Origin of the sequence: Catenovulum sp. 2E275 (assembly GCF_025515275.1) — a bacterium.
Taxonomy (GTDB): domain Bacteria; phylum Pseudomonadota; class Gammaproteobacteria; order Enterobacterales; family Alteromonadaceae; genus Catenovulum.
Map to the genome: position 1 here is coordinate 57672 of NZ_JAOPFU010000001.1, position 115343 is coordinate 173014.

The 115343-nt window shown below is 39.3% G+C and carries 76 protein-coding genes and 1 pseudogene (2 of these 77 cut by a window edge); 38 read left to right on the forward strand and 39 right to left on the reverse strand.

What is annotated here, in order from left to right; genetic code table 11:
• Positions 1-894 carry the 5' portion of an endo-1,4-beta-xylanase gene (locus N7931_RS00200; RefSeq protein ID WP_262791224.1) on the reverse strand. Its footprint begins 324 nt before the window's first position, so the window shows 894 of its 1218 coding nt (coding positions 1-894); it begins with the start codon at positions 892-894; its stop codon lies beyond the left edge, outside the window.
• Between the two features lie 215 nt (positions 895-1109).
• On the opposite strand from N7931_RS00200, the gene N7931_RS00205 reads away from it, so the two are divergent.
• Together N7931_RS00205 and N7931_RS00210 are read left to right on the forward strand one after the other, a co-directional pair.
• Positions 1110-2438 carry a glycoside-pentoside-hexuronide (GPH):cation symporter gene (locus tag N7931_RS00205; protein ID WP_262791225.1) on the forward strand — a complete coding sequence of 443 codons (1329 nt, stop codon included), beginning with the start codon at positions 1110-1112 and terminating at the stop codon, positions 2436-2438.
• Positions 2439-2509: 71 nt separating this feature from the next.
• A complete protein-coding gene (locus tag N7931_RS00210; RefSeq protein WP_262791226.1) occupies positions 2510-4585 on the forward strand; it encodes a TonB-dependent receptor in 2076 nt (691 codons plus the stop codon).
• Positions 4586-4604: 19 nt separating this feature from the next.
• On the opposite strand, the gene N7931_RS00215 is transcribed toward N7931_RS00210, so the two are convergent.
• Together N7931_RS00215 and N7931_RS00220 are read right to left on the reverse strand one after the other, a co-directional pair.
• Complete coding sequence (locus tag N7931_RS00215) at positions 4605-6203, reverse strand: MFS transporter (RefSeq protein WP_262791227.1); 1599 nt, start codon at positions 6201-6203, stop codon at positions 4605-4607.
• 125 nt (positions 6204-6328) lie between these two features.
• Positions 6329-7192: a transporter substrate-binding domain-containing protein gene (locus N7931_RS00220; protein WP_262791228.1), complete on the reverse strand. Its 864-nt coding sequence runs from the start codon at positions 7190-7192 to the stop codon at positions 6329-6331.
• Between the two features lie 396 nt (positions 7193-7588).
• Between N7931_RS00220 and N7931_RS00225 the strand changes: the two genes are divergently transcribed.
• The 5 genes from N7931_RS00225 to N7931_RS00245 all read left to right on the forward strand — a co-directional run bounded on the left by N7931_RS00225 (position 7589) and on the right by N7931_RS00245 (position 17647).
• A complete protein-coding gene (locus tag N7931_RS00225) occupies positions 7589-11011 on the forward strand; it encodes a TonB-dependent receptor (RefSeq protein WP_262791229.1) in 3423 nt (1140 codons plus the stop codon).
• A 152-nt stretch (positions 11012-11163) separates the two neighbouring features.
• Positions 11164-12684: a tryptophan halogenase family protein gene (locus N7931_RS00230; protein ID WP_262791230.1), complete on the forward strand. Its 1521-nt coding sequence runs from the start codon at positions 11164-11166 to the stop codon at positions 12682-12684.
• Positions 12681-14030 carry a tryptophan 7-halogenase gene (locus N7931_RS00235; protein WP_262791231.1) on the forward strand — a complete coding sequence of 450 codons (1350 nt, stop codon included), beginning with the start codon at positions 12681-12683 and terminating at the stop codon, positions 14028-14030. The genes N7931_RS00230 and N7931_RS00235 overlap by 4 nt, the downstream gene beginning before the upstream one ends.
• A gap of 18 nt (positions 14031-14048) precedes the next feature.
• A complete protein-coding gene (locus N7931_RS00240) occupies positions 14049-15551 on the forward strand; it encodes a tryptophan halogenase family protein (RefSeq protein ID WP_262791232.1) in 1503 nt (500 codons plus the stop codon).
• Positions 15552-15688: 137 nt separating this feature from the next.
• Positions 15689-17647: a glycoside hydrolase family 97 protein gene (locus tag N7931_RS00245; protein ID WP_262791233.1), complete on the forward strand. Its 1959-nt coding sequence runs from the start codon at positions 15689-15691 to the stop codon at positions 17645-17647.
• A 55-nt stretch (positions 17648-17702) separates the two neighbouring features.
• Here N7931_RS00245 and N7931_RS00250 read toward each other — a convergent pair whose 3' ends face one another.
• The 17 genes from N7931_RS00250 to N7931_RS00330 all read right to left on the reverse strand — a co-directional run bounded on the left by N7931_RS00250 (position 17703) and on the right by N7931_RS00330 (position 43531).
• Entirely contained in the window at positions 17703-18482 is a 780-nt protein-coding gene (locus N7931_RS00250) for a LytR/AlgR family response regulator transcription factor (protein WP_262791234.1), read from the reverse strand.
• Between the two features lies 1 nt (position 18483).
• The gene (locus N7931_RS00255) at positions 18484-19560 is read right to left on the reverse strand and encodes a sensor histidine kinase (RefSeq protein WP_262791235.1); all 1077 of its coding nucleotides are present in this window, start codon (positions 19558-19560) and stop codon (positions 18484-18486) included.
• Between the two features lie 58 nt (positions 19561-19618).
• The gene (locus tag N7931_RS00260; RefSeq protein ID WP_262791236.1) at positions 19619-22147 is read right to left on the reverse strand and encodes a glycoside hydrolase family 3 protein; all 2529 of its coding nucleotides are present in this window, start codon (positions 22145-22147) and stop codon (positions 19619-19621) included.
• Positions 22148-22205: 58 nt separating this feature from the next.
• Positions 22206-22991 carry a family 16 glycosylhydrolase gene (locus tag N7931_RS00265; protein WP_262791237.1) on the reverse strand — a complete coding sequence of 262 codons (786 nt, stop codon included), beginning with the start codon at positions 22989-22991 and terminating at the stop codon, positions 22206-22208.
• 98 nt (positions 22992-23089) lie between these two features.
• Positions 23090-25765: a TonB-dependent receptor gene (locus N7931_RS00270; protein WP_262791238.1), complete on the reverse strand. Its 2676-nt coding sequence runs from the start codon at positions 25763-25765 to the stop codon at positions 23090-23092.
• Between the two features lie 248 nt (positions 25766-26013).
• Positions 26014-27552: a carboxylesterase/lipase family protein gene (locus tag N7931_RS00275; RefSeq protein ID WP_262791239.1), complete on the reverse strand. Its 1539-nt coding sequence runs from the start codon at positions 27550-27552 to the stop codon at positions 26014-26016.
• A gap of 70 nt (positions 27553-27622) precedes the next feature.
• Positions 27623-29101, reverse strand: coding sequence for a tryptophan halogenase family protein (locus tag N7931_RS00280; RefSeq protein WP_262791240.1), 1479 nt, complete (start codon positions 29099-29101; stop codon positions 27623-27625).
• Positions 29102-29213: 112 nt separating this feature from the next.
• Positions 29214-31964, reverse strand: coding sequence for a TonB-dependent receptor (locus N7931_RS00285; protein WP_262791241.1), 2751 nt, complete (start codon positions 31962-31964; stop codon positions 29214-29216).
• A gap of 319 nt (positions 31965-32283) precedes the next feature.
• Positions 32284-33381, reverse strand: coding sequence for a non-reducing end alpha-L-arabinofuranosidase family hydrolase (locus tag N7931_RS00290; protein WP_262791242.1), 1098 nt, complete (start codon positions 33379-33381; stop codon positions 32284-32286).
• Between the two features lie 2 nt (positions 33382-33383).
• Positions 33384-34907 carry a glycoside hydrolase 43 family protein gene (locus N7931_RS00295; protein WP_262791243.1) on the reverse strand — a complete coding sequence of 508 codons (1524 nt, stop codon included), beginning with the start codon at positions 34905-34907 and terminating at the stop codon, positions 33384-33386.
• 133 nt (positions 34908-35040) lie between these two features.
• Positions 35041-35679 carry a putative glycoside hydrolase gene (locus tag N7931_RS00300; RefSeq protein WP_262791244.1) on the reverse strand — a complete coding sequence of 213 codons (639 nt, stop codon included), beginning with the start codon at positions 35677-35679 and terminating at the stop codon, positions 35041-35043.
• Between the two features lie 92 nt (positions 35680-35771).
• Positions 35772-36479 (reverse strand): DUF6445 family protein, encoded by a 708-nt coding sequence (locus tag N7931_RS00305; RefSeq protein WP_262791245.1) that lies wholly within the window; start codon positions 36477-36479, stop codon positions 35772-35774.
• A gap of 62 nt (positions 36480-36541) precedes the next feature.
• Positions 36542-38116, reverse strand: coding sequence for an alpha-N-arabinofuranosidase (locus N7931_RS00310; RefSeq protein WP_262791246.1), 1575 nt, complete (start codon positions 38114-38116; stop codon positions 36542-36544).
• A 122-nt stretch (positions 38117-38238) separates the two neighbouring features.
• Positions 38239-39573 (reverse strand): glycoside hydrolase family 30 beta sandwich domain-containing protein, encoded by a 1335-nt coding sequence (locus tag N7931_RS00315; RefSeq protein WP_262791247.1) that lies wholly within the window; start codon positions 39571-39573, stop codon positions 38239-38241.
• Positions 39574-39690: 117 nt separating this feature from the next.
• Entirely contained in the window at positions 39691-40911 is a 1221-nt protein-coding gene (locus tag N7931_RS00320) for a glycoside hydrolase family 30 beta sandwich domain-containing protein (RefSeq protein ID WP_262791248.1), read from the reverse strand.
• A gap of 196 nt (positions 40912-41107) precedes the next feature.
• Complete coding sequence (locus N7931_RS00325) at positions 41108-42268, reverse strand: endo-1,4-beta-xylanase (RefSeq protein ID WP_262791249.1); 1161 nt, start codon at positions 42266-42268, stop codon at positions 41108-41110.
• A gap of 102 nt (positions 42269-42370) precedes the next feature.
• Positions 42371-43531, reverse strand: coding sequence for a carbohydrate binding domain-containing protein (locus tag N7931_RS00330; protein ID WP_262791250.1), 1161 nt, complete (start codon positions 43529-43531; stop codon positions 42371-42373).
• A gap of 315 nt (positions 43532-43846) precedes the next feature.
• On the opposite strand from N7931_RS00330, the gene N7931_RS00335 reads away from it, so the two are divergent.
• Positions 43847-45793, forward strand: coding sequence for a sialate O-acetylesterase (locus tag N7931_RS00335; RefSeq protein ID WP_262791251.1), 1947 nt, complete (start codon positions 43847-43849; stop codon positions 45791-45793).
• 15 nt (positions 45794-45808) lie between these two features.
• The gene (locus N7931_RS00340) at positions 45809-48688 is read left to right on the forward strand and encodes a glycosyl hydrolase 115 family protein (RefSeq protein ID WP_262791252.1); all 2880 of its coding nucleotides are present in this window, start codon (positions 45809-45811) and stop codon (positions 48686-48688) included.
• A gap of 89 nt (positions 48689-48777) precedes the next feature.
• Here N7931_RS00340 and N7931_RS00345 read toward each other — a convergent pair whose 3' ends face one another.
• Positions 48778-49371 (reverse strand): sugar O-acetyltransferase, encoded by a 594-nt coding sequence (locus N7931_RS00345; RefSeq protein ID WP_262791253.1) that lies wholly within the window; start codon positions 49369-49371, stop codon positions 48778-48780.
• A gap of 320 nt (positions 49372-49691) precedes the next feature.
• Positions 49692-50738, reverse strand: a complete 1047-nt coding sequence (locus N7931_RS00350) for a glycoside hydrolase family 43 protein (RefSeq protein ID WP_262791254.1) — start codon at positions 50736-50738, stop codon at positions 49692-49694.
• A 450-nt stretch (positions 50739-51188) separates the two neighbouring features.
• Between N7931_RS00350 and N7931_RS00355 the strand changes: the two genes are divergently transcribed.
• Complete coding sequence (locus N7931_RS00355) at positions 51189-51920, forward strand: NUDIX hydrolase (RefSeq protein ID WP_262791255.1); 732 nt, start codon at positions 51189-51191, stop codon at positions 51918-51920.
• Between the two features lie 93 nt (positions 51921-52013).
• Here N7931_RS00355 and N7931_RS00360 read toward each other — a convergent pair whose 3' ends face one another.
• Entirely contained in the window at positions 52014-52646 is a 633-nt protein-coding gene (locus tag N7931_RS00360) for an RpiB/LacA/LacB family sugar-phosphate isomerase (RefSeq protein WP_262791256.1), read from the reverse strand.
• Between the two features lie 172 nt (positions 52647-52818).
• On the opposite strand from N7931_RS00360, the gene N7931_RS00365 reads away from it, so the two are divergent.
• The 11 genes and pseudogenes from N7931_RS00365 to N7931_RS00415 all read left to right on the forward strand — a co-directional run bounded on the left by N7931_RS00365 (position 52819) and on the right by N7931_RS00415 (position 63611).
• Complete coding sequence (locus tag N7931_RS00365) at positions 52819-53727, forward strand: sugar kinase (protein ID WP_262791257.1); 909 nt, start codon at positions 52819-52821, stop codon at positions 53725-53727.
• Between the two features lie 305 nt (positions 53728-54032).
• Positions 54033-54389, forward strand: coding sequence for a ribosome hibernation-promoting factor, HPF/YfiA family (gene hpf, locus N7931_RS00370; RefSeq protein WP_262791258.1), 357 nt, complete (start codon positions 54033-54035; stop codon positions 54387-54389).
• A gap of 383 nt (positions 54390-54772) precedes the next feature.
• The gene (gene rpoH, locus N7931_RS00375; RefSeq protein ID WP_262791259.1) at positions 54773-55636 is read left to right on the forward strand and encodes an RNA polymerase sigma factor RpoH; all 864 of its coding nucleotides are present in this window, start codon (positions 54773-54775) and stop codon (positions 55634-55636) included.
• A 117-nt stretch (positions 55637-55753) separates the two neighbouring features.
• Complete coding sequence (locus tag N7931_RS00380) at positions 55754-55999, forward strand: YkgJ family cysteine cluster protein (RefSeq protein WP_262791260.1); 246 nt, start codon at positions 55754-55756, stop codon at positions 55997-55999.
• A 381-nt stretch (positions 56000-56380) separates the two neighbouring features.
• Positions 56381-56854, forward strand: coding sequence for a (2Fe-2S)-binding protein (locus N7931_RS00385; RefSeq protein ID WP_262791261.1), 474 nt, complete (start codon positions 56381-56383; stop codon positions 56852-56854).
• Between the two features lie 18 nt (positions 56855-56872).
• Positions 56873-59068 carry a xanthine dehydrogenase family protein molybdopterin-binding subunit gene (locus N7931_RS00390; protein ID WP_262791262.1) on the forward strand — a complete coding sequence of 732 codons (2196 nt, stop codon included), beginning with the start codon at positions 56873-56875 and terminating at the stop codon, positions 59066-59068.
• A 19-nt stretch (positions 59069-59087) separates the two neighbouring features.
• Positions 59088-60152, forward strand: a complete 1065-nt coding sequence (locus N7931_RS00395) for an XdhC family protein (protein ID WP_262791263.1) — start codon at positions 59088-59090, stop codon at positions 60150-60152.
• Positions 60153-60189: 37 nt separating this feature from the next.
• Entirely contained in the window at positions 60190-60810 is a 621-nt protein-coding gene (locus N7931_RS00400) for an NTP transferase domain-containing protein (protein ID WP_262791264.1), read from the forward strand.
• 128 nt (positions 60811-60938) lie between these two features.
• Positions 60939-61877 carry an AraC family transcriptional regulator gene (locus tag N7931_RS00405; RefSeq protein ID WP_262791265.1) on the forward strand — a complete coding sequence of 313 codons (939 nt, stop codon included), beginning with the start codon at positions 60939-60941 and terminating at the stop codon, positions 61875-61877.
• A gap of 114 nt (positions 61878-61991) precedes the next feature.
• Complete coding sequence (locus N7931_RS00410) at positions 61992-62522, forward strand: cupin domain-containing protein (protein WP_262791266.1); 531 nt, start codon at positions 61992-61994, stop codon at positions 62520-62522.
• 30 nt (positions 62523-62552) lie between these two features.
• A pseudogene (locus tag N7931_RS00415) lies at positions 62553-63611 on the forward strand (NAD(P)-dependent alcohol dehydrogenase).
• Positions 63612-63692: 81 nt separating this feature from the next.
• Here the strand turns inward: N7931_RS00415 and N7931_RS00420 are convergent.
• Entirely contained in the window at positions 63693-64007 is a 315-nt protein-coding gene (locus N7931_RS00420) for a heavy metal-binding domain-containing protein (protein WP_262791267.1), read from the reverse strand.
• A 246-nt stretch (positions 64008-64253) separates the two neighbouring features.
• On the opposite strand from N7931_RS00420, the gene N7931_RS00425 reads away from it, so the two are divergent.
• Genes N7931_RS00425 through N7931_RS00435 form a run of 3 tightly spaced genes read left to right on the forward strand, consistent with a single transcriptional unit; the run spans position 64254 to position 67463 of the window.
• Complete coding sequence (locus N7931_RS00425) at positions 64254-65681, forward strand: alpha/beta hydrolase family protein (protein ID WP_262791268.1); 1428 nt, start codon at positions 64254-64256, stop codon at positions 65679-65681.
• Positions 65682-65683: 2 nt separating this feature from the next.
• Positions 65684-66742, forward strand: coding sequence for a sensor histidine kinase (locus tag N7931_RS00430; RefSeq protein ID WP_262791269.1), 1059 nt, complete (start codon positions 65684-65686; stop codon positions 66740-66742).
• A gap of 13 nt (positions 66743-66755) precedes the next feature.
• Entirely contained in the window at positions 66756-67463 is a 708-nt protein-coding gene (locus N7931_RS00435; protein ID WP_262791270.1) for a LytR/AlgR family response regulator transcription factor, read from the forward strand.
• A gap of 111 nt (positions 67464-67574) precedes the next feature.
• On the opposite strand, the gene N7931_RS00440 is transcribed toward N7931_RS00435, so the two are convergent.
• Both N7931_RS00440 and N7931_RS00445 read right to left on the reverse strand, forming a co-directional pair.
• A complete protein-coding gene (locus tag N7931_RS00440) occupies positions 67575-70682 on the reverse strand; it encodes an efflux RND transporter permease subunit (protein WP_262791271.1) in 3108 nt (1035 codons plus the stop codon).
• A 23-nt stretch (positions 70683-70705) separates the two neighbouring features.
• Positions 70706-71851 (reverse strand): efflux RND transporter periplasmic adaptor subunit, encoded by a 1146-nt coding sequence (locus N7931_RS00445; RefSeq protein WP_262791272.1) that lies wholly within the window; start codon positions 71849-71851, stop codon positions 70706-70708.
• A 305-nt stretch (positions 71852-72156) separates the two neighbouring features.
• Here N7931_RS00445 and N7931_RS00450 point away from each other — a divergent pair, with 305 nt between their 5' ends.
• Entirely contained in the window at positions 72157-73083 is a 927-nt protein-coding gene (locus N7931_RS00450) for an AEC family transporter (RefSeq protein ID WP_262791273.1), read from the forward strand.
• Between the two features lie 48 nt (positions 73084-73131).
• Here N7931_RS00450 and N7931_RS00455 read toward each other — a convergent pair whose 3' ends face one another.
• The 3 genes from N7931_RS00455 to N7931_RS00465 form a co-directional block, all read right to left on the reverse strand.
• Positions 73132-74346, reverse strand: a complete 1215-nt coding sequence (locus N7931_RS00455) for a glycoside hydrolase family 27 protein (RefSeq protein WP_262791274.1) — start codon at positions 74344-74346, stop codon at positions 73132-73134.
• 24 nt (positions 74347-74370) lie between these two features.
• Complete coding sequence (locus N7931_RS00460) at positions 74371-75216, reverse strand: transporter substrate-binding domain-containing protein (protein WP_262791275.1); 846 nt, start codon at positions 75214-75216, stop codon at positions 74371-74373.
• A 72-nt stretch (positions 75217-75288) separates the two neighbouring features.
• Positions 75289-76641, reverse strand: a complete 1353-nt coding sequence (locus N7931_RS00465) for a phosphomannomutase (RefSeq protein WP_262791276.1) — start codon at positions 76639-76641, stop codon at positions 75289-75291.
• Between the two features lie 452 nt (positions 76642-77093).
• Between N7931_RS00465 and N7931_RS00470 the strand changes: the two genes are divergently transcribed.
• The 4 genes from N7931_RS00470 to N7931_RS00485 all read left to right on the forward strand — a co-directional run bounded on the left by N7931_RS00470 (position 77094) and on the right by N7931_RS00485 (position 88240).
• Positions 77094-80057, forward strand: a complete 2964-nt coding sequence (locus N7931_RS00470) for a TonB-dependent receptor (RefSeq protein ID WP_262791277.1) — start codon at positions 77094-77096, stop codon at positions 80055-80057.
• A gap of 75 nt (positions 80058-80132) precedes the next feature.
• A complete protein-coding gene (locus tag N7931_RS00475; RefSeq protein WP_262791278.1) occupies positions 80133-81638 on the forward strand; it encodes a tryptophan halogenase family protein in 1506 nt (501 codons plus the stop codon).
• Between the two features lie 542 nt (positions 81639-82180).
• Positions 82181-83653, forward strand: a complete 1473-nt coding sequence (locus tag N7931_RS00480; protein WP_262791279.1) for a cellulase family glycosylhydrolase — start codon at positions 82181-82183, stop codon at positions 83651-83653.
• A 150-nt stretch (positions 83654-83803) separates the two neighbouring features.
• Positions 83804-88240: a glycosyl hydrolase gene (locus tag N7931_RS00485; RefSeq protein WP_262791280.1), complete on the forward strand. Its 4437-nt coding sequence runs from the start codon at positions 83804-83806 to the stop codon at positions 88238-88240.
• A 66-nt stretch (positions 88241-88306) separates the two neighbouring features.
• On the opposite strand, the gene N7931_RS00490 is transcribed toward N7931_RS00485, so the two are convergent.
• Both N7931_RS00490 and N7931_RS00495 read right to left on the reverse strand, forming a co-directional pair.
• Positions 88307-89437 carry a helix-turn-helix domain-containing protein gene (locus tag N7931_RS00490; protein ID WP_262791281.1) on the reverse strand — a complete coding sequence of 377 codons (1131 nt, stop codon included), beginning with the start codon at positions 89435-89437 and terminating at the stop codon, positions 88307-88309.
• 91 nt (positions 89438-89528) lie between these two features.
• A complete protein-coding gene (locus N7931_RS00495) occupies positions 89529-90788 on the reverse strand; it encodes a sugar MFS transporter (RefSeq protein WP_262791282.1) in 1260 nt (419 codons plus the stop codon).
• A 379-nt stretch (positions 90789-91167) separates the two neighbouring features.
• On the opposite strand from N7931_RS00495, the gene N7931_RS00500 reads away from it, so the two are divergent.
• The 7 genes from N7931_RS00500 to N7931_RS00530 all read left to right on the forward strand — a co-directional run bounded on the left by N7931_RS00500 (position 91168) and on the right by N7931_RS00530 (position 102538).
• Positions 91168-93735, forward strand: a complete 2568-nt coding sequence (locus N7931_RS00500) for a glycoside hydrolase family 3 protein (RefSeq protein WP_262791283.1) — start codon at positions 91168-91170, stop codon at positions 93733-93735.
• Between the two features lie 211 nt (positions 93736-93946).
• Positions 93947-94636, forward strand: coding sequence for a DUF3800 domain-containing protein (locus tag N7931_RS00505; RefSeq protein WP_262791284.1), 690 nt, complete (start codon positions 93947-93949; stop codon positions 94634-94636).
• 312 nt (positions 94637-94948) lie between these two features.
• Positions 94949-97966 (forward strand): TonB-dependent receptor, encoded by a 3018-nt coding sequence (locus tag N7931_RS00510; RefSeq protein WP_262791285.1) that lies wholly within the window; start codon positions 94949-94951, stop codon positions 97964-97966.
• A gap of 204 nt (positions 97967-98170) precedes the next feature.
• Positions 98171-99673: a tryptophan halogenase family protein gene (locus N7931_RS00515; RefSeq protein ID WP_262791286.1), complete on the forward strand. Its 1503-nt coding sequence runs from the start codon at positions 98171-98173 to the stop codon at positions 99671-99673.
• Positions 99674-99700: 27 nt separating this feature from the next.
• Positions 99701-100435: a DUF4886 domain-containing protein gene (locus N7931_RS00520; protein ID WP_262791287.1), complete on the forward strand. Its 735-nt coding sequence runs from the start codon at positions 99701-99703 to the stop codon at positions 100433-100435.
• A 107-nt stretch (positions 100436-100542) separates the two neighbouring features.
• Entirely contained in the window at positions 100543-100914 is a 372-nt protein-coding gene (locus N7931_RS00525) for a BlaI/MecI/CopY family transcriptional regulator (protein ID WP_262791288.1), read from the forward strand.
• A 19-nt stretch (positions 100915-100933) separates the two neighbouring features.
• Positions 100934-102538, forward strand: a complete 1605-nt coding sequence (locus N7931_RS00530; RefSeq protein WP_262791289.1) for a M56 family metallopeptidase — start codon at positions 100934-100936, stop codon at positions 102536-102538.
• 674 nt (positions 102539-103212) lie between these two features.
• Here N7931_RS00530 and N7931_RS00535 read toward each other — a convergent pair.
• The 5 genes from N7931_RS00535 to N7931_RS00555 all read right to left on the reverse strand — a co-directional run bounded on the left by N7931_RS00535 (position 103213) and on the right by N7931_RS00555 (position 110751).
• Positions 103213-104391 (reverse strand): phosphoglycerate kinase, encoded by a 1179-nt coding sequence (locus N7931_RS00535; protein WP_262791290.1) that lies wholly within the window; start codon positions 104389-104391, stop codon positions 103213-103215.
• A gap of 230 nt (positions 104392-104621) precedes the next feature.
• On the reverse strand, positions 104622-105632 hold the full coding sequence (gene epd, locus N7931_RS00540; RefSeq protein ID WP_262791375.1) for an erythrose-4-phosphate dehydrogenase: 1011 nt from the start codon (positions 105630-105632) through the stop codon (positions 104622-104624).
• A 67-nt stretch (positions 105633-105699) separates the two neighbouring features.
• Positions 105700-107694: a transketolase gene (tkt, locus tag N7931_RS00545; protein ID WP_262791291.1), complete on the reverse strand. Its 1995-nt coding sequence runs from the start codon at positions 107692-107694 to the stop codon at positions 105700-105702.
• Between the two features lie 461 nt (positions 107695-108155).
• Positions 108156-109700, reverse strand: coding sequence for a CHRD domain-containing protein (locus N7931_RS00550; RefSeq protein ID WP_262791292.1), 1545 nt, complete (start codon positions 109698-109700; stop codon positions 108156-108158).
• Positions 109701-109833: 133 nt separating this feature from the next.
• The gene (locus N7931_RS00555; RefSeq protein WP_262791293.1) at positions 109834-110751 is read right to left on the reverse strand and encodes a transporter substrate-binding domain-containing protein; all 918 of its coding nucleotides are present in this window, start codon (positions 110749-110751) and stop codon (positions 109834-109836) included.
• A 294-nt stretch (positions 110752-111045) separates the two neighbouring features.
• On the opposite strand from N7931_RS00555, the gene N7931_RS00560 reads away from it, so the two are divergent.
• Both N7931_RS00560 and N7931_RS00565 read left to right on the forward strand, forming a co-directional pair.
• Positions 111046-111720 carry an HAD family hydrolase gene (locus N7931_RS00560; RefSeq protein ID WP_262791294.1) on the forward strand — a complete coding sequence of 225 codons (675 nt, stop codon included), beginning with the start codon at positions 111046-111048 and terminating at the stop codon, positions 111718-111720.
• Positions 111720-112220, forward strand: a complete 501-nt coding sequence (locus N7931_RS00565; RefSeq protein ID WP_262791295.1) for a GNAT family N-acetyltransferase — start codon at positions 111720-111722, stop codon at positions 112218-112220. Before N7931_RS00560 ends, N7931_RS00565 begins: the two co-directional genes overlap by 1 nt.
• 10 nt (positions 112221-112230) lie before the next feature.
• Here N7931_RS00565 and N7931_RS00570 read toward each other — a convergent pair whose 3' ends face one another.
• The 3 genes from N7931_RS00570 to N7931_RS00580 all read right to left on the reverse strand — a co-directional run.
• The gene (locus tag N7931_RS00570) at positions 112231-112767 is read right to left on the reverse strand and encodes a YdeI/OmpD-associated family protein (RefSeq protein ID WP_262791296.1); all 537 of its coding nucleotides are present in this window, start codon (positions 112765-112767) and stop codon (positions 112231-112233) included.
• A 335-nt stretch (positions 112768-113102) separates the two neighbouring features.
• A complete protein-coding gene (locus N7931_RS00575; protein ID WP_262791297.1) occupies positions 113103-114023 on the reverse strand; it encodes an alpha-E domain-containing protein in 921 nt (306 codons plus the stop codon).
• Positions 114023-115343, reverse strand: partial view of a circularly permuted type 2 ATP-grasp protein gene (locus tag N7931_RS00580; protein WP_262791298.1) — the 3' portion only. It continues 137 nt past the right edge of the window; only the last 1321 of its 1458 coding nucleotides appear in the window; the start codon falls outside the window, past its right edge; its stop codon occupies positions 114023-114025. Before N7931_RS00580 ends, N7931_RS00575 begins: the two co-directional genes overlap by 1 nt.

Below are 115343 nucleotides of genomic sequence, written 5' to 3' on the forward strand. Positions count from 1 at the left end.
CACAGTAATATCAACCTCGGTTAACATCACTTTAATGCCTAAATTTTTATAAGCGATAATTGAAGCTTCAAATTCGGCTAAATCAGGATTAGTCACTAATGACGGAATACTATAATGAGCCTGCATCCCGATTGCGGTAATTGGAATGTTTTTATCTAATAAAGATTGGACAATGCTAACCGCGCCTTGGCGTTTTTTCGGCATCCACAAATTATAATCATTGTAATAAAGTTCAGCATTTGGATCTGCGGCATGCGCAAACTCAAAAGCTTTAGCAATATAATCTTCCCCTAAAATTTGATACCACTTTGACTGTCGCATAGTGCCATCTTCATTTAATGCTTCATTAACCACATCCCACGCTTGAATTCGTCCTTTATAACGTCCAACAATGGTATCTATATGATTTTTTAGTCGACTCAGTAATAATTCTCGGCTAGCGGGCGCCCCATTTTCATCTTCAAATACCCAGTTTGGCGTTTGTTGATGCCACAACAAAGTATGCCCAATCACAAACTGATTATTTTTTTCGGCAAGTTCGACTAATTTGTCTGAAATTTTAAAATTAAACTGTCCGGGTTTAGGCTGGATTTCTTCCCATTTCATTGAATTTTCTGCGGTTACTGCTGAAAATTGGCGATTAGAAACAGCCTGACTTTGTTGGTCATAAGCACTGTATCCCATAATTTGAGATTCACTTAATGCAGTGCCAATTAAAAATTTATCTTGATAGGCTTCACGCAAAGTCATTGTTTCAGTATTAGAAACAGATGCACTCATTTGTGTCATTGAATTATTTGAAGTTGCGCAGGCCGTTAGCGCTAATCCAGCACAAGCAGCAATCCAGAGCTTTTTCATTGTTACCCCAATATTGGTCAATTTAATTTGTTTCATTTGTTAAAAACCCAATTAATAGTCAAATAAACTATATTATGGATATTTGTAAAAATCCAGCTTAAAAATGAATATTTTTACAATACCAATACAAATTAATCCTAAATATTTTCAATTTTTTTCAGTTATCACCCTGAAAAGAGTTTACATTTTATTAATGTTTATATAGTTTATATGACCATTAAAAGATGAATGATGAATAAAGGTAAATTTAGATGTCGCAACAGCGCCTTTCGATTAAAGAAAAACTCGGCTATGGCTTGGGTGATACGGCAAGTAATATAGTATTTCAAATACTCGCCAATTTTATGCTGATTTTTTACACTGATGTGTTTGGGATCAGTGCTGCTGCGGCCGGTACATTAATGCTGGTTGTCCGTTTATTTGACGGTATTACCGATCCGGTTATGGGTGGTATTGCTGACAGAACACGCACCCGATTTGGTACTTATCGTCCTTATTTATTATTAATGTCAATCCCTTACGGTGTATTAGCGGTAGTGGCGTTTACTACACCTGATATCGCCCAAGACAGTAAACTCATTTATGCGTATGTCACTTACGCACTATTAATGACTTGCTATACCGCGATTAATATTCCTTACTCTGCTTTAGGCGGTGTAATGACAAACGATCCTAAAGAGCGGGCTTCACTACAATCATTCCGTTTTGCTATGGCAATGAGTGGTGGTGTGATTGTGGTGTGGGCTCTGCCTCAATTGGTAGATGCTTTTGCAGATTATGGTAAACAAGCTGGTTATCAATATGCAATGGCCGTTTTAGCTACGCTCGCTGTGATTTGTTTCCTAATATGCTTTTTATTAACTAAAGAGCGAGAAGAAGTTAAAGTTAGCGAAAAGTCCAGTATTGTAAAAGATTTTGGCAGCTTATTTAAAAACGATCAATGGGTGCTAATGGTCGTAATTACCGTGTTTGTACTCACTTTAATTGGTCTGCGCTCTGCGATTGCACCGCACTATGTTAAATATTATGTTGGCGATGAATCATTAACCAGTAACTTTTTAACGCTGGGTATGATAGCGTCTGTTTTAGGGGCTTTAGCCACCCACTTTTTATCACAAAAATTTGGTAAAAAACCATTATTTCAATTTGGCTTAATTGTCGGTGTAATTTCTCATGCCGCTCTATTTATTTTGCCGGCTAGTCAAGTTGCGCTGATTTTTGTCACCTTTTTTATCGCTAACTTTGTTCACATGATAGTCACGCCGCTGATGTTTTCTATGATTGCAGATACTGTAGATTATGGTGAGTTAAAAACCGGTAAAAAAATTATGGCGATGACCTTCTCTGGGCATTTATTAGCAATAAAATTAGGTTTTGCAATTGGTGGGGCAATGGCAGGCTGGTTATTAAGTATTTACAACTATGTGCCTAATCAAGCTCAAACAGCAGAAGCATTGAGTGGCATTATGTTAGGCTTTGCAGCTATTCCGGCTGTTTTATTAGCCGCTGCTTATATTGTAATGACAAAATATAATCTAACCGAAGGCAAATTATATAATATCCAAAAGCAATTACACTAAGTATGATTTAAATAGCCAAGAGAATGCCCTATTATAATAGGGCATTTTTATTTATGGCCTTTAACTAATTAATGATGATACTTAGCCTCAAGCAACTTCTTCTAAGATTAAAAATTATCGCGTTGGGTGTTTTACCTGTCTTAACTGTTCAGGCAGCTCCGCAAGAAATCATTCAAATCACAGCGAACCGTAGTCTAATAACGACAAAAACACTCAGTAATAATATTAATTTAAATAAAGAGCAGATTGCATTAGCTAACTCCCAGCATCTTAATCAAATATTAGGGCAAGTAAGTGGCAGTTGGCTAAGTAGAGGTAATGGTCAAGAATCTCTCTTAGCTCTGCGTTCACCAGTTTTTACGGGTGCTGGTGCATGCAATGAATTTTTATTAATGCAAGACGGGATTGAACTAAGAGCGCCTGGCTTTTGTAATGTAAATGAATTATTTGATACTACTACCGAATTTTCAGAACAAATTGATGTTATAAAAGGTTCTCACTCAGCCCAATATGGTTCAAGTGCAATTCATGGAGTTATTAATGTCCTCTCGCCAACACCAAACGAGGAACTAATAAAATCAGCTCTGACATTAGGACCTGACGGTTACCTTAAATTAAATACCCAGTATTCAAATACGAGTTCAGTTCCAACATTTTTAGGATTAAGTTTTGGCCATGATGGCGGATATCAGCATAGTTCAGGTTATGATCAACAAAAATTGCTGCTCAAGACCTTAAATAGCTTTAACCAAGTTGATATTCGTAATCAAATATCCATAACTAATTTATCACAGCAAACCGCAGGTTACTTACAGTCAGGTAAGAACAGCTATAAAGATAGCAACTTAACGCGAGAAAATTCGATTCCTCACGCTTATCGCCATGCTACATCAGTAAATGCCCACTCACGATTCAGTTTAGAGAAATATGATACTACATGGGCAATTACCCCTTATATTCGTTGGAACGAAATGCAATTTTTAATGCATTATTTACCGGGAGAACCGACAGAAAAGAATGGTCATTACAGTATTGGAACTCAAGCCATTTTTCAGTATCAGCTCAATAATAGTATATTAACTTCAGGCCTTGACATTGATTTTACAGAAGGCTTTTTACAACAATATCAAGTATCAGAAACAAACTCAGGATCAGACTTTTTAAATGCAATTCTTCCATCAGGAAAGCACTATGACTATACAATAAGCGCAAGGAATATTGCTTTGTATGCGGGAATTGAGCATAAAACAACCGAGAAAGTAACCGCATCAATCAATGTAAGATTAGATTCAAATAATTATCGTTATAATAATAAAATGCTAGCGGGAAATACTAAGGATGATGGAAGTGAATGTGCTTTTTCAGGCTGTCGTTATACTCGCCCTGAAGATAGACAAGATAGATTTAATAATCTTTCTTGGAGTACGCAAATCTCATACCTTATCAACAATAATTCATCCACTTACTTAAAACTAGATAAGGCTTTTAGAGCACCCCATACAAGTGAACTCTATCGCCTGCAAAATGGGCAAATTAAAACCAGCATAAACAGTGAAAATGCACATTCAGTTGAACTTGGATATCAATTAAACACAAATACAAATAAGTTAAAGCTTTCTATTTATCAAATAGATAAATCTGATGTTATTTTTCAAGATAGTTTAAGGAACTACGTAGATGATGCTGCTATGCAGCATCAAGGCATAGAATTAGATTTAAATCATAATGTATCTAATACACTTTCTACTGAATTAAACCTTTCTTACGCAAAACATATTTATACTAATGATCCAGATTTAACCAGTAGCGACATCAAACTTACCCACAATTATATTGATACAGCGCCAAATCTAATCGGCTCTACGCGTATAAACTGGCAATATGGAGTTAAAAGTCTCATTCAGTTGGAATATCAGTATATGTCTAAGTATTTTTTAAATCCTGAGAATACAGCTGAATACTCAGGACACCAATTAGTCAATATGAGATGGCAACAACAGCTCAGCCAAAATGTAGACTTAAATATACAATGGTTAAATATATTTAATACACAATACGCAGAACGTGCAGACTTTGCTTTTGAACAATATAGATATTTTGTGGGCTATCCTAGTAGAGTGTATATACAGCTCTCTTACACTTTATAAAGATAGGTACAATAAATTATTAAATATTAGAGCTATTTAGCTCTAATATTTTTTCTTCGACCTCTTCTAAACTTAACCCTTTGGTTTCAATACCATTTTTAACCAAGAGAAAAAATGAAAATAAAAGAGGTAACACAATTAAAAAAGCTGAAAAAGCTAAATAGTCTAACAACCCAATAACCCCCAAAGCAGATCCTACAATACCGCCAATTTTAGAGCTCGCCGCTACAACTCCGGCTCCAGTGCCACGTAAATGTACCGGATATATTTCAGCAGCATAAGGGATCAACATTGCAATCACCCCGCTTGAGCAAATTAATAAAGTCGCGGTTATAAAAATCACCATACTGGCAGATAAAAGCGATAGCCAAGCTAAAACACCAAAGCCAAATAAAGATAAAGCAGTTAAACCAATAAATAAGGTTAATGCTTTAATGCTACTCCAGCTATGATACAGCCAAGTAACAATAAGCACGCCCGGCACAGCTAAAAATGCGGACTGGGTAAGCAAAGAGTTAGCCTGCGTCGCTAAACCTAAAATATGTAAATTAGTTGGCAGCCATAATAGAAAGCCAAAATTAACCAATCCCCAAGCAATACCTGCCATCATTAAACCGATCGAGATTTGTTTATATGGTCCGCTTAATAATTGTCTAAAACTGGCATTTTGAACGGGTTCTTTTTCAACCACCACATTATCAGATACTTGCTCTCTACCCTGACAAAATAATCTAATGGTTTGTTTTGCTTGAGTGATTAGCCCTTTATTGGCCAAAAATCTGGGTGATTCAGGAATATAACGATTTAAAAAAATCACCAATAAACCAGTTGGTAGACCCAACAGCCACAAAATGCGCCAGCTAAATAAAGGCTCAAGCCATGCGGCACTACCGGCAGCCATTAAATATCCAGCGGCTGTCCCCAATCCACCTAAAGCGACTAATAGCCATCCTCTGTGTTTAGATGGAACACACTCGGCCATTAAAGCAAAAGTAATAGGTAATAAGCCACCGGCTGACATGCCCATTAAAAAACACATCGCCAAATTCCATTCAAACGATGGCATAGCGCCACAAATTGCAGTGCCAATAAACATAAGTGCAGATAATAAAATGGCGGCTCGTCGGCCAAAAATATCCGATAACATGCCCCAAAATACAGAGCCAATTGCTGTACCGGTTAACGCCACTAAAGCTAATATGCCGACAGTTTGCGAATTAATTTGGTACTCGTCCATCATTCCCGGCATCACAAACCCTAATGTGGCGGGTTTCATTACATCTACTGCAACGGCAACAAATAAAGCCAGCACTAAAGTCCAATGCTGTTTATTAAGCGACACATTATCAGCAATATGAAAATACAAATGACTATCGTCACTGGCTTTTAATTGACTGAGCCTAGGCATTAAACCATAAGCAGATAATAATAAACCGACAGGAATCACAAACATGCCAACCAACATAGCGGTATCCATTGGCATACCAACCATTTTGTATCCCATGTGCGAAGCATGAATAAACATAGGGATATGCGACAGCACACCAAAACTAATTGCCAGACAACCCAACCAAAATGCAAGCGGATGATGAAACGAAAGCGACTTAACGGACGACATAATGAGCCTAATTTGTAGAATATGCTGAACATAACAAAAGCAGTCTAGCAAGCTGCCAATTTAAGTCAATCACCAGCTTAATAACAAACAGATAATAAAAAAACTTATTGCGTTACAGCAAGTTATTAATATTCTTCATTCACAGGATCAAACCAGAAAACTTGACGGTTTACCGGAGTTTGTGCCGTTAAATTAGGGTTTTGTAAATCAATCACCACTCTATTTTTTACATTAGCTTGGCTCAGCGCTTGTTTAACCTGAGGATCATTAAAAAACATCGCCTCATAAGTTCCGTCTGCGATCATTTTTTCAAGACCAGCTTCTATATATTGCCTTAACTGCTCATTGCCTTTACGCACAAAAAAATAAAATGGCGCTTTGTAACGAATCAAAATATTAGGCTCCACAGCCAAGTTATATTTGGACTCACGTTCTATTTCGCTCCAAGGCTCAGGCAAACCGCGAGGAAAATAATCAAATCTTTCACCTTCCAACATCGGAAATAGATTCAAATACTTCAGTTCTTTAACCACGGTCAAACCATTAGCTTCAAGAATTTTAGTATCCGCCCACATTAATCCCTGCCCGGCTTTAAAGCTTGTTAAATCCTGTAACGTTTTTACCTGATTAAATACATCAATATTTTCAGATTTAACAATCGCAATTCGCATTCCAATCAAACCACGATAGAGCGGAATATAAATCGGTTGAAACTTATCCTCATGCTGCTTACTGGTTAAAGTCCACATTAAATCTCGCTCGCCGGATAAAATTTCGGTATGCAATTTAACTTCGGATGATTCAACCCCATTGACGTCATCTGGAAAAACCAAATCGTAACCACCTTCACGCTCTATCAGAGCTTTTAATATACGGTTAGGTAACTTGGTTTCCGTTGACAGCCCTTGCACAGTTAAGGGCTGATTAGCATTTGCAAATTGTGGTATTAAAAAAATGCAAAATAGATATAAAGATCCCAGCTTTTTCATTTAATTATTTTCCTGCTGTAATAAAGCACCCTAACAAAACTGTTGTTAAGACTTAGCAACAATAGGCCATAACAATTTGTTAATTGCTTTAACTCGTAATTAAACCAATTAAGATAAGACACCACACAATAATAGTCAAATTAACCTTTACAATTAAACTAAAAGTTAATGTTTTTCATTTTTATTAAGTAAAAACAGGTTCAATTTTCAACTCATAATTTTCAACAATTAAGTTAAAAACAAATCAATTTAATAAATTTCTTTAAAAAAAAGTAAATTTTTATTTATAGTCCTGTTGACCAGCAACTAATAGTCAAATAAACTACCTTATAACAAATAAAAAGTATTTGTTTAACTTAAAATTAAAATTTATTTTTATTGAACTACAGGTGAAACATGGCACGTAAAAAAAATAACACTTTAAGTTTTCGTAAAAGCTTAATAAGCCTTGCTGTATTGGGACTCGTTCAACCGCTTTATGCAGCAGATCAAACTCAGGAAGAAACAGAAACTATTGAAGTAAAAGGTATTCGAGGCAGCGTAATGTCAGCACAAGCAATTAAAAGAGATGCCGATACTTTTGTTGATTCGATTACCGCCACTGATATAGGCGCATTACCAGATTCAAGCGTATTGGAATCACTTGCCCGTGTACCGGGTGTATCTATTGACCAATTCGCAACCCCAAATGATCCAGATCACTTTTCTGCTCAAGGCTCCGGTGCAGTTGTCCGTGGGATGAGTCAAACCCGCAGTGAATTTAATGGCCGAGATTCATTCTCAGCAACTTCAGGACGAGGTTTAAGTTTTCAGGATGTTTCATCCACTATGATGGCAGGGGTTGATGTTTATAAAAACCAAACCGCAGATATGATTGAAGGTGGTATCGCTGGTACGATTAGTTTGCGAACCCGTAAACCATTTGACAGCCAAGGCCGACAAGTCGCTTTCACCTTAGAAGGTAATTATGGTGATATGGCTAAAGAATGGACACCTACAATTGCTGGTTTATACAGCGACCGCTGGGAAACTCAATCAGGTCACTGGGGGGTTTTAGTCAATGCATCACGTTCAGAAATTACAACCGAATCGCACGGTATTCAAACTAAACGTTACGAGTTTTATGATGCTCAGAAACTAATCGATAATGGTTTTGTCCCTGCCGATTCTGCACTCTATACCTATGATGGTAGTTTCGCTGATATGCCTGACGGTGTTGAAGTGGGCGACAAAGGTTTCTTAATTCCTGGTGGTTCTAGCGTCACCATGAAAAACGATAACAATATCAGAACGGGTTTTGGTGCTGCTGTACAGTGGAAAAGCTTAGATGACAACATCCAAGCAACCATGCAATTTATGCGTTCTAAAGCTGATTCTTCTTGGAAAGAAAACGCGATAAAACATGATGCAGGCTATAACGAGGGCTTTGCTGCACCTGAAGAAGGTACCCAATGGGATCTTGACGAAAACGGTATTTTCCAAAGCGGTAGCTTATCTGAAAGACGTGAAGGTTGGCGTGGTGATGGCGATCGTGTACCAAACATTCAGGAATTTAACCGCTTTGGGTACGGTGTTTCCGCTGATGGACGTTATAATGAGTCGACCAACGTAGTAGATGATTTATCATTTAATGTCAAATGGATGGTCAATGATAATTGGGAATTAGAAGCAGATATTCAGCACATTGAAGCGACCTCTGAAGGCTTGGATATGCAAATTATTTATCAAAGCCGAGCGATTCAAGAATATAACCTGAATGGCCCTGATGATCATCCTGTCTTAAATATGATTAATCCATGGAGCTATCTGACTGAAGATCAAATTGCCACATTACAAGACCAATATGGTACAGATTATACTGGTGATGATTATTTCACTCAAACCAGTTCATACGCAATGCATGCTGCAATGGACTTTTTCCAAAAGAATAGAGGCCAGTCTGATGCAGTGCGTTTAGACGCTAAATATTATATTGATGATTCCATTTTTTCATCAGTTAAATTTGGTGTACGTTACGCAAAACGAGATCAAACCATACGCCGTACCCAATATGATTGGGGTGCTTTACAGCCTATTTGGCAAACAATTGGAGCATCTGATCCGCGTTATGCAGAGTGGAGTCAAAAAGAAAACTTTCTTGCTGGTCGAGGCTGGTTAGATGGCTATTTAGCCGAATATGCAGGACTTGCGAATGAATATCAAGTAATCGACTGGAGTGATTTTTACCGCGGAGATACTATCTCTATTAGTAATGATAACCTGATGATCCACCCATCTGACAGTCTTTTAAAAGATATTCATAACCTTGGAGAAAGACTCGCTCCGTTAATCAGCAACTGTACCGACTTTAGAATGGCTGATGATAGAACTGAAGAGTCTATTGAGTACGCTGAAGGTGATCCTTGCCAATACCCTAACTTAGATGGTTACTACAAAGATAATGAAGTAAGTAAAACCTCTGAAATTAATACTGCAGCCTATGTCAGAATCGACTTTGATACCGATGTAGCTGAACACCGAGTTTCTGGTAACTTTGGTGTACGTGTTGTTGAATTAGAGAGTAAAACATCTGGCTATACAGTATTCCCAACGATGAATGCAGGCGAACCTGCTCCTGAAGGATGGGATCCATATAACTACGATGTTAACGACTATGATTTATTCTCGGATAATGCGAAATTCTTAGGCGAAGCCTACCATTATTTACCACAAGAAATTAAAGACTTTTCTAATGGAGCTTATACTCAAAACTTTGCGAAAAATAAAACACGTAGAGTTTTACCCAGTTTTAATATGAAAGTTGAACTGACAGATGATTTATTAGCTCGTTTAGCCATTTCAAAAGCGATTGCACTACCGGATATTGGTGATTTAAGAAACTATACCAGCTTAGGACCACTTGCGTTTTCATTGGATGCCTCATACTTAGACCCGGTCTATAGTGTTGATAATCCACACCCAGATGCACCGGAAGGCTCAGAGACCGGCTACCCGGTTGATGAAAATGGGGAAGATTTAGAACAACAACGTCGAATCGATCCAAGTACAGTCAAGTTTCAAGGCTGGGGCGGTAGCGCAGGTAATCCTTTCTTAAAACCAATGGAATCAAACCAGCTTGATTTATCATTAGAGTGGTACTTTTCAGATGATGGTTCTGTTGTCTCATCTTTCTTTTATAAAGATTTAAGTAACTTCTTTATTAAAGGTGCATATAATGCAGAGTTTACCAATCCTGTTAATGGTATTACTCAAACTGCGCGTATAGATGGTCCAACTAACGGTGGTGATGGGGTAATGAAAGGGGTGGAATTAAGCTATAACCAATTTTATAGTTTCTTACCATCGCCATTTGATGGTTTAGGGATTCAGGCGAATTACTCATATATTAAAGCAGAAGGTGTGCCTAACTCCAACCTAGATAATACCGATGTTGCTAACACAGGTGAAGCCGGTGAAGCTATTGATATATTTAAAGGTAAGTTACCACTACGTGGTCAGTCTGAACATACTGCTAACCTAATTGGTATGTATGAAAAAAATGGCTGGACAGCTAGGGTTGCATATAAATGGCGTTCACAGTTCTTATTAACATCAAAAGATGTGATTACAACTTTGCCGATTTATAACGGGGATGAAGGACAATTAGATGCTTCTTTATTTTATCAATTAACAGATAATATCAAAGTAGGTATGCAAGCAGTTAACTTAACAGCTGAACCAACAAGAACTTATCAGCAAGTTGATAGCAATTTAAAACTAGGTCGTTCTTGGTTCACCAAAGATAGAAGATATCAATTAATTATGCGCGCAAGCTTTTAATTAAAAGCCTAATTGTAAACAGAAAAATTAACTTTTAGACTTGGTTTATTTTTCTGTAGCTATCAAAAATCATACATTGCAGGCTAAATTCATTTAGCCTGCTTTTTCATTGAATTTTTCATAATAATATAAACTACTTAACAGGGAGTAATATGCGAACAGTTTCACAGCCTAAACGAATAAAAAGTATTGTTATTTTAGGCGGCGGAACTGCCGGTTGGATGACAGCCGCAGCTTTATCCAGAGCATTAAAACCAGATAACATTAAAATTACTCTAATTGAATCAGACAAAATAGGCACGGTTGGGGTCGGTGAAGCTACCATTCCGCATATCCGTACCTTTAATGCGATGTTAGGAATCAATGAAGCAGAGTTTATTAAAGCAACGCAGGCAACTTATAAACTTGGTATTCAGTTTTGTGGCTGGGGTAGCGCTGACTCTGATTATTTTCATCCGTTTGCCGACTTTGGTAAATCATTTGAAAACATAGAATTTCAATCCCTTTACCAAAAAGCGCGCCAAGCTGGTTTAACCCTGCCTTTAGATGCATTTTCAACGGCGATTGCCGCCAGCAGGCAAAATAAATTTTGTCAGCCAGACACACTGCCCGTTCAGCTATTAAATAATTTCTCATATGCCTATCATTTAGATGCGACAGCCTATGCACAGTTTTTAAGACGATATGCCGAAAAATTGGGTGTTATTCGAATCGAAGGCCAGCTAGAAACTATTCAAACCCGTCTGCCAGACGGTCATATTCAAGCTTTGATTTTAGATAATCAGGCCAAGGTTGAAGGTGATTTATTTATCGACTGTTCGGGTTTTAAAGCACTGTTAATTGGGCAGCATTTAAAAGTGAACTACCAAAACTGGTCACACTGGTTAAAATGCGACAGTGCAATTGCCATGCAAAGTGAGCAACTCAGCCCACTGCCACCTTATACCCTGTCAACTGCACACGGCAGTGGTTGGTTTTGGCAAATTCCGCTGCAAAACAGAACCGGAAACGGCATAGTGTATAGCCGTGACTATTTATCAGATGACGCTGCACTAGCTAAATTAACCCATCAGCTAAATTTAACAGAGCCAAATGCAATCAATGGCCCGATTCGCTTTACGCCCGGTATGCGCGATCAATCCTGGCAAAAAAACTGTATCGCCATTGGCTTAGCCAGCGGATTTTTAGAACCACTTGAGTCGACCAGCATTCACTTAATTCAATTAAGTATTTTTAAATTACTGGAGCTGTTACCGGCAGATACGCAATACGAAGCCGCCCGGGATGAGTTTAACAGTCTTGTAAAAACTGAATATATCAATGTCAGAGACTTTATCATTTTACATTATGCGCTAAATCAAAGACATGAAGATTTCTGGCAGGCGTGCCGCACTATGGCTTTGCCCTCATCACTCCAAACAAAAATCGACTTATTTAAAACAAGTGGCTACTTGACGCAAAAACAACAAGGTTTGTTTTTTAAACCCAGTTGGCAATCTGTATTGTTTGGCCAGGGTATAACCCCAAAAGCTCACGATCCCAAAGCAGACAAGCTCAGTAATCAACAGGCATTAGACTGGGTACAAACCTACTTGAGCAAACAGATGCAAACCGTTGACAAGATGCCACTTCATCAGGACTGGTTAAAACAAACCGGAGTACTGAACAGATGATCATTAATCTAATCGGAAATAATCTGGCCAGTTGGATGATAGCGGCCACTCTGGCGCCTTATCCACAGTTTACAATCCAAATAATGGGCGACAAAACAACGGCTGCCTATCCGCCCATTCAGTCAGTTTTGCCCTTATTTAAACAGTTTTTAAAACGGGCTAAAATCGATGAAGCTGAGTTTAGTCGGCAAGTCATGTGCCAGCCCTTATTAGCAAATCAAATCCTAACTCAAGCGCCAAACCAAGTTGTTAATCCGTTAACCGATTTCGCTCACGCCCGCTGGTTTGGATTTTGCCAGACGGGCGCACCTTTGGGGCCGGCGTCATTTGCCCACCTATATAGCCAAGTAGCTGGGCAAAATACACAGATAAACGAATTTTCGGATTATGCACTAGGTACTCAGTTAGCAAAACAAGGTCAATATATTGCGCCAAATCTAAATCCTCAATCAATTTTATCTACCTATGAACAAGGCTATATTATTGAAGTTGATAGTTTTATTAATTTTTTGTCGACAAAATTAACAAACACTAAACGCATCCAGCCGAGCAATTTAACCAATACCGAAGCTGCTTGCGATTTACGTATAGATTGCCGCACGCCAAAGAGAGATGCAGCTAGCCAAGCAATCCAAACGATTTGCTGGCAATGCCAACCCCCTGATACCAAGCGGCTCAAATTCAGTAAGCAAATTCAATTAACCGAACACGGCTGGCTGCTCGCGGTAAAATCACAGACAGAGGCCAAACAAATAAATTATCAATTAAATTTATCTAACCCCGTTGAATTACCCCAAGCTGATATTAAGAAATTAGTGCAACTGTACAGTCAGTGCCCTGCAAATAACGCTATCCTTGATAAGAGCATTAACCTTATCGCGGCAGTTAAAGACACGCCCGCTGCGTTTAGCCAAAATCATATAGTATTAGGACATGACTGGTTAACGGCCAATAGCTGGGCAATCTCATCAATTGATGTTTTATCCATTTTTACCACGAGTTTGTTGGATTGTATTTCACTGTCGAACACGCCTGAGTTATTTGAACAAGCTTTTATTGAGCAATATCAGACAAAACTGGACTCACTCATTCGATATCAGCAGCTGTTAACCGATGCGCTAAATGGTACAAGTAACGATACCATTGCATTATTTTTAGCCAGTGGCCGGATTAAGCAACTTGACCCAGATTTAATACATCCTGACTGGTCAGCCGGATTACTGATGAATTTAGGCTGTTATCCTAAAGCTGACAGCCCGTTTGTCAGCCAGTTAAGCACAGCGCAAATCTTAAAGCATCTAGAGCAAATCAGCCTGGTTTTACAAAGAACAAGCCAATACAAATAACAAGTTTTCGAGGCATTCATGACAAATAATAATATTCAACAAATTATCATTTTGGGCGGTGGTACCGCCGGCTGGATGACAGCAGCCAGCCTGAGTCGTTTTTTAACGGCTGATTATCAAATAACCCTGATTGAATCCGACAGCATAGGCAGTGTTGGTGTGGGCGAAGCAACTATCCCTCAAATTCAGGTATTTAATAAAACATTAGGGATAAATGAAGATGATTTTATTAAAAAAACGCAAGGCACATTTAAACTGGGTATCGAGTTTGTTAACTGGGGGCAAATTGGCGATTCTTACATTCACGGTTTTGGTCATTTAGGTCAGGATATGTCTGCCCTACCTTTTCACCATTACTGGTGGAAATTGCGTCAGCAAAATCAGGCTAAACCTTTAGCAGATTATGCGCTGAATTGTAGCGCGGCTTATCAAAACAAATTTATGCGTTCAATTGATGCAGGGAATTCTCCCTTATCCGATATTACTTATGCCTACCAATTTGACGCTGGTTTATATGCGCAATACCTAAAAGAGTACGCTATGGCTCGTGGTGTTAACCATGTCATAGGTGATGTAGAAAGTACTTCGGTTAACGCGGTCAGTGAACTCATTGAAAGTATTTCACTTAAATCAGGTGAAATACTGAAAGCTGATTTTTTTATTGATTGCAGCGGTATGCGCGCCTTATTAATTGAAAAAACACTGAATATTGGCTATGAAAACTGGCAGCATTGGTTGCCGTGTGACTCGGCTCTGGCCGTACCCAGTAAAAAAATTGAGCCGCTTCCACCTTATACCCGTTCAACTGCGCATAGTGCTGGCTGGCAGTGGCGTATTCCATTGCAACACAGAACCGGCAACGGCCATGTATTTTGCAGCGAATATATGCAAAGCAGCGAAGCGGAAAAAATCTTATTAGATAATCTGGATACCGAGGCTTTGCAGCCAGCCAGATTAATCCAATTTACAACCGGTAAACGCAAAGCGTTCTGGCATAAAAACTGTGTGGCAATTGGCTTATCCAGCGGATTTATGGAACCACTTGAGTCCACCAGTATTCATTTAATTCAATCGGCGATTGCCCGTTTAATGTCATTATTCCCGGATAAAAGTTTTCATCAGGCCAATATTGATGAATTTAACCGCCAAACTCACTTTGAATACGACAGTATTCGTGACTTTATTATATTGCATTACAAAGCAACCCAGCGGGAAGACTCAGTATTCTGGCGTTACTGCAAAAACATGTCAGTGCCGGATTCACTTAAAGAAAAATTGGAGCTGTTTCAGCAACATGGCCATGTGAATCGTTTTAATAACGAGTTATTCAATGAAAATAGTTGGGTAGAAGTTTTATTCGGGCAAAATATTGAACCAAAAGGTTACCATCCTATGGTGGATATCATGCCAACAGAACAACTAAAACAAAATCTTGCCGGAATTGAAAATGTGGTTAAACAATGTGTGGATTACATGCCAAGCCAACAAGCATTTATTAATCAGTTTTGTAAAGCCGAATAAATTGAGTGAGTAAACGTGCTCAGTTTATTTGGGTTAAAAAATTCAGCTAAAACCGCAGATAAACTGAGATTTAAGTAATCAAACCGAAACTCGCTGTTTCATTAATTCTATTTTCAATCACATTCAACTAAGGAGAAATGAATTTGTTTCATGTTAATAAGCATCTATTGGCGCTAATATTGTCTGCCGCCAGCTGTAATACGCTGGCAAAAATGCCAATAACCATTCACAGTCCGGACAATCAATTAGCCGTAGAGCTAACACTTGAGCAAGGTCAGGCGTATTATCAGGTCAGCTATCAGGGCAAAACCTTTATTGAAAAATCTGCTCTGGGTTTAACCACTTCAATTGGTGATTTCTCCAAAAATTTAACTTATGTTTCTGAGCAAACAAAGCGTATTAATCAAACCTATCAACTTGATCGTGCCAAAGTCAGTCAGGTCAATTATCAAGCCAATCAGGCAGTCACCAGACTTCGCAATACAAACGGCGACTGGCTGGATATCACCTTTAATGTTGCAAACAATGATGTTGCTTTCCGTTATCAGTTGAGTTCTGCCAACGAAGCGACTCGAGTAAAAATACTCAGTGAGACCAGTAGTTTTAATCTGCCCGACCAAGCGACCAGTTTTATTACCCCACAAGCGTTACCTATGACGGGCTGGAAAGGCACTAAACCCAGCTATGAAGAACCTTATACTTATGATCAAGCATTAGGAACGCCATCAGCCAATGGCGTGGGTTATACTTTTCCGGCATTATTCAAAAACCAAGCAGATGGCTGGATATTAATTTCAGAAACTGGCGTCAACGGCAATTATGTTGGTTCCCGATTGGGCGAAAGCACAAAAGACGGGATTTTTAAAATTGAATTTCCGCAAGCTGGCGAAAACTCTGGGATAGGTGATACTTTTTCGGCGATGGCACTGCCTGCCAAAACGCCATGGCGTACCATTACCCTTGGCAGTGATTTAGCCCCCATAGTTGAAACCACAGTTAGTTTTGATTTGGTAAAACCTCAGTATCAGGCATCAACCGATTATAAAATGGGCCGAGCGAGCTGGAGTTGGATTGTCTGGCAAGATGCCAGTATGAATTATGCTGACCAAGCCGAATATATCGATTTAGCGGCAGAGTTAAATCTGGAATATATTCTGATTGATGCCTTATGGGATGCGAATATTGGCCGAGAAGGTATGGAAAAACTAGTCCAGTACGCTGCTTCCAAAAATGTTGGCGTTATGCTGTGGTATAACTCAAACGGTTGGTGGAACGATGCACCGCAGACACCCGTAAATTTAATGAGTACCAGCGTTGCCCGCAAACAGGAAATGGCCTGGCTACAAAAAATTGGTGTTAAAGGATTAAAAATAGACTTTTTTGGTGGCGACAAACAAGCCACAATGCAATTATATGAAGATATTTTATCTGATGCGAATAACTATGGATTAGCCATTACTTTCCACGGTTGCACCCTGCCTCGTGGGTGGGAACGTATGTATCCTAACTTTATTACCTCTGAAGCCGTACTCGCGTCTGAAAATTTAGTTTTCAATCAACACTCACTCGACTTACACGCATACAATGCCACCATCTTACCTTTTACCCGCAATCCGGTTGGGGCAATGGATTTTGGTCCGGTATTTTTAAATCAGCGTTTATCCCGTACACAAAAAGACGGCACAATTCGCTCAACAACGGATGCATTTGAACTGGCAACCAGTGTTATTTATCAGTCGCCAGTACAGCATTTTGGCTTAACCCCAAATAACCTGAATGAACAACCCGATTATGTGCTGGATTTTATTCGCACTGTCCCAAGTGTATGGGATGAAACCAAATACATTGCCGGTTATCCGGGCAAGCTCGCGGTTCTGGCGCGACGCCATCAAAATAACTGGTATGTAGCGGCAGTTAACGGTGAAAAACAAGCTAAAACGATCGAAATTGACTTACCTATGCTGGCCGATCAAGCCGTTAATTTGTTAGTCGATGCACAAGACAAAACCGCCAAACAAGTACGCCTGACTGTACCTGAAAACGGTAAAATAAGCCTGAATTTACTGGCTGAAGGTGGCGCGGTTATTTATCAATAAGTGTATTGTTTGAGGCAAGTTAAAATTAATGCCGCTTAACTTAAGCTAAGTGGCATTACACAAACTTCAGTTTTAATTCTTTGCTGTAAGTACGGCTGACTTTCAAATTTTTACCATTTTGTAAAATCACTGAATACTCAGAATTACTCAGCGGCTGCAGCTGATTAATTTGGGTTAAATTGACTATAGTGGATTTATGAATGCGCATAAAATAATCCGGCAATTGGTCAGTTAAACTTTTTAATCTGGCGCGCATCACATACGTTTCTTTACTGGTGTGCACACACATATAATCGCCAGCAGCATCTATCCATTGAATATCAGGATAAGGCACGAGTTGAATTGTATTTCGTCCATCCTGCACCACCAACTTTTGTTTATCTGTATTGGCTGACAAGGTAGACGTGCGGGGTTCAGATTTTGCTTCAATCTCGTGGTATGCAGACAACAGTTGATTTTTATCACTTCCTTGTTGACTGCTCTCAACCCGGGCAATCGACTCCGCTAACCTTTGTTGGTTCACCGGTTTGAGCAAATAATCAACCGCTCTGACTTCAAATGCTTTAACCGCATGTTGATGATAAGCCGTGACAAAGACGATAGCCGGCATTTTATCGGCTTGCAATTCAGCGATTAAATCAAATCCACTTTGATTAGGCATTTCAATGTCCAGAAAAATCAAATCCGGATTTGTTTGTTTTATTTCAACCAGAGCCTGTTTGACACTGCCGGCAGTGGCCACCACTTCAATTTGTTCAAATGCACTAAGCCTAATTGCCAAACCTTCGATGGCACCCAGCTCGTCATCCACGATAAGCGTTTTGATTTTATTCATTTTATGCCTGCGAAAATGACTCTGTTTCAGTTTGCTTGGGAATAAGTATAGTAATCAAAGCACCACCTTGAGACGAATTATCCAATTTAAATTGATAATTTTGCGGGTAGATGAGCTTCAACCTGTTTTCACAGTTAGTTAACCCTATACCAAAGTCAGATTCAGTTAAGTTTTGTTCAAAACCAATACCACTGTCATAGACTTGGATAATCAATTTATCCGCAACTGATTTGAAATAAACTTCGATTTGATAACTTTCCTGTTCAAGTCCCATCCCATGTTTAATCGAATTTTCGACTAAGGGCTGCAAAATTAATGAAGGCACCAGACATTGTTCAAGTTCAGGTGCTGTCACTATGTTCACCGTGAGCTTTTCCTTAAAACGGCACTTTTCGATATCACAATACGTGGATAAAATTCTGATTTCTTCTTTAACTGTTACTTTCGCCAGAGGGTCCGTATATAAACTGTAGCGTAATAAATCACAGAGTTTTTCCAGCATAGATACAGCATGCAAATTATCTTTTTGCAATATCAGGGTACAAATGGCGTTGATACTGTTAAACATAAAATGCGGATTGAGCTGGTATCTGAGCATTTTTAGCTGAGATTCACTCGCCAGATTAATCGCTTCTGCTGCTTTGCGTTGTTCTTCAACCCCCTTTAAATAGGCTTTAGTCGCATAATAAAAGCCGGACCAGGTTGATAACATAGTTAAGGACGCCAGATTCCATGTCCCAAAGTCAAACCAGGTCATGCTCTGAGTCGGATTGTCATATAACCACAGCAAGGTAAACCATTTAAGTTTAGTCCAGACTAAACAGGCAATTATGATGCAGATAATGTGCGCAGTAATATTAATTCGAGTGGGGGTATTTTGTAAAAAATGAAATAGCTGCCTGAGTAATAGCGTTATCGTAAAGCCAAACAAAGTATCCATCAATAAATGGGGGAAATGAATTTGCCAGGGTTCATTACCTGGCAGTTTAATCATTAACTCAGTCAGAATGGCATAAACCAGCCAACCTGAATATTGGCATAACCAAAAAAGTTGAGTTCTGGAGTTAAATTTAAGCACTCAGTTGACCTTTTCGAAAAGCCGGGTGAATCCTATATTCACCCGGCTTACCATTGATTTATTGACAGCTGGTGACAATGGTCTGATTAGACGACTTTTTATCTAATTTAACGTTGGCAATTGCCAGCGCCATATTACCTTGTGTTTGCATCGTTAACACATGAGCCAAACGGTTTAATTGATTGGACTGATGTGCACAGGATATATCAAACTCAAGCCTTTGCCATTTACCTAACGCCTGCTGTTTTAAAATAGCCTGTATATCTTGCTCAACTAAACAGTAGTTGGCACGACACAAAAGCCCTAAATTGACCTCATTTTGCGGATACTCATCCATTCGCACATCAAAGCTCAATACTTCTGCAGCCTTAACCTGCTCAGTTAAATCACCTGTAGTTTGGTAACTTAATGCCATTTTGGCAAATTTTTCGCCTTGCCAAACAAAGCGGCGCGCATCTTCCTGATAAGCTAAGTTAACAGATTGCATACGAATACTGTGTTTATCTTCACTGGTACCTGACGGTGAATTAATTTTCAGCGTCTGCATTTTGCCAGCTTGAGTTTCATTCGCTAGTGACCAAACAAGCCCTTGTGTTAAGTTACGTTCGAATAAAGCAAAAGACTCATTTACATCCAGAGACTTAACCAGCCTATTTTGTTCCAGTAACTGAGGTAAATCTAGTTTGTCCTGATAAGTTAAACCAAATCCATATGCAAATAAAGGATCGTAATCGTCATCCTTAACATTCAATACAAACTGATCATCAAATTTAGGCCATGAAAAGCTGAGTTTACCGCTAAAATCATAATCAATACTGCCGTCTTTTTTACTCAAGATAACATCGGCAATGCCCTGACCTTCCGAACCCGGCAACCAGGCGGCAACAAATGCATCAGACTGATTTAATTCTTGATTCACCCAAAGTGGACGGCCACTCAAAAAGACAGTGACAACCGGAATATTTTGCTGTTTCAGCTGTTTGAGTAAATTTAAATCCTGCTTATTGCCGGCCTGATATTCAATTGACTGGATATCACCAAACCACTCTGCATATGGTTCTTCACCAATCACCATAATCGCGACATCCGGTTTGGTTTTGAATTGAGCATTTTCAGACAGTTCCACTTTGCCACCTGCTGCCATCACTTTTTGTTGAATGCCTGCATAAATAGAGGTCGCATTTGGAAAATCAGCATTGCTGTTGTCAGTGCCCTGCCATGAAACACTCCAGCCACCTGCTTGTTTCGCAATATTGTCTGCTCCACTACCCGTCACCAAAATGTTTTGGCTTGGATTTAAAGGCAAAATTTGCTGGTTATTTTTCAGCAGTACCAGAGATTTTCTGACCGCTTCACGTGCTAACGCTTTATGTGCTGGGGCATTAAAACTGTGTTTCAATTCATCATGCAAACGGGTAGAGGGTTTGCCTTTTTCAAGTAAGCCCCAGCGTACTTTCGCTCGTAAAAAACGGGTAACCGCATCATCGATTCGCGCCAGTGGGATAATGCCTTGTTTAACCTGTTTGATGGTATTGTGGTAAAACGCTTCAAAATGTTCTGGTACCATAATGACATCAACTCCGGCATTGATTGCACCAGCACATTGTTCTATGTCACAACCATCAACAAATTTATGCGCATTCCAGTCGCTGACAACAAAACCATCAAAACCCATCTGTCCTTTTAAGACATCGGTTAATAAATACTTGTCGCCATGCAATCTCTTGCCTTTCCAGCTATTAAAAGAAGCCATCACAGACTGAACACCAGCTTCAATTGCCGAAAAATAACCAGCTGCATGAATATCTCTTAACACAGCTTCGGATACCAGCGTATCGCCGCGGTCAATACCGTTTTCAGTGCCACCATCTCCAACAAAATGTTTGGCGGTTGCAATTCTGTGGTAACCAGTTAAAAAATCGGGGCCGATATCACCTTGTATCCCAGCAACCATTTCACCGGCATAGGCTTTCACTATGGCCGGATCTTCTGAGTAACTTTCATAGGTTCGACCCCATCTGTCATCTCTGACCACAGCGACCGTAGGCGCAAAACTCCATTCAATACCTGTGACAGCGACTTCTTTTGCGGTTGCCTGACCAATTTTTTTGATGAGCTTTGGATCGTTCGCCGCACCTAAACCGATATTGTGCGGGAATAAAGTCGCACCTGAGACATTGCTATGCCCATGCATCGCATCCGTACCCCAAATGGTTGGAATTGTGCTGCCATCAACACTAGCATCAATTGAGGCCTGATACATTTCGTCGGCAAATGCCAACCAGTTTTCAGGGGTTGCTAGCTTATTGCCATAAGGGGCGGTATTACCGCCATTGAGATAAGACCCAAAGCCATATTTTCGCATTTGTTCAACACTTAAATATCCAATTTCCGGTTGGATCATCTGCGCAACTTTTTGCTCAAGCGTCATATTTTCAAGTAGCTGCTGCACCTGTTGTTCAACGTTCAAGTCGCGCTTTAACTGTGTGTTTGCATTTTGCCAAACTAGCTTCTCTGTGGCAGAAACCTGTAATGAAGTCGCCAGCAAGGCCAGCATTGCGGCACTGTATTGATAAAATTTTTTCATGGTTACAACTTTATAAAATTGAAGAAAGGCCAGTATAAAAATAGACCGGCGATTCAGTTTAATGAGGAACGTATTCAATGTAATCGTAATAAGCCCATGCAGCTTGAGCTGCGTACTGTCCGGGGAAATAAAACGCATTTTGCGAATTATCACCATGCCAATGATTAATCATGATTTTAGTTGGGTCCACCGGCCAGGCATAAGCCGGAATTTCATCATTGGCGATATGACCGTCGCCATTATCCTTGTACACAGTTCGCAGAATCTGTTTGGCTCCGTTACTGTCCCAGACATACCATTGGATCTGATTCGAGCCCCAGTCAAATCCAATACTGACTAAATTTTGCTGTATATTTAATCCGTATTGGGCCAAATCGATATCCAGTTCCCAGCTTTCATAAGTCCCGTTTTGTGGCTGATAGATCACATTGGTGTGAACGACATTGCCAAGCGAAGGTAAAAACTCAATGTCGATTTCCTGCCAAGCTCTACCCGGCTCGTCGTACCATGAGGTGTAAGTGAAAATAGAAGAGACAGTACCCGGCGTATTGCCGGTTTTCAACGAGCCCTGAATTTGGCCATAACCATAATGATTTTTGCTTTGCAATTCACTGCATTGTCCGTTTGATAACGATAAGGTAATACCATGCGAACTTGGATTAATCATCTCTGGCTTAAAGGTACAACCGAAAGGCGAACCGTTATCGCCACTGCGCGCATTCCAAATAGCAGTGTCATGCCCCCAGCTAAAATCATCTTTAAAATAATTGGCATTCACTGTACTGCTGCAAGCCAGTGTTGCCAAAGGTAACGCTAGCACACATGCTTTAAATAACTGTTTCATAAACCACCTGTTTAAATATACTGAAGCGGATCCTGCTTTATGCATTCAATAGGTTTTAAATTACAACGGCTTATAAATAAGCCGTTGTCCATTTATGGTTAGAAATTAATACCGGCTCTCACGCCATAGTATCTGGGTAATCCATAGCTGCCTTTTGGATAACCTTTGCTGGTATTACTCCAGTACTGAATTTGTTCATCAGTTGCATTATTAACAAACACTTCAAGATACCATTGTTCGTTTTTAGGCATATATTTGACTGATGCATTAACCGTTGCAAAACCATCACGGCTGTCATCGACATAACGCACGGCTTCGTCCGGCACAGAAAATTCCATGTCATCTAAATGCTTATCAACATTCCAAAGCGTTAAATAAGAATCATCTTTCCAGTTCACATTGAACCAGGAGTGGATATAACCATACTCACTCAGATTAAAGCTGTGGGTGTAACTTAAATTGGCAGTAAACTCTGGCGTCATCGCCATTTCATTGCCTTTTAAGTTGGTTGTCAGCACTGTGTTTTGCGGGTCAACGGATTCTTCATAACTTAAGTTAAATAAATACTCAGCGTCATAATCCCATTTTGTAATCCAGTCATCGGTGATTTTTGCATCCGTCCAAGTCACATAACCGGTTAAACGACCGCTTGGGTAAGGTTTCCAGTCAAATTCAAGCTCGATACCTTTAATCGTTGCACCCGGTACGTTTTGCGTATAATAGGCAACAACTGATTGATTTTGAAAATCGAGTACCGGATTTCCATCTTCACCTATGATGACTTTACCATCTTCATCTTTGACTTCGCTTAAACGCTCAACATTACCAATGGCGCCAACTGAAGCGTATTGCATATCGGTATAATCTGTGTAGAAGAAGGTACTTTGAACATTTAAAGAATTATCAAAAAAGCTTGATTTGGCACCGATTTCCCAAGTGAGTACTTCTTCCGGGTCGAACTGGGTTTCATATCTTTGCGTTTCACCCGTTCTGTCGTTGACGACCTCAAATACATCCCCGATACCACCGGCTTTAAAACCCGATGCTAAATAGGTATATATCATGCTGTCGGCAGATAAATCATAATCCAGTCCTAATCTGAAATCGTGATGACTCCAGCTGCCTTTATTATCATTGGCAAAATAAGACTGATAGATACTCGGATCTTCAAAATAATCTGTGTCTAATTCAGATAAAATGGTGCGACCAAACCAACCCGGGGCACAGCCATCACCGTTTGAGCAACGATATGTTCTACCACCTTTATCCTGTTTAGTTTCATCGCTGAAACGATAACCAAATGTGGCATTTAATTTATCTGTCAGTTTATAGGTCGCTTGTCCAAACACTGCTAACGCATCGGTTGAACGGTTTGGCTGGTCCCAAAACGCTTTGTCATCCATTGGATTATCGTAATAACCAAACGTGCTTGTACGTTCATGGAACAAATTAACACCAGCAATCCAGACTAAATCACCAAATTCATCAGACTGAAGCTGCAGCTCGGTTGAGTATGAACGGGCGCCTGTGCCATCCATAAAATACATAGCACCGTCCCAAACATCTAAGCCGACTTCAGAATCTTGTGCGGATTCACGCTTCATATTTTCATAACCGAGCAACCAAACCAGACTGATGTCATCAGTTAACTCATAATTCAGCGTATTGCGTAAATAGGTAATATCGAGTTCTAATTTACCCGGCACATTCACTACGGCCTGATACGTATTGTCGCTCGGTAAAAAGTCACTACAGTCACCGCCAAATTCGTCCGGACGGCCACGTAACTTGTCACAGTTAACCATATCAACATTACCCGCACTGCTGTTTTTATATTTTTGGAAAACCGTATGATTAGAGATACCTAAATCAAGCGATTCCCATAACGTACTGACACGAAATGAATATTCGTTGGCATTACCATAAAAGTCTTCTTTACCGGCTTTTGTCAGGGCACGAACTTTCTGAGCTTCTGGGTCTGTGCCTGCTGCATCTATCCACCAATTTTCTTTTTGAGTTTTGGTAACACCAATGCCTTGATATGAATCTTCAGAAATAACAGGTGCCGATAACACATCATCCGACAACCAACGCGTATCGTATTGATTTGGATCCCAGTAACCTTCAACATGCGAATCACGTTTTAAATATTTACCGGATACACGGATTGCAAATTCATCGTTGACCGGAATATTAATGTAACCGCCTGTACTTTTAGCATTAAACCGACCCAGTTCCAGATCTAAACTGCCTGAGGTGGCATCAAACTTAGGTTTAGCAGAAATCACATTAATGCTGCCAACCGTTGAGTTACGGCCAAACAGAGTGCCCTGTGGTCCACGTAAGGCCTCTACTCGCTCCACATCATACATAAGTGCAAGTGCACCTTGCATTCTAGGTGAATAAATTCCGTCTAAATGTACACCAACCGCCGGATCGCCTAACTCGGTTACATTGGTTGAGCGCACACCGCGCATAGAAATGACCGGCGCAGCTTGCTCGGATGAAACCGAAATATCCAAGCCCGGTACTAAATTCGCGATATCTTTAACGTTCTTGATACCATTTTGATCTAACTTTTCCTGACTAAAAGCGGAAATAGCAACCGGCGTTTCCATTAATTTTGTTTTTCGCTTGGTTGCGGTGACCGAAATCACTTCCAATGAACTCTCATTGGTCACTTGTTGTTCAGACGTTTCATCTTGTTCAGCAGCGATCGCTGGTAAACTTAATGCCATTGAAACAGCCAGTGGAATTAATTTTAATTTATGCATCTTGTATCACACCTCTTATGGTTAACAAAATGATAATGAATTACCATTTTTTAACATGTTAAGAAGCTTACCCAGCGCCAGCAAGCTTGATGCGATAAACTGAGCAGGCGACAAGGTGAAACGAATCTGCAATCAAATAATCAGGTTTTTGAATTCAAGATAAACACCAACCTCCATTCTTGTATCAAGGGATAAAAATCGCTCATTTTTTATCCCTTAAGCAAACCGCAATGCCAGATTGTTCATTGTTAAAATGGTTTATTTGCCCAGCTTTTACCCTCTTCCGTGCGCCGCCATTTAAAATATTCATCCATCACAGTCAGCGCTTTGCGATCCGGTACAGGTGCAACTTTGGTGGTTTGTTGAAATAACATGACTTGCTGAGTTTGATGATTAAATGCGGGCCAGAGGGTTAAATTGTCGCCATTTGGATTGCCGGTTTTAGCGAAATTAGTCCAGTAACTTGCCATCGCCTCTGAAATCTGCAAATCCGATTTTGATGTACCGGCATGGTTAGGGTCAAGCTGCTGAAAAACATAGCCTATGTCTTGTGCATGAGGCGAACCATAGCCATATTGAGGTGAATCTTTGGCATGTACAGGATGCTGATCAAAAAAGTACAAATAAAAAGGTGCTTGACCGTGTTGTGTTTGCAACCTTGCCCAACTCCACGAATGCCAGCCAAACGCAACATCCCGAATCAGGTTTCTAGCCGAGCGGGTAATCAGGTCTTCAGAGACTGAATAAGCTTCAATTAGCTGCGGCGCAAACGGACCAAAACGGGTTTGAATACCTTGAATGAATTTTTGTGGATTTTTATCCCAGACAAAACTTGCCCCTTCATCAGAGTTATAACCCGCCATGACTTTCACATCATTAAATTTGCCTTGCTGATACAACATAAACTGATCATCTGGGATGACATAACCATCCACAATCGGCCAGCCGCCGGGCATAGACCATTGTTTGGGAATAAACGTCTGAGCATCCATTTTTCTCAGTTCTGCAATTGATTTAACCCCGAAACTTTTAACATACTCAAGACCTTGAGCTTGAGCTTGCTCGATGCTTGACATATTTTCACCCGGATAATTAATGGTTCGGGTTGGGCCAAATGAGCCACCGCTTTGCGAAATCGCTTTGTCAAATAAGCCTTTAGTCAGAGGGGAAGCGGCCAGCATACTGACAGAAATGGCGCCAGCAGATTCACCAAAAATGGTAATGTTGTCAGGGTTACCACCAAATTGTGCAATATTTTGTTTAATCCATTTAAGTGCAGCTATTTGATCTAACAAACCATAGTTGCCCGAAACATGATGTTCGCTTTCTGCTGATAACTCAGGGTGCGCTAAAAATCCGAGTTGCCCTACCCGATAAGCGATACTGACAAATATCACGCCCTTTTCGGTCAACTTGACCCCGTTAAACATAGGTTCAGAGGTTGCGCCAAAGCTAAAGCCGCCACCGTATATCCATACCATAACGGGTAGTTTTTCGGTCGCAGACTGAGCAGGCGTCCACACATTAAGATATAAACAATCTTCACTTTTACCCGATGGCGGATTCCCCCCCTGCATGCACCCGGCTGCAAATTCTGTTACTTTTTTAATACCTTGCCATTTGTCAGCAGGTTTTGGCGCTTGCCAGCGCAGCTCGCCAACGGGCGGTTTTGCAAACGGAATGCCTTTAAAAACAGCCAGCTTATTTTGCGTACTGCCCCGTAATATGCCTTGCTCTACTGTGACAACTTCCATAGGATCTAGCTGATTAGCATACAAGTTAAACATCAAAAAAAGCAATGAAAGCTAGACTTTTATAAATATATTTTTTCATTTATATTCCTTTGTATTTTAAATTTTATTTAGCTGGGCAATACGCTTGAATAAATTGTTGGTGTGAAGGCCAGCGTGCAACTCTTTGTTTAACCTGATGTTTAACAGATTCAACAAAATCTTGAAGATCAGTTTGAGTGAGTCTGTCTACTACAGGGTGATAATGCATAGGTTCAATGCCCATACCTAACATCACCTGAACCCATGAGCGCTCGTCAAATAACTCATTGGCTTGTTTGCCAATTCTGCCCGAGTGGCGGAACATCTCAATTCTGTGTTTTAAAGACTCGGGAATCTCCATATTCTGACAGTGTTGCCAAAACGGGCTATCCGTTCGTTTAGTTGTGCAATAATGTAAAACAATAAAATCTCGAATTTGCTTCATTTCATTTTGCATAGATAAATTAAATTCATCCCGCTCGGTTGAATGAATATCAGCTACCGGAAAGTTTTGTAACAGTTTGATAATCGCCGCTTGGAATAAATGAATACCAGTTGATTCTAATGGCTCAATAAATCCGGCGGATAAACCGATCGCAACACAGTTTTTATGCCAATGTTTTCTGCGGGTTCCAGTTTGATAAGTGATTAGTCGCGGTGAATTAATGGTTTGTCCCTGACAATTACCCAGCAAAGTTTGTACAGCTTCGTCGTCAGATAAGTAATGGCTAGAATACACTAAACCATTACCACAACGATTTTGGAGCGGAATTTGCCAACGCCAGCCAGCTTGGTGTGCAATGGCTCTGGTGTAAGGGCGAAGCTCGGCTAAACTTTCGGTTTGCACCGCAACCGCTTTATCACAAGGCAGGTAATGCGCCCAGTTATCAAACCCTGTATGTAGTTGTTTTTCAATTAATAATCCGGAAAACCCTGAACAATCAATGAATAAATCGCCGCTAATTTGTTCGCCGTTATCGAGTGTAAGGGTTTCAATATCTCCGGTTTGAGGATTTAAAGTAGCTTGAGTAACTAAACCCTCAACTCTTTTAACCTGATGTTTTTCAGCAATATTTCTTAAATATTGGGCAAATAATCCAGCATCTAAATGAAACGCATACCCTTTATTTTGCTTAGAATCTATCGCAAATTTATTTTGTCTGGCAGCTAAGTGCTCTGCGGTATAATCACCAATATCAATGGCGAATCCTTGCTGCTTTGCTTTTAGCCAAAAGTGATGAAAACCACAAGCCCAAGTATCTGTACCAATTTCACCAAATGAGTGAATATAACTGTCATTTAGCGTTTTCCAATGCTCAAATTGAATACCAAGCTTAAATGTAGCATTGGTTTTGGCCATTAAATCTTGTTCATTAATATCTAATAGTCGATTAAAAATATGCAAAGTCGGAATGGTAGCTTCACCTACTCCAACAGTACCAATTTGCTCAGATTCAATTAATACAATTTCAAATTGATTACCTAATAATTTGCCTAATGCGGCAGCGCTCATCCACCCAGCACTGCCACCGCCAACAATAACCACTTTTTTAATTTGTTTCATTTATCTGTTTTCCCGAGCAAATAAAAAAGGCTGTCGTTGCTGACAGCCCCTTTATAACTTAATCAATTGAATGTGATTAAGTTGATATAGTTATTTGAGTGTAGATGAGTCTTTAAAAAGATCCTCTAACACCTACAGCAAAACGAGCACTGCCATCTGCTGCAAACACCATTTGGTTTTCATAACGGTTATACTTTCTAATGTCTTCACCTGTAACATTAATGCCTTCAAAGAAAACACTGACTTCGTCGTTAATGTCATAACTGGCCGATAAATCAATTTGGCTATATTCATCAACTGTAGTTGGTTCACCAGTTGTGGTTTCATAGAAGTGACCAAATTGCTCAATAAAGCTATCACGCCAGTTATAAGCTACTCGGAACTGAATGCCGTTTTTCTCATAAAAACCAACTAAGTTTGCTGAATCACTTAACCCAACAATAGCTGAAGCATCGGTTTGATCAATGGTGAATTCAGAATCTGTTGATACAAATGTGGCGTTGGCAATTACCCCAAAGCCTGAGTCACCAAAGGCATGCTGACCAGCTAGCTCCCAACCGCTGATTTGTTTTGTTTGTAAATTGCGTGGACGCGCAATATCAAATAAAACATTCTCGCCAGTTGTTGGATCAATTACGCCTTCAATTGCTTCTGTTGACGCATCTGTCACAATAAAGTTATCAACGATTTTTCTGAAATAACCGGCAGATACATAACTATATTGATCAATATACCATTCGGCTGAAAAATCTAAGTTATCAGACATATAAGGTTTTAAATCTGGGTTACCTGATACTGCCTGACCTACGTCACCTGCACGAATTGAGCTAAATGAACGAGCTGAACGCATGTTACCCAATTCTGGGCGAGTAATTGTACGTGAAGCTGCGAAACGTAAGACTAAATCATCTGTCGCTTCCAGTTTTACTGACATATTTGGTAAAAACAAATCATAACTATCGCCGTCTGTGTAAGGCACACTGTCAGAGTAGTTAAGTGTCATATCTTCACCAGCTTCAACAAAAGTTAATGAATCCAGTGTTTTTTCCAGCGAGGTTGAGTCAATTGAAGTATTTTCAATTCGAGAACCTGCTACCACAGTTAATGGACGACCTTCAATTTCTAACTCAGCGGTAAACTCTAAATAAGCAGATAAAGTTTTTTCCTGAACTTCGTACCAATCTGTCTGACGGACTAAATCTAAACTCAGTGAATCATCGCCAGCCACTTCTCTAATTGTATCAATCCAGCTATAAGCCGCTTCTGGATCAAATGATAAAAACGCAGTTTCACCAATTAATGCGTGGTCAATTGTCGTTACACCATAACCTGCAGCCTGAGCTTCTTCTAATGAGCTAAATAACCCATTTTCGCCAATAACATCAACTAACCCGCGGAACGCGTATGCATCAGCGCCTTCACCCACATTGTTATTGAAAGACTCAACGACTTTAGTTTGGTCTGTATACATTAAGCCAGATTTCATTGTAAAACTGTCACCTTCATAGGTGTAATCTAGGCTTAATTGTGAAATTTCATCTTTGTAATGGTTTGAGAAAACATCCTGCTGATGCAGTTTTGCGTTTTGGTAACCAATATCATCATTATCATAAAAATGGGTAGCAATATCGCCATCAACAATAAATTGATAATCCATAGTTGCAATTTGAATATCAGAACGATTTACATTGGTTTCTTGGTCAGGGTTGCTTTCAGATGTTGCATGACTAGCATCAAATTTTAAAATTGAATTATCAGTCACAAACCACTCAAGATTTAAACCGGTTTGTAAACCGACTTCTCTTGATTCTGGTGCACCTAAGAAAAAGTCCATACCGCGATCTTTAAATTGATGAAAGATAGCTGTGTTATTTTCATCAACATCCCAAACTTCACCTTCGTTTGTACCATAAGTTCGCCATGATGCACTCTCAAGATCACGGCCTTTTACTTTAAGATCAGAATAATTTGCATCAAACGTTGCGGTTAAATCTTCATTAAGCGCATATTGCAATACTAAATTAGCGTTTAAACGCTTACGGTTTGACTCCGAGCGAGTCACCGCAGTTTGAGTTGGCATATAATCGACTAAAGCTTCACCCCCAGCAGAATTAGACGGATAACCACCGCTTAGCTGCATATAGTCGCCACTACCAGAAAGATATGAACGCCATCTACGTACTTCAACAGAGTCAGTTTGAGTATCTCTTTCTTGATAACTCACAGCAGCTAACACACCAAAATTTTCAGTTGGGTTTGTGCTGTATAGAGCAGAAATTTGTGGTGTAGTTGAGCTGGCATTTTCATCATAAATACCTTTAGCAGAAACTAAAATTCTTTCACCTACATCTAAAGGTTTAGTCGTTGTTACATTAATAGTTGCACCAATACCACCTGATTGAATGGCAGCAGATGAAGACTTATAAACCTCAACTCCACTGACCATTTCAGCAGCGACTGTGTCAAAATTAAAACCACGGCCAGAGGTCGCATTTGGCATTTGGCGGCCGTTAAATAATACAGTGTTAAACTGCGGACCAAGGCCACGAACCGTTACCTGACGGCCTTCACCACTTGAACGGTTAATTGAAACACCAGTAATACGTTGCAAAGATTCAGCTAAGTTAGTATCTGGGAACTTACCAATATCTTCAGATGAAATCGCGTCAACAACCCCACTGGATTGACGCTTTAACGCTGTCGATTTCTGAATACTCGACAACATACCTTTAATTTGAATTACTTCAACATCATTGTCTGTTTGATCTATTTCCTGAGCCTGAGCATTGGCGGTTAACGCTAAAGCAATACTAGACATTAAAACGCTTTTTTTACCTAGTGAAAACATCTTCATTTTTTTCATAATTACAAACCTTAACATTAGTGTCATTTTTACTATAACATGCAAAAAACAAGAAATCACCACTATTAACACTTAAATTTCGTAATTTACAAAGGCTTTCAACTAAAATATAACAAAAAAACACTAATATAATCATAAAAACTATAAGCAGTTCATAATGTTAAGTTTTAGCCTAAAAAAATATTAAGCAGAAAAAAATTGTTAATTTTTTCAGAATAATTGACTGAAATGAGTGATTTTTGAATGATATGAACTTGCGGAAAGATAAAAGTGAATAAACGATTCATTCACTTTTATTACAAATTTCTAAAAAGACATTTTATTTAAGAGTTAAAACCCCTAATTTATAAGGTTCTCCCCCATAAGTACCATCCAATGATTCACCTGTATCACCCTGAAAAACAAATTGCAGATTACAGGGGTCAATTGTCAGATATTCATCATATCCGGAGCGGATCATTTCACCATGGCTAATACCATCAGCCCATTTGTTGCTGCCCCAATCAACATTAGCATTGCCAGCAAACGGATTAGCTTCGGTATCAGCAAGCGGCTCCCACGGACCATCTAAACTGGTTGATGTCCACGAACGGAAATATCTTGGACCATAACCCGGTGTGCGATACGCTTCCACTAGTAATAAATACTTGTCTGTACCATCTACCTTGTAAACGTTGGCGGCTTCAAATAAAAAGCTATTGCCGTTACCTCGGTGATCTTCCATTACAATTTCGTAGCCATCAAAATATGGGAAGTTTTCGCGTGACGTTTTTGATTTATATAAAACACCATCATCTCGTGAGAAAAATAAATGACAATCTGTGTCATCACAAATCACCCAATAATCCAATTCCGGCTTGCCTTGCTCAATTGGCGGACCGTTGCGTAAAAAGTCCTCTCGTCTGATCCAGCTATTGACATCAGTAATGTCTGTCGTTGTTGAGAAGCCGCGCCCCCACTGAGTAAAGTTGTACCACTTGTTATGCGGTTTATAATAAAAAATCTGCGGTGCGACTGTATTACCGACTGTTGTGCCATGCATCGGATATTGGGCACTTGAGTCAGCTTCAGCCCAGTCTGAAAAGTTTAAATAAACGGATTTCCAGCTACCATCATTAATGGTCGCCCACACATGGAATTTGTTATCATAATGAACAACAGATGGATCTTTAATACCATAGGCTCCATTATTTGGCGAAATCAGTGGTGCCGAAGCTTGCCATGAAAATTGAGTTGGCAAATCACAGCTCTGTTGCTGGTTATTGGTATTATCCTGCTGGTTTTGGCTGTTATCTTGCTCATTAACCAATACCGCTTCCTGCTTCTTATTACCGCTTGATATACATGCGGACAGGGCGACTACACTGCAGATCGCCGCGAGCGACATAACCAGCTTATTGAGTTTCCTGTTTTCCATATTTATTCTCCAGTTGTTATTTGTACTTTGTCATTTAATTTGAAATAGTCAAAATCAACATACCCACCCTTGCGCTCAGTTGCATAATTAAAAAGTGCAAACCGGTAGCCCATAAAATGGCTAAGTTTATATTTCATCTTCAGCGTATTACCGATAACTTGCCAATGCTTGCCATCCTGACTGTAATAAAATTGAGCGAGATCGCGCTGATTGGTGAAATCTCCAACAACGCGCAGCCAAATGTAAGTTTGACTCAGTGCAATCTGCTCAATAACCTGATGATCGCCATTTTGATTATTAATCATCAGTACACTGTGTTGATCATTGTGCTTTTCAATACCAACCAGCCCATATTCATCCTGCAAGGCTGCCAATCCGGTAAAATCACCATTTTCCATACCGTTTAATTCGATTTTTATCGTTGCACTGCTTTGTGGTCCAAACATTCGTTGAGTTAAGGTATTAGGGGCTTCAAACAGGTTAGTAACCACTTTATCTGTGGTTAAACGCAAATAGCCAGGACGTTGTTGCAAAGACCAAGCTCCTTCAATAGGGTTATGATTCCATTGCCAGACTAAATCTAGCTCAGCTTGGTTGAAGTCATCAGAACGAATTAAGCCTTGAACGCTATTTGTACCATAAGGCAGCGCTAACTTTTCAGCCCGAGGACTGATGATTGGCCAGCCATCGCGCCATTCAACCGGCACTAGATAAGGGATGCGACCCACTGCACCGCTATCTTTAAATGCATAGAGATACCATTTGCCGTCTGGCGTACTGATATATTGACCTTGTGCTATACCTTCATCCTGAAAAACCAGCCTACCTTCATATGGACCGGTGAGCGAGCGAGATCTATGGATAATTTGAGTTCTGGGTTTACCTCTAGGCCAGCAAATGTTTGAAATATAGTACCAGCCGTTTATTTTCTGAATTTGGGTGCCTTCCGCTTTTAAAATAAAGTCCTCGCCAGCAATCGCCGCTGCATCTGTAATAAGCGTTTTAGCAAGACCACCAGCTTTAATCCCAAATAAGTCAGAGTTAAGTTCAACTATTTTAATATCAGCATGACCATAAGCTAAATAAGCTCGACCATCATCGTCCAACAATAAAGAGGCATCATGGTATAAAGCGTCTAGCGTCACTTGCTGCCACTGACCATTTTCTATATCTGTAGTTGTCCAGATATAGGTTTTATCTGTGGTATAAGAAAATGACGTCACATAAAACACACCATTTTTATAATTAATACTGCTTGCCCAAGTCCCTTTACTATAGGCATTGTTTCTGTCTAAATTCAGTGCTGCATTATTCTCATCCAACGCCTGATGAGCATAATTTATTACCTGCCAATGCAATAAATCATGGGATTTCATAATAGGTACACCCGGATTTAAATGCATTGTCGTACTACTCATATAATAAGTCTGACCAACCCGGATAACCGACATATCTGGTACGTCGGCCCAAATATTGGGTTTAAATTCAAAATTGGATTTAGCATGCGCCACAAAACCTGCGCTCACAGTAACACTCAGCAAAATACAGAATATTCTGCATATTAATAAAAATGGTTTCATATCAGAATTTGAATAATTGAATAAATAATTAGGCCAGGTTATTTTGCTCATTTAAATACAAAATAACCTGATGAGCCTATTAGCTAGCGGTGGCGACTTCGTCTGCGCAGCCTTTTGAGCCTTTAGCTAAAGGTGCAATGCGGACCTCGCCAAGATGAAGTTCCAGAGAATCTGCTGTAGCCAGTGAAAACGGCCAGTCGATATGGCTTAAATCTACACCTTGCATAGCTAGGCAATTTAACGGTACAGGTAAAACAAACCACTTATTCCGTGGCGCATTTTTTAAGCTGTCAGAAATATCAACTTGCCCGCTGCAGTCTTTGCCACAATTCACTTTAAAAAAGACTTTTTGTGGCACCTTGCGGGAAATCACTTTTAACGCAATCGCATATTCGGCTGAGTTTTCGTATTTAGACAAGTCAACCGGACTACCAACAATTGATGCATTAATTTCGCCTTTACCTTTACGCCACTTTAACCTGAGCGCTGAGGGGATTTCTTTATCATCTGCTTTTTCTATTTTTAAAGCACCACCGGCACTTTGCCCACCTTTATCTTCAATAGGCATCCACCAATTGCCGTCACCCCGAATAACCCACCCCCAATAACCTGGTGTTTCACCATTTAAAAAATAGAAAAAATTGGTGTTAATTTTTTCTTGAGCAACTACCGGAAACCCCAAACTCATAAAAATCAATATCAATATACATTTGTTCATTTTATTATCCTTTTTAATTAACAAAACGTTTACCAATTTTAGCTATTAATACATTATAGTCAACATGAATATTAATATTTTGTATGATAAATTTATTTAATGCTATCTATAAAGGTATTAATAGTTAAACGACCCATTTTCGGGTTATTGTCAGGTTGAAATTCTTTTTCAATGTTACCCGAATGTAATAAATTGCAGGGGTAAACCACAAGGCGGTTAAAAATGCCTTCTACTGAACCAATACGCTGAAATAGTGCAGTGTCACCGTTAATATAACCATCTGCTCTGCGCGGGATGTTGTTGCTGCCATCTTCTTTTTCCAACGATTGAAAGTAAAGTTCATTATTGAGCGCGTTCAGACGCTCGAAACCCGTTTTTTTATGCCGATAGAATCCGGTTCCACCTAAAGGCTGTCTGAATAAATAATGCAAAACAGCAAATGAATTCGCTTCGACAGAATCGACATGCGGAATACGCTGATAAATACTCAGTTGATTGGCCGCCTGCGTCACCAGCGAATAGTTGGGTTTATCAACCACAAAGGATGCGTCGGCAAGTGAAAAATAGTGGGCAATGTAAGGCAGTAGAATCGCCTTTAGATAGTCTTGATACTCATTAGGACCAGGCGCACGTATTCCTGGATATAGCTGCGACTGTCGCTGAAAATGAGCGGAGCAGGCTTGCTCGATTAACCAATCGCTTTGCGCAACAAAATCATCTATGACCAGAATCGGTGTTTGTGTTTGCCCGATATAATAGCAATCCAGGGCAAAGTTTTTTCCCTGGCTTAATGTAATCATAAGTTCACCATTTGGGGCTTTAAATCTAACCCGCAAAGCATTTGCGGGTTAGATTAGACGGACTAATTCAGTTGAATAACCATAACCGAGTGGGCCGGCAACTTAACGTTTAACTGGCCCGATTTTACTTTATGCTCAACCTTGACAGGTTTAACCCGCTCTGGATTATCAAAAGAGTTAAAAGTATTCATTTTAGGCGAAGTTAACAGCTGACCTTTCGCCAGTTTCGCTTTCTCCCCCTGCAGATTGATCTTTACTTCTGCTTCATCTGATGCAGATAAATTAACCAAAGCGATGTAAGTTTTACCATCCAATGCTTTAGCAGCTGATGCACTGACAACCGGGTAGGATTCGCCCTCAAAAGACTCATACGCCATTTGTTCTGTTTGCACCGGAATATGGGTCGCATCTTGGAACGGCACGTACATTTTAAACGTGTGATAAGTTGGTGTTAGCAACATTTTTTCTTTATCTGTCAGAATCATAGCTTGCAAAACATTGATCATCTGAGCAATATTGGTCATCTGAACTCGTTCTGCATAACGATGGAAGATATTCAGATTCGTCGCTGCAATCACAGCATCACGAATGGTATTTTGCTGATATAAAAACCCTGGGTTGTGATCAGCTTCTACGTCATACCATGCACCCCATTCGTCTACATAAAAACCAATTTCGCCTTCTGGATCATTTTTATCCAGCACAGCAATATTGTCCTGAATAAATTTTTCCATTTTTAAAGTATTGATCATGGTTGAATGCCATTCAGATTCCGGGAAATTAATCGCCTTGCCTTTAACACTCCAGTCGTTAGTCGGTAAGGTGTAATAATGGAATGAAATCGCATCCATTTTAGCTTTTTTGTTTTTGCTTAATACGTCTGTCCAACTGGTATCATCCCCAGTACCGCCACTGGCAACAAACACAGGTTGAGTGCCATTGTAAGTTTTAGCAAAGGTTGCATACTGGTTGTATAGATGGCTATAGAACTCAGGCGTCATATTACCGCCGCATCCCCAAGCTTCATTACCGATTGTCAGGTAATCAATTTTAAACGGCTCATCTCGCCCATTTGCGCGTCTTTCCTGCGCTAAACTCGAATTATTGGTTGAGGTCATATATTCAAGCCATTGCGCCATTTCCTGCGCTGTCCCTGTCCCCAGATTCACATTAAGGTAAGTTTCTGAACCTATCATTTCAGCCAGTTCAAAAAATTCGTGCGTACCAAATTGATTGCTTTCTTCAACCCCACCCCAGTTTGAATTCACTCTGACCGGTCTTTTATTACGCTCACCTATACCATCGCGCCAATGATATTCATCAGCAAAACAGCCGCCCGGCCAACGCATTACAGGTACCTTTAACGACTTTAATGCGTTTAATACATCGTTGCGGTAACCTTTAGTATTCGGGATGTCTGAATCCGTACCGACCCAAATCCCCTCGTAAATTCCTCGACCTAAATGCTCGGTAAACTGACCATAAATATTTTTGTTAATTTTGGATCCAGTTTGATTGGTATCAATGTTAATAGAGATGTGCTCAACTGAAAAAGCTGGCAGGGATAAAGTTAATGACAAAACACCAAGCGAGCATACGCCAACTGTCTTGATGCTTTTTGTAATTAAATGTTTCATTAGAGGCCTTATTTTAACTGATTATAGGGAACTAATTAAAAATAATAACAACTAAATGTAATAATGACTATATAAAAGGTCAAATTAAATAGAATTTAAACTGACCTAATTTTACTTTTTTTTTAATCGTCTATTACAATCGTTACTATACTGCGGGCTGGTAACGTAGGCAGTTTTACAATCTTACCACTGGCATTTACTGTTAAAGATTCTTGGTTTTGAGTTTGTGAGGTGACGTAAGCGTCAATTGAACTCAATACATAAGGCATTTCAAAATCTACGTCCTGTTTATCTGTATTGCCACGGTTCAAGATTACAATAACGGTATTGTCGGTATTTTTATAGCCTGTGACATAGGCACCACTAATGGTATTTTGAACATCAATTCGCTCTGCACCTGGGCGGATAAATTTAGAAAAGTGTGAAAACGCCCAGCCACGCTTTAAAACTTGTCCAGCTTGCGTACCAAATTGAGCTTGTCCATCGCCAATCAACGAATAATATCGCTTGGCCCACCACCAAATATAGGAATTCCAGTTCACACTCATAGTTTTGTGAATTTGGTATACTACTTTATCTAAGGTTTCGTCCCAAACGGCTTTGTTATCACCACCCCATATCGCATCACCATCACCATCAGCATCATGAATCAGCCATTCTGTCATCCAGCGTTTTTTGTTTTTTTCCTCTGCCAATGAATATTCAGACAAGGCATTTGTATTTTCAGCGCCATACAGGTGACCGCCAACATATTCAAAATTTGCCAGCGCTTCTTCGCTGTTTAAGCTTGGATCGGTATACGCACGATTAAATCCAAGTGACTCACCAACCAATACCTGAGTTGGAATTAAGTCGCCTGATTGAATTAAAAAGTTTTTAAATTCTTCACCAGTCCAATCACAGGATTCATAATCTGGATGCCAATCAGGTTCGTTTTGCACAGATACCACATCAATATTTACGCCTTTACTCACCATAAAATCAACATAGGCTTTTAAATGCAGTGCATAATCATCATAATATTCAGGCAATAGTTTACCACCACCAACCGTGCTATTGTTGTCTTTCATATAAGCAGGTGGCGACCAAGGTGTTGCTAGAATTTTAACTTCATCCGAGACAGATTTGGCCTCCAATAAATTATCAACCGCTAGTGACCATACGTCTTGAGTTGGATTAATAATAGTCCTTAAAACGGTTAAACCGAGTTCATTTTCTCCTGTACCCACTAAAGTTTTCACTTCCGTATCAGACAACATATCATATGTCCACATAGGTAAAGCAGCACCAAACCCATCTATGGTTTGATAACGTGTTTTTAAATCGACGAACAGTTCAAACTGATTTTCCGGTTTTTTGTCATCTGAATCAGATTTAGAACCGGATGATGAACTTCCGCACCCAGTTAAACTCAGGGAATATATTAACAATAAAAATAAAGGGTTTTTAATCTTCATATAACAGGTAACTCCATAACAATTGCGAAGATATATTGATAAAAAATTTAAAACCTGAGCTTTAAAAAATAGTTTCAAACTCAGGTTAACGTAAATAGTAAAGCTATCTTGCTTAAATTAGTTAGATACAAATGTTTGTACTGCCCAAGGATCTGCATAGGCGGTAAATTGATTATTGCTAACCGTATAATTGCCTCTATAGTCCACATTCATAGAAGCTGAAGTGGAATATTTAGTCATTAGACTAACTGTGCCATTTTGTAGGGTAAAATTAAGCTGTTTATGAGAGTTTGTTTTATTCACGACTACAATCACGAGTTTACCTGCATTATTTTTATAAGCGGTGACATAAACATTGCTTTCAGGTACTTCGGTGGCACCGATACGCACATCGCCTGGACGGATAAATTTTGAAAATTGCGACATAATATAGCCACGCTTACTCACATTACCGTCTTCAGTCAACAGACCATACCCACGACGAATATACCACCAAATATAGGCACTATAATTTGCCACCATGCTTTGATGTAATTCCAAACCTACATCAATTGCTTCATCCCAATCATTGGCATCTTCGTTATTGGTGTAATGCTCAGTCATCCAGAGTTTTTTACCTTTTTGCAACGCAAGCGGGTAATTACTTGGCGTGACGCCGTACAAGTGACCGCCGATAATATCGACATAACTATTAGCGACAGGATCATTTAAAATCGGGTCAGAATAAGCTGTTGTAAAGCCTAATGACTCAGGGGCAACAATTTTAAGAGCAGGGTCTAATCGCCAGCCCTGGTCATTTAAATATGTAACAAAATCGGCACCCGACCATTCACATGATTCATAATCAGGATGCCAATCCGGCTCATTTTGCAAAGATAAAGCATAAATAGGCGCATTTTCGCTTGCCATATAATTGGTAAAATCCATTAAATGATTGGTATAACCCCAATAATGTGCGGCCTCTAATTTACCACCATTGGTTAAGCTATTGTTATCTTTCATATAAGCGGGAGGTGTCCAAGGCGTTGCTAATATTTTAGCACCGTACGAATTAGCAATTTGTGCAGTAGGCACTTGCAGTGGCCACTGCGTTGAATCAGGATCGATACGCATTCGCATAATACTCAATCCCATTTCGCCATTACCTGTACCAAACGCTTTTGTTGCTTGAGCTGATGTTAAATCATTAATCCAACCTGGAGCATTCATGCCACCAAAACCATCAATTTCTTGGTATTGGTTATTAAAATTAATGGTTACGTTACCAGCTAATGCATTTAAGCTCATAGAACTGAGCACTAATGCGGCTGAGACTACGAGTTGTTTATTTATTTCCATATGGATATAACCTTCTTTGTTAGTGTTTATAATGGATTAGCAGGCAAGCGCCTGCCATAGCGCTTATTCCATCACACTGGGTGATACAATAAATTTTGCAACCAGAACACTCAATGTCGGTAATGTAAAAACTCTGAATATGACTACAACTAAGTATCCCGGCTTGTTGTAACTGATTGTCCTTTGCTAAAGCGGTTTATTTAAATTCAGCCAAAGCGTCCGCAACACCTTGCAATGCAGGCTTACCTTCAAACTCAGCATTAAATAATAAAGGCCAGTCTGGTGAGTCATATAAACCAATGATCCAACTGTCAACATCGCTAATTCCCCAAACTGTAATGCCGCCGCGCTGAGCACTAGGCACTGTCGTTAAATAAGCAGAAATTACATCGTAATAACGCTTTTTCTGTTTTTCTGCTATGTCTGGCGTTAACTCATCCAAATTTTCTGCCGTATTCATCCGGATATCCAGCTCAGTAATTTTCACTTTAATCCCCAGATCAACTACTTTTTGAAACTGAGCTTTGATGGCTGAAATACCCGGGTAGTTACCGCTGATATGCATTTGGAAACCGACACCATCAATTGGAATATTACGATTCTGGAAATCTTTCACCATGTTAACCACAGCGCCGAGTTTAGCTGCACTGCTTGATAAGTTGTAATCGTTATAATACAGCTCAGCGTCAGGGTCGGCAGCTCGGGCTGCAATAAAAGCACGCTCAATAAACTCAGCCCCGATATTCTGATACCAGATAGAACCTGAATCACCTGTATTACGGTAATTACCATCATCTAAAAAAGCTTCATTCACAACATCCCAGCTTTTTAGGCGGCCAGCAAAATGGGTTGCAACAGTCGTTACATGATTTTCCATCATCTCAATCCAGGCTTGTTTATCGCCCGTAAATGAACGCATCCAGCTTGCAGTTTGGCTATGCCAGACTAAAACGTGACCGTGCATAGATAAACCATTATTACTAGCAAAATTCACTAAATTGTCTGCGTCAGTAAAATTAAAGGTGTCCTGCGTAGGATGCAAAGCATCCATTTTCATAATATTTTCAGCTGATAGCTGATTAAAATGCTGTATAGCTAAATTTTGACGCTCTTCACTTAATAAAATACTACTACCATAATTACCAGCTGGAACGGCTACACCAATAGGAAAATCAACACCTTCTTTTAAACTTGCGACAGTCACGGGTGTAAATTCTGTTAATTTTTCTTGTTGATTATTATCTTCTTGTTTATCTGGCAATTTAGATTTATCAACTTGGTGCCCCCCGTCAGACCCACATGCGATTAAGCCAATACAGGTAAACAATAATAAAGAAATAATCCTTAAATTAATCATAAATTCCTCTTATAAATACGTTTTATCAAATAAAAAGCTAACGACACAATAAGAGTGTCGTTAGTTCTACAATTGATTAGGTAAAATTTAAGATAAGCTTAATTATTCAACAACCGCTGGCTCTGGTGGTAAAATCTCAAATTCATCAATGATATAACTGGCACTTTCATCCGTGCTCTCAACATATAGAAACATTGTAGTTGGAGCTTCGGTTGAGGTCGTTTCAGAATCATCAGCATCTTCTTCTGGATAAGGATTAATTGTGTATTCACCCACAAGTTGCACCCAATCAGTGTCATTTGCATCTACAACTGCCAAAACTTCTTTATATACAGAGTCTGAATTATCAAAATCATATCTTATTGACGCTTTAATCCCTGCCGTAGATATATCTACTAACTTAGTCCAAAAGCTAAATTGATAGGTTTCACCAACAGTCAGTTGATCAATTAGTTCAACGCCCGGCGCATTCCAGCCAGCCGTCCGACCAGTCGTTTTAAGCGCGTAAGTACCCGCTTTTGCATCTGTGACAGCTTCTAACATAATCCCACCTAAAGGACTCCAATCACCTATCGTGCCATCATCAAAATTAGTAGTATAAATAGCCTGTGTCGTATTATTATTTTCATCACTTTCTTCTGCTTCACTTATAACAAAATTATCAATTAGATAATCAACACCTGCATCTGGACCTTCAACAAAAGCCAGAATTTCGGTTACCGTGTCATCGACTTCCTCATAAGTAAAAGTACCCGTGACTTCAACCCAATCAGTGTCTGTTGCAGCAACAGCTTCGGTAATCCCATCATAACTGGGATCTACCCCTTCAACCGTTGTTTTCATTGTAATATTAATATTGGCAGATGCTGTACCCGATAGTTTAACCCAAGCGCTAAAATTATAAGTTTTCCCAGCTTCTAAATAATCAGTTAATACGACTGCAGGCGCATTCCATGACTCAATTCGCCCCGAAGCTTTTAAAGCATATACACCATCTTGAGCATCTTGCACAGTGGTTAAACCAATTTCTCCCTGAGAAGTCCAGCCACTTATAGTCCCATCTTCAAAACTAGTTTGATAGGCAACTCCCTCAGGAAACTCTTCTTCTTGTTCATCTGTTTGTTCCTCTGTATCTGTATTATCATTCTGATTTTGTTGGATAACTTCCCCAGTCCATGACGACTCTTCATCTGTTTCTAAACTACACGCATTCAGAACACCAGTAGCTAGCATGAGAATCAAAACTTTATTAAATTTAAACATACTCTCTTCCTTTGTTATTTAATTATTAATATATAGTCAAAAAAACACTATCAGTATATAAAGCACCCTCTCAGCATGTCAATATTTTGTTATATTCTTTTTAACAACAATAAGAAAAATGGATATATTTATTACAAAAAGCATAAATTGCAATATAAAATGAAAAAAACACTGTTTTTTAAGTGTAAAAATCAAAAAAAAGAGAACAAAAAACATCTAAAATAAAAAATGATTTATTTAACATTAAACTTATGTTGAAAAGTTTTACTAAATTAGTTAGATTCACCTTATTGTTAATTTTACAATTATTTAAAAATGAAAAAATTACTGCTCTCTTCTGTTTTATTTGCATTATGCGCAACAAGTGCAAATAGTTATGCCGATATTAAATTAGATCCTCAATACGCCAGTTCAATGATTTTACAACGTAATACACTCAACCTAATCACAGGTTACAGTGACAAGGCAGATACAATTGAACTGCAACTAGATAACCAATTGCTGAAAAAAATTGAAGTAGACAAAGGTTACTGGCAAGTTTCACTACCGCCGATGTCGGCTGGCGGCCCGCATCAAATTAATTTAAAAACGCCAGAGCAAAATATTGAATTAAAAGATGTTTTATTTGGTGATGTTTGGTTTGCCTCTGGCCAGTCTAATATGGAACTGCCAATGCAACGGGTTGGTTTAACTTATAACAAAGCGCTGACACAAGATAACTTTCCACAAATTCGCCAGTTAAAAATAGAAAAACGTTCAGCCTATAATGGCCCATTGGCTCAACCTGAAGCCGCGAGTTGGAGCAGCGCAACCCAGGGTAATATTGGTGGCTTTTCCGCAGTAGGCTATTTTTTTGCAAAAAAACTATATCAGCAAACCGGAGTCCCTATCGCAATTATTAATAATGCGTATGGCGGCTCTCGTGCTCAGGGTTGGATGAGTGAAGCCGCGTTAAAAGCATTTCCGGATGATTACCAAACAGTGCAAAATAATCAACAAGCCGGTTATTTAGATAAAATTCAGCAACAAGATAAAACTAACAGTGACAATTGGTGGCAAAAACTTAATCAGGCAGATTTAGGTAAACAATTTAACTGGCAACAAGCAAACTACGATGACAGCCAGTGGCGTACCATGTCAGTACCCGGTTATTGGGGCGATCAAGGCACTGAGGATTTTAGCGGCGCAGCTTGGTACAGAACCCACTTTACTTTAACTGAATCCCAAGCTAAACAAGACGGTTTTTTAGAGTTAGGCCGCATAATAGATTCGGATACCGTTTATATTAATGGCACAGAGGTTGGCAGTACAGGTTATCAATACCCTCCAAGACGCTATAACGTTGATAATACTGTTTTAAAAGCAGGCGTAAATACCCTTGTAGTACGCATTGTTGCCCCTTCAGGTCAGGGTGGTTTTGTCCCAGATAAACCTTATCAACTCAGTTTTTCAGATAGTAAAATTAATTTAGCAGGCACTTGGAAATTCCGCTTTGGTGCAAAAACAGAGAATGCACCTTCTACACAATTTTGGGCACACATGCAGCCAAATGCGTTATATAACGCCATGCTTGCGCCACTTAAAAATATGCAAGTTAAAGGCGTTATTTGGTATCAGGGGGAATCTAACGCTAGTAACCCAGATAAATACGCCAAAGTATTTCCAGCGATGATCCAAAATTGGCGTGAAACCTTTAATCAGCCTGATATGCCGTTTATTTTTACTCAACTTGCTAATTATATGAGTGCAGATAAAAATCCATCTAATGCTGGTTGGGCAGAAACTCGCGCAGCGCAGGCTAAAGCGCTCACACTCGACAATACAGCCATGATCACCGCAATTGATGTAGGCGAATGGAATGATATTCATCCACTCAACAAAAAAGCGGTAGGCGATAGATTTGCGCTGGCAGCGCTGAATACTGTCTATGGCCAACAAGATGCAGTTTACCAAGGGCCTATTTTAAGCTGCGCCAGTCAACATCAAAACCAAATTGTGATTAAAGTTGAAAATCCACAAAATGGCTTATTAATCAAAGGTGAGCAATTAGATGGTTTTGCTATTTCTACAGATGGTAAAACCTACCACTGGGCAAATGCACAAATTAAAGATGCCAATGTTGTGATTAATACACCAAAGGCGAGCCAAATTAACTTTATCCGCTATGCATGGCAAAGTAATCCAGAGCGCGCGAATTTAATCAATAACCATGGCTTACCAGCCTATCCGGCCGAATTGTCGGTTTCATCAGCTTGTCATTAATTTTTGGGTGATATTTTGAATTTATCTAAATTAAAACAACAAACCTGCCTGTTGGCAGGTTTATTATTCTGCCTGATTCAACCCGCATTTGCATTTGGGGTACAGCAGTTTATTTATCCAGATACAGCTCTATCTAATTCTAATAACAGCATGGAAATTGTTGGCCAGTCTAACGCCAGTATTTTTGTTGCAGCTAATGAAAACAAAGGGGTATTGAGAGCAGCTCAAGATTTACAGAACGATCTACGAGCAGTAACGGGACAACAATTACCGATCATCCATGACTTAACAGCCGCAACAGGCAATATTATTGTAATTGCCACCATCGGACAATCGCAATTGCTAACCCAACTTGAGCAATCGGCAAAAATAGATTTAACTGCAATTAATAACCAGTGGGATGCTTATCAAATTCAACTGGTTAAAAACATTTCACCCAAGATCAAACAAGCTTTAGTGATCGCAGGCAGTAATAAACGCGGCGCAATTTATGGCACTTATGATATTAGTGAGCAAGCCGGTGTTTCCCCTTGGTATTATTGGGCGGATGTGCCGGTAAAAAAAGCGAATACTTTAATTACCCAGTTATCAAAGCCAATTGTTGAAATACCCAAAGTAAAATATCGCGGTATATTTTTAAATGACGAAGCCCCTGCCCTGACTAACTGGACAAACAAAAATTTTGGCGGCTATAACCATCAATTTTATGTCAATATATTTGAGCTAATGCTACGCCTGAAAGCCAATTATCTGTGGCCTGCAATGTGGAACAATGCTTTTGCCGACGATGACCGACAAAATATGGTGCTGGCTGATGAATATGGCATTGTGATGGGGACATCCCATCACGAACCAATGATGCGAGCCGATAAAGAATGGGATAGAGATGGCGAAGGTGAATGGCAATATTCAACCAATCGCCAAAACTTATATCAATTTTGGCAACGTGGTGTAAAACGTAATGCGCCATACGAAAGCATTTATACCATGGGTATGCGTGGCCGCGAAGATAGCGCGATGCAAGAAGGCGAAAACATTAAGTTGTTAGAAGATATTGTTGCAGACCAACGCCAAATTTTAGCCAAACAAATTAAAGACAAAAACTTACAAGATATTCCACAAGTATGGTGCTTGTATAAAGAAGTTCAGGCATTTTACGAAAAAGGCATGCGAGTCCCAGACGATATTATTTTGCTTTGGGCTGATGATAACTGGGGCAATATCCGCCGCTTACCAACTCAAGCGGAGCAAGCACGCAGTGGTGGCGCAGGGGTTTATTACCATTTTGATTATGTTGGCGGCCCGCGCTCTTATCGCTGGATGAATGTAACCCCGATAGCCAAAATTTGGGAACAAATGCATCAGGCATATGTATTTAACGCCAATCAAATCTGGATAACCAATGTAGGTGATTTAAAACCAATGGAGTTTCCAACCGAATTCTTCTTAAAAATGGCTTGGGATCCTGAACAGTTTAATCAAGGTAATCTGGATGAATATGGAATTGACTGGGCAACCCGTTATTTTGGTAAAAAATATGCCCGCCAGATTAATGACATCATTAAAGTTTACACTCGACATAATCAGCGTAGAAAACCCGAATTAATGTCAGAAAAGATATATAGTCTGCTTAATTATAATGAAGCAGATCGGATTAAAGACGAGTTAGAGTCTTATTTATCGGTCGCTGAATCTATTTACCAAGCAATTGATGACAATAAAAAAGATGCATTTTATCAACTCGTTTTACACCCGATAAAAGCAACCACCATTGTGAGTAAGCTCTATTTTGCAACCGCTAAAAATCATTTATATGCCACTCAAGGTCGCTCAACAGCAAATGATTACAAAAAGCAGGCTGAAGATTTATTTGCACAAGATGCCGCATTAAAAGCAGAATTTGATGCCCTAAATGGCGGTAAGTGGCAACATTTTATGGATCAGCCCCATATAGGTTATAACAACTGGAATAACCCAGCGGCCGATACTTTGCCCGTGCTGTATCAATATCAGCCTCACTCTGCCGCCGAAATGGGCTTAACCGTAACAGGCGAAGCACAAGCGTTTCCACAAAAAGGCAGCTTTGAGCTAATTTTTGATTCAGTTGGCGAAAAGGTAAAAGCGATTGAATTATTTAACAGAGGATTAGCCGACTACGATTTTTCAGTACAAACCTCTGCCAACTGGTTAATTTTGTCTAAAACCCAAGGTACAGTCACTCAACAAGAGCAGATTAAACTCGCTATCGACTGGAAAAAGTTATCCGTAGGCAAACACCAAACAAGCATTAGTGTAAAAGGCACAAGTTGGCAAGCAGCTCAAATTAAAGTAACTGCAATTAAACGCGCGCCAGATTTAGTTAAAAAGGCTATAGGATTTATTGAAGCAGATGGTTATGTTTCAATTAATGCGGCTAAATTTACCAACAGTCAAAAAGTAGATGGTTATCATTGGGACACAATAACAGGCCTCGGCCGCAGCTCTGATACCATTTCGGTTTTTCCAAAAAGTTATCGCCAATTTACGGCTCATCAGCCACACCCAAGTGTTGAATATCCGGTGACATTTTTTTCAACCGGCACTTTTGAACTTGAGTTACAACTGTTACCGACTTTAAGTTATTTTCCAGACAGAACCCCTAAACTGGGTTTATCTATTGATGATCAACCCATCCAGATACTTGAGCTTGATCTTTCCACCAAAAAATCAGCATGGGATACAGCCGTAAGCGAAGGCATACGTAAAGTCAGCACCAAAATCAAGATTAATCAGCCAGGTAAACATACCATTAAGCTACATAGCTTAGATTTATCTGTCGGTGTGGAAAAAATATTAATTAATACCGGTGGTTTAAAACCCAGTTATTTAGGGCCAAACAGTAGCAGCTTTAAATAAATAATAATTCTAAAAAAGCGCTTTAACTAATATTTAAGTTAAGGCGTTTTTTTATTTTGGGCTTATATATTTATATTTTTTAAATAGCTTTAATCATTCACGTTGCGGATCACCCGGCAAGGGTTACCAACAGCCAAACTATTTGCAGGAATAGAGCGGTTAACGACACTACCTGCTCCAATAACTGAATTTTTACCAATAGTCACTCCAGGTAAAACAGTTACACCAGCACCAATCCAAACATTATCTTCAATTGTTACTGGCTCTGCATACGTCCTAAAATAAGGATAATCTGAATCTTCACTCCAGTTTTTAACTAAACGCTCATCAGGTTTTACCGGATGTGTTGCAGTGCAAATTTGTACATTGGATGCGATTAAGACATTGTTGCCTATCGTAATTTTATTACAATCAATAAAAATACAATTGATATTAATAATGACATTATTGCCGATAGCAATATGTTCGCCATAATCACAATAAAACGGGGTGTCTATATGAACGTTTGAGCCAATCTTGCCTAATAAATCAGTTAAAATACCGGAACGAATCGCTTTATCCTGATGTTCACTTTGATTATACAAACGGGTTAATTTTCGAGCTTTATCTATCATTCGCATTGAGTCATCATTAGAAGTATTAAACAACTCACCTGCCAGACATTTTTCGATTTCACTTTTCATTCTTAACTTCCTGTTTTATATATTTTTTAGACTTACAATTTGACTAGGTTACACTCCGTAGCGGGGGTACAAATAAGAAATCTAACTGAATAGAATAATTTATGTCTATCATCATAAAATAGATGATGAAACTACACTATTAACACAATTTAACTTACCTTAAGGACAAATCGTTTCATACCTAAGAATCAAGCGTTATTGTAGAATAATGGACAAATTTCAACAGAATTCAACCAGAAATAATTGCAGATATAAAAAAGCCGACTGGAGTATTAATACTCAGTCGGCAATAAAAGGTTTTAGGCCTTTTAAATGAAACTTTATTTATATGGCTTAATCGTATTTATTTTACCATTCTCATCATAAGTTAGTTCTGTCATTTTGATTGAGCGAAGATGTGTTTGACCGCCTGATAATGTACAGTCGTGATAAAATAAATACCATTTCCCCTCAAACTCAACAATAGAATGATGAGTTGTCCAACCTAAAACTGGCTCTAAAATAATCCCCTGATAAGTGAATGGACCGTATGGCGAATCACCCGTTGCATACACAATTTTATGAGTATCACCTGTCGAATAAGAAAAATAATATTTGTCATTATATTTGTGCAACCAAGGGCCTTCGAAAAAACGTCTATCATTGTCGCCAGCTTTAATCAATTCACCGTTTTCGTCAAGAATTTCAACATCACGCACATCTTCACAAAATTCCAACATATCATCGGCCAGTTTAGCCACTTTTGGCAATAATGCAGGTTGGTCATCTGCTGGATAATGATCCTCCGCAAGATATGTTCCTGATGACCATCTTTGTAATTGGCCACCCCAAATTCCACCAAAAAAAGCGTAATATTGATTATCTTCATCCTGATAAATTGCAGGATCAATACTAAAACTATTTTTAATTGGTTCAGGTTGCGCTTTAAAAGGGCCTTCAGGCTTATCACTCACAGCCACACCTAAACGAAAAATACCTTGATAATCACGAGCAGGAAAATACAGATAATACAAACCGTTTTTTTCGGCTGCATCTGGCGCCCACATTTGTTTTTCCGCCCAATCAACGTCATCAACATCTAATACATTACCATGATCCGTCACTTCTCCATCTATCTGATTTAGTGAGAAAACATGGTAATCTCGCATAGCATATTGGTCACCATTGTCATTAATGGGCGCATCGCTTGCGATATCATGTGATGGATAGATAAAAATTTTCCCATTAAACACATGTGCTGATGGATCTGCTGTAAACATGTGATTTACTAAAGGCTGCGCAATTGCAGTTAAATTAGCTGCTTTTTGTAAATCTCGTTCTTGAGTTAATTCTGCGTGACTTTTAGTCGTTTCAATTTTTGTAGACATTTTTAACCTAATTTCTCCACCAGCAAAACAAAAAAGATTTGCCTGATACTTAAATTTAACTTAATTATAGTCATATTATTTTTATAGTCAAATAAACAATAACTTTTAAAAATAAAAATCTATAATAAAAATATTAAATTAATTAAAAACAGAAACTTATAAAGATAAAATTTTATTTAATAAGACAAAATGACAATAACACCTAGGAAATTAGTTGCTATTCATATAAAAATAGTTAAAAAATACAGAAGTTTATTAAAATAATACGATTATTAATGTATTCTAAAACACATAGTTTATTAAAGATAATTAAGCAAAAATATCCTATATAAATCTAATCTGTTGTTCTAAAGTTGTTAATAACATATTACTTTTGTTGATTAGACCGATATTTTCACTTAACATAGTCATTTAATAATTAAGTACAAACTACCAAAATTAAGCAGCGCAATGATTAAACCAAACGACTTATTAGCTCCAGAAATGGATAAAGAAGAACATTTACCAGAAGATGTAATGCGAAATATCTCGGTAGATAATCTGATTTACGCAATGGATAATGGCAAACTCAAAGTATTATTAGCTAAATACAAACAAGGTATTGCGGCTAATAAATGGGGGTTGATCGGCCATTGGGTTAAACTAGATGAAGACCTAGAATCAGCAGCTTACCGTGTTGTAACTCAAGCAACAGGCGTTAAAAACTTTCATTTAGATCAATTAGCCGCTTTTGGTAAAGTTAAACGTTACCCGCTAAGACGTATTGTGACTGTTGCTTATTATGCCTTGGTTAGAATGGAAGAAGTGAGCATTGAACATGGCGATAATACTCATGAAGTTGATTGGTTTGATGTTAAATCTTTACCTGAATTAATTTTTGACCATAAAGAGATTATTGAATCATCGTTGGCACATTTAAAATATAAAGTTCGCCATGAGCCAATCGGGTTTAGCTTATTACCGGAAAAATTTACCCTGCTGCAATTACAGGAAATTTACGAAGCAATTTTAGATGTTAAGTTGGATAAACCAAACTTCCGCCGAAAAATTCAAAAAATGAACTTATTAATTAACTGCAAAGAAAAACAAAAAGATGTGGCGCATAGAGCTGCGACTTTATACCGCTTTGATATTAATGTTTATGAGAAGCTAAAAGATTTTGGCTTTAATTTTGAGTATTAAAGCAAATTAATTCGTGAAAACAAAAACCGCTTATTTAATTAAAAATAAGCGGTTTTATAATGCTTAAACTTTTACAACTAACTCACTTTCAAATTAGATAAAAGATTTTACAAACTCAGCAATTTTTTCGTCTTTGCAGTTCTCAAAAAAACATGCCTGAAAACGCGCGCCACCCACTGCTTGCTTAATAAGCTCAGGATCAAGTGACTTCATTGCTTCTAAATAATCTTTAGCAACCGCAGCTTTTACGGTTGATAAAATACCTGCATTTTCAACTTGTGATGCTTTACGCTCCGGCGGATAACCCTGACCTTTAACACCCGTAAATGCTTTTTCAAAAATATATTTAATATTAAGCTCAGCACCCCAGCCAAAACCTTTGGCGAAAGGAAGTGCTAACGCATTACCGTTATTAATTTGAGCAAATAAATAAGCATCAGACGGGTCAATACAGTAACCACAAGTAACACCAGGGTATGCATTTAACGACATTAATGCACCTTGCCCAGTACCACAACCAGATACCACAAAATCAACTGCGCCTGAGTTTAATAATAAGCTCGCAATAATACCTAAATGAATATAGGTTAATCGGTGATCATTATCGCCATCCATACCAACATTAAAAACGCTGTGACCTTGCTCACCGGCAACCGTTTCTAACTGCTCTAAAATAATTGGATTTTTAGCAGCTTGGCTAAATTCATTCATTAGTGCAATTTTCATATCTAATCCTCAAAAGTTTGATTTTTATGCAGAGGTTAATTCTACTTAAAAACAAAATAAACTGCCACCGGTAGCATTTATTTTCAATATAAGTTTAACAACTGGTAATTTTCATTAACTAACGTTAATATGCAGCCTGATTTTTGGCCGCCCGCTGTTGGGTATCGAAAAAATGGAGAAAGTAGTGGCATCTTTAGTTTCTATTGGCGAGTGCATGTTAGAGTTAAATGCAACCGACACATTAAATTTTAAGCGTTCATTTGCAGGTGATACCTATAACACAGCAGTTTATGCTAAACGATGGCAATCACGACTTTCTGTCTATTATATCTCAGCAATAGGTACAGATAATCTAAGTAATGAAATGCTTGCCCAGTGGAAAGGTGAAGGTTTAAATACTCAATATGTCGCGCAAACGCCAGATGCACAGCTAGGTATTTATGCAATTAGCCGTGATGATCAGGGTAAACGCTGTGTTTCATACTGGCGCAAAGAATCGGCAGCGAGCCAGTTAATGTCGTTACTAAAAGCTCAAAACATTTTAGCCAACTTGCCGCATTTTGATTATGTGTATTTTACTGGCATCAGCTTAGGTATTTTATCGGACAGCGCCCGACAAGAGCTATTAGATTTAATTGAATCAATGAAAAATAAAGGCTCCAAAATTGTATTTGATCCAAATTACCGTGCAAAACTTTGGAAATCGGATGAAGAAGCCATTAATTGGTTAACCAAAGCGTATCAGCTAACGGATATTGCATTACCGGGAATGACAGATCACAAAGCCTTATTTAAGCACCAAACTCACGATGAAGTAGCTGAATTTTTACAAGCATTAGGCTGTAAAGAAATTATTGTCAAGAATGCACAAGATGGTATTTACGCCTTTACTCAAGATGAAAAATTCTGTTTTAGTGTAGATAAAAACTCACCTTGTATTGATACAACCGCAGCAGGCGACTCTTTTGCTGGTACTTACATTGCGGCGCGTATTGCAGGCGATGATATTTTATCTGCTGTTGAAGCGGGTGCAGATGTTGCAAGTAGCGTTGTTCGTCACGTGGGGGCTATCACTCACTAATTGAAAGTTTTGAAATAATCAATCAGCTCATCCCATCCTAAATTTAAGTTAAGTAACGCACTTTAACTTAAATTTAGGGGACAATTTTTTGCCAAACAGCTCACAATTAATTGCCTCTTCTTTATCATTCCAATCCACTTTTGATTATTTTTTATACCATTACAAAAAATAATTCAAAATCACCTTGTGTTTTAAAAAATTTGCCCAACTATTATATTAAGCGACACATAAAATGGCTGTCGTTAACTCAGATTTTAAAACTGAGATTGCACTAACTATAAAACGATATTTGATAAGGATTTACCATGAAAATTAAACTTTCAGGTCACCACGTAGAAATCACTGATAGTGTACGAGAGCATGTTGAAGAAAAATTTGCCAAACTTGCCAGTCACTTTCCTTCTCTAATATCAGCCGATGTCATTATTACCAAACAGCACGGCGAATTTACCGTAGAATCAGTTACAAAATATGAAGGGGCAAGTCTTGCAGCTTCGGGGTCAGATAAAGTTATGTATCCGGCAATCAGCAACTCTGTAAAAAAATTAGATGCTGCGCTTAAACACAGAAAAGGGCAATTAAAAGGCGATTTACATAAAAAACCAGAAGTCACCACGCCAGAAATAGCGCACGAAAAAGTGCAAGAAATGAATTTAACTTAAACTAATCGAGTAAAGTTAACCTAAAAAAGCCAGCTTGCTGGCTTTTTTATTGGCTGTTTTTTACTGTGAAAATAAAAACACCCTCGCCTATTTCAACTTATTTTTAAGCAACTGGCATCCCAGCTCCTATCTAATGTCTATCCAGCTTTTATCCCGCCGGACAAACTCATTGAATGCATTTTAAACGATCTGATTCAAAAACCATCAAAGGGGTATAAAAGTCACACTATTCATAAAAATTTCATTAAAAAGTGCCATTTTTTTACTGAACTTAATTGACATTTAGCACTCAATATTGGAGAGTGCTAATCAAGGGTTAGCACTCTTACATTAAGACTGCTAACAAAAAAACGATTCATTGTTTAACAAATACGGAGCTTAACATGGCCAATATGTCTGCATCTACAGCTTTAGTTCTATCACCGCAAATCGGTAGTTTAGATGCGTACATCCAATCAGTGAATAGCATTTCAGTATTAACTGCTGAAGAAGAAAAATCACTGGCTGAGCGATTATTTAACGATGGTGATTTAGACGCGGCACAACAACTTATCATGTCGCATTTACGTTTTGTTGTACATATTGCAAAAAGTTATTCAGGTTACGGCCTGCCTCAGGCAGATTTAATTCAAGAAGGTAATATTGGATTAATGAAAGCCGTTCGTCGTTTTGACCCTTCTGTTGGTGTTCGCCTTGTTTCTTTTGCGGTTCACTGGATTAAAGCAGAAATTCACGAATACGTACTTAAAAACTGGCGTATTGTTAAAGTTGCAACCACCAAAGCACAGCGTAAATTGTTCTTTAATTTACGTAAGTCTAAAAAACGTTTAGGTTGGTTCAACAACGAAGAAGTAGATAATGTAGCAAACACATTAGGTGTGAGCCGTAGCGAAGTGCTTGAAATGGAATCGCGGATGAGCAATCAGGATCAAGCATTTGATCTAACCGCTGGTGACGATGATGACAGCGCTTTTGCCCCAGCCCAATATTTAGAAGATAACAATTCAGATGTTGCTGAAGTAGTTGAATCTAATCAGTGGGAAAGCCATGCCAATACTCGTTTATTAAGTGCAATCTCAACTTTAGATGAACGCAGTCAGGATATTATTCGAGCGCGCTGGTTAGACGATGGTAATAAAATTACCTTACAAGAACTGGCCGCAAAATATCAGGTATCAGCAGAGCGTGTACGCCAGCTTGAAGCCAATGCAATGAAAAAATTAAAAAATTCGATGGGTGAATTATAACCTTTCGTATTCTAAAATTAAGTTAAAAAATAGCCAGCTTGTCTGGCTATTTTTATTTTAAGCGCTAGACTACCCGCCTTTACTATTCAAAATAATCAGTTTCAAAATTAAATTTTTATGCAGTGTCGTTTAAGTTGCGGAGCTTGTTGTATTGCCCCGTCTATCAGTTCAGCTATTCCGGGGATGCCAAACGGCAAACCTGCCGGTGTTCGCTGTATTCAGCTAGATCACAATAATTTGTGCAAAATTTTTGGTAAACCTGAACGCCCTAAAGTTTGTGGTGAGTTTAAAGCCGAACACGCCTTTTGTGGTGATACATCTGAGCAAGCGATTCAGATTTTATCTGATTTAGAAAATAGCTAATCTTAACCTTTAACCTTAATAACGCCCTTTCCAATTCAACTTCTACACAGCCATAGTTCATAAAAATTTGGACGATTAGGCAAACATTTCAGACTATTTAGATAACACTTAAAAACAAAAAGCATCTATCCTCTAATAAACCTCAATTCGGGGTAAGAAGTTAGCTAGAGTCTTAAATTTATTGGATTTCAGTTTAAGTTCGTTTTCTAGTAAGGGATTTTTTATTAGAACGTACGTAATAGCTGGCTATTACTAGCAAATTCAACGCAGTTATCAGGAAAAATAACCACTAGAAAGCAATTTGTTATCCCGAATTGAGGTTAATAACTTGCTCAAGTTCATTACTCGGATAATGACCGCCAACGCCACAGGAGAACTCAAATGCCGGTTACAATTGAACTAAACGGAAAAAAACAAACGATTGATGCATCCCCTTCTACCCCAATACTTTGGGTTATTAGAGACCAATTAAACTTAACCGGAACCAAATTTGGTTGTGGTATGGCCATGTGCGGTGCTTGTACTGTGCATTTAGACGGTCAACCAATTCGCTCTTGCTCAACTCCACTGCAAGTTGCAGACGGTAAAAAAATTACCACGATAGAAGGTGTTAGCCAGAACAATAATAAAGCGATTATTGTGCAAAAAGCATGGGAAGATTTACAAGTACCACAATGTGGTTATTGCCAGTCTGGCCAGATTATGTCGGCAGTAGCTTTGCTTGAAAACAAACAAAACCCAACAGATGAAGAAATTGATGCCGCAATGAGTGGCAATATTTGCCGGTGTAGTACCTATGTGCGAATTCGCAGTGCAATCAAAACCGCAGCTAAACAAATCGCCGACGCCAAATAGCGGATAAGGAGAATCACCATGCAAAGACTCATTAAGCAAACCATTGAAACTACCTTGCAATCACAAAGCCGCCGCCAGTTTTTAAAAGTGATTGGTGGCTTAGGCGCAGGTTTAACCATTGCGCTACATACTCCGTTATCATTTGCTGACACCAATAATCTTAACAGCTCAGATAATCCGGCATTTGAAGCTAACGCGTTTGTGAGAATAAATCCAGATAATACGGTCAGTGTGTTTATTAAACACATTGAAATGGGGCAAGGTACATTTACCGGTCTTGCTACATTAGTCGCCGAAGAATTAGACGCAAGTTGGTCACAAATTCGATCAGAAGCCGCAGCAACAGACGGTAAACGTTACAACAACTTATTTTGGGGTCCAATGCAAGGCACTGGCGGTAGTACTGCAATTGCCAACTCTTATCAGCAAATGCGTATGGCCGGTGCAACCGCTAAAGCCATGTTAGTGAGTGCGGCCGCTCAATTATGGCAAGTACCAGAAACTGAAATTAGTGTAAATGAGGGAATGGTTTCAGCTAAAAATTCAAACAAACAAGCTCAGTTTGGCGAGCTAGCCGCTTTAGCTGCCAGTTTACCTATGCCGGACGAAGATCAGATTAAACTTAAAAAACCGGCAGAATTTAAGCTAATCGGTAAACAAAATTTATCGCGTAAAGATACGGGTAAAACAGATGGTACTGCAATTTTTACCCAAGATATAAAACTCGACGGAATGCTAACCGCTATGGTGCTGCATCCACCTAAATTTGGCAGCACAATTACCTCAATTGACGATACTCAGGCTAAGTCCAGCGAAGGTGTAATTAAAATTGTGCAAATTCCAACGGGAGTTGCAGTGATTGCAACCGATTATTGGAGCGCCCAAAATGCCCGAGACAAATTAAAAGTTGTTTGGGATCACAGCAAAGCATTTACCAAAAGTTCAACTCAAATTATCGCTGAATATAAGGAGATAGCAGCAAAACCCGGTTTAATCGCCCGAGAAGAAGGCAACTTAACCACAGCATTAACTCAAGCTAAAACAGTTTTAGAAGCAACTTACGAATTTCCTTATTTAGCACATGCGGCGATGGAGCCAATGAACTGTGTCGCAGTCGTTAATAAAAATAGCTGCGAAATCTGGAACGGTGAGCAATTTCAAACCGTTGACCAAATGAATATTGCCAAAGCGCTGAATATGTCGCCAGAGCAAATCAAAATTAATATGTTATTTGCAGGCGGTAGTTTTGGCCGTCGAGCGAATCCACATTCAGATTATCTGGTTGAAACGGTTGAAATAGCCCGCCAAATGCAAGGTACACCAATTAAATTGGTGTGGAGCCGCGAAGATGATATGCGTGCAGCTTATTTCCGTCCGGCTTATGCTCATAAATTAACTGGCGCGTTAGATGAAAACGGTAATATCAGTGTATGGCAGCAGCATATTGTAGGCCAGTCTATTGCCAGCGGTACTGTGTTTGAGTCCGGTATGATTAAAAACGGCGTAGATGTTACCTCGGTTGAAGGCGCATCGAATATTCCGTATGCCATTGATAATATTAAAATTGAATCGACCACAGTCAAGCAAGCTATTCCAATTCAGTGGTGGCGTTCGGTTGGCAGCACACATACCGCTTATGCAGTTGAAACTTTTATTGATGAACTTGCGGTAAAAGCAGGAAAAGATCCTTACCAGTTAAGACGTCAGTTACTGGCAAAACATCCTCGCCTTAAAGGTGTATTAGAACTGGCAGCCAATAAAGCGCATTGGGGAGCTAAGTTACCTAAAAATTGGGGACGAGGAATTGCCGTACATGAATCGTTTAACAGTTATGTTGCTCAAGTAGTTGATGTTTCAGTAAGCGATAATGGTCAGTTTAAAGTAGAAAAAGTGGTTTGTGCGGTAGATTGTGGTGTTGCGGTTAATCCGGATATCATCCGTGCTCAAATGGAAGGCGGCATAGGCTTTGGCTTATCGCCAGTGTTAATGAGTGCCATCACAATTAAAGATGGTGAAGTAGTTGAATCTAACTTCCATAATTATCAGGTACTTAGAATTAACCAAATGCCAGAAATTGAAGTGCATATTATGCCATCGGCTGAGCCACCAACCGGTGTTGGTGAACCGGGTGTACCGCCGATTGCACCAGCGGTTGCCAATGCTTTAGCCAATGTAACAGGTAAAAGATATTACCAGTTACCGCTTAAAGTTTAACTTAAATAGTGAGGGTATTATGTCTAATGCACTAAATACTATACTGGCAACTTGGTATCCGTTAAAAGATGCAACAGACTGGGTTTTAGGCACAATTTATCAAACTGAAGGGCCTGCTTATCGCAAAGCAGGCGCTATGATGCTATTTAGTGGCGATGGACAGCAGCTAGGCATGTTAAGTGGTGGTTGTCTGGAATCCGATATTTCACGCCACGCGCGCCAAGTCATGCTAAATCAAAAATCAAAATTGCTCACTTATGACGGCAGTGATGAAGATGATATGGCATTTCAATTAGGCATTGGCTGCGGTGGCATTGTCCATATAATGTTGCAGCCAATTTGCCAACAAAATAATTATTTAAGGCTGGATAAACTGCTCCATAACTTAACCCAAAATAAAGGCGGCATATATTATCAGTTAGTGGCAAATAATCATCCACTGGATATCAATCAGGCCGAGCTTTTAGAAACAGATGTTCAGCAAAGCAAAATCGATAGAAACTCAGTATCTGAATTGATTAAACAGGACAATCAAACTTGGCTTAAAACCCATATTTTACCTGCCGTGCATTTATTAATTGCAGGTGGAGGGATTGACGCAAGACCCGTTTGTACTATGGCAAAACAGTTAGGCTGGCGGGTTAGTATTTGGGATCCTCGACCGGCCAATGCCAGAGCGGAATATTTTGCAACCGCTGATCACCTACTTAAATTTGAGCCGGTTAACCTCAGCGATTATATTCAAAATAACTCAGTCAATGCGGTCATCGTCATGAGTCATAATGTCAGTTTAGATGCATTGGTGTTAAAAGCACTCAGCCAATGCCAAACTGAATTTATTGGTTTATTAGGTCCAATCAACCGGCGAGATAAAGTATTAAAACAGGCTGAAATTAAATTAACCGATTTACCAGTTTCACTAAATGCACCCGTTGGGTTAAATATTGGCGGCCAACTACCGGAAAGCATTGCCTTGTCTGCCCTTTCGCAGTGCCACAGTGTTTTATACCAAAAATCCGCGCATATCCCAAAACAACAAAGTGATGCTAATTATGCAGTGAATTGTTTAAAACTCGCTATTTAACCTATATTCACATTCGCGCTTTAAATGGACTGAAACAATGAAAATAGCCGGATTAATTATGGCGGCTGGACAATCCAGCCGCTTTAATGCCTGCAAACAGTTAGCCAAAATAAATGATCAAACGTTGCTTGATCTCGCCATTCATAAATTAAAATCAACTCAGGTTGATGCTATTTATCTAGTCACCGGTTATTGGCATCACTTGATTTATCAAGCTTTAGGGCAGCCAAGCCAGCAGCAACAAAACAAAGATAATTTATACATTGTACATAATCCAAACTGGCAACAAGGTTTAGGCAATTCTATTGCCTTTGCGGTAACTGAACTTAAACAACATTATGATGCCATCTTAATTACCCTAGCCGATCAGGTTGCAATTAGTGCAGATGAATACAATCAACTAATCAATCAGTTTAAACAAACGCAACCACAGCCAGATATTGTTTGCGCTAAATACCAGAATAAACGTGGTGTTCCGGCTATTTTCGGGCAAAATTTATTTCCCCAATTAACCGAATTAAATAGCAATCAGGGTGCTAAAAAAATGCTTTATCAAAACAATTTAACCTTAATTGAAATTATGCTGACAAACGCCGCAACAGATATAGATACTCAAGCAGATCTTGCCAGTTGGCAACATATTCAAACCAAGAAATGATCTGATTTACGATACAAACGTAGGATCAGGCAAAAAAGGCAGAGTATTAAACAAGCAAGCACAGTCAAATTTAATATACTTTAAAACAATTAATAGATAGCGCACCGTTATTAATGGAAAAGATAAATATGCAAACAACATCTGCCAATCAAAATATAGCTCCTGCTTTACAAGCCTCGCTCAATGAGCTGGCTGAATTATTAAAAAAGTTGGTTCCGCACGATGGTAAGAGCAAACTGAATATTCCAAACTGCCATGTGGTTAAATCTTCCAAAACGAATCTGGAGTCTATCCGTGTTGCCAGTAAAAGAGGAATATGCATTGTCGCGCAAGGTGCAAAACGTGTAATGCTCGGCGAGAGTATTTATCAGTATGATGCCAGCCAGATTGCGATTTATTCTGCGGAAGCACCAGTTGCCTCTAACGTAATCAGAGCCAGTGTATTAGAACCCTATTTATGTTTTGTAATGGAAATTGACCCGCAACAATTATCCGAACTGTCTTTAAAAGTATTTCCAAATGGCATGCCGCAAGTTAAAAATACTCAGGCAATTTATATTAGCGATAATGATAAAGATTTGGTGGATTGCGCCATTAAACTGGTCAAACTGCACCACCAGCCAGACAAAGCCGATTTAATCAGCCCATTGATAGTTGAAGAAATTTTACTGCGTTTATTAACAAGTCCAATTGGCTCTCAAATTGCACAAATTGGTGCAGAAAATTCAAATATTTATAAAATATCTAAAGCGATTAACTGGCTCAGAAATAACTATCCAGATCCAGTAAAAGTAGAAGATCTGGCTAATAAATCAAATATGAGTCCATCTTCTTTTTTCCAACATTTTAAGCAAGTTACCTCAATGAGCCCGCTGCAATTTCAAAAAAGTCTGCGCCTCCAAGAAGCGCGCTACATCATGCTCAATAAAATGTTAGACGTAAATACAGCCAGCTCTATGGTCGGTTATACCAGTGTTTCACAATTTAGCCGCGAATATTCACGTTACTTTGGCGTATCGCCCAGCAAAGATGTCGCCAGCATTCGTAACCAAAAGCATATAGCTTAGCTCAGTTATTAAGCTTAGTTGCTCATTTCAGTGACTAAGCTTTCACCACCACCCACTTTCAGAATCTGATTAACTTCAGAGACTTAAACTCGTTCTAAATTTAAGGAGAAAAAGGTGAAAGAAGTCAAAAATCACCTAAACAGAATCATAAAACAACTCAGCTGGAGCGCATTGTTGATGTTTGCCCCACTTAGCTCAGGGTTAGCCGATACCCCAGCTAACCCTAAAGTATCCATTCAAATTAGTCCGAATACAGACAGAGCAACTATTTTAGGCTCACCCCAACTTTTTACCGGCCATGTGCTTGTTGATATGTTGTTTACGCCCAATGAGGCAGCTAAACATAGCGCTGGTGTTGTTGCTTTTTCACCGGGCGCACGCTCAAACTGGCATAGCCATCCGGGTGGACAACATTTAGTAGTGACCTCTGGTACTGGCTGGGTACAAGAATGGGGTGGCGAGAAAAAACAAATAAAAGCTGGTGACGTTATCTGGACACCTCCCGGCGTAAAACACTGGCACGGCGCAACTGATAAAACAGCAATGACCCACTATGCAATTCAAACCCAAGTCGAAGGAAAAACTGTTAACTGGCTGGAAGCCGTTACGAATACTCAATATCACACGCCAACCAGCAGCCAATAATAAATTTGTATAAATTAACAGGAGCCAAATATGACAACCCAAAGTACAAATACAGTAAAAGCGTATGGTGCGACTTCAGCAAAAGATCCTATGACAGCCCTGAATATACAGCGCCGCGAGTTAAATCCTGAAGATATACAAATGGACATTTTATATTGCGGCATTTGCCATTCAGATTTACACCAAATTAAAAACGACTTTGGCATGAGTGTTTACCCGCTCGTGCCGGGACATGAAATTGTTGGCCGAGTCACTGCCGTTGGTTCAAATGTTAAAAATTTTAAAGTAGGTGATTTGTCTGCAATTGGCTGTATTGTAGATTCTTGCAAAGTTTGCCCGCATTGTGAGCATGGTAACGAACAATTTTGCCAGCAAGGCGTTACGTTTTCATTCAACTCACCAGATAAACATACAGGTGGAATGACTTATGGCGGTTTTTCTAAAACCTATGTCTGCGATGAAAAATATGTTGTAAAAATGCCAACCTCTCTCGATTTAGCCGCAGCAGCGCCGCTGTTATGTGCCGGAATTACCGTTTATTCGCCACTCAAACATTGGCAGGCTGGACCGGGTAAAAAAGTCGGTATTTTAGGCATTGGCGGTTTAGGCCATGTGGCGATAAAAATGGCTAAAGCGATGGGCGCGCATGTAGTGGTTTTTACCACCTCACAAGCTAAAGTTGAAGATGCCAAACGCTTAGGCGCAGACGAAGCCGTATTATCATCTGATTAAGCACAAATGCAGGCTCAGGCTGGTAGTTTAAACCTGATTATTGATACGGTTTCAGCCAAACACGATATAAATACTTATCTTAATTTACTCACAGTAGACGGTAGTTTGGTATTAGTTGGCTTACCGCCAGAGCCACTAGAGATAGGCGCATTTAACGTGGTCATGGGCAGACGCAGTTTTTCTGGTTCCAACATTGGTGGAATCGCCGAAACCCAAGAAATGCTGGCGTTTTGCGCCGAACATCAGATAACAGCAGACATTGAACTCATAAAAGCCGAGCAAATCAACCAAGCATTTGAACGCCTTGAAAAAGGGGATGTTAAATACCGCTTTGTTGTAGATATGGCTACGCTTTAGAATTGTTCTAACAAAACGAACAACATAAGTTTAAAGCGCAAAAAACATAAGGTGGCTTAGTTTAAGCCGCCTTTTTGTTATTTATCGTAATTTCACGGCTGTGCCAAATACCATAATTTCTGACGAGCCGTCCATAATCGCACTGGTGGTAAATCTAACCCCAACCACCGCGTCCGCCCCTTTTTCTAAGGCGCTTTCGGCCAGCCTTTGCATTGCTAAATCCCGAGCTTCATTTAACATTTCGGTATAACCTCGAATTTCACCACCAATTAAACTTTTTAATCCCGCCATTATATCGCGGCCGACATGTTTAGATTGCACTACATTGCCTGTAACTACACCAACAATTTCAGCTATTTCTCTGCCTGCAATACTCTCAGTAGTTGAATAAATCATTTATTTTCCTTGTACTTATTTACCAACAATACAAACCATATTAGCGCTAAATAAACAATTTGTAACTGAAATAGTTTTAAGCCTTTTGTAGCTACTTTGAAGTTTCGTATGTGTTTTTTATAACAAAACGTTTAACCTAATATTCTAAAAACCATTCATCAGCTGAAAAGCCCGTTTGTCCTATTTTTCTCCTTAACCGAGACTTCAAGTTTAGTATTGACCCTAACAATCCAATAGGAGAAAGTCATGCAACATTCAAAATTTTGTAGCCGCAGAAACTCTAAACCAGCTATTTTGACGGTTTTATTCATATTCTGGATTTGTACTATCTCGGTGCATAAAGCGACGGCCGACACAGCGCCAACCCATGATATATGGCAGGGAGATTGGCAAGGGCAATTAAAAATCAATCCATCACTTCAGCTTACTTTAATTTTACACATCCATAATGATGACAACCAACTCACCGCTACTTTAGACAGCCCAGACCAAGGTGCGTTTGCGATTCCGGTGAACCGTATACATACACAAGAGCAACAAATTGAAATTGTGTTAAATTCAATCGGAGCGACTTACACAGCCCAACTGCACAACCATTCACTAGTGGGTAACTTTTCACAAGGAGGTAACCAACTGCCGCTGACATTACAGCGACAATCTTTCACACAAGCGAGCGAGATAGCCGAAAAATTGGCACGCCCACAAGAACCCAAAGCACCCTATCCTTATATTGAAGAAGACATTAGCTACCCACATATCAGTGGTGAATTTAGCTTTGCGGCAACCCTGACCAAACCAAAAGGCAAGGGTAATTTCACGGCTGCGATATTAATTAGTGGCTCTGGCCCACAAGATCGCGATGAAAACATTTTTCAACACAAGCCTTTTAAAGTAATAGCCGATCACTTAACGCGACAAGGATATGCCGTGTTAAGGTTTGACGATCGCGGTACGGCAAAATCAGGTGGACAATTTGCCGATACCACAATGGAAGGTTTTGCCTCTGACGTAAAATCGGCCTATCAATATTTATTAACCCGCAGTGATATTAACCACAAAAAAATTGGTTTAATTGGTCATAGTGAAGGTGGTATAACTGGCCCTATTTTTGCTGCGCAACAACCAGATGTAGCTTTTGTGATTATGCTCGCTGGCGTTGGTGTACCTGGCAAAAAATTATGGGCGACTCAACAACGTGATATTGGTATTGCTGCAGGTATGCCAAACGGTCAATTCATTTATAATTTACACGAAACTGCGGCACAAATGGCAATTGACGGTGCAAGTGAACAGCAGATAACCAAGCACTTTATGCAAGTACCGGGTATCCAAGCTCAACTGGTAAAACCCATTGCGCAACTCCTCAGCAGTGCTTGGGGACGCTCATTAATGGCATACGAACCACAGCCTATTTTGAGTAAATTACAAATGCCGCTATTAGCGATAAACGGTGAATTAGACATGCAAGTTGCCAGTACAGATAACTTGCATAACATTCAAAAAATAATGGTAAATAGCCAAAATGACGATGTTACTATAGTGCCCCTTGCAGGGCTAAACCATTTATTACAAAAAGCCCAAACAGGGAACCCGAGCGAGTATGCGCAAATTAACGAAACCGTGAACGCCAAAGCGTTAACAACTATTAGCAACTGGTTAAATGAGAGATTTTAGACATGGAAAAACATTACTGGCGATATCAACTCATTGGCTGGTTAACTTTACTCGGTTTTGATTTCGCTAGTAAGGCTCTCAATGGCTTGTGGCAATACGAATTACTGATGGCAGTATTTATTTTGTATAGTTTTGGTTTTGCCACCAGTCATGGTTTGCGTGCCATCTACAAAAAATATTTTAGTCGGCTGGCGATTTGGCTGGCACTACCCGCAGCACTAATAACTTGCCTACTCGCAGGCATAATTGCCTGCGCAGCTATGATGGGGGCTTTATATTTAATTGGTCATTCCGTTTATTCGCGCGCTGATATAAATCCACTTGAAATTTTCTACTACAACTTGTTTTTAATGTGGTTGTTTTTATTAATTTGGACTGGCTTGTATCTATTTATTACCCGTCAGCGCCAAGTAGACGATTTGCACATGGAGCAACAAGCGTTAAAAGAAAATTTACAGCTATCACAATTAAACACTCTGTTGAATCAGTTAAACCCGCATTTTATGTTTAACTGTATTAACAATATTCGTGCGCTTATTTTAGAAGATCCTAACAAAGCCCGAGACATGTTAGCCCACATGGCAGACATGTTACGTTACAACTTACAAGAGCGCGATTCATCCACTGAAACCATTGAAAAAGAACTGGCAGTTGCCCATGCTTTTATGCAACTAGCTTCAATTCAAATGGAAAAAAGATTGCATTTTAATCAAGATATTGATCAGAATATCGATCAACAGCAGCAAGTTCCAACTATGTTTATTCAGCTATTGTTGGAAAATGCGGTTAAACACGGTATTGCAAAACTGGCAGGTGGTGGCACCGTCCACTTATCGTTAAAATACACTGGCTCATCCATCCACATTCAAGTATCTAACGATGGTACGCTAATCGAACAAAACGCAAATGGTATTGGGCTAAAAAATATCCGTACGCGGTTAGCTATGCTGTATGGTGATTCAGCCAATTTCAGTATTAAACAAGTTGATAACCCGCAAACTGGCTCTCAAGTTATCGCACTAGTGAATTTGCCTGCGAATCATGCATTAAACCAACAGTAACAAAAGGACTTTTATGCAAGCCATTATTGTTGAAGACAGCCGCCTTGCGCGACTTGAACTCAAAGAGCAATTAAAACAATTTAAAAATATTGAAGTGATCGCTGAAGCTGAAAACGGTGTGCAAGGTGTCGAGTTAATCGAGCAATATCACCCAGACATCATATTTCTCGACATAGATATGCCAGAAATGAATGGTTTTGAAATGCTGGAACAACTCACCTATGTACCGACGATTATTTTTACCACGGCCTATGACGAATACGCGATTAAATCTTTTGAAGTGAATGCACTCGATTATTTACTCAAACCTATTACCTTGCCACGCTTAACCAGCGCAGTACAGAAAGCGTATACGTTACATCACAAACCTATTGTCGAAGATAAACTTCACAGCGATAGCCGTTTTTTTGTTAAAGAAGGTGAGCGATGTTGGTTAGTTAAATTACAACAAGTACAACTATTTGAATCCATAGGTAATTACACTCGACTGTACTTCGACCAGCACAAGCCAATGATTTATAAATCGTTAAGTCAAGTTGAAAAACGCTTACCTGAACAGCTCTTTTTTCGAGCCAACCGTGGTGAATTGATTAACATGCAGTATATTACTGACGTAGAAATAACACTCAATGGCAACCTGCTAATTCACTTACAAAACGGCAAAATAGTCGAACTATCGCGCAGACAAGCAACCTTATTTAAAAAGCAGATGTCATTGTAAGTTAATTAAGTATATTCGTACGCCACTTTCATGCTTAAAATTATTCAAATTCATGCGATAAAAAGCGGCCTACATAGTTTTACAATTTAAATGATTAAACTAATTTTCCGTTTATTTACCCGCCTTTTTCGCGACTCTGCGCTCAATTAACGTATAAAACAAAGGTACAAATAAAATGGTTAAGCCGGTTGCGGTGACCATGCCGCCAATCACGCTGATGCCTATTGCATTTTGACTGGCTGCGCCTGCCCCACTTGAAAGCGCTAATGGTAATACCCCCATAGTAAACGCCAGTGAGGTCATAATGATCGGGCGGAATCTTTGTTTAGCTGCAAGGCCAATGGCTTCTGATAATTTATGCTGACCAGATTCGACCTGAGATTTGGCAAATTCAACAATTAAAATGGCGTTTTTCGCCGCTAACCCAACTGTGGTTAATAGCGCAACTTGCAGGTAAACATCGTTCGATAAATTAAATAACCAAGCGGCGGTAATTGCACCTAAAATACCCAGCGGAATAATTAATATCACTGAGAATGGTACACGCCAGCTTTCATATAATGCGGCGAGCGATAAAAACACCATTAAAATAGATAACAAATATAAAATAACGGCCTGACTACCAGTTTGTTTTTCTTCATACGAAATACCGTACCACTCCACTCTGTATTCGCCATCTAACTGAGTCACCAACTGTTCAATTTCAGCCATTGCTTCGCCAGAGCTAACCCCTGCGGCTGGCGCACCTAAAAAGTTTATCGATGGATTACCGTTAAAACGTTCAAGTTTGGGCGATCCCATTTGCCATTCAGGTGTTGAAAATGCATCAAACGAGACCATTTGCCCTTGCTGGTTACGCACATACCAGTCGGTTACATTATCCGGCATCATTCTAAAATCGATATCGGCTTGCAGATAAACCCGTTTTAGCCGGCCTCGGTCTAAATAGTTATTAACGTATTTTCCGCCCCATGCAATTTGCAATGTTTGGTTAATGTCAGTTAACGGAATCCCCAAAGCCGATGCTTTTTCGCTGTCGATATTCAGCTGAAATTGCGGTACATCGCTCAAGCCATTTTGACGCACGCCAACTAATTTATGATTAGTTGCAGCCAGTTCAAGTAATTGATAAACCGCCTGCATTAAATCTTGATGGCCTTGGCCGTTTGCATCCACCAACTGAAAATTAAAACCGGATGAGTTACCTAATTCACGAATCGGCGGCGGAAAAAAGGTAAATACGCTGGCATCTTTAATATCGCTTAATGCTTGCCTTGCTCTGTCGTTAATCGCAAATACACTTTGATCATCTTGGGTTCTTTCTGACCAGTCTTTTAAGCCAACAAAACCGATTCCGGCATTTTGTGCAGAGCCGGCAAAACTAAAACCAACCACAGCAAATAAATGCTCAACTAAATCGCCCTGCTCTTCTAAAAAATAATCTTCAATTTGTTTAGCCGATTCTAAGGTGCGGTTAGCCGTTGCGTTATCCGGCGTTTTAAGCGTCATATACATAATGCCCTGATCTTCATTTGGGATAAATGATTCAGGTAAATCGTTAAATAAATACGCCATTCCAGCAACTAATAGGGCATAAATCCCGATAAAACGCAGTGTGCGACGGATCATATAATGAGTTGCGTTTTGGTATTTTTGTCTGATTTTGTCAAAATAAAAATTAAAACCGCGAAAAAACCTCATGCTATGCAAACCGGTTTTATTTTGCGGCTTTAAAAAGCTGGCACAAAGTGAGGGCGATAAAATCATGGCTACCAATACCGACAATGTCATCGCGGTAATAATCGTGATTGAAAACTGGCGATAAATCACCCCAGCAGCACCACTAAAAAACGCCATAGGTACAAATACAGTCGAGAGTACAATCGCAATGCCAATTAACGCGCTGGTGATCTGGCTCATGGATTTAATCGTTGCCTGCTTAGCTGGTAAATGCTCCTCGTGCATAATACGCTCAACGTTTTCAACCACCACAATTGCATCGTCTACCAACAAACCAATAGCCAGTACCATAGCAAACATGGTTAATACATTAATGCTGTAACCTAATGCGCTCAGCACCGCAAACGTACCAAGCAATACCACAGGTACAGCAATGGTTGGAATTAAAGTGGCGCGTAAATTTTGTAAAAACAACAACATCACAAAAAATACCAGCACAACCGCTTCAATTAAGGTTTTAACCACAGATTCAATTGAAAGCTGAATAAACGGGGTGGCATCACGCGGGTAAACCACTTTTACCCCCGGCGGCAGCGTTTTAGCAATTTCAGCCACTTTTTGTTTAATCAACTTTGAGCTTTCTAGCGCATTCGCGCCAGTTGCTAAACTCACCCCCATTCCAACAGCCGGTTTACGTTTGTAACGAACCAGCACGTCATAAGCTTCTGCACCACGTTCAACTCGGGCTACATCGGCTAAATGCAATTGCGATCCATCTTCATTTACCCGAATAATAATGCGTTCAAACTGTTCTACAGTTTTAAGCCGTGATTGCGCAGTAAAAGTAGCATTAATTTGCTGATTAGCTGCTGCTGGCATGCCACCAATTTGACCGGCCGATACATCAATATTTTGCGCTCGAATCGCATTTTCAACATCAACCGGAGTTAATGAATAACTGTTCAGTTTTTGCGGATCAAGCCAAATGCGCATCGCATATTGGCTACCAAAAAAATTCACATTACCGACACCGTTAATTCTTGAAACCGGCTCGCGGATTAAGCGATTAGCTAAATCGCCAATATCAGTTTGAGTCAGTGAACCATCTTCAGAATAAACCCCAATGACCATTAAATAACTGCTATTGGCTTTAGTTACATTCACCCCAAGCGCCTGAACTTCCGCAGGTAGCTGGGCAATAGCAGATTGAATTTTATTTTGCGTTTGCACTTGGGCGGTATCCGGATCGGCCTCTGGTTCAAACGTTAAGGTAATAGAGGCACTGCCGTCTGAGCTACTTGACGAAAAATAACGCAAGTAGTCTATTCCGGTTAAGCTTTGTTCAATTAATTGTGTCACCGAGCTTTGCACCGAACGCGCTGAAGCGCCCGGATACGTTGCGCTGATAGTCACCGTAGGCGGTGCAACTTTAGGATATTGCTCCACCGGCAAACCACGCAGCGCCAAGATCCCCAATAACATAATTAAAATAGCGATAACCCATGCAAAAACAGGGCGTTCAATAAAAAATCTAGCCATTAATTTATCCTGTTTTTAATGAGTTAATCGATTTTAGGTTGGTTATTTTGGTCTTCCACCAAATCACCGGATTTCAGTTTTTGATAACCGCGCAGGACAATTTTATCGCCCGCGGTTAACCCTTGCTCAATAATCCAATTATCCTGATAGCTGGATTGCGCTTGAATAGTTTTTACAAAAGCCTGATTATTTTGATCAATCAACCATACTTCTAACTCACCTAACGCATTGCGAATAGCAGCCTTGTGCGGTAATAAAATCACGGCTTGTTCACCTAAATTAATGCTGGCGTTCACAAATGCACCGGGCAGCAATTTAAAATCAGGGTTGTCTAATTCACCTCTAAAGGTTACTGAGTCTGTGCTTTGCTCAATATTTAATTCTGAAAATTTAATTTCACCGCTTCGGCTAACCACGCCGGTTTCATCCGTAAAATCGACGCTAAAAGGGACATTTTGCTGTGAGTTAAATAATATTTGCTGCAACTTAAGCGATTTATTACGACTTTCCTGCAAATCGACAAAAGCCGGATTGAGCTGAGTTAATCTTGCTAAAGCCTGAGTTTGATTGGCGATTACCAAAGCGCCTTCGGTTACAAACGAACGTCCTATATGGCCAGAAATGGGGGCAAAAACTTTGGTGTAATCCAGCTCAACCTGCGCTAGTTCTACTTGAGCATTGGCTAATTCAACATTGGCCTGAGCCTGTAATAACTGCGCTTGAGTATTTTCAAATTCCTGCTGGCTGATTGCTTTGGCTTTAATTAGTTCGCGATAGCGTTTCATGCGTGTTTGTAATGCTTCAAAATCCGCCTTTGCACTGTTTAAACCCGCATTGGCACTGGTTAACCGAGCTTTGTATTTAGCATCATCAATTTGATAAAGTTGCTGACCTTTTTCAATATAAGCGCCTTCGTCAAATAAACGATTAATAATAATCCCATCTACCTGAGGGCGAATATCAGCATAACGCGATGCCACCACACGGCCAGAAATAAACTGAGTTTGCTCAATGGATTGCAGATCCAAAGTTAAGCTATCCACTTGTTTTGCTTGAGCTGGCTGGGCAAGTTCCTGTGCATTAATTCTATTTTGTGTTTGAAAAAAACTCCAAAGCCCAAAGCTACTCACCAGCACAATCGCCATTAAAATAAATGTCCGCTTTTTCATCCTAACCCCTGATTTGTTTAGGTATGTCTATTTTAATAAACCTCTGGATTTAAGGTTTGCCTTAAAATACGGAGTTTTTGCCTAAAACTCTTTGTGTAATATTTTTCATCCATGATTAAATAACCTGAGGTGCGTATAAGAAATGTTGAAGTAAAATCCTCAACAATTGGATTAAATAATGCTAAACCAAGCTTATTTTACGTTCCAACGGGCTATTTTCTTATGTGCAGATCAGGTTAAATATGGCAAGTCATTTACATTAACGTTAAGCTTCTGCTTCGCGTATTTTATTCTGAGTATCTATTTTGTCTTTATTCGATCATTTATTGGTTGCGCTCAATGTTACTGCGCCAATTTTAATTATTTTATTAGCCGGTATCGGATTTAAAAAAATTAACTTAATTGACGATCATTTTGTCTCGGTTGGTAATAAACTGGTGTTTAATGTCGCTCTACCTTGCTTGTTATTTCTAAGCACTGCATCAGGTTCTTTCAGCCAAAATTTAAATACCCAATTAATTGGCTTTGCTGCCTTGGCGACGATTTTATCGGTAGTGATTGTATGGTTAATTGCTTATTATTTTGTCGAAAAGTCTAAACTGGGGGTGTTTACCCAATGTGCCTTTCGCGGCAATATGGCGATTATCGGTTTAGCGTTATGTGTTAATGCTTACGGTGAGCAAATTATTGCCAAAGCCGCAGTTTATCTGGCATTTATTACGGTGTTATATAATTTATTGGCAGTTTTATTATTGAGTAATACCAAACAAGGAATGCTTAAAAAAATTGCCAAAAATCCATTGATTATCGCCATTATTAGCGGCGCATTATGGTCCAGTTTAAATCTGCCAACCCCACAAATTATGGGTAAATCTTTGGGTTATTTATCTCAGCTTACCTTGCCTTTAGCCCTGCTTTGTATTGGTGCCAGTTTAGATTGGCACAGTTTTAAAGCCAACCATAAACAAGCAGCCAGCGCGACCGCAATTAAGCTTATCATTCAGCCATTGATTATTGTAACTATTGGGATTTATTTAGGCTTTGATCAGCAAGAAACCGGCATTCTATTTTTAATGATGGCAACACCAACCGCTGCTGCCGCTTATGTAATGAGCAAACAAATGACTCAGCATGGCAATTTAGCGGCTGAAATTATTACACTTTCAACCGCGCTCAGCCCGCTAACCGTTACTTTAGGATTGGTGATTTTAAGTTATTTAGGGTTTGTTTAAACATATTACAAACCCTGACTAGTATTTTTTGTCTATAAACCGTTTAATTTATTTTTCAGGAGTTAAGCGCAAAACTTGAACGCCACGGGCTGGTACTTTAATTTTTAACTTTTTATTAGTATTCCCTGAACCTTTTTCCCATAAATTCTTCCAGTTGAATGACTCTTTATTAAAATCAATATAATAATTAAAAATGTCATCTTTATAGATATTAAACTGCCAGTCATAGTTATAGTCAATTGCATTATCTGAGCGGTTTAAAAACATAAATGCTAATTCATTGTTTTCAAGCGGCTTTACCCAAATTTCAAAATCGCCTTCATCAATAAATTTCATTGCTTGAATGCCTAATTTATCCTGATTTAACGCGATAATGTCTTTATTCGTTAAAATTTTGCGGGTTTGATCCGACATATTACGTAAATCGTTGCCAGCAATTAATGGTGAGGCCAACATAGCCCAAATCGAAAAATGCGCTTTATCTTCTTCAAACGACATGCCATTGCCAACTTCCATCATGTCCATGTCATTCCAGTGCCCTGGGCCTGCATATTTACGCAACCCTTTTTGCATATCCAGTATTGGCATTACCCCCCACGACGACCATGAACCATGATTTTTTTCGCAGCTCCAACAAGGGTAAATATCACCGGTTGTCCGCCATGAATGTCCCACGTCTTTTGCCCATTCCCAAGGTTTATTGTCACCCCATTCACACATGCTGAATAAAATTGGGCGGCCAGCTGAATGCAAAGCATCACGCATTAAAGTGTAAGCACCAATCGGGTTTACATTTTCAGTGCTACACCAGTCATATTTTAAATAATCAATTCCCCATTTAGCATAAGTAATTGCATCCTGATATTCGTAGCCACGGCTACCCGGTTTACCGGCACAAGTTTTAGTGCCCGCATCAGAATAAATCCCAAGTTTTAACCCTTTGCTATGCACATAATCAGCTAATGCTTTCATCCCTGATGGAAAATGCGCTTTGCTTTCTTGAATAAAGCCGTTTTCATCACGTTCGCCATGCCAGCAATCATCAATATTAATATATTCATAGCCGGCTTCTTTCATCCCCGATTCCACCATGGCATCCGCCATTTGTTTAATCATGTCTTCATTTACATCACAATCAAAATTATTCCAGCTATTCCAGCCCATTTGTGGGGTTTGTGCTAAATTTTCAAATTTTTGCGACAAAGCAGAATTTGAGAACAACAATAAGCTTGATAACCCAACTGCTTTTAATGCGTTTTTCATACTTAATATCCTCTTTTGTTTTTATTACTCTTCTAACTTCAGCCAGAGCTCCGGCCGATTGATTGGTGTTTTATTGTTTAAATTCGGGTTGGCTATTTTAATAACCTTACGGTTAGCCAGTTTAGCTAAATCAAGTGCATTTTTTACGTGAGGCGCGTTATAAAACAGCTCATCAAAGCTGCCATCACTGATCGCAGCTTCTAAACCGCTTTCAATAATCTGGCGCAATTTTTCGTTATCTTTACTTACAAAAAAATACATCGGCATCGGGTAAATCAGTAACAGGCTTTGCTCTACCGCTAAGTTAATATTTTCTCTTTTATTTACTTCATCCCAAGGTTCATGTACCCCTAAAGGTAAATAGTCAAACCGCGCGCCATCTAACATATAAAATAAATTTTCTTTTTTAACTGGCGCAACCACAGGTAAACCGGCATGTTCTAATATAGGCGTATCACCCCAAAAACGCCCCTGACCGGCTTTTAATTGTTGAAGATCCTGTAAAGTATTCACTTTATCAAACTCAGCTTGAGTGCCTTTACGAATTAAAAAAATCCGGTGTCCCTGCAAACCTTTCATCAGCGGAATACGCACAGGTTGCAGTTTATTTTCATACTCTGGTTGAGTGCCGGCCCACATAATAGACAACTCACCACTTAATAAACGTTCAACTTGTTGCTGCTGATTAAACGTTTGTTTGCTTTCTTTTAAATTATAGGCTTTATCAGCCCCAGCTTTTTCCAGTGCCAGCTTTATTAATTTGACAAAATACTGACTTTTTTCATCACTAATCCGGGTGTATTTAATATCGGTTGCCGCAACACACGGCAAGCAGATTAATGTAATGAGTAATATAAGTATTTTAAGCATAACCACACCTCAAAAAAAACCGGTTACATTTTAATTAAATATAAAATTAATGGTTTTTTATAAACCATTAATTTATTGAAAGCGCTGAATCAATTCAGACATTTGCGCAACTTTTTGAGCTAACAACTCGGTGTCGGCTCGCGTTTCTATATTTAACCGGATTAAAGGTTCGGTATTAGACGCTCTAATATTAAACCGCCAGTTATCAAAGGTTAAACTTAGCCCATCTAGCTGATCAACCGAAATAGCTTGTCCGGCATAAATCGCTAATAAATGCGTTAATAAAGCCTGACTGTCCGCCACGGTAAAATTAATTTCACCAGAACAAGGGAAACTAGCCTGCTGCTCAGACACCAATTGCGATAACTTTGCATTTTGTGTAGATAATGTTTCGGTTAATAATAACCAAGGAATGGTGCCATTATCACAATACGCAAATGCTTTAAAATAATGATGAGCGCTCATTTCGCCGCCATAAACCGCATCGACTTCACGCATGGTTTGTTTAATAAACGCATGTCCGGTTTTGCTCATTGTGCCTTCACCGCCCTGCTGTTTAATAATTTGCTGAGTATTCCAGCATAAGCGAGGATCATAAACGATACCGCCACCCGCATGTTTGGCTAACATCGCACTGGCGAGCAAACCAACAATATAATAGCCTTCGATAAATTGGCCGTTTTCATCAAAAAAGAAACAGCGATCAAAGTCACCATCCCATGCAATCCCTAAATCCGCACCATGTTCAATAACCGCATCTGCGGTTGACTGGCGATTTTGTTCAAGTAAAGGATTAGGTACACCATTTGGAAAATGTCCGTTTGCTTCATGATTCACTTTAATAAACTCAAAAGGTAACTCGTTTTCCAATAAGTCAACAATCGCACCCGCGCCGCCATTACCGGCATTAACAACTAATTTTAAAGGCTTGAGCTGAGTTTTATCGATGTAAGACAATAAGTGGGCTTTGTATTCACTGCGTAAGTTAGCCGTGTGATAACACCCTTGTGTTACCACGTCGTCAAAATGAGCCGTTTCAGCCAAGGCTTTTACTGCTTTAAGCGCACTAATAGATAAGGGTTTAGCATCGCGCTCAACAAATTTCATCCCATTATAATCTTCAGGATTATGGCTGGCGGTTATACAAATACCGCCATCAACATCTAAATGCTGGGCAGCAAAATATATTTCCTCAGTACCACACTGGCCGATAAATGTAACATCACACCCTTGTTTTGTTAGTCCGGCTACAACCGCTTGGGTTAATTCTGGTCCGGTTAAGCGAATATCATGCCCAATAACAATATGTTTAGCGTTTGTAACACATGCAAACGCTCTGGCAATATTCTCAGCAATCTCTGCATTTAACTCAGAAGGAACCTTCCCTCTTACATCATAAGCTTTAAAACAAGTTAGCGACTGCACACATTTCTCCAATATTAAACAGATGAAACAAGCTCAAAGTTGTGACAAAAAATACAAGTTACAGCCTTTGAGTTAACATTTATTTAAAATGTAACCGGTTTTAAATTATTAAGCAAGCCTTTTATTGAACAAACCAGTAATAAATACCAATCGTCAATTATTTATTCTAAACCGACAAAAATGTAACCGGAATTACAAAAATGAAAATCTAAATTAATCTTTCAAACCTAAAAATTAAATATTTAAGATTAAAACAGAATATATTTACTCGCTAAAAATCACACTCAACACACTGTAATACATATAAAAAACCATAAAACCCTTAAATTATTTAATAAATTTTTAAAACAATATGTTTACAAGTTGTTTTTTTTCTGAATATAATCCGTTTTGTTTTTGGGTTTCAAGACAACAAATATGTAACCGGTAACAAACGGAGAAAGGTGAACATAATGCAACATTGTAAACAAGCAAAGTTTAACAAGCGCTTAATTGCGGCCAGTATTACAGCCAGTTTAATGGCAGGTACGAGTTTTAATTTATTCGCAGAAGAAGCACAGCCAGCAGAACAAGTTGAAACTATCAACGTTAAAGGGGTAAGAGGTTCTGTAATCAAATCTATTTTTGACAAGCGTAATGCTACCTCAATTGTAGATGCAATTTCGTCTGAAGATATTGGTAAATTACCAGACGTGACCATTTCAGACTCATTGCAACGTATTACCGGTGTTCAAATTCGTCGCTCAGCCGGTGAAGGTAGCACAATTAGTATTCGTGGTTTACCTCAAGTTGTTACCACTTTAAATGGCGAGCAATATATAGGTGCTAGTTCGGTTACTTCTACTCAGCCAAACTTTAACGATATTCCGTCACAGTTATTTAAAGGTGCATCGGTTATAAAAAGCCCGACAGCAACTAACGTTGCGGCAGGTATTACAGGTTCAGTTAATTTAAAAACTTATCGTCCGTTTGATTTCCAAGAAGATTTAACTATTGCAGTCGCTGGTGAAGTTCAGCATGGGTTAGATTCTGACGAGTATGATCCGTCTGCTAATTTATTAGTCAGCTACCGTGAAGATAAATGGGGCTTTTTAACTTCGGTTTCTTACCAAACAGTAAATTTAGCTAACTATTTTAATGGCCGTGCAAGTGATGAAGGTTGGACAGGTTTAGCTGGTGAAGGCTGGGCTTTCCCAAGTGCAGATCATAATTTAGATACGGATAACGATGGTAATTTAGATGGTTTTGACGCAAATGGCGACGGTGATTTAAACGATCAATATGTTGCGTTTCAAGGTCACACAGCTTACAACCGAATTAATGAGCGTGAGCGTCTTGGTTTAAATTCCTCTTTTCAAGCTGATTTAGGCGAAGGTTTTACGTTAAATGCAGATCTTTTTTATACCAATATGGAAGAAAATCAACGTTCTGCGGGTTTTGCACATTCAGATAAATGGACAAATTGGGGTTATTTCACACCGACCAAATACCGTGAAACAGGTATTAATGATATTTTTTCAGTGCAGGAATATGAGCTAAACGGCCGTCGTTTAAAATCTTACTCTCAAGCCGAAAATTATGATTCATCATCACGTAACTTTAATGTTGAGCTAAATTACGATAACGGCGGTGATTTCACTTCAACAGTACGTGCAGTAGTTGGCCATGCCAAACAAAGCTACATAAATAGTTATGCTGATATTGATTTAGCGCAAGGCAGCCAGTGGATGAGCACTCCGGTCTATCCATCAGGTGAAGCATTAGCAAACCCGAACGGCTATACAGGCTTAATCACTTCAGTTGTTAATTATGAAGGCGATCACCCAAGCTGGACTTTGCCAGATATTACCAACGATGTGAATGCTTATGCTTTAGGTGCACTGTCATCTGAAAACAACTATGACCGTGAAGCTGATTTAAAAATTGTCAGATTTGACGGTAAATATTTGTTAGACGGCTTTTTTACTTCGTTTGAAGCGGGTGTACGTTTGAGCGCTCGTGATGCTAAAAACGATACATGGGATATGGTTGCACCTTTATATGCAGGCAATGGCGCATCAGATCCAAACGGCTGTTTAGTAAAATGGAAAGCAACAGACGTACAACTTAATAATGCAGCTTGTTATGCTGGCTCAGGTACCTTTGGTGAAGACGATTTTGTCGCTTATACCGCAGGTGCGCCTACACCATTAACTAATTTTGGCGACGATGTTATTGCCATTACTGACTTTGGTGGCACCAGTGTAAACAACACAGTTTATACTTTAGATCCAAAAGCGATGGATGATGTTTGGGGTTTTCATAACAAACTATATCCGGGTAACCAAAAATCAGCTCAGCCGGGTAATTCTTACGCGGTAAGTTTAGATGATTTAAGTTACTACGCACAATTAAGTTTTGAGCATGATGCCAGTATTCCAGTTTCTGGTAACTTTGGTTTACGTGTTATCCAAACTCGTTTAACCGTTACCCAAAATACCGTGGGTGCACCACAGCAATATGGTGTGGCAGCAGGTGATACTGGTGATTTAGTCACAGTAAGAGAGTATACCGATGTACTGCCCTCTTTAAATATTTCAGCTTCTCTAAGCAATAATCTTAAATTACGCGCAGCATACGCAAAAGCAATGACTCCGCTTGATTTAATTCAATGGGGCGGTGGTTTATCGACCAATTATGCTTTAAACGGTGACACAGGTATTCGTGAAATTATTGGTGCAAACTCAACCGGTAACCCAGATTTAGATCCTTGGAGATCGGATAATTATGATTTATCACTTGAGTATTATCCGGGTGAAGCGTCACAACTTAGCGCTGGTATTTTCCTAGTTGAAGTAGAAAGTTTTCCAACAAACGGTACTGTTGTTCGTAACGATCTACCGGATCAGGACGGTATCGTTCGCCGCTCAGTTAACATGAATACAACCGTTAACGGTGGTAGCGGTACATTAAAAGGCCTTGAATTAGCAGCAAAAATCTCTTTATCAGATTTTATTGATGATGGCTTTTTAACTAACTTTGGTATTGATACTAACTATACCTACTCACCAAGTGAGTCAGATGCAGTGAGCATTACCGGCGAAGATTTACCATTCCCAGAAAACTCAGAGCATCAGTACAACTTAATTGGCTGGTATCAAAATGACGCACTGCAAGTTCGTATTGCATACAACTACCGTAGTGAGCGTTATTTAAATAGTAATGCAGGCTGGAGTGCGCTGGATTTATGGCAGGAAGAAACCGCCTACATTGATGCATCAGTTAGTTACGATGTTAACGATGATATTTCAGTTTATTTAAACGGCTCAAATATCACGGGTGAATATGAAGATTACTACTATCAATGGGCTGATCAACATGCTTACCAAAACATTTATGAACCTAGATACACTTTAGGTTTACGAGCTAAATTTTAATTTTTGACAGCAAGGATGTAACCGGTTTTTAGGTTGCATCCTTTTTTTACGATTTACCGTTAGTATCAAACCTTGATGAAACAACCAAACCAGCAACATATATTAATTGCAGGCGGTGGCACAGCCGGTTGGATGAGTGCTGCTTACCTTGCCCGCCATTTTAAAAACACCCACTTTAAAATATCACTGGTAGCCAGCGAAAAAATGCCAAGCGTTGGCGTTGGTGAAGCGACTTTACCTGGCATAAAAGATTTTTACCGGACACTTGGTTTAAGCGATAAAACTGTCATTGAAAGAACTCAAGCCACAGTCAAACTAGCAATCTCATTTGAGGGATGGTCAAAAGATAAATCCGCTTTTTTTCACCCATTTGGTTTATATGGCCAAAAACAATCGAATTTACCTTTTCACCATTGTTATTATCAACTTAAACAAAGCCAACCCAAATTAGAGCTGGATGACTTTTGTTTAGCAGCACAATTAGCACGGCACCATAAAGTATTGGCTCAACCGACACAAAATTTAGGGGATTGGGCTGTATTTGATTATGCTTTGCATTTTGATGCTGGATTATATGCCAAGCTCTTACAAGATTATGCAATTGAGCAAGGTGTTTGTTTTATTCAGGATGAAATTACCCAAATAAATCAATACGATAATGGTACAATCCAAAGTGTATCTGTTAAACACTCAGGGGTAATAGCTGCCGATTTTTTTATCGACTGTACTGGCTTCAAACAAGCAATAATTCGCCAAACCTTGAATGCAGAACTTGACGACTGGTCGCACTGGCTTTCTTGTAATGGCGCAGTTGTCAGCAGTTGTGAAGCGTTAAAAACCAAAGTCCCGTTTACCCGCTCTATTGCCATGCCCGCAGGCTGGCGCTGGCAAATTCCGCTCCAACACCGAACCGGCAACGGCTATGTATTTAATAAAGATTATATCAGTGTGGATCAAGCTTGTGCTGAGTTGATCGCTCATTTACCCGAAAAACCACTGGCCGATCCCAGATATATTCAATTTAACACAGGTAGAATTAAAACCCCGTGGTTAAAAAATTGTCTGGCGATTGGTTTAGCTTCCGGTTTTTTAGAGCCGCTCGAATCCACCAGTATCTCGATGATAGAAACCGCACTCGAACGGTTCTTACAACTTTGTCCGCCAGATTTAAACCAAGCCGATATGCAATTAATGGCAGCCAACGAATATAATCGCCAAAATGAGCGGGAAGCATTAAATATCCGAGACTTTATTATTTTGCATTATGCCGCCAGCCCAAAAAATGATTCTGATTTCTGGCGAGCACAAAAGCATTTAGAGCTACCAGATTCACTGTTATACAAGCTCAATTATTTTAAACAGCAAGGCCAAATTATTCAGTTTGATTGGGAGTCATTTGCACCGCAAAGTTGGCTGGCTATTTATCATGGTTTTAATATACATCCTCAGGCGATTTCGCCTTTAGTCAAGCGGATTCCACCGCACAATTTATTGGCAGGATTAAGCCAAATTAATCAGCATATTCAACAATTAATAGCTAACGCTGTCACCCCAGAAGAGTTTATAGCTCGCCTACCATAAATTTATACAGGCTCAAAAGGCTATCTAATCAGTCAAATTGATTTAGCACTCGTACCTTTTCCATTTAATTTTGATGAGTTCAGTTTTTACTGTTTTCGTATTTTAAAATCCGCCAATATCTAATCCTAATAAAAGTTAGATATTCAAAAAAACGTGATCAAGTTAACAAAATAACTTCCTGTTAAAAACAACCTAGTTACATTAATTAACTAAACAGAAAAATAAATCTATCTGCCCGCAGACACCAGTATCACTATGATTAAAAAATAAGACCTGATATTTAATTTACATGCCACTTATTAAAAATTAATAAAGATGCAATAAAAAGTAAATGTTACAAATTTATTTTCGTTTTTAATATCAACTTAATAATAAAAAATTGATATATTTCATAATCATTAAATAACCAAAAGTCAGTTAATGGTACAACCAATGTAAATAAAGTTACAAAAGATTTACATTTTGACTGTAAAAATATTACCGGTTACATTGAGTTTAATTTAGTCAAAACGTTTAATTAAAGCGCAAAAACAGGAGCAAAAATGAAAACTCAATTATTAAGTTTAACCGCCGCTATTGGTTTATTAACCTCGGTCGGCGCTTCAGCCGGTTTTTATGTACAAAATGGTAATTTATATGAGGGTAATGGTTCTCAGTTTGTAATGAGAGGGATTAACCATGCGCATACTTGGTATACAGATCAGTTGTCATCTTCATTACAAGGGATTGCATCTTATAACGCTAATACGGTTCGTGTTGTATTAAGTAATGGCCATAGATGGACTCAAACATCAGCCAGTGAAGTTGCTAATATTATTCAGCAGGCTAAAGCAAATGAGTTAATTGCGGTACTTGAAGTGCATGATACTACCGGTTATGGCGAAGATGGCGCTGCTGCTACTTTATCTAGCGCAGTGGATTATTGGATCAGTATTAAAGATCAGCTAATTGGGCAGGAAGATTATGTCATCATCAATATCGGTAATGAGCCATTTGGTAATAATTCCAGTGCATCGGACTGGATTAATGCGCATAACTCTGCCATTTCCAGATTACGTAACGCAGGTTTTACTCACACCATTATGGTTGATGCGCCAAACTGGGGGCAAGACTGGGATAATGTGATGCGCAATAATGCATCCAGTGTATTTAATGCCGACCCTCAACAAAATGTAGTTTTTAGTGTGCACATGTACGAAGTGTATCAAACCTATTCTAAGGTGAATGATTATATTTCTGCTTTTACTAACTCAGGTTTACCTTTGGTGATTGGTGAGTTTGGTGCTAGCCATAAGGGTAGCACTGTAGATGCTTATTCAATTATGGAACGTTCGCAAGCGCATCAGATTGGTTATATCGGCTGGTCTTGGTCTGGTAACGATTCTACAACGGATGATTTAGACATAGTCACTAATTGGAATACCAGCAGTTTATCAAGCTGGGGCAATATTTTAATTAATGATAGCTATGGTATTGCCAATACCAGTGTGACAGCCAGTATTTATAGCGGCACAGGTGGCGGTAATGGTGAGTATCCGACCTGCTCATCTACTTCTGCTGATCCAGATGGTGACGGCTGGGGCTGGGAAAATAATCAAACTTGTGTTGTTGGTACAGACGATTCAAATAATTCAGAGTACCCAACGTGTTCTTCTTCATCAGCAGATCCTGACGGCGACGGTTGGGGCTGGGAAAATAACCAAAGCTGTGTTGTAGGCACAGATTCAGACACTACCACCGATGAAACTGACGACACAGACAATCCAGATGATTCAAATAATTCAGATTACCCAACGTGTTCTTCTTCATCAGCAGATCCTGATGGCGACGGTTGGGGCTGGGAAAATAACCAAAGCTGTGTTGTAGACAGTTCAACTGATTCGGGTTCACAAGCAACCCATGCAAATAATGGTTACCCTTATTGCAGTTCATCATCGGTTGATCCAGACGGTGACGGCTGGGGTTGGGAAAACAGCACATCTTGCGTTGTGCAAGGTTCTTCTGCCGACAGCTAACTCGATTTCCCCTCGTGAGGTCGCAGCTATTTAGCGGCTTCACTTTTTCTTTCTATAAAAATGATTTCTCGTTAACAGATCTTGTCTGTTAGCTGCTTTGTCCTGTCTAAATTTTAGACAAAATAATACTAACAAACTTGGAGATATCTCATGATATTTAATCGAAAAAAAACCTTGTTAGCCTGCTTAACGGCTCTTGGCACAATAAGCCATGTAGCACATGCAGCTGAGTGTGAAGCTCCGGCATGGTCAGCAGACACTCAATACCAAGGCGGAGAAACGGTTTCATACCTTAACGCTGAATATACAGCCAAATGGTGGGTACAAAACCAAGCACCAGATAAAACCAATCAATGGGGGCCTTGGGAATTTTTAAGTGATTGTGATACCACAACAGAACCCGATCCACAGGCGCCAGAAGAACCAGAGACAGATGGCGAACCAACTTCACAAGCGTCGGATTATCCGGTCTGTACTTCCCAAGATTCAGATCCGGACGGTGACGGTTGGGGCTGGGAAAATGAACAAAGTTGTATCATTGTTAACCAGCCCGATCCTGAACCTACCGAATATCCAACCTGCTCTTCAGCAGATTCAGATCCTGACGGTGATGGCTGGGGCTGGGAAAACAACCAAAGCTGTATAGTAGATGACACCCCGCCACAACAAGGCAATATAGTAGAATATTCTGATACTCAAAATCCTTTAGTGCTTAACGTAAATGACGCCAACTTAACCAATGGAGCAGAGCTAGACGGCAATATTATTCACCTTAATCAAGGTAAAGCAGAATGGCAGGTGAATGTAAGCACTCAGGTTTCTTCTGAAGCTGTTTTTAGTATCACTTCCCCTTATGGCGAAAAATCAAATACATTTTATGTTGACGGACAATATATAAATGTCACCACCAACTCATCCGCCGGGCAAAATATTACTTTAGGGCCGGTAACTTTATCTGCCGGACTTCACACAATTGGCATTGATGGTTCAAATGGCAACTGGGGCTATATTGATATTGAAAGCGTGCAAATTAACCCACCAGAAGTTGTTGAGGTTCCACCGGCTCTCTCTGTAAGCAGCACAATTTATAATCTGACAGACAATCAGGATTTGCTCATTGGTTTAGATGAAGGCACAGACACTTTCACAGGCGTTCGCTTAAAAGGCGTAACGCCATCTGCTGGTGGGCAGGATGTTATCTATGTTGATAGCGGAAAGCTATTAACCGAAGGTGAAGATTATACTTTTTCCAATAATCAGCTTGTTTTTAAAGCCAGTTATTTAAGCCGCTTTCATGACTCGTATCGGGTTCGTTATGGTATAGAGTTTATCAATGCTCAACCTATTGACTTAATAGTGGATGTTATTGAACAAACTGATCCCGTTATTGAAAGTGATTTAGTGACCTCAAATGCCACAACAGAAACCAAAGCATTATACCAAACCTTAAAAGCTGTACCTGATGATAGATTTTTCTTTGGTCAGCAAGATACAACCTCATACGGACGTGATGATAACGGCGCTAAATGGTCTGCATGGCAACATGAAGATCCAACCGTAGCTTATCGCCCGATTGCTTCAGATGTTCAGGATGTAACTGGTGCAATGCCTGCGGTCTACGGCTTCGATATTGCCGGTATTACCACAGATCAAAATATTGATGGTGTGCCGTGGGAAACTTACCGCCAAAATATGATAGATGCTTATAAACGTGGTGGCATAGTAACAGTTAGCTACCATGCACCTAATTTTGTAACTGAGCATTTAGCAACGCCGGGCAATATTACCGGCTCAAGTTGGGATACCAGTGGTAACACCTTATTTGAGGTATTGCCGGGAGGCTCAGCGCATCAGGCTTTAAAAGACAGACTCACTTTAATTGCTCAATTTTTCAAAAATTTAAAAGATGAAAACGGTACTCGAATTCCGGTTATTTTCCGCCCTTGGCATGAGGCAAGTGGTGATTTTTTCTGGTGGGGCATTGGCGCTTATGGCGGACAAAATGGCCAACCGGGTGATGCCGACCAAGCTACAATTGATGCATTTAAGCAACTTTATCAGTTCACTGTTACTTATTTACGTGACGAGTTAGCAGTTGATAACTTAATTTATGCATTCTGCTCTGACTGGTTATGGAACTGGGACGGACAAGGTGTTGAAAAACATTACAAAGCTATGTATCCGGGCAGTGATTATGTAGACATAATCGCACAGGATAACTATTGGCAATTAGAACAACCTTACGAGGCGGGCGGCGAATCTGAACGTTTTGCAACCGTATTTCGTGATATTGTCGCGTTTGCTAAACAAGAAGGCAAACCAGCTGCACTTTCAGAAACCGGCCGTTTAAAAGATCAAACCGAATGGTTTACAAAACATTTAATGCCAGTTTTTGAAGCCTACCCTGAAACATTAGGGATTTCCTACCTGTTAGTTTGGAGAAATCCAATTAACCGTGAAGATCAGTTTGTTGTACCATTTGAAAATGACGGTTCAGCCGATGCGAATGACTTTATTGATTTTTATAACAGCTCTAAAACGGTATTTGGCGATACTATGGGCAATGTTTACGATAATGACTTTAGCTTTCCGACATTACCAACTGATCCAACCGACCCGACTGACCCGACAGATCCCACTGACCCGACAGATCCAACTGACCCGACAGATCCAACCGATCCCACTAACCCAACCGATCCCACTGACCCAACAGATCTTCCAGTTGAGCCAGTTCAAAGCCAAACTTATAGTTTTGAGCAGGCAAGTATTGCTGGCGGAACGGAACTCAGAGACGATTCAGTTTATTTAACAGAAGAAGGTTCAGAGGCCATTTGGAATTTTAATATTGATATTCCGGGTGAATACCGTATTACCCTAACCTACAGCACGCCAGATGGCTCTAAAGTAAATACCTTTGTTGTAGACGGTAGTGGCACTTCTCAAACATTTGATTCAGAAACCCCAACTACTCTAACTCAAACTTTGCAGCTATCTGCCGGAGAACATAGTGTAGGTATGGTAGCCCGTAGCGGAAACTGGGGTTATATGGCTTTGCATAGCTTAAAAGTCGATTTACTCGGTGGCTTGCAAATTAATAGCCCGGCAACTCTCAGCCAAATCCCAACGGGTTCAGATATTGTAATTGAGTATGCAAAATATGGCAGTAGCACACTCACCTACTCGTTAAATGGTGCAGACGCTATCGCCTATACCGGCGAAAGTCCGTTAACTATTGCTAATCAGGGTGATGGCGTTTACCGAGTCAAGCTAAGCCTTGACGGGACTGATATTCGTGAAAGCCTACGTGTTACAGTAGGTGAAGTAACAGGTCCACAATTTGTTGAAACCGCAGGTTCTCAGTTTGTATTAGGCAATAAGCCATTTTATTTTAACGGTTCAAACCAATATTATTTAATGTACAAACCAGAAGATATGGCGAAAGACTTTTTTGATCGCGCCGCTCATCTAGGGTTAGATGTCGTAAGAACTTGGATGTTCTGTAATGATACAAAAACGCATGATGGTGTTTGCATTAACATGAAGGTTGGCGATAACTTTTTACTCAGTATGGAACCGTCAGAACGTACCGCCGAGCAACAAGCTATTATTGACCGCAGTTTTGAGCTATTTGACAATTATGTTGCTTTAGCTGAAGAACGAGGTATTCGTTTAGTATTATCACTGGCCGACCATTGGAACTTCTTTGGTAGTATAAATACTTACGGTGGTTACGCTGATGAAACCGGACGCGAACAATTTAAACAATTTATTACCCGCTTGGTTAATCATACGAACCAATTCACCGGTCTTAAATATAACGAAGATCCAACCATAATGATGTGGGAACTAGCAAATGAACCCCGCATTGGCTCTGACCTTGAAGGCTTTAAAACTTGGGTCGACGATATATCCGCTCATATTTCACAAGTCGCGCCAAACCAATTAGTTTCGATTGGGATGGAATCCTCATTTGAACATTCAGGGGCGAATGATAGTTATGAAAATTTAAAACTATTAAACGAAAACCCGAATATTGATGCCATTAGTGCACATTTATATCCAACATGGTGGAGTATGTCGGATGCTGAAACCATTGAAAACTTTGATTTATTAGCTCAACTTGCACAAGAATTAGATAAACCGGCTTACATTGGTGAATTTAGCTGGCCTGCCAATGTGGTTCGTCAGGAAGGTAACCCAAGTGGTGCAGCGACCGGTACCATTGCTGCTGGTTTAGCAAAACGAGCTGAGTTATTTACAGACTGGTACGCCAAAGCATGGGAGCTAAAAGACTCAATTGGCGGCATGTTAAGCTGGCAATTATCTGGCCTTGAATGGGGTAACGGTAATACCGGCAGTTGTCAGTGGTGCTCAGGTCCTTATGGCGAATATTCCGGCGGCTGGTCAGCCAATAACGATGGCTTCCAGTATTATTGCACTATAAGCTCGGCTGAGTTTTCAATCACCACATTAGGTGCACCGGGCAGTAACGTAGAGGGAGATACCATTAACCTGGATCTTCATGAACCAGTTTGTGACATTATTAAAGAATACTCAGTTAAATATGATGACTTAAATAATCAATAAACCTGACTCAAGTTAATCCCAAAAGCCAGAGTGAACTCTGGCTTTTTTATTCCATGAATGAATTAATTATTTTGTTATGGTTTTACGGAACTGGCTGGGCGTCATATTAAATTTCTTTTTAAACAAGGTATTATAAACCGACTTACTGTTAAAACCGGCATCGTAAAATATATCAGTGATACTGCGGTGATTTTGTGCCGGGTCTTCTAATAAACGTTTAGCCTCGTTAATCCGGTAATTATTAATAAACTCATAAAAGTTAATTTGATAATGACGGTTAATCGTGGCAGATAAATCTTTCACCGGAATATCCACTTTTTCGGCCATACGCTCAAACGATAAATTTGGATTTAGATATAATTTATCCTGCTCCATCGCAGTTTCGAGCCTTGTAACATATTCCATATTAACCGGCTCTTTAACTGCTGCTATTTTTCGCTTTTGCTGATCAGTCATCGAAAAATGATTAACCGCTAAAAATACCACTACATTGGTCAAAGCAAACAGCATGTAATAATCACTTAGCCCAATAATTTCAACCAAATCATAATGGCTTAATCCCCAAATTGAGTGGTATACCTTCATCGCGCTTAATACCAGCTCCCACCCTAAAATGGCGGTATAAGCAATAATCACCTGTAATAACCAAGGCGGCGAACTCCCCTGCTCATTTTGTTTAAAATGAATTTGAATTAGCCTGATTGCAGCCGCTAAATATATTAACCGCACTAATTTGGCGATAAAATCAACGGTGACAAAATCTAAATCAGCAAACGAATAAGTTCTGATTAACTGATCTTTTACTGCAACAGGCAGCAGGTAAAAGTCAGCGATTAAATAGCCAATAAACACAGCTGCCAATATAGCGTGCGCTAAATGGTAAACTTTAAGTTTAAAGTTAGGATTGAGTACAGCGCAGACATACAAATAAATCAGCGGTGCGTCCAGCCAATAAGAAAAGTTAAAAATTAAAAATAAATTAGGAGAAAGATCTAATACCCAATATCTGAACGTGCTACCCCACAGCACCAGTTCGTGAAACGAAATACTGGCGCGCACGGCAAAAAAGGCAATTAACAGACAGATAGCTAAATTTTTTGTTTTTTTAGTCACAAATAAAAAAACAACAATTGCTAAACTTTCAAAAGCCGTCAACAACAAAATCAGGTCGTGAAGATTAAATAAAGTTTTATCCATCTATTTTCGATACCTACTGAAAAAACTGCAAAATGATATATGTTACCTTGATTTAGCTATATTTTACATAAAATCAACAATTAAGCCTAAATTATCCTGCACGCATTAAAGTACACACTTTTTTAACCGGTGCAGATAATGCAAAAAAGACAATAAAAATATAACAGGCAGCCGGGATTAAAAACGAAATTTGAACATGCCAGATATCTGCTACAACGCCTTGAATTAACGGTAAAATTGCCCCGCCAACAATCGCCAAACACAACAAGCCAGATGCCTGACTGGTCTGTGCACCTAAACCAACCAAAGACAAACTAAAAATAGTCGGAAACATAATTGAATTGCATAATCCGGTTAATAACACAGCATACATAGCTAAATAACCACTGCTGAAAATGGCAATCAATAAACAAACAATCGCAGCAATACCATTAAAAGCCAGCACATATCTTGCTTTTATTTTTCGCATAATAATTGAGCCAATAAATCGCCCTATCATAGCGCCACCCCAATACAGCGCAATATAACGCGCAGCCTGAGACTCATGTAAACCAGCAATACTTGGTTCAGCAATAAAATTGACCAAAAAGCTGCCAATAGACACCTCTGCCCCCACATATAAAAACAAGCCGACAGTGCCCAGCATTAAATGTTTATGCTCAAGTACAGATGATGTATTAGCCAATGCCTGTTGTGGTTCGCTTTCTATTTGTGGCAGTTGTAATTTATAAAACAGTAAAGCCACCAAAAAAACTGTTAATGCAATTAACATATAAGGCAATTGAACTGACTTAACCGAATGATCTAAGTTGCTGATTTCAGATAAAATAAACGCAGCGCCAAATAGTGGTGCTATGGTTGTACCCAAAGAGTTAAACGCCTGAGTCATAGTTAAACGCTCAGAGGCTGTATCTGGCGATCCTAAAATAGTGACATACGGATTAGCTGATACCTGCAAAATCGTCACGCCGGAAGCCAACAAAAATAAAGAAGCTAAAAAACAAGGATACGAAACCATTAACGCTGATGGATAAATGGCCACACAACCCAGTGCAACCCCAATTAACCCAACCACAATTCCGTTTTTATAACCAATTTTTTTAACCAACTGACCAGCCGGAATCGAGACAATAAAATAAGCCCCAAAAAAGCAGCTTTGAATAAGCATTGCTTGGGTATAATTTAATGAAAACACCTGCTTTAAATGCGGGATTAAAATATCGTTTAAACTGGTTAAAAATCCCCAAATAAAAAATAAACTGGTTAACCAGATTAACGAACTAACATATTTAGCCTGTACTGAACTTTGACCTGCTTTGACGTGATTAGAATGATTAAATGCGCCTGCCATGACGACTCCAAAAGTAAGTTAAATAATTCAACCTTTGCTCATAAACCTGAGCAATAGTTATTTACAAAAATCGTAAATTTAAATTACAAAATAATCGTCTCAGCAAAGCCAAAAACACAAAACAGAACGTTCTTATCCCAATAAGAACGCTAAAAACACACTTAATCTATTTAAATTTGATTAATTAAAATTAACTGACCATAGACCAACAAAATAACATTTTCAATATTTATCAACCAATTAAATTGATAACTTGCGTTTTATTTAATCTCGAACGTTCTAATTGCCAGTTTGTGCCAGTTCACTGACGAAGCCACTTAACAGTTTGCTTACAATTTAAATTAATCTGCACTAAAACCTCAATTCAGGAGTTAATATTTTGAAGTTAAATTATCCAAAAACTCAGTTAAGTTTGGCACTGGCAGCCATTTTTAGTTTGGCGGCCTGTAGCCATCAAACCACCAGCGAACAGGCAAGCACCACCACTGCGGTTAGCTCAATCGCTAATCCAGATGTGTGGCCAGAAGTAAAAAGCAAAATAAAAATCAATCAAGATGATGAAGCTAAAATCAGTCAAATCATTAACAAGATGACGATTGAACAAAAAGTCGCTCAAATGATCCAACCTGAAATTAGAGCATTTGATGTAGAAGATATGCGCAAATATGGCTTTGGTTCTTATTTAAATGGCGGCGGCGCGTTTCCGAATAATGATAAATACGCCAGCATGCAGGACTGGGCAGATTTAGCCGAAGAAATGTATCAAGCATCGGTGGACGATAGCCTAGATGGAAACAACATTCCCACTATGTGGGGTACAGACGCAGTACATGGCCATAATAATGTGATAGGGGCGACTGTTTATCCGCATAATATTGGGTTGGGCGCTATGCATAACCCAGAGTTAATTGAAAAAATTGGCGCAGCGACAGCCAAAATTGTTCAAGTAACCGGTATTGATTGGGTATTTGCGCCGACCGTTGCTGTGGTACGTGATGACAGATGGGGGCGAACTTATGAGGGATATTCAGAAGATCCTGAGCTTGTAAAACAATATGCCAGCGCTATGGTAAAAGGCATGCAAGGCGAAGCTGGTAAAAACTTTATGGGCGACGGTACAGTCATCGCAACGGCCAAACATTTTTTAGGCGATGGCGGCACAGATTTAGGCATAGATCAGGGAAATAATTTAGCCTCAGAAGCAGATTTAGTTCGCCTACATGCACAAGGTTATGTGAGTGCAATTGAAGAAGGTGTGCAGACAATTATGGCCTCGTTTAATAGCTGGCATGGAGAAAAAATGCATGGCAACCATTCCATGTTAACTACAGTATTAAAACAAAAAATGGGATTTGACGGCTTAGTGGTTGGCGACTGGGACGGTCATGGCCAAGTGACCGGCTGTTCAAACGCAAGCTGTGCACAAGCGATAAATGCCGGTGTCGATATCATTATGGTGCCTAATGAATGGAAAGCCATGTATGAAAATACGGTATCTCAAGTGAAAAGCGGCGAAATTTCAATTGCCAGAATTGATGATGCCGTACGCCGTATTTTGCGGGTAAAAATGCGTGCTGGTTTATTTAATGGCGAGTCACCCATTAATCGTGCATTTGCCGGTGAGCAAAGTTTGTTAGGGGCAACACAGCACAGACAACTTGCACGTCAGGCTGTTCGAGAATCTTTAGTGTTACTTAAAAATAATCAGCAAGTTTTACCAATTAATCCAAGCCAACATATTTTAGTCGCTGGCAGCGGCGCTGATGATATTGGCAAACAAAGTGGTGGTTGGACAATTTCATGGCAAGGCACAGGTAATAAAAATTCTGATTTTCCGGGCGCCAGTTCAATTTACGATGGCATTAAACAGGCTGTCGATAATGCAGGCGGAAAAACTGAGCTTAATCAAAACGGGGATTTTACTCAAAAACCAGATGTTGCCATTGTGGTATTTGGTGAAAACCCGTATGCCGAAGGTGTTGGTGATATTGAGGGCATTGAGTACCAAAGAGGCAATAAACGCGATATTAAATTATTGAATAAATTAAAAGCTCAAGGCATTCCGGTCGTTTCTGTATTTTTATCTGGCCGCCCACTGTGGGTAAATGCTGAACTAAATGCATCTGATGCTTTTGTTGCGGCTTGGCTGCCCGGCTCTGAAGGGATTGGAATTGCAGATGTATTATTAAGCAAAACCAATGGCGAGGTTAATTATGACTTTAGCGGTAAATTGGCTTATTCGTGGCCAAAATCAGATGCTCAGGTGGTATTAAATGTCGGCGATCAAAATTACGATCCGTTATTTCCTTATGGTTATGGCTTAACCTATCAAGACAATATTAATCTGCCAGATACTTTAAATGAAATTGCACAAGTAAAATTTGAAGTGGACTTAGATGAAGCTGTCGTTTTATTTGATTCACAGCCGCAGCAAGATTTAGGTTTATATTTAGGTGACAAAGCAAGCTGGGCAGTGCCGGTTGCAACCAGCATAGTCACCACTCAAGGCTCTGATAATTTGCATTTAAAAACCACGGATAAAAACGTGCAGGAAGATGCCAGACTGCTGACTTGGGCTGGTGTTAGTTTAGCATCCGCTTATTTAGCCTGGAGTGAACCGCATGATATGTCGGTTTATCTGAATAATCATACTGCACTCACGGTTAATATGAGAGTTGAACAAATGCCGCAAGGCAGTTTTAAACTCAATATGCAATCGGGCAAACAGCAAGCCGGTGTAGAATTAAATGAGCTATTAAATACCTTACCTAAACAACAATGGCACAATATCAGTGTTGCCTTAAACTGTTTTGAACAAACCGGAATTAACTTTAGCGAATTAGATTCACCGTTTGCACTAGCAACCGATGGTAAAGCAAAAATTTCATTTGCCGAAGTAAGCTGGAAACCAAAATCAGCAGATAATGCTGATATTAATTGTCAATAATTTTCATCAACCCAAAACAGCCAGTTGCTGGCTGTTTTGAATACTACTTGAGTCAACAAGATTAATTGATTATACTCATTTTGCGGTTGGAAATAACTTGCTTAGTGGGCTGCCTTACTGTGGTGCACTGGTTATCTTAAACCTTTCCGCCGCCTTCTTTCCTTATAATCCTAGCCGATTTGATAAATAAACTATTACCAAAGGTGGTTTTTTGTTTTTACTGTATGCCGATGAATCTGGAACCCCAGGTGGTGCAGACCAAGAACATTTTATTCTAGCTGGTGTAACAGTTTTTGAACGAAAAGCGCACTGGCTATCTCTTGAATTAGACAAAATAGCATCTAGGTTTAACCCTCAAGACCCTAACTCTGTAGAGTTACATGGCGCTCCTATGTTAGCTGGCCGTAAACTTTGGAGAAAATTTCCGAAAGAAGCTCGTTTGAATGCAATAAAAGATGCATTAAATCTGATTGATGGTAAACATTACAAAATTATTGCATCTATAGTCAAAAAGCAGGCGATATCCCCTGAAGATCCCGTTCATTATACTTTTCAACAATTGATTACTAGATTTGATCATTTTTTAACTCGTGAGCATTTACATTTCAAAAATACTCAAAGAGGATTGGTTTTATTTGATAAAAGCAGTAAAGAAGCACCTATACAAGCATTAGCTACAGAGTTTAAAACAAATGGACATGAATGGGGAAATTTAAGAAATATGGCTGAGGTTCCTGTTTTTGTAGACTCAACTGCAACAAGGTTAATTCAGTTAGCTGATTTAGTTGCATATGCTTTATTTAGAAAGTACGAAAAAAATGATCCTCAATTCTCAGATATTATTGAAAAGAAGTTCGATTACTTTGGTGGTGTACAACATGGATTACACCTTGCTATATAGCTATAATTATCTTTCCTCCCCTGTTTCATGTAAAAAAAATGCTAATACTTAAATTCCCCACCTATAAATTAAAAAACTTATAAATCAATGCATTAATTTTATAAATAGTTCGTTTTAACGATCCGAACGTTCTAATTCTAACTTTATTTACAACTAAAACGACATAACTTCAATCGAGACGTAACCTCATCCCATGCTTTTCATTTTTGTTAATGATAAGTGTAAAAATATCGAATCATTTATATTTAACCGGCTGGGTTTTAAGCCGGTTTTAAGTGTAAAATTATTGATTAACACGCAAAGGTTAAACACATGGGTAAAACAAAATTTAAAAAAACTCAGTTGGCAGCACAGGTTTCTCTGTTATTAAGTGCCAGCATGATGTTACCGGCAACGGCTGCTGAAAATAATAATGAAGAAGTAGAAGTTATCAATGTAAAAGGGATTCGTGGCAGTATGATCCGCGCAATGGATGTTAAGCGTGACAGCTTTGGCGTCGTTGATGCGATTTCATCGGAAGATATTGGTAAATTTCCAGATACTAACTTAGCCGAATCACTCCAACGCATTACCGGCATTTCAATTAACCGTTCAGACGGTGAAGGTGCTCAGGTGACAATTCGCGGTATGGGGCCATCACGAAATTTAGTGTTATTAAATGGTCGTCAAATGCCAACCCCTACCCGCTCATTTGATTTTTCAGATTTAGCTTCTGAAAGCGTCAGCGCGGTTGAAGTTTACAAAACCAGTAAAGCGTCTATTCCAACTGGTGGTATGGGTGGAACAATCAACATTATTACGCCGCGCCCATTAGCTAATCCGGGTTTAAAAGCGTCGTTTGGTGTAAAAGCCGTTAATGATCAGTCCACCAAAAAAGGGGATAAATGGACACCTGAAATTTCAGGGATTTACAGCAATACTTTTGCCGATGATACATTTGGTGTTGCCATTACCGGCAGTTACCAAAAACGTCATAGTGGTAATTCAAATGCGTCGGTTGATTCTGGCTGGCATACGTTTATTTCTGGTCAGGATACAGATGAAAACGGCAACCCTTTACCGGGTGCGCTGCCAGATGTTGATCCTCAAGGCGCAACCTTAAATAAGCCAGCAGAAGGCATTATTTATGGCGTACCCCAAAATTTAGTTTATCAGTTAAATGAAGCTTACCGCACCCGAGTGAATGGTCAGATAGTATTAGAATATAAACCAACCGATAATTTAACTGCCCGTTTAGATTTTACGCATTCTTCTAAAACAATTGATCGTGAATTAACCGATATGTCGGCTTGGTTTTCACGCGATTATAGCTACTCAACTCTGATTTGGTCTGAACCAGATAAAAATGGGGTTGTGTACCCAATGCAATATCAAGATACTGACGCTTATGCGCAGGCCAAAGTGGGCGAAGTAAAAGGCACAGGTATTAACTCTGGGCGTTCTTATTCGGGCACAAAAAATACGAATAACTCAATTGGCTTAAATTTAAAATATCAGGTAAATGATAATTTAAGCATGGAGCTGGATTACCATGATTCAGAAGCCAAACATGAACCAAATAGTCCTTATGGATCTTGGGGTACTCTGGCGCTAATCTCACAACAGCGTATTCGCCAGACAACGGATTTTACGCAAGAGTTTCCGGTAATGAATTTTGATTATCCGGATGGTGTTGAAGGTTTTGAACCTGAAGATATGCTGGCAGCAGGCAGTAATTTTGGTAACAATTATGAAGCTTCTGATGTAAAACAGGCGCAATTAAAAGGTAAATATGTTTTTGATGATGGCATTGTTGAAAGCATAGATTTTGGGCTAAATCAGGCCAAAGTCAATAACCATTCTAAATACGCAAGTGCAACCCGTAATAGCTGGGGCGGTGTGGGTGATCCGGCCGATTTTGATGATAGCTGGTTTAGCAAAGAGTCTTTAGCGGATCAGTTCGATAAAATACCGGGACATTCAGATCCGGACTTAACCCCGCATTATATCGACTGGGATTTTGAAACTCTGGCTGATTTTATTGCTCAAAACTTTTCAACAGACAATACCACAGAGTGGCCTTGTGGTCCTAAGTTCTGCGGCGGTGATAACTTTACGACCGATAGAATCACCGAAGAAGAAATGAACTCGGTTTATCTGCAAACTAACTTATTATTTGATATTGGTGATATGCCAGCCAATATTGTTGCGGGTTTTAGATACGAAGAAACCAAAACCTTTGCCCGCGCGAAAGTACCTGCCTATTCAGGGGTGCGTTGGGCAAGTGAAAACGAAATAGCCTTAATTCCGCAAGAAGATGAAAATGGTGTCGCTATTTCTACTTATACCGAAGAATCCGGTGATTATAGTAACTTTTTACCGAGTTTCGATTTTGCAGTAGAGCCTGTAGATGATGTAAAACTACGTGCCTCATATAGTAAAGCGATTTCTCGCCCAAGCTATGGTGATATGCAAGGCGGTAAAACCTTAGGCACACAAATGACATCAGTTGAAGGCGGTGGCTCGCGCGGTAATCCGGCCTTATTACCGCTTGAATCAGATAATTATGATTTAGCCGTTGAATGGTATTACGATGATGCCAGCTATGCCGCATTTGGTTTTTTCCGTAAAGAGGTAAAAAACTATATAGGCACAGAATCTGTCATAGAAAACGCATTTGGCTTGCGTAACCCAGGAGCTGGCCCAAGAGCGCAGGCAGCCAGAAACGCCGGCTTAACCTCTAACCAGTTAATTCGCCAGTATATTGCCGATAATTATACCCAAGGAGTCACGGTTGATGAACGAGGCAATATTACCATTGTACCGATAACAGAAGGTGAATTGGCCGATCCATTAGCAGATTTTAGAATATCGGTTCCAACCAATAGTGATCAACAAGCAAGTTTATATGGTTACGAAATGGCGATTCAGCATGTGTTTAGCGATACCGGATTCGGGATTACTGCAAATGCAACAATAGCAAAAGGCGATGTTGATTTTGATAACTCGATTTTAACGCCACAGTTTGCCATTGAAGGGTTTGGCGATTCTGCAAATTTAATCGGTTTTTATGAAAACGATAAAATGTCGCTCCGTATCGCCTACAACTGGCGGGATACTTTTTTAACTTCGACCAATGCAAACGGTCGTAATAACCCAAGATATACCGAAGCTTATGGACAGGTTGATGTTAACTTTAGTTATGATGTATCTGAAAACTTACAGGTATTTTTAGAAGGGATAAATATTACCGACGAATATACCCGTGAGCATGGTCGCCACGAACGTATGTTACTCAACTTACGTCAAATGGCACCCAGATATAATATAGGGGCAAGATATACCTTTTAATATCGAGTAATAAAGCTTAAATAGAGGGCAAATAAGCCCTCTCGCTTTTGCCCCATTTAACCGCTTGAGATAAGCCTTTGTAGGTCGGGCTTTAGCCTGTTAAAACTAAATAAATGCCGATCTACATAAATTAAAAATCGGTAAATAATGCTGAACTATAAAGATACGTAACGCTATTCAATTAACAAACAATGCAGGCCATTTATGCAGCAAAATAATCATCCAAATACAAATGAAAAACTGAAAAATATTGTGATTGCTGGCGGTGGCACCGCAGGTTGGATGACAGCGGCGGCTTTTGGTAAATTATTTGGTAATAGCTTAAATATCAAGCTGATAGAGTCAGAACAGATCGGCACAGTTGGTGTAGGTGAAGCCACCATCCCGACTCTAATTTATTACCACAGGCTGCTCGGCTTAGATGAAAGAGAAGTGATGGCTGCGACCCAAGCCACTTTCAAATTGGGTATTCAGTTTGAAAACTGGCGAGCTATTAATAAAGATTATTTTCATGCTTTTGGCCGTACCGGACAAGATTGCTGGGCATGCGGATTTCAGCACTTTTGGTTAAAAGGCCAGCGCCAAGGTATTACGCATTCATTCGCCGATTATAATTTAGAGCTACAAGCCGCACTTAATAACAAGTTTGCCCATTTACCGGATAATAGTTTAGGTTATGCATTTCACTTAGATGCAACTTTATACGCCAAATATTTACGCCAATTTGCCGAACAACATGGGGTAAAACGCATTGAGGGCAAAATAGATAAGATACATCAACATCCGCAAACGGGTTATATTGAAAGCCTGACGTTAGATAATCAACTTACCCTAAATGGCGATTTATTTATTGACTGCACAGGGATGCGTGCATTGTTAATTGAACAAACACTTAATACCGGATTTGAAGATTGGTCACACTGGCTACCCGCCGACAGCGCTTTAGCGGTTCAAACCCAATTAACCGGACAAGCAAAACCTTACACCCGCTCTATTGCCCACTCATTTGGCTGGCAATGGAACATTCCGCTTCAGCACAGAGCCGGAAACGGGTTAGTTTACAGCAGCAAGTTTGTTGATGACGGCACAGCAGAGCAAACTTTAAAACAAAATTTGCATGGCGAACAACTCACCGATATTCGCAAAATTAATTTTAAAACCGGCAAACGCCGCCAGCAATGGCATAAAAACTGCGTTGCCATTGGGTTATCCAGCGGATTTTTAGAGCCACTTGAATCCACCAGCATTCATTTAATTTCGGCGAGTATTATTCGCTTAATGCAAATGCTGCCACTCAATGGGATTGAAACCCGCAATATTCACGAATTTAATAAACAAGCCGAACTTGAACTAATTGGCATTCGAGATTTTATTATTTTGCATTATAAAGTAACCGATCGCCGTGACAGTCCATTTTGGCGGCACTGCGCCAATATGCCAATACCAGATACACTCAACGATAAAATACAACTCTTTAAAGAAAGCGGCCGGGTTTTACGTGAACGAGACGAGTTATTTGAAGATTCATGGCAACAGGTTATGCTGGGTCAGGGTCTAACACCCCAACATTATCATCCGATTGCAGATAACATGACAGAAACTGAACTCAATCAATTTTTAACCAATATACGCCATAATATTCAAAAAACAGTTAGCCGCATGCCGGAGCACAAAACCTATATTGAGCGTTATTGCCAGTCTCAGTAGCCAATGCATTAAAGGAAATTTGTATCAATGAAACTGATTCAATTATTAATATTTACTCTACTATTAAGCTGGCAAACCATAACCCTTGCCGGACAAAACAAACAAGTTTTATTTATTGGTAACAGTTATACCTTTACTTACGATGTACCCGGTTTAACCGCCAAACTGGCTCAATATAATGGTGATAAGTTGATATTTGACAGCAGTTTGTTGGGAGGTTATCAACTTTCACAACATTTAGAGTATCAAGTCACGTTGCAAAAAGTGGCTAAACAACAATGGGATCATATTGTTTTACAAGAGTTTAGCACTAAAGCATTTAATAATTATCTAGGTTTTGAACAGTCAGTTATCTTGTTCGATTCTTTGTTTAAGCAGCATAACGCCGTAAAGCCAGAACAAGTCATTTTATATATGACATGGGGGCGGCAAAATACCCAGTTACACCCCAAGTACCCATACAATTTACATCAGCAAGCCACGATTGATGCTTATAATAAAGTTGCCAAAAAGCTTAATATGCAGGTTGCACCTGTCGGTTTAGCTTGGCGAGCTGTACGGGAAGACGGTGATAAAATTAATTTATATGATGCTGATGGTACACATCAAAGTTTTGCCGGTGGTTATTTAGCCGCCTGTGTATTTTACGCCACTATATTTAATAAAAGTCCGGTTGGCATTGCATTTTATGGCGAATTAGATAAAAAACAGGCGCTTTATTTACAACAACAAGCTTGGCTGGCAGTTCAATCACAGTCTTAATCTGAACTATATTTTAAAAATACATCAATAAAAACTATTTGACAGGTGAAAACTAAACTACTACATTAAAACTACATTTGTAGTTTTTAAGGGTATGGAATAATTATATGAAGCTAAGTGAATTTGAATTAGACGTAATGCAACTCTTATGGCAGCACGAGCCATGTACCGCTGTAACAGTTCATCAACTATTGTCTGAAAAACGCAATTTAGCTTACACCACAGTTAAAACTATAATTGATCGATTGGAAAAAAAATCAGCCATTGAACGCTGTGGTCAACAAGGCAGATCAATTGTTTACCGCACCTGTGTTGCACAAAAAACCTTATCAGAACAAGCCGCTCCTAATTTTATTCAGCGCTTTTTCCGCGGAAACTCTCGCCATTTAATCGCTCATTTTATTGAAGAAGAAGAGTTAAATGAAGCGGATATCGAGTATTTACAAACTTTACTCAAAAACAAAAAAACCAACAAATAGTAGGTAGAGGATACAAATTATGATGGATTATTTTGTTACCGCGGGTCTCATCAGTTTAAGTTTATTATTAACAACCACTTTGCTTAAAAATGCACCGGCACGCCTTAATTTTTATTTGTTAATATTCGCGCTAGTGAGCTGGTGTATCCCATGGCAACAATTGCCTTTTGTCCAACAGGCCAGTGAATCGAATTTTTTAGCACTTAACCTAGATGATTTTATTAGTGTTGAAACGACTTCAACTCAAACAACTGAAGTTATCAGCCCTATTTCACAAACAAACTCGTCAGAGCAAACGACTTGGAATCTAAGTTCGATAGATTTTAGCTTAGCGGATGCTTTCACTCTGACCTTATTAATCGGACTGGTTTTATTTATATTTAGGGCGATGACATATATGAAAATCATTCGTCATTTTTACCTAAATTCAACTGAGTCCAAGCGCTATAAATCCATTACTGGCGATTACTTAGTACGAATTACTGAATTAAATACCCCAGCGCTAGCAACGGGTTTATTTATCCCTGTGATCTGGATCGATAAAAATATGCAGCAACGTAGTGAAATTAACTCAGTAATACAACATGAGGTAAATCACCTAAAACAAGCGGATACAGTGTGGATTTGGTTAATTTGTTTAATTGAAAGCCTATTTTGGTGGAATCCGCTTTGTTTATACCTTGCTAAAAAATCCAAACAACAGCTTGAATTAAGCTGTGATGAAAAATGTTTTACTCAATTAAAACAGCGCTACCAAGAAGACTTGGCTAGCCTATTGTTAAATAAAGTATCGCAGAGCACTCAACATAGTTTCGCTGTCCCAATGCTAAATATTAAACAATCAAATAACTTTAATATGCAACGCATTAAGTTGTTAAATCAGGAGAAAACAATGAAAGCGAAGTATATTGGTATTGCTCTAATTGGTATTTTGTTTTGTGGTTATACCGCGGCAAGTGTCGGTAATAAAAGCACGACACTAAGTCTAACGGCTCAGTCTGAACAAACAACTCAAATCGGTTATCAAGCTCAACTTGAGCAATTGGTAGATTTGTCGAAAAATGCAAGAAGCGAAGATACTGCCAAACTAAAATTAATTTATCAAAACATTTTGGCTTGGCAAAATAACCGTGCCAAGTTAACCGGTTTTGAAGAAACCCGAATTAAAGTATACGCCTTTACTATGGTTAATAACCTGTTGCAGCGACTTGAGCAACATAATGAAATTTTAACCACTTATTATAACTGGTATAAGGATGATGCTAACCCACCTGCTTTTTTATATAACCATATAGCAAGCGCCTATCTAAATTTAGGCCAGCCGCAACAGGCGCTTGAGGCGTTAACTAAGTTGCAGGCCGAAGTTAAAGAGAATTTCCAACCCGGCAGCAAACTATCATTAGCATTGACCTATGCTAAGTTGAAAAACAATGTTGAAGCTTTGGCTGTGCTTAATGGTATTAATCCATCAGATATTAAAAATCTAGACCAATACAAATACTTAATTTACAAGGAATTAGACGATAGCGAAAATATGGCGCTGATGGAAAAGAATGATCCTAGTTTGTCTAAAGTTAAGATGCCTAAAATGATCTCTAGCTCACCAGTTTATAAGCTAATATAGTATTTTAAAACTTCACAAATGCCGGTTAGCTTAGGGTTCAGCCTAATAGTTCCGGCATTTGCTTTTTATATCTAGCTGGTTTTTAAAGTGATAGCCAATTATTTAATAGTCTTGAATAAAACAGAATTTATGTGAGTCACTATTAGCTATATAACCTCAACTCGGGTTAAGGTGTATTCTAACTAATTGAATTATTTAACCTTATAATTCTACATGGTTTCTAACGAGAATTTTTTTGTGCGGACAAGGCAAATTCACGCGTTAATAGCTAGTCTCGGCTTTAGTTCCAACGTCGCTCGACCCCCCCCATCCATGGGGTCATATTGCAAGTGAATTTAACGCAGTACCCGCGAAAAAGGCCGTTTGAAATATATTCATTAAACCGAATTGAGGTTATATAAGCAATTTAGCTCGATTGATTCAAACCCATTATCTTTTCGGCCACAGATTAATTTCACCATCAAAATTTTTACTAATTCTTTTACTACGATAATATTTTATATTTAGCTTACATTTATTCTTTTATTATTTGGTTATTTATGACAACTTCAATCATGGCACATCAATCTAGCACTGAGGTAAAGTTCATTAGATTAGGTTATTAATTCCACAAACAATAAAGGCCGCGTAAGCGGCCTTTAGTCTATTTACATGAAAATAGTCAGCTTATTAGATTAAGCTTTTGCTCTTTCTTGTAAAATTTTAACTGCTGGTAATTCTTTGCCTTCTACAAACTCTAAGAATGCACCACCACCAGTTGAAACATAAGAGATTTTATCTGCTAAATCCCATTTGTCGATAGCAGCTAAAGTATCACCACCACCAGCGATTGTGAATGCATTACTTTCAGCGATAGCTTTAGCAACTACTTCAGTACCTTTTGCAAATGCATCAAATTCAAATACACCACAAGGACCATTCCAGATAACCGTTTTAGCATTTTTAACAATTTCAGCTACGCGTGCCGCAGATTCAGGGCCGTAATCGATGATTTCTTCATCGGCTTGAATTTCATTAGCTTGTTTAACTTCTGTTTTTGAAGTGTGGCTCCAATCACTAAAACCATCTTTAGTGGTACGCACATCAGTTGCAAAAATTACTTCTGTGGTTTCACGTAAACGCTTAGCTTCAGGAATTAAATCTTCTTCGTATAAAGAGTTACCAACTTCGTTACCGGCAGAAGCAACAAAAGTATTAGAAATACCACCACCCACCACTAAGGTGTCAGCAATTTTAGAAAACGCATCTAATACAGTTAATTTAGAAGATACTTTAGAACCACCAACAATCGCTACTAATGGGCGCTCTGGGTTATCTAATGCTTTACCTAATGCATCTAACTCTTGCACTAATAATGGGCCAGCACACGCAACAGGTGCAAATTTAGCAACGCCGTGAGTTGACGCTTGAGCACGGTGAGCCGTACCAAATGCATCCATTACAAACACATCACATAATGCAGCTAATTTTTTAGATAAAGCTTCGTCGTCTTTACCTTCACCTAGGTTAAAACGCACGTTTTCTAAAACAACCACTTCGCCTGCTTTAGCGTCAACACCGTCTAAATAATCTTTTGCTAGGCTAACCGGTGCACCTAATTTTTCGTTTAAATATGCAACAACGGGTGCTAAAGAGAATGCATCATCATATTCGCCTTCAGTTGGACGACCTAAGTGAGACATTACTAATACCGCAGCACCTTTTTCCAATGCAGCTTTAATAGTCGGAATTGCAGCATCAATACGCACACTTGAGGTGATGTTTTTATGATCATCTAAAGGAACGTTTAAGTCTTCACGAATTAAAACAGTTTTGCCATTTAAATCCAGGTCAGTCATTTTGATTACTGACATAAGCGGTTCTCCAATTTTTATCTGATTAAAAAATTAAATTGTGTTTTACACGTATATACCCAAACTACTAAGCATTTATACTGTGTTATTGATTTTGACAAGGGAATAACCATTATCTTCAATCAATGCCTTGTCTAAATGCTTTTTATCTCTTGCTGAAATCTCGCATCGTCAAGCAGTTTGGGTATTATTTGTACTTAGAATATTAAGCAATCTTTTATCTGATGCACTTATTGTGCCTGCATCATGGCTTTGCATGTATCCAGCATACGATTGGCGTAACCCCATTCGTTGTCACACCATACCAAAACTTTTACTAACTTATTATGACTGACTCGCGTTTGAGTGCCATCTAAAATACATGAATGTGGATCATGATTGAAATCTATAGACACTAAAGGCGCTTCAGTATAATCCAAAATACCTTTTAACTCATTGGCAGCAGCTTGTTTAATGACCTGATTAACCTGATTTATATCTACTTCTTTTTCAACTGTCATGCTTAATACCAACGCGGTTACGTTAACTGTTGGTACACGCACAGAAATGGCTTCAAACCGACCTTGAAATTTTGGCAAAATCCGCTCAATTCCAGCGGCTAACCGAGTATCAACCGGAATAATCGACTGGCTGGCAGCCCGAGTTCGGCGCAAATCTTCGTGGTAAGAGTCAATCACAGGTTGATCATTCATCGCAGAATGAATCGTGGTAATACTGCCACTTTCAATGCCAAATGCTTGATCAAGCGCGGTAATAACCGGCACACATCCGTTAGTGGTACAAGATGCAGCAGACACCACCCGATGGCGCTTGGTTAAGATATTTTGGTTTACACCGTACACTATAGTTGCGTCCATATTTGCATCTCCAGGATGCGAAAGCAAGACTTTACTCGCGCCTTGTCTTATATGTACAAAAGCGTCCTCAAAACCAGAAATTTTACCTGTACATTCAAATACAACATCCACTCGCATATTATCCCAAGGTAACTCTGATACTCGGTTTTCATGCAATAAGTGAATTAAATCGTCATTAATTTTCAGCCGGTTATTTTCTAAACTAACATCCGCTTTAAAATGTCCGTGAGATGTGTCGTACTTTAATAAATGGGCAATATTTTGCGGTGAGGCAAGCTCATTAATCGCGACAATTTTAAACTCATTCTGTAGACCATATTCATAAATTGCACGCACAACACTGCGCCCAATTCGGCCAAAACCATTAATCGCAATTCTAATAATGATGGTATCTCCAAGAGCAAAAAAGGCAGACTAAAAGCCTGCCTTTTTCAAATAACTAAACTAATTATTAGCCTAATTTTTTAACTGTAGCAACTACGTTTTCAACAGTGAAACCGAAGTGTTTGAATAAGTCGCCACCCGGAGCAGATTCACCGAATGTTGTTAAACAAACAAAACCACCGTTCATACCAACGTACTTGTACCAGTAATCAGCGTGAGCTGCTTCAATTGCAACACGCTTAGTCACTGCTGCAGGTAATACAGACTCTTTGTACTCAGCTGATTGAGCATCAAACGCATCTGTAGAAGGCATAGAAACAACACGTGCTTTAATTCCTTCAGCTGCTAAAGCTTCAGCAGATTTAACCGCTAATGAAACTTCAGAACCTGTCGCGATTAAAATAACATCTGGTGTACCGTCTGTATCAACTAATACATAACCACCTTTAGTGATGTTAGCAACTTGCTCTTCAGTGCGAGCTAATGCAGGTAAACCTTGACGGCTGAAAATTAATGAAGTTGGTGCGTTACGACGCTCAACAGCATTTTTCCAAGCTACAACAGATTCAGTTGCATCAGCAGGACGCCATGTAGACATACGAGGTGTCATACGTAAGTTAGCTAATTGCTCAACTGGTTGGTGAGTTGGGCCGTCTTCACCCTGACCGATAGAGTCGTGAGTAAATACGAAAATATTTTGAATACCCATTAATGCAGACATACGAACTGCGTTACGCGCGTATTCCATAAACATCATGAAAGTTGCACCGTAGTTAATGAAACCACCGTGTAAAGAAATACCGTTCATGATACCCGCCATACCGAATTCACGTACACCGTAGTGGATGTAGTTACCGGCAGCATCGTCTTGAATACCTTTAGAACCTGACCATAAAGTTAAGTTAGAACCCGCTAAGTCAGCAGAACCACCTAATAATTCAGGTAATAAAGCACCAAATGCTTCAATTGCATTTTGCGATGCTTTACGAGAAGCAATGCCCTCGCCTTTAGCTTGAGTTTCAGCGATGAAAGCTTGTGCTTTTTCTGCGAAATCAGCAGGTAATTCACCTTTGATTACACGACGCTCGTATTCAGCAGCTAACTCAGGGTATGCAGCTTTGTATGCTTCAAATTTAGCATTCCACGCAGCTTCTTTAGCAGCGCCAGCTTCTTTTTGATCCCAACCAGCATAAACGTCTGCAGGGATTTCAAATGGTGCATGTGGCCACTGTAAAAATTCACGTGCCGCAGCGATTTCTTCATCACCTAATGGTGCACCGTGACAGTCGTGGCTACCACATTTGTTAGGCGAACCTAAACCAATGATAGTTTTACAACAAATCATAGTAGGCTTGTCAGTTACCGATTTAGCTTCTGTGATTGCTGCTGCTACTGCTTCAGGGTTATGACCGTCAACACCTTTAATTACGTGCCAGCCGTAAGATTCAAAACGCTTAGGCGTATCATCAGTAAACCAACCTTCTACGTGACCGTCGATAGAAATACCGTTGTCATCCCAGAAAGCGATTAATTTGCCAAGACCTAAAGTACCAGCTAATGAACAGGCTTCGTGTGAAATACCTTCCATTAAACAACCGTCGCCTAAGAAACAGTATGTGAAATGGTCAACAATGTCGTGGCCTTCACGGTTGAATTGCGCAGCTAATGTTTTTTCAGCAATAGCAAAACCAACAGCGTTAGAAATACCAGCGCCTAAAGGACCTGTTGTTGTTTCAACACCAACAGTGTAACCATATTCTGGGTGACCAGGAGTTTTAGAGTGTAATTGACGGAATTGTTGTAATTCACTGATTGGCAAGTCGTAACCTGACAAATGTAATAGTGAATAAATTAACATTGAACCGTGGCCGTTTGATAAAATGAAACGGTCGCGATCTGACCAGTCAGGATTTGTAGGATTGTGGTTTAAGAAATCGCACCATAATACTTGAGCGATGTCAGCCATACCCATAGGGGCACCAGGGTGACCAGATTTAGCTTTTTGTACCGCATCCATACTTAAAACACGGATAGCGTTAGCAAGATCTTTGCGTGACGACATTGTAACTCCTTAAGTTAACCATTTCTTGGTAGCGTCGAGTATTTAAAATTGACTGCCGAGCCACTTTAGCGTTTTTCAGCAGTTAAAAAATCGGGGGGTATTTTCCCCCAGAGAAGCACTAAGTGCAAATATTTATCGCTTATATCGGCCATATTAGATAAAAAATATGACAAATATGATTAAACTAAATTAATAAATTTTATTTTTTCAGGTTAATATATGATTTTTTATCAGTATGACGACTAAAACTAAATGTGTTTATTCTATCAAAATTAAGTGCTACCGGTAGCACTTTTTCTTATAAATAATAGAGATTATCAGGGGAACAAGTTGTAGGTGTAAAAAGATAATATAGAGCTGTTAATCCAACTCTATATAGATAGGGTCTGTTTACCTTTTGAATGCCATTTTCAGCAGTCTATACATCAAGCATCAACAAACCCTAATTATGAATAGACAATTTATGGAACGATTTGTCCACGGATTTCACCGTTGGCATTTAATGTTGTATGTATATTTACATAGTGTCCGGCATCTAACAATTGAGCAGCAACACTCTCGTCAAGCACCACACTACCATCCGTTTTCCAAACATTAGTATTTGCTGTATCTTGCATTAAAGTTACAACAACATCACCATTAGAACCTGCACTACCCGAATGGATATGGGCTGCACTTGCTTCAACTAAATTCATAGTCACAGCAGTTAACTCTAATTCATTAGTTTGGGTATTAAATAAAGCATAACCATATCCCATGGCATCAGTAGTAACAAGAGGAACTTGTTGCTGACCTTCTATTGGAAAGGTCATTAAAGCATAATTATCCGTCACAATTTGTCCCCTGATTTCACCTCCCGTATTTACTGGTGTATGAATATTCACATAATGACCACCAGAAGCTAATACCTGATAAATTTCTTCAGTTAACATTGTATTTTCAGGTGTCATCCAAACTCCCATATCTTCAGATGATTGTTCTAATGCAACTAATACTTCCCCATTCATACCAACTCTACCCGTATGAATATGAGCAGCTGTTGCATCCATGAGATTATTAGTCACAACTTTTAGCTCTAAAGCGTAGTTATCCATGTTAACTAAAGCATAACCATTGCCTGTAGCGTCTGTCGTCACAGCAGGCACCTCTTGATCACCACCTAATGCGAAATTAATCAGTGCCATATTATCACCAATAATCTGCCCCCTAATTTCTCCCGATGGATTTTCTGTAGTATGTAAATTAACGTAATGTCCGCCATCCATTAATATTTGTGCAGTAGTACTGTCAATTACTGTATTTTCTTCAGTCATCCACTCACTACTATCAAGACCTTGTATTAATGTAATTGCCACATCTCCATTTGTACCAATTCTACCAGTATGAATATGAGCTGCATTGGTATCATCAGCTTCCATCGTCTTAACTTTAAGGTCAAGAATATTTGTTGAGCTATTATAGGTTGCATAACCATACCCCATAGCTTCAGTATCGACTGTTGGAACTTCTTGTTCCCCTGAGAGATTAAAAGTGAACAATGTAAAATCGCTGGTTAAAATTTGCCCTCTCAGTTCACCTGATGCATTATCCTCTGTATGTACATTGACATACCAACCGCCATCCATAAATTCATCAACTGCGGCCTGATTTAAATTAGTTTCATTTATGTAATACATTCCTGCTGTTGAGCTAGGCTCAAAAGTAAAAGCAACATCGCCATTTGACCCGACATACCCTTGATGAATATGGGCTGCCGAAAACCCCTCAACATCAGTTGCATCTAGTGTTGCCCTAAATTGCATTAAGTTTTGATCAAATTGGAATTCAACTGTTGCTGTATCTGTAGACATTACACTTGGAACTTCCTGAGAACCAGAAAGCTGAATTGTTAAAGTAAGGCTTGGCATAAATGATTCGGGACTATTATCATCGTCATCATCTGAACCAAAGTCTAACGAACATGCTGTCATCATCAATGCCAACATTAAAGTTAAGCAGTATTTCATAGCTAAGTCCTTCTAATTTAATAAACGTTAATTAACTTTTGAGGTGGCTAAAAACTCACAAATATAGTGAATATTTTTACCGACCTATAGCTTGTTACGTTTAGTAAAAGAAAAAGATCATTATTGTATCAAGTTATTTACTAAAACTTATTTTATTTAGGCTAGAATCTGCTTTAAAAACTCCATTCTGATACCAGAACAATGGATTTTTATAATCCGTGTCTGCCGGTAAAAGTGGATTCTTTAGCTGCAAATAAAGTTGGGTTTGATCTTTAGATAATGGATAAATATGCGCAGTTAACGCATGTTTTTGCATCAACGCTTCAATTTGTCCTGTTTCAGCTAAAATGGTCATGCCATCTTCTATCCATTTAGTTAACTCAGTCGATTCTTTTTTAGTAAAAAAATAAACCGCAAACGGATAATGTAATAAAATTCGTGAGTAACTCATTAAATCTGGAAATTTAGATTGGCGAATGACAACATCGTTACCTGCATCGTGAAATCCGCGTGGAAAATAATCACAGCGCCCGGCATTTAACATACTAAATAAATTTTCATAAGTAGGGGTTGCTATTACTTTTAAACCTGCCTTTTCTAAAATCTCGGTATCTGGCCAGTGTTTTCCCTGACAAGCAACAAATTGTTTTAAATCATCCAAGTTTTTAATTGTATCAAATGCGGCTTTTGATTTTTTATTAATTAAAAATTTTCGAAAACCAATTAAACCACGAGTAGTTGGAATACGAATTGCGCTTAAATCTTTTTCTTCTTGGATTGAAGTCCCTAACCAATACACATCAATTAATTTACCTTTCATTAATTCATATTTAGCTCGCGCCTGCGACATATTATAAATCATTTCAACTTTAGGCACTTTTCGCCCGTTTGCGCCAGCAGTCAGAGCCATAGTTAATAAAGTCTGATGATAATCAACTGATAAATCAAAGTTAGAGCGGGGAGCAGGTATTTTCAATACATCCGGTACCGTTGCAAACAATGAAAATGCCCATAAAAAACTGATACAACTAATAATTATTTTAAGTGTCATGTAAGGTCTTATAAATTATACAACTAACAGCTTAAACATAACTAATATTAATAGGTTGTCAAATAAATCCAATCGGGCTGCAAGCTACCCTTTAAATTAAACCCAGTGGCGGGTATGCTAGAGTCATTTATATCATTAAATAAGCATATCATTGGTTTAGCTCGCCCTTAGAACGTTGAATTTTATTATATAGGACGAACGGCAATTGCTTAATATTCAAACAGACTAAACTCTGAACTACAACCTTATATCAATTATTAAAAACTTATCTCCAATTAGCGTAAACAATTTATTATGACAAACCAGCCAGAAATTAAAGCGATTTTATTTGATAAAGACGGAACCATTTTTGACAGCGAAGCCGCCTACCGAGATGCATGGGTGACAAGTGCTCAACATTTTAATTTAGAGATGACGCCACAAATGTATGATCCATTTGTTGGAATTAGAGCCGCAGAATCTTACAAACTGGCTAGAGAATTATTTGGCAATGAATTCCCATTGGAAGAATTTGCCGTTAAAACCCGCGAATTAATCGATTATCACAAAATGCGTGGATTACCGATTAAAAAAGGCTTTGACCGTTTTTTCCAGCAGGCTCGCCAGTTAAATATTCCAATGGGTTTAGTTACTTCAGCCGTTTATGATGCTGCGGTTTTAACTTTTTGTCAGACCGATTATTTGGCCCATTTTGATATTATTGTTGCTGGCGATATGGTTAAACATGCCAAACCGTCTCCTGAGTGTTATTTAATGGCCAGTGAAAAACTGGGGGTTGAACCACAACATATCTTAGTATTTGAAGATTCAAACGCAGGTGTTGAAGCAGCTACCAGCGCGGGTTGTCAAACGGTTGCGATCCCTGATTATTTGCCCGTGCATGAAGCGCTATTAGCCAAAGCCAGTTATGTTTTAGAGAGTTTTGACCAAGCGCATTCAATTATCGCTAACATAAATAAGGCAAAATAATGACGCTAACAATACGCTACGAGCAAACACAGGACGCAGCCGAAATCAGCCAGCTAATCACAGCGGCTTTTAAATCAGCCCAGTTTTCAAATCATAATGAACAGGATATTGTTGATGCGCTGCGTCAACACAATGCATTAACTGTCGGATTAGTTGCATTAAATCAGGGTAAGTTGGTGGGTTTTGTTGCTATGTCACCGGTTAAAATTTCTGACGACACTCAAGATTGGTATGGCTTAGGTCCGGTTGCGGTTTTGCCTGAATATCAAAACCAAGGAATTGGTGCCTCTTTGATTAATAGTGCGTTATCCGAGATTAAATTTAAAGGCGCAGCTGGTTGTGTTGTATTGGGTGAACCTGATTATTATCAAAGATTTGGCTTTAAAGTAACCAACCAACTTGAGCTATCCAATGTGCCACCCAGTTATTTTCAGGCAATCAGTTTTGGTGCAAAAACAGCCAGCGGTCAAGTGTCTTATCATTCGGCTTTTTCGGTTTAATCAGGTTAGGTTAAACCGCTTTTGGCGCGCTTAAACTTTTGCTATAAAAACCGGAAGAATCAAAACAGCACACTCGTTTTTTGCCTTGATTTAACATATCACAGGCTTTATCAATTCGGCTTAATCTGGTTTTAGTCTGCTTTGCAGACTCCACCCAATGAATCCAATCCAATTTAGCGATAGTGGTTGTGCTGTCCCAAACTAATTTAGCTTCGTTATCTTGTGAAAGTGCCTGCCAAAAATCTTCCGGGATAACGGGTTCAGGTTCTTCGTCAAGCTGAACCAATTCAATTTGCAGAATTTCGCCGGTTTTCATTTCAAGTTTGCTACATAACTCAGCACTTAACTTAAACCAATGACTTAACTGTCCATCCGGCTCAGCTAAGGTTTGAAATTGAGATTGATTAATCAATAATTTAATTGTCACCCGCCCGCGGCGAGATAAAGTATCACTCACAGCTTTAGGTAAAATCACGAAATACCAAGGTGATTGTTTATCTTGTTTAGCCGGACATAATAGCTCGGCTTCAAAAATCGATTTTGCCATCAGTTGGTTCATTTATATTGATTAATACCCAAGCTACTTGAAGATGCATGTTTCAGAGCTATCACAGCGTTTTTAGTACAAGGCATGTTAATGAAGGAATGTCGACTACCTTTCAAATTAACATAACGCAGTAATAGAAATGCTGTGAAGCTCCCAAAGGGCAAGGCTAAAAAGCATTTATACTGCGTTATTGATTTTGAAAAGGGAATAACCATTATCTTCAATCAATGCCTTGTCTAAATGCTTTTTATCTCTTGCTGAAATATCGCATCTTCAAGCAGTTTGGGTATAGCTCTATTGCTGGGTTAACTGCCACCGGCATGTTGCCGGTGGCATTATTTCAAAAAATAAAGTTCAGCTAAACGGTTATGAATTTCAGCCAAGTCAATTTGAATGTCATCCAAAAATTGATGTAACTGCCCATTCTTCAACTTACGTACATCTGTTGTCACTAAATCTTTAGTCACATCCGCAATCACAGCATCAATTTGTTCTGAGTGAGTAATCGGCGCAATAATGCTTTTCATTTCATACAAACAATATAATACAGCCCGCGGAAATACTTCGCTGTGCAACATAAACTCAATCACATCTTCACGCTTAACTCTCACCCCCATTTGCTGGCGATACATTTGATAAGCGCTAAGCGATCTCAGCACACTAATCCACTGAATATTTTCAAATGGTCTGTCAGTTTCCGATTCAATTAAATTAGCTGAGCGCACATCTAAAATCCGGGTCGTCATATCAGCCCGTTCAAGTACCGAGCCAAAGCGCATAAACATATAACCATGATCATGATTACAAGTTGCATCCAACGCACCAAATACTAAATGAGTCTGCTCAATAATATGTTTTAAATAACCAAACCGGCCGCGTTTACTAATGCCCTCGTTCTGGTTTTCTTTTACATATAAATACAGCGAGTTAATGCCTTCCCAAACCGCACGCGGGATCACATCACGCACAGTTCTGGCATTTTCACGTGCAGACCAAAGCGAGTTTAAAATTGAAGATGGATTATTGGCGCCTACTAATAAAAATTTAAAGGCACTGCGTTCATTAAAATCTTTATGGTTTTCTAAATACGCTTCGCGCGAGCCAATAATATCAATAATTGGCTCCCAGCCAGTTGAAAGGCCTTTGGGTAAATCCATTAATAATAAATTATTAACATTAACCAAACGCGCTACATTTTCAGCACGCTCCACATAACGGCTCATCCAATATAAGGTTTCCACTACACGAGATAACATTATTGAGCCTCCCCATCGTCAACAATCCAAGTATCTTTACTGCCACCGCCTTGCGATGAATTTACCACCAATGACCCCTTAACCAACGCAACTCGGGTTAATCCACCGGTTGTGACTTGGGTATTTTGTCCGGATGATAAAATAAATGGCCGTAAGTCAACATGCCGCCCCTCTACATGATTATCAACTAAAGTTGGAACGGTTGATAATTTTAAAGTGGGCTGAGCAATATAATTGCGCGGGTCAGCTTTAATACGCTTAATACATTCCTGCTGCTCTTTTTTGGTTGAATTTGGTCCTATTAATAAACCATAACCACCAGATTCATTGGCCGGTTTAACCACCAATTCATCAATATGTTCAATCACATATTGTCTGTCGCTTTTATCCATGCATTTATAAGTAGGTACATTTGGCAGTTTAATGTCTTCATCCAGATAATATTTAATAATTTCCGGCACAAATGAATACACCACTTTATCATCTGCCACACCAGCGCCAGGCGCATTAACTAACGCAACATTGCCTTTGCGCCAAGCCCGCATTAAACCGGCAACCCCTAAAGTAGAATCCGGATTGAACGCTTCGGGGTCTAAAAATAAATCATCAATCCGGCGATAAATCACATCAACCCGACGCAACCCATAAATGGTTTTCATATAAACGCAGTCATCGTTATTAACCACTAAGTCGCGCCCTTCAACCAGTTCGCATCCCATTTCCTGTGCTAAATAACAATGTTCAAAATACGCTGAGTTATAAATACCCGGCGTTAATACCACAACTTCGGGTTTATCGTCTTTGCGTGGCGACATTGCACAAAGCATGTCGAATAATTGAGAGGGATAATCATGCACAGGTAAAATGTCATTATTTTCAAATAATTCCGGAAAAACCCGCTTCATCACAGAGCGGTTTTCAATCATATAAGATACGCCCGAAGGCACCCGTAAATTATCTTCCAACACATAAACTGTGCCTTTATCATCACGCACTAAATCTGAGCCACAAATATGCGCCCAAATACCGTTCGGTGGTGTAATGCCCTCGCATTGCGGGCGGTAATTAACGGATTTAGCTAATAATTCTTTTGGAAACACACCATCTTTAATAATTTGCTGCTTATGATATAAATCATTAATAAACAAATTAAGTGCCTGCACCCGTTGTTTAAGCCCGGATTCAATAAAATCCCATTCTTTTTTGCCTATCACTCTGGGCACAATATCAACCGGCCAAGCTCTATCAATTGAGCTTCCCTCACCATAAACCGTAAACGTAATACCCATTTCTTTAATCGCAAACTCTGCTGCGGCTCTA

Excerpts from the sequence above, each read along its gene's own strand:
- N7931_RS00205 (WP_262791225.1), top strand. The coding sequence starts at position 1,110 with ATGTCGCAACAGCGCCTTTCGATTAAAGAAAAACTCGGCTATGGCTTG.
- N7931_RS00210 (WP_262791226.1), top strand. The coding sequence starts at position 2,510 with ATGATGATACTTAGCCTCAAGCAACTTCTTCTAAGATTAAAAATTATC.
- N7931_RS00215 (WP_262791227.1), bottom strand. The coding sequence starts at position 6,203 with ATGTCGTCCGTTAAGTCGCTTTCGTTTCATCATCCGCTTGCATTTTGG.
- N7931_RS00220 (WP_262791228.1), bottom strand. The coding sequence starts at position 7,192 with ATGAAAAAGCTGGGATCTTTATATCTATTTTGCATTTTTTTAATACCA.
- N7931_RS00225 (WP_262791229.1), top strand. The coding sequence starts at position 7,589 with ATGGCACGTAAAAAAAATAACACTTTAAGTTTTCGTAAAAGCTTAATA.
- N7931_RS00230 (WP_262791230.1), top strand. The coding sequence starts at position 11,164 with ATGCGAACAGTTTCACAGCCTAAACGAATAAAAAGTATTGTTATTTTA.
- N7931_RS00235 (WP_262791231.1), top strand. The coding sequence starts at position 12,681 with ATGATCATTAATCTAATCGGAAATAATCTGGCCAGTTGGATGATAGCG.
- N7931_RS00240 (WP_262791232.1), top strand. The coding sequence starts at position 14,049 with ATGACAAATAATAATATTCAACAAATTATCATTTTGGGCGGTGGTACC.
- N7931_RS00245 (WP_262791233.1), top strand. The coding sequence starts at position 15,689 with ATGAATTTGTTTCATGTTAATAAGCATCTATTGGCGCTAATATTGTCT.
- N7931_RS00250 (WP_262791234.1), bottom strand. The coding sequence starts at position 18,482 with ATGAATAAAATCAAAACGCTTATCGTGGATGACGAGCTGGGTGCCATC.
- N7931_RS00260 (WP_262791236.1), bottom strand. The coding sequence starts at position 22,147 with ATGAAAAAATTTTATCAATACAGTGCCGCAATGCTGGCCTTGCTGGCG.
- N7931_RS00265 (WP_262791237.1), bottom strand. The coding sequence starts at position 22,991 with ATGAAACAGTTATTTAAAGCATGTGTGCTAGCGTTACCTTTGGCAACA.
- N7931_RS00270 (WP_262791238.1), bottom strand. The coding sequence starts at position 25,765 with ATGCATAAATTAAAATTAATTCCACTGGCTGTTTCAATGGCATTAAGT.
- N7931_RS00275 (WP_262791239.1), bottom strand. The coding sequence starts at position 27,552 with ATGTTTAACTTGTATGCTAATCAGCTAGATCCTATGGAAGTTGTCACA.
- N7931_RS00280 (WP_262791240.1), bottom strand. The coding sequence starts at position 29,101 with ATGAAACAAATTAAAAAAGTGGTTATTGTTGGCGGTGGCAGTGCTGGG.
- N7931_RS00285 (WP_262791241.1), bottom strand. The coding sequence starts at position 31,964 with ATGAAAAAAATGAAGATGTTTTCACTAGGTAAAAAAAGCGTTTTAATG.
- N7931_RS00290 (WP_262791242.1), bottom strand. The coding sequence starts at position 33,381 with ATGGAAAACAGGAAACTCAATAAGCTGGTTATGTCGCTCGCGGCGATC.
- N7931_RS00300 (WP_262791244.1), bottom strand. The coding sequence starts at position 35,679 with ATGAACAAATGTATATTGATATTGATTTTTATGAGTTTGGGGTTTCCG.
- N7931_RS00305 (WP_262791245.1), bottom strand. The coding sequence starts at position 36,479 with ATGATTACATTAAGCCAGGGAAAAAACTTTGCCCTGGATTGCTATTAT.
- N7931_RS00310 (WP_262791246.1), bottom strand. The coding sequence starts at position 38,116 with ATGAAACATTTAATTACAAAAAGCATCAAGACAGTTGGCGTATGCTCG.
- N7931_RS00315 (WP_262791247.1), bottom strand. The coding sequence starts at position 39,573 with ATGAAGATTAAAAACCCTTTATTTTTATTGTTAATATATTCCCTGAGT.
- N7931_RS00320 (WP_262791248.1), bottom strand. The coding sequence starts at position 40,911 with ATGGAAATAAATAAACAACTCGTAGTCTCAGCCGCATTAGTGCTCAGT.
- N7931_RS00325 (WP_262791249.1), bottom strand. The coding sequence starts at position 42,268 with ATGATTAATTTAAGGATTATTTCTTTATTATTGTTTACCTGTATTGGC.
- N7931_RS00330 (WP_262791250.1), bottom strand. The coding sequence starts at position 43,531 with ATGTTTAAATTTAATAAAGTTTTGATTCTCATGCTAGCTACTGGTGTT.
- N7931_RS00335 (WP_262791251.1), top strand. The coding sequence starts at position 43,847 with ATGAAAAAATTACTGCTCTCTTCTGTTTTATTTGCATTATGCGCAACA.
- N7931_RS00345 (WP_262791253.1), bottom strand. The coding sequence starts at position 49,371 with ATGAAAAGTGAAATCGAAAAATGTCTGGCAGGTGAGTTGTTTAATACT.
- N7931_RS00350 (WP_262791254.1), bottom strand. The coding sequence starts at position 50,738 with ATGTCTACAAAAATTGAAACGACTAAAAGTCACGCAGAATTAACTCAA.
- N7931_RS00355 (WP_262791255.1), top strand. The coding sequence starts at position 51,189 with ATGATTAAACCAAACGACTTATTAGCTCCAGAAATGGATAAAGAAGAA.
- N7931_RS00360 (WP_262791256.1), bottom strand. The coding sequence starts at position 52,646 with ATGAAAATTGCACTAATGAATGAATTTAGCCAAGCTGCTAAAAATCCA.
- N7931_RS00365 (WP_262791257.1), top strand. The coding sequence starts at position 52,819 with ATGGAGAAAGTAGTGGCATCTTTAGTTTCTATTGGCGAGTGCATGTTA.
- hpf (WP_262791258.1), top strand. The coding sequence starts at position 54,033 with ATGAAAATTAAACTTTCAGGTCACCACGTAGAAATCACTGATAGTGTA.
- rpoH (WP_262791259.1), top strand. The coding sequence starts at position 54,773 with ATGGCCAATATGTCTGCATCTACAGCTTTAGTTCTATCACCGCAAATC.
- N7931_RS00380 (WP_262791260.1), top strand. The coding sequence starts at position 55,754 with ATGCAGTGTCGTTTAAGTTGCGGAGCTTGTTGTATTGCCCCGTCTATC.
- N7931_RS00385 (WP_262791261.1), top strand. The coding sequence starts at position 56,381 with ATGCCGGTTACAATTGAACTAAACGGAAAAAAACAAACGATTGATGCA.
- N7931_RS00390 (WP_262791262.1), top strand. The coding sequence starts at position 56,873 with ATGCAAAGACTCATTAAGCAAACCATTGAAACTACCTTGCAATCACAA.
- N7931_RS00395 (WP_262791263.1), top strand. The coding sequence starts at position 59,088 with ATGTCTAATGCACTAAATACTATACTGGCAACTTGGTATCCGTTAAAA.
- N7931_RS00400 (WP_262791264.1), top strand. The coding sequence starts at position 60,190 with ATGAAAATAGCCGGATTAATTATGGCGGCTGGACAATCCAGCCGCTTT.
- N7931_RS00405 (WP_262791265.1), top strand. The coding sequence starts at position 60,939 with ATGCAAACAACATCTGCCAATCAAAATATAGCTCCTGCTTTACAAGCC.
- N7931_RS00420 (WP_262791267.1), bottom strand. The coding sequence starts at position 64,007 with ATGATTTATTCAACTACTGAGAGTATTGCAGGCAGAGAAATAGCTGAA.
- N7931_RS00425 (WP_262791268.1), top strand. The coding sequence starts at position 64,254 with ATGCAACATTCAAAATTTTGTAGCCGCAGAAACTCTAAACCAGCTATT.
- N7931_RS00430 (WP_262791269.1), top strand. The coding sequence starts at position 65,684 with ATGGAAAAACATTACTGGCGATATCAACTCATTGGCTGGTTAACTTTA.
- N7931_RS00435 (WP_262791270.1), top strand. The coding sequence starts at position 66,756 with ATGCAAGCCATTATTGTTGAAGACAGCCGCCTTGCGCGACTTGAACTC.
- N7931_RS00440 (WP_262791271.1), bottom strand. The coding sequence starts at position 70,682 with ATGGCTAGATTTTTTATTGAACGCCCTGTTTTTGCATGGGTTATCGCT.
- N7931_RS00445 (WP_262791272.1), bottom strand. The coding sequence starts at position 71,851 with ATGAAAAAGCGGACATTTATTTTAATGGCGATTGTGCTGGTGAGTAGC.
- N7931_RS00455 (WP_262791274.1), bottom strand. The coding sequence starts at position 74,346 with ATGAAAAACGCATTAAAAGCAGTTGGGTTATCAAGCTTATTGTTGTTC.
- N7931_RS00460 (WP_262791275.1), bottom strand. The coding sequence starts at position 75,216 with ATGCTTAAAATACTTATATTACTCATTACATTAATCTGCTTGCCGTGT.
- N7931_RS00470 (WP_262791277.1), top strand. The coding sequence starts at position 77,094 with ATGCAACATTGTAAACAAGCAAAGTTTAACAAGCGCTTAATTGCGGCC.
- N7931_RS00475 (WP_262791278.1), top strand. The coding sequence starts at position 80,133 with ATGAAACAACCAAACCAGCAACATATATTAATTGCAGGCGGTGGCACA.
- N7931_RS00480 (WP_262791279.1), top strand. The coding sequence starts at position 82,181 with ATGAAAACTCAATTATTAAGTTTAACCGCCGCTATTGGTTTATTAACC.
- N7931_RS00485 (WP_262791280.1), top strand. The coding sequence starts at position 83,804 with ATGATATTTAATCGAAAAAAAACCTTGTTAGCCTGCTTAACGGCTCTT.
- N7931_RS00490 (WP_262791281.1), bottom strand. The coding sequence starts at position 89,437 with ATGGATAAAACTTTATTTAATCTTCACGACCTGATTTTGTTGTTGACG.
- N7931_RS00495 (WP_262791282.1), bottom strand. The coding sequence starts at position 90,788 with ATGGCAGGCGCATTTAATCATTCTAATCACGTCAAAGCAGGTCAAAGT.
- N7931_RS00510 (WP_262791285.1), top strand. The coding sequence starts at position 94,949 with ATGGGTAAAACAAAATTTAAAAAAACTCAGTTGGCAGCACAGGTTTCT.
- N7931_RS00515 (WP_262791286.1), top strand. The coding sequence starts at position 98,171 with ATGCAGCAAAATAATCATCCAAATACAAATGAAAAACTGAAAAATATT.
- N7931_RS00520 (WP_262791287.1), top strand. The coding sequence starts at position 99,701 with ATGAAACTGATTCAATTATTAATATTTACTCTACTATTAAGCTGGCAA.
- N7931_RS00525 (WP_262791288.1), top strand. The coding sequence starts at position 100,543 with ATGAAGCTAAGTGAATTTGAATTAGACGTAATGCAACTCTTATGGCAG.
- N7931_RS00530 (WP_262791289.1), top strand. The coding sequence starts at position 100,934 with ATGATGGATTATTTTGTTACCGCGGGTCTCATCAGTTTAAGTTTATTA.
- N7931_RS00535 (WP_262791290.1), bottom strand. The coding sequence starts at position 104,391 with ATGTCAGTAATCAAAATGACTGACCTGGATTTAAATGGCAAAACTGTT.
- tkt (WP_262791291.1), bottom strand. The coding sequence starts at position 107,694 with ATGTCGTCACGCAAAGATCTTGCTAACGCTATCCGTGTTTTAAGTATG.
- N7931_RS00550 (WP_262791292.1), bottom strand. The coding sequence starts at position 109,700 with ATGAAATACTGCTTAACTTTAATGTTGGCATTGATGATGACAGCATGT.
- N7931_RS00555 (WP_262791293.1), bottom strand. The coding sequence starts at position 110,751 with ATGACACTTAAAATAATTATTAGTTGTATCAGTTTTTTATGGGCATTT.
- N7931_RS00560 (WP_262791294.1), top strand. The coding sequence starts at position 111,046 with ATGACAAACCAGCCAGAAATTAAAGCGATTTTATTTGATAAAGACGGA.
- N7931_RS00565 (WP_262791295.1), top strand. The coding sequence starts at position 111,720 with ATGACGCTAACAATACGCTACGAGCAAACACAGGACGCAGCCGAAATC.
- N7931_RS00570 (WP_262791296.1), bottom strand. The coding sequence starts at position 112,767 with ATGGCAAAATCGATTTTTGAAGCCGAGCTATTATGTCCGGCTAAACAA.
- N7931_RS00575 (WP_262791297.1), bottom strand. The coding sequence starts at position 114,023 with ATGTTATCTCGTGTAGTGGAAACCTTATATTGGATGAGCCGTTATGTG.